Genomic DNA, 115343 nt, shown 5'->3' on the forward strand with positions numbered 1-115343 from the left:
CGGTGGCCATAGCGGCCGGGAACCACCTGATCCCTTCCCGAACTCAGAAGTGAAACCAGCCTGCGCCGATGGTACTTTGTCTTAAGGCACGGGAGAGTAGGTCACCGCCGGGCCTTCCAAATACAGCAACATATTCCCTATAAACACACACCAAACATCAAACGCCGCATCACTCCAGACGCGGCGTTATCTGTTTAAACGCCAAGCGCCAAAACAGAATGCACCCACTGACGCGGGGTGGAGCAGTCCGGTAGCTCGTCAGGCTCATAACCTGAAGGTCAGAGGTTCAAATCCTCTCCCCGCAACCAAAACAACAAACCCCGCCATCCGGCGGGGTTTTGTCGTTTTAGTCTTGGGAAAAGGATTTGAACCTCTGATCTTCCTGCGTTCTGAGCCTGTGCTCATAACTTGAAGGCTGAAGACGTCAAGAAAACGTGCCAGTGGCACGTTTTTAGTCTGAAGGTCGAGCACGGCGAAGCCGCGCGCAGACTGCAGAGGTTCAGCCACATGCGCCAAACCTAATCCCCCGCAACCACCTCATCGACAACACCGGATGCTATAAGCTCTTCCACCTCCGGGAACCAAATCCCGGTATGCGGGGTGAGGAAGACTTGCTTGAGGAAGCTTTCGGCAATGCCCTGGCTGCGATAGAAGGTGATTTCCTTTTCCTGCTGGCCCTTGATGTCATAAAGCGGGACGGGGTAGTTCAGCTCAACCCGGTATTGATGGAAACCAAGCCGCCCGTTCGGGCCAAGGTAACGTTTGGCGCCGCCAATAAAGGCGGTTGTGCAGGCAGAACTGCAGGCGTCAAACACATAGGTGTCCAAGCCTCGATCCCGGATCAGGAAGCCCACACCGCGCCCTTCATAGACATGCCCGCCATCACTGTGCAGCACGATGCCGGTCACACCCGGATTTTCATCGAGCAAAGCGGCCAACCGCTGCGCCATACCCAGTGCAAAAGTGCCGGTGATGTGAATGCGGGTGTTATCGGGGCTAAGCGTCAGCGCATACTGGCTGGCGCGGGCATCTTCCAGCTCGGTCAGGTTGACCGGAATAAACTTCTCCGGGGCAAGGGCACGGAAAGACGCCGCGATACTGAGTGCGGTAAAGACCAGAGAAAGCCCGACCACCCCATAGGTCACAACGGTCCAGATATTGGCAAGAATGCTCGATTGATGTTGGGTGGCGCGCAGCACACCGACCACCTGCCAGACAAAAACAACGCCATGAAAAAGAAGAATAAACGCAACCGTCGCGATCAGCGCCGGGATGCGATCAGCGATATAGGGCGGGAGTGTATAGCGATCAGCAAACAGGATCAGGGCACGGATCAGGATCAGGTTGACGCAGAGCGCGAATAACAGCGCATGCTTTCCGTGCCAGTGAGCGCGTAGATATCCCAAATGCTTCTACCATTAAACGTGATAGGGACCTATTCCACGATACAAGCTTATCATTCTTACCGCCAATTCAAATAATCTGCGGGCGGCTGTTGGGCAGTATTGATTTTGGCCGCGCTTGAATACGTGATTCGTCGATCTAGCTACGATTAAACACCGGTAAGTTCGATGGCATCTATTAGTATTTTCTTGAGATTGTACAACTGGTGAAGGTACGCTCTGTGAGAAATGGCTGTTTGGGTTGTATCAGATGGGGCCGCGGACTTTGCTTCGGTGCCGGGGTCATAGGGATGTTGTGGCTGATAGTAAAAGTTAAAAAATTTGAGAGGAAAAATGGCGGGGAATTGGGAATTTAACGAAGCTGATCCTTCAAGTGTGCGTGTAGGTGTAACGCAAAGAGATCAGTTCAATAACGATGATGTTGGTTTAACTGAAGCTCTAGTGCGAGAGGTTATCCAGAACTCGTCCGACGCGGGAGTTGGGGAGACTCCTGTAAAAGTTTGTTTCCAGCTCAAGAATCTAGACAGTGTCGAGAAAAACGAACTTTTGAGCAAATTTGAGAGTCTTGAGCCACACCTTTTGGCATGTGGACTGAAATTACCACGTGGGTCAATGGATGACGTCCGCGTATTAGTTATTGAGGACTACAATACTAGAGGACTGACCGGAAGTTTTGAGAGCTTAGATAAAGACAACTTCGACAGTTTTTGGCGGGCGGTGGGAGAATCCGAAAAAAAAGGTGGCAAAGGTGGCCGCTGGGGGTTGGGGAAACTGGTCTATTCCTCTTCTTCTAGAGTTCGCTCCTTTTTTGGACTAACGGTACGCGAGGGTGAAGAAGAACTCTCAATAATGGGCCAATCAGTTCTCGCTAATCATAATTTGGGCGAGACTTATCATCCTGCTCATGGGTTCTGGTTCTCTAGCCGGTCGGATAACTCACTTAAACTGCAGTTGCCCGTTCAAGATCCAGTTGAAAGTGAGAAGTTTAGAACGCTTTTCGGTGTTGAGCGTAAAAAACAACCGGGGCTGAGCATTGTTATCCCATACCTAATTGACGGAATTACTGAGGATGCCTTGATACGGGCAGTGCTGTCCAACTACTACTTTCCTATTCTGGCTGGCCGACTGGAGGTTGAGGTTGGAGCGAAAATTATAGATGCAGCGACATTCCTAGACTTAGTTTCCGAAGTTCAGGCAGATAGCAAAAAGGTCCCATTCCAATTCATCAAAGATGTCAGCGACAAGTTGGCTGCAGAGGCGGAGTTTTCTTCGTCGGTAAGTTTGAGGCAAAGCAGACTTAGCGAAGAACAGTTCTCAAATGACCAAATATCGGAAATGAAATCGAAATTTTCGGCCGGAAAACTCGTCCATGCATGCGTTCCGGTTTCAGTAAGCAAAATAAATGGTGATGTGCAAATAGGACATCTGGACTTGTTTTTAATGGGGGTGACAGACGAGGAGAGTCCATACTCTTTGTGCGCGAGAGGGCCAATTACACTGCCAGGAGAGAAGTCATTCGTTGGAGCTATTGCCAGAGGGGCTATGGTCGCGCACGACGACGTCTTGGCAGAGTTTTTAGGTGATGCAGAAAATCCTGCCCACACAGCTTGGAATTCAAATGCCGAGAAGCTCAACGCACGGTGGAGTAAACCTCGAACGACTCTGACAGCTGTTCGACATTCCTTGCGCGACTTGTACTCGTTGATCGCAGAGCAAGAGGAGATGGAAGATAGTGATGCACTAATAGATTTTTTCTCGTTGGTGGATAAAGGCAATGCGAAAAAGGATAAAAAAAAGAAAGTAAAAAAACCTAAGATAGATGTTCCAGCGCGTGAAGTAGCAATTCGGATTGTTGCGGCAAAAGGAGGTTTTACCATTGTGTCAGGACCTGGTGCACTTACATGGGATTATCCCAGAAATATTCGTGTAAGGCTTGCATACGATATAATTGGAGCTGATCCCTTTAGGCAGCATAGTCCATATGATTTTGATCTGAATAACAAACAGCAAATTGAGTTGGAATATGAAACAGGCAGCATCGATATAATAAAACCGAACGTGTTTGTTTATGAAGTTGACGATCCTGAATTCCGGCTTGAAGCAAAAGGGTTTGATACCCGTAGAGACTTGGTTGTGGATGCGAGGGCCGTCTGATGAGCAGTGCAAAAAGACGTATTAACTCGACCGGTCGAAAGCGTATCGGACAAGAAAGTATAAGCATCGAGTTCTTGGATGTGCAACCTGGCGATCCCGTTGCGGTAAAAATATCAATTTCACTTAAAAGCGGTGAGTTTCCAAGCGATGCCAACGTGGTATTCGAGGCCTATCATAGATCAACCACAATGCGTTTCGACTGTGGGACAGTTGGCCATCTCGTGATCCCCGACAAGATTCATCTTACAGATCTCGACCATAGTATGAGTATTCAGTTCAGATTGAAAGTCGTAGACCCCGATGTTGAACCTGGGAGGATATTGGGAGCTGCATCGCGTTTGAAGGCTAAAGATGAGGGAGATGTCGACGGGAGAAGAAGTTTCTTCCCGATTTTTTACCGAGATCTACGTCATGATGTTTGGAAGGTGGAAATTGAACAGGGAAGTCGTCCGGCACTGATTGTCAACAAGAGAATATCAGGTTTCACACATAAACTTTCGGCTAGCCCTATGATGCAGGCGATTTTGTTGCCAGCGGCATTACGGTTCGTGCTTTTGGAGCTTGTTGAGACTTCGGATGATGGAGAAGAAGATGGTGAGCAAAGCTGGAAGGATGATTGGTTGGAATACTGTCGTTCTGAGTTGAATGTTGATGATGATCCGCGGGAGCTAGTCGGAGAGGATGAGAAAAATGATTGGATAGATGATGTTCTAATGAAGTTTTGTGAGAGTTACGCTTTCGTTCAGAACGTAAGAAAATCGGAGGAGGGTTGATGCAGAAAGTTCTAAGGAAGCTGAACGACAAGGGTACGTATGAATTCCGTCAGTACATATTGTCGGGTGCTGTAGGAGAGCCTCCGTATTATTTACTTGAAGATAAAGAAACTTCATCGCCCTTGAAGCAGAAAGTTGCACTAGGATCAGGGGTGTTTGAAGATAGATATCAGTTTGGAGTGTATCTAAACTCTTTACTTTCCGAGTTTAACCCTGCGGAAATAAGCGGTGACTCAGGTTTGTGGAATGCGTTGGCGCTGTTCTGGTTTGAGCGCATATGTCCAAAAATGCAAAATGGAGACAGAGATACTAAAAAAGAGTATAAATACATTCTGAGTGAAGATTTTAGGCATTATTACCGCCATCTGATCCGGTCTCCTTGGCAATTAGTCAAGGATCACGGAGCATCTTCTCAGTTTTTGTTGATTTCACCTAAAAAAAGAAAGTTCCCGCTAAGTACGCAAGGTGAAATATTTGAGCAGCTACTTGCTAGGCAGCAAATATTTGGGAGTAGTTCTATAATTAGGGCGGCAAACAAACTATATTTTGATCAGGTTTCTTTTCGCCCCAAGACTGGTGTCGCGGGAAGGGGCAGGGGGTGCGCGCAGCGCTTTGGTTTGGTGTTACGTCAACTCGCTCTCACATATGATGCAGAACAAATGTCAGAAGAGGCTTTGATTGGTATTTTACCCGGAGAGTTTGAGAGGTGGAAAACTTGAAAGTATTTAGATATTAGTGTTTCGAGACAAAATATGAGTAGAGTTTCATAGCTATCAGTCTTGCCAAGTAGGGTGGTACCGCATTCCCAACCTGAACATATTGCTCTGTCCGGTTGCCCTTAAAGAAATAGTTGTCTGGAAATGTCTGTAGGCGTGCCGCTTCTCGCACTGTAAGGCTACGGCATTGCAATGCATCAGGGTGAATAAAGTAATGGCCGTCCTTTGAAATATGGCTTGTTACTGTAGTTGCTGGTCTGTCAGCAATCTGTACGCGGAATCTGTCCGCAAACTTGCCTGTATCCCAGTTCTTATGGTTTGGGGCAAGCTCCTGCGGGAACTCGATTGCTTTGGGGGACCTGCCGACAAGATTCCCAAATATTGCTGCATACATGTAGCGACCAAGGTCCGATGCCATATGACCACGTGTTTCATGATTAGGTAGTCTTTTCAGTTTGGGGTCTTCAAGCCAGAGCCGAAGGTCTTGAATGCACTCTTCATGTAACTTGGTGCCAGATGTGTTTGTTCTGTCCAAGTCAGGGAACTCGGCGTACTGCCTTTTCAGTTCAGCTAAAGCCTGCCGGAATTGATGCTGATCGAGTGTCTCAGGTAGGTTTGCGCAGCTATCAAGCAAAACAATCGCTTTAGCGACGGAAGTGTACCAGCTTTCGGGAGTGTCTTTCCGGCTTAGGCCGCTGCGCAGTTTGGGTAAGCTTCCCAGAACATGACATACAGTTGCCTGCACATCGACTTTGGTCAAAGCTGTTTCCGCTAACGAGTTTGATGACAACAGAATGTCCTTGCGGACCCCAACAATAATCACCCTATGGCGTGCTTGGGGAACACCGTAATCTTCCGCTCTGACAATGAATTCTGAGGGAGAGGGCATTACCCAATCGGTTTGTTGGTTGTTGGAATCTGAAAGTGAAAGAAGTCTGTAACTGTCATCCCCGCCTGCCGACTGCAAATCTAGCATGACCTGTTGAAAAATCCGGTCGCCCTTAACTGCAGAAGAGAGCATACCCTTTACGTTCTCCATCACGAATAGTGCAGGCTGGAGGTTTGAAAGGACATTCACGTACTCCTGATACAAGAAGTGGCGTTCGTCTTCATGGGGATGGTAGTCGGCTTTTCCCGCATTTCTGGAGCGTCCTACAAGCGAGTAGGCTTGGCAGGGTGGGCCGCCTATAAGAACTGTATTACCCCCGTACTGTGCTTTTATTTCTTCCAGGCGTTTGTTGACAACCGCAGCAGTTTCCGGATGCCCCAATTCCATGAGAATGGCTTCGTGCTGGGCTTCCGCCCAATGATCGGGATAGAGTTTTTCCCAGTCAGGCTCTTCGGTATCGCCATTTAGAAAATCATAGTACTCGTCGGGAAAACCGTTTTCGAACTTGCGAAGAAAACTTCGCAAAGTCAGTGTGGCATGTGCAGATGGCTCTTTCTCGACCGAGAGCTCTATCTTGAAAGGCTTGTTGCCATCTGGTGTGCTGAAGGTGGAAAAACCTTCTCCTAGTCCTCCTGGGCCGGAGAACAGGTCCACTACGCCGATTTTCTGATTCATTTGCACTGTATTTGCGATGTTGTGATTATGTTTTATCGTTATTCGGGATTGGTAGCACACTCGAGATGGATATCGTAGACTCAAAGACGCGTTCGAGAATGATGTCGAACATTAAGGGCAAAAACACCAAGCCTGAAATGGTTTTACGGCGTGCTCTGCATCAAATCGGCTTTCGGTATGTTCTCCATGACAAACGGTTGCCTGGCAAGCCGGACATGGTTTTTCCAAAGTACAGATCAGTTGTTTTCGTCCATGGCTGTTTTTGGCATCAGCATCAGGGGTGTAAGAATGCGACTATGCCGTCTACGCGTCCAGATTTCTGGAAAAACAAGCTCCGAGGCAATGTCGTTCGTGACCGAGAGCGGATTGAGGAACTCAAGTATTTAGGTTGGCGGGTGTTGGTTGTTTGGGAATGCGAGCTTTCAAGAAACCAATTTGCCTACACAGTTGAAAACTGTCGTGACTGGCTTCTGGCCGGTCGAGATTAAAAAAGAAAAACACCCCCGGCCGCACGACTGGGGGTGTTCTTATTCCGAAGCCCTAAAGCTCCAAATCACATCAGGCTATCCGCCCTCACGCCAGATCAAAGCGATCCGCGTTCATGACCTTCACCCAAGCCGCGACGAAGTCCTTGACGAACTTCTCGTGGTTGTCGTCCTGGGCGTAGACTTCGGCATAGGCGCGCAGGATCGAGTTGGAGCCAAACACCAGATCCACACGGGTGGCGGTGAATTTGGTGTCGCCGGACTTGCGATCAACGATGTTATAGAGGTTGTCGCCCGCAGGTTTCCAGCTGTAGCCCATGTCGGTCAGATTGACGAAGAAGTCGTTCGTCAGAACACCAACACGATCCGTGAAGACACCGTGTTTGGTGCCGCCATGGTTGGTGCCAAGGGCCCGCATACCACCGATCAGGCAGGTCATTTCATGCGCGGTCAGGCCCATGAGCTGTGCACGGTCGAGCAGCATTTCCTCTGGCGAGACGACATAGTCCTTTTTCGACCAGTTGCGGAAACCGTCGGCAAGCGGCTCAAGCACATCGAAGCTGTCGGCATCGGTCATTTCATCGGTCGCGTCACCACGGCCCGGTGCGAACGGGACGGTGATGTTCACACCGGCATCACGGGCGGCCTTTTCAACCGCAGCCGTACCGGCCAGAATGATGAGATCAGCCATCGAGACTTTCTTGGCAAGGCCTGCCTGGAAGTCTTCAAGCGCCTTCAGGACCTTGGCAAGGCGTGCGGGTTCGTTGCCTTCCCAGTCCTTCTGCGGAGCAAGACGGATGCGCGCGCCATTGGCACCACCCCGGCGGTCGGAACCGCGGAAGGTGCGCGCACTATCCCAGGCGGTGTTGATCAGATCGGTCGCGGAAACGCCAAGGCCGAGCAGCTTGGATTTGAGATCGGCGATTTCGGAATCCGAGAGGGTGTAATCAACCGACGGGATCGGGTCCTGCCAGATCAGGTCTTCTTTCGGGACATCCGGGCCGAGATAGCAGGCCTTCGGGCCCATATCACGGTGGGTCAGTTTGAACCATGCGCGGGCAAAGCAATCGGAGAAATATTCAAAGTCGTTATTGAATTTCTCGATGATGGCGCGATAGGTCGGGTCCATCTTCATGGCCATGTCGGCATCGGTCATGATCGGCATGCGACGGATTGACGGATCTTCGACGTCAACCGGCATGTCTTCTTCTTTAATGCCGATCGGTTCCCACTGGTTGGCACCGGCCGGGCTTTTCTTGAGCTCCCACTCATAGCCCAGCAAAAGTTTGCAATAGCCGTTATCCCACTTGGTCGGGTGGGTAGTCCAGGCACCTTCGATGCCGGACGTTACAGTATCGCGGCCAATGCCACGCTTGGTGTGGTTCATCCAGCCAAAGCCCTGTTCATGGACATCGGCGGCTTCGGGTTCGGCTTCAAGCAGGGATGCATCGCCGTTGCCGTGCGTTTTACCAACCGTGTGACCCCCAACCGTAAGGGCAGCGGTTTCTTCGTCGTCCATTGCCATGCGGGCAAAGGTTTCACGCACCTGAGCGGCGGTCTTGAGCGGGTCGGGCTGACCATTCACCCCTTCCGGGTTCACATAGATCAGGCCCATCTGAACAGCCGCCAGCGGGTTTTCCATGGTGTCGGGCTTGGAGACATCGTCATAACGATTGTCAGATGGGGCCAGCCATTCGCGTTCGGCACCCCAATAGGTGTCCTTTTCCGGGTGCCAGATATCTTCGCGGCCACCGGCAAAGCCAAAGACCTTAAGACCCATCGACTCATAAGCCATGGTGCCGGCCAGAATGATCAGATCAGCCCAGGAAAGCTTGTTGCCGTATTTCTTTTTGATCGGCCAGAGAAGACGGCGGGCCTTGTCAAGGTTGGTGTTATCAGGCCAGGAGTTCAGCGGCGCAAAACGCAGGTTGCCCTTGCCGCCGCCACCACGGCCATCGGCCAGACGGTACGACCCGGCAGAGTGCCATGCCATACGGATCATCAGCCCGCCATAATGGCCCCAATCGGCCGGCCACCAGTCCTGGCTGTCGGTCATGAGATTTTTGATGTCGGTCTTGACCGCTTCAAGGTCGAGCTTTTTGAATTCTTCAGCATAGTTGAAGTCTTCCCCATAGGGGTTCACCTTGGTGTCATGCTGATGAAGGATGTCGAGGTTAAGCGTTTTCGGCCACCAGTCGCTTACCGATTTGCCGGTCTCGGTCATGCCGCCATGCATTACCGGACATTTCCCTGCGGTATGTTTTCCGTCCATTTTTTCTCTCTCCGTCGTGGCTGAGATGTTTTAAACAGCTCCTGGACCTGTATCGCGTTGGTCGCGTCTTTTGGTGGTGTCTCCCTGAATTGATTTAACCAAAACCAACGAGATGAAACCAGAGTTTATGCGTTAAGGTTTCATGTTGTAGGTAATGATCAACTCAAAGATCGCAATGCGACACAGATCATTCAATCCGATGCAACGGGTTCCCCATCGCTGTTTGAAGGCTACCAACTGCAAGTGTGATAGGGGAAATAGTTATTTCGTTTTGTTTTGATAGTTTTTGTCAATGATAAAGGTTCGTATGTGGAAAGCGGATGGTTTGTCGTGCCGATAAGCCGGACCGTGACATTTGCAATCAGTCGGGTAGACTGTGTTCGCGTTCACAGCATTAAGGCGGGGTTTTCCTGATCCCGTCTATTGCACGCTTCCATACTGTCCTGTTGCAGCCCCACAAAAAGCGGAAATCCCGACATGTCTCATTCTTCAAAAGGCGCCATTTACATGGCTGCAGCAGCCAATCTGTTGATTGCTGTCGCCAAGTTTGGCGGGGCGGCGATTACCGGCTCAGCCGCGATGATGTCGGAAGGTATTCATTCACTGGTCGATACCGGCAATCAGGGGCTTTTGCTTTTGGGGTTAAAGCTTTCAACCCGCGAGCCCGATGAACACCACCCGCTGGGATATGGCAAGGAAACCTATTTCTGGTCGTTTCTGGTGGCGGTGATGATTTTCGGGCTGGGTGCTGGCGTTTCCATCTGGGAAGGGGTGGACAAGGTCATTCATCCGCATGCGCTTGATGTGCATGTGGTGGCAACGCTTGGCGGGTTTGCGGTTCGGACCTATCACGTTGTGTTTTCGATCCTGGCGATTGCGATTGTGCTTGAGGGCATGGCGTTTCGCACGGCGTATCTGGCCTTTCGGGCACAGAACCCCGGCATCCCGTTGATCAAGGCGGTACGCGGCAGCAAGGATCCGACGGTGTTTGTCATCCTGTTTGAGGATTCAGCAGCGCTTTTGGGGCTTGTTGTCGCCTGTGTCGGGATTGCTGCGGCGTATTTGCTTGAAATGCCGGTACTTGATGGGCTGGCATCGGTGATGATCGGGCTTATTCTGGCGGTGACGGCGTTTTTGTTGGCGGTTGAATGCAAGGGGCTTTTGATCGGTGAGAGTGCCAATAGCCAAAGCCGTAAAATGATTGCCGAGATGGTCGCGGCCATTCCCGGCATCCTTAAGGTCAACGAGATCGTGACCCTGCATCACGGGCCGCAAAGCCTGATGGTCTGTGTCAGTGTCGATTTTCAGGACAAGGTAACCTCAAAGCAGGTTGAAGCCGCCGTCAGTCGCCTTGAAAGCGATATCCGTGCGGCGATCCCGGAAGTCTCCAAGGTGTTTATTGAAGCGCAAAACTGGCGTTCGCATCAGGAACTGCTTGATCAGGCCGGAGATGCTGATGGCAACCCCGTTGCAGAGCGTCCGGCGTGATCCCGACTTGGTACTGTTCCGCATCAGGGTGCATTGACCACAGGGCTTTGCAATAGTATGAGGAATAAAATCAACAACGAAATTCGAGGGCAGGGTGACCGCGTTAAATCAGGATTACGGAACGTCTCTGTCATGGATTGCGGTTGATTGGGGGACCTCCAATCTGCGGGTCTGGGCGATGGATGATAAGGCTAACATCCTTGGCAGCGCGGAAAGCCCGCTTGGCATGAATGCGATTGCCGGTGACCCGAAGCTCTCATTTGAAGCTGTTTTGCTCGGGCTGATTGACGGCTGGCTGCCCGAGGGGGTGATGGGCCTGCCTGTGATGATCTGTGGCATGGCCGGGGCAAAGCAAGGCTGGCTTGAAGCGCCTTATTGCGATGTCCCAGCACGGCCTTCGGATCTGGCACAGGGGGCGGTGAAGCCAAATGTGAATGATCCTCGCATTTCCGTCTTTATCCTGCCCGGCCTTTGTCAGCGCGGTGACTCTGACGTCATGCGCGGCGAGGAAACCCAGCTTGTTGGTTTTATGGCAGGACATCCCGACTTTTCCGGTTGGGTCTGTTTGCCCGGCACCCATTCGAAATGGGCGCGGATTGCGGGGGGCGAGATTACAGCCTTTCGCACCTATATGAGCGGCGAGGTGTTTGCGCTGCTGTCAAACAACTCGATCCTGAAACATTCTGTGGATGACACGTGGGACGATGCGGCCTTTGCCGATGCAGTCCGCGCCGCGCGAACGCAGCCGACCGCTTTTCTGCACAGCCTGTTTGGCGTGCGCGCCGGGGCGCTTGTTGCCCCCGCCGGAACATCGGTGCCGCCGGGGGCTTCGGTGCTGTCGGGCACTGTTATCGGTACCGAAATTGCCGATGTCCTGGGGCTTTTGGAGCCAGGCGAAAACATTGCCCTGATCGGGGCGGGCAAGCTGGCCTCGCTATATCAGGCGGCCTTGGCCGTTCATCATCACAAGGCTGCCCTCCAAGACGGGGCGGCGATTACACTTGCGGGCCTGAGTCAGGCCTATGGCACGCTTATTTCAGCATCGAAGGAAAACTGACCCATGGCACCCTATGTTGCAGAACAGATTACCGATGCAACGACCGGCAAGACACACCGTCGCCTGATCGCAATTCTGCGTGGCGTGCAGCCCCACGAAGCCGCCGATATGGCGCGCGCACTGGTCGATGCCGGAATCACGATGATCGAGGTGCCGCTCAACTCCCCCGAACCACTTAAAAGCATTGCCGCAATGAAGGATGCTGTTGGTGACGCGGCCCTGATCGGGGCGGGTACGGTCCTGACGACTGATAACGTTGCCGATGTCAAAGCTGCAAGCGGGGAGTTCGTCGTTTCGCCGAACTGCGATATCGACGTGATCGCCAAGACCAAGGAAGTTGGTATGGGTTCCTGGCCGGGTGTTCTGACGCCGACGGAATGCTTTGCCGCGATCAAGGCCGGGGCCGACGGGCTTAAGATCTTCCCGGCCAGCATCATTGGGGCAGAGGGCATCAAGGCCATGCGCGCGGTTCTGCCCGCCGATATGCCGGTCTATGCCGTCGGCGGTGTCGGCCCGGATGATTTTGCCACCTATGCCAAGGCGGGTTGTGATGGCTTTGGGCTTGGATCGGGCATCTATAAACCCGGCATGACAGCCAGTGACGTTTCAAAGGCGGCCATCGCTTATGTTAGCGCGCATGATGCGGTGTTTGGCTAAAAAGCCTTTGTCACTTTGCGTTGGTAGCCGGTTCTGGAACATTCGGTTTTAAAATCATACCAAATCATGGAAGCGCGTTTGACCCGCGCGATATCGACGGCTAAATTCCAGCCATTGTCTGAATTCCTGAATATGGGAGGATCCATTGGATCTTGGAATCAAGGGCCGCAAGGCCATCGTTTGTGCGTCATCCAAGGGGCTTGGCCGTGGCTGCGCAATCAAGCTGGCAGAAGCCGGTGTTGATCTCGTGCTCAATGCGCGTTCCGAAGGGCCGCTGAACGAAACGGCTGAATATATCCGCGATACCTATGGCGTGAATGTCACCACGGTTGCGTGTGATATCACCACCGAAGAAGGCCGTAACAAGGTTCTGGCTGCGGTTGATGCGCCTGACATTCTTGTCAACAACGCTGGTGGTCCGCCCCCGGGTGTGTGGTCCGACTGGGGCCAGAAGGAATGGGAAGCCGCGGTTCAGTCCAACATGCTGACTCCGATCCTGCTGGCAACTGCTGTTCTGCCGGGCATGATTTCGCGTCAGTGGGGCCGGATTGTGAATATCACGTCGGGTTCGGTTAAATCGCCGATCCCGCATCTGGGGCTGTCGAATGGTGCCCGTGCCGGTCTGACCGGCTTTGTCGCGGGCACGTCGCGTCAGGTCGCCAAGGATGGCGTGATCATGAACAACCTTCTGCCGGGACAGCATGATACTGACCGTATCAATGCGCTGATGACCAACAAGTCCAAGGCAGAAGGCATCACCCTTGAGGAAGCACGCACCAAAACACAGGCGGGCCTTCCCACGGGCCGGTTTGGTGATCCGCTTGATTTCGGGGCGACCTGCGCCTTCATGTGCAGCGAGCACGCGAAGTTCATGGTCGGGCAGAATGTCCTGCTCGACGGTGGTGCCTTCAACTCCACCCTCTAATTCGTCCCATGCTGGTCTGCAAACGGCTGGCTTTTGCGCTTCCGGTGCTCACGTACTTTAAGTACGCTGCGCGCCGGTTCTCAAAGTCAGCCGTTTTCGCCACAGCATGAAACGAATTCAGGTACGTGATGCAACAACGGCGATAGCGCGAGTTCATAGATGGCGTCATTCACCTTTGTTTATGTGCTGCGCGAACGTGATTTCAGGCCGGGGCAGGGTAAGGCTACTTTGCCCCGGACCTATGTTGGCTGGTCGACCGACGTTGAGGCCAGGCTTGCAACGCACAATAGCGGCAAGGGGGCCAGGACCACCCGTGGTCGGCAGTGGGAACTGGTTTATGTCGAACGGTTCCGCACATTCGGGCAGGCGATGAGCCGCGAATGGCATCTCAAGCGGGATCGCAAGTTGCGTAAGATGCTGGCGGGCGGTTAGGCCGTTTTTGATGGTGCCCAAATCAGCACTTGCATCATCGCGCCAAGTAACAGATATGTCCTTGCAAATAACGCATCTAAACCGGGGTACCATCGATCATGGCATTCGTTCGCAAAAATCCACTGAAACTCAACAATCTGCAGCTGCGCACCCTTGTGCTGGCACAGGTGATTGCCAAGGATCCGAATTCGGGCAAGATTGACGAGGCCACCGGCGAAGCAACGCTTTTGCGCGTTCCCCATGCCCATGGTGATCATGTTCATGTAGGCAAGTTTACCGTGGCCGCCCGCGACGCCAGCGGGTTCGATAACCCGGCTGTCTGGGTTGCCCTTGCCCGCAAGGGGCTGGTCAAGGAAGGCTATCCGGCCAGCATCGTTCTGACCAAGGAAGGCATGGAATATGATACCGGCCTTGGCGATCATTTCCTGGAAGAAAGCGATCACTAGGATCGGTTGATAGCGATACCAACCTGAGACGAAAAAGCCCTGCATGTGCAGGGCTTTTGTTTTGGCAATGATGTGCGGTGTTTAGTCGACCCGGATGAATTTTCCGTCCTGGATGGCCACAAAATAGATGTTGCGGTTGCCATCGCCAAAGGCATCAAACACCAGTTCCTGATGCAGCCCCTGTTGCGGCGGCAGATTGGTCAGCGCATCGGCAAGCGATTGATCCGGGTGCTTGGTGCGGAGTGCGGCAAACAGGACGGTTGCCGCGTCATAGCCCAGAACCGCGGTATAGCCGGGCTGACGGCCGAACATTTCGTTGAACGCCGCGACAAATTTCTGGAAGCGCGGATTGGTGTCATAGCGGTCATAGGCCTGTGCCAGTTCCACGCCCTCGACCGCCTCGCCACCGACCTCGATCAGGGCCTGTGAACCCGCCCATTCTGAGACAGCCAGCGGAACGCTTGATGACAGCTTGCGGATTTCCTGCGCCATCATCGCACTGTCTGTGCTGTTGGTGATCAGAACGATCGCGTCGGGATCGTCGGCCAACAACTGGGTTGCGGCTTCGGCGTGGGTGATATTGTCAGTATTGATCCAGATTTTGGAGATGACCCGCCCGTCAAGGGCATCAAGTTCCAGAAGGAACTCGCGGTACCAGCTATCGGTAAAGGCCTGGTTCTGGCCGTCAAGGGCAAGGGCGACCCGTTCATAGCCCTGATCGATATAGCGACGGGCATAGGCGCGCGCATTTTCGCGCGTCGTGGTGTTCATGCGAAACAGGTTGTCACGAAAACCGGCAAAGTCGGCCGCAGAGACCGTCGGCGAAATGGTCACGACACCCAATTCATTGATCACCGGCAGCATCGCCATGCCGATCGAACTGATGATCGGGCCGACAATGGCATCAACGCCAAGGCGCTTGAGCTCGCGCACGTGAATTTGTGCCACTTCCGGGGTTTTCAGATCATCACGCGGAATGATTTCCACCATGCGGCCATTGATGCCGCCATCGGTATTGACCTGTTGGGCGGCCAGTTTCAACGCATCAAGCGCGTCCGTTCCGGCATCCGATCCGGGACCGGACAGGCCGGCAATGAAACCGATTTTGATCGGGCCTGATTGATCACAGGCAACCAGCAAGAAGCATCCGACAAAGACAGAGCACAGAAACCTGATGGACCGCATTTTATTCCTTGCAGTTTTTCTTGATCGGCCCGATAGGCTGGCCCTTTGTTATTGCCTTATCCTGTCATGATCGTCAGCGACAAGGCGACAAATTCGATATGGCAGTTCCCCGAATGTGTTTCAAGCGGTTGATATTGCGATATTTGCCGCACCAACCCAAATCCCAATCCTAGCCAAAGTCGCGTCTGGCCTGAAGCACCCGCCCCATTGTCGTCATCAGGCACAAGGCACCGAAAATGGCGGCGATCATGTTAAATGAGGCCGGGAAGATACAAATAAGACATAAGACCAGTATGGTCTCGCTGCCTTCGGTGATGCCGGTCAGATAGAAAAAGCTTTTCTTGCCCTGGGCATCGCCATCCGTGCGCCCCTGTTTGGCGGCAATGATCGCATAGGCCAGAAAACTCGACCCGGTGCCGACAAAACAGAAAATCAGAAACGCCGCCATAAGTGCATGTTCCGGCCGCCCGATGGCAAAGGCCAGGATGATGCCCGAATAAAACAGAAAGTCGGACACGATATCGTAGTAACCGCCCAGATCACTCTCCTGGCTTTTTGCATTGGGATGGCGCGACCGTGGGGCGGCATGGCGCGCAACCGCGCCATCAAGCCCGTCCATGAACCGAGATCCAAGGATAAAAGCAAGTGCTGCGTAATCAAGTTTCAGCACAAGACAGCCTGCGGCCAGCAGCCCAAGGAAAAAGCCAACGCCGGTGATGAAGTTGGGCGTAATGCCCGTGCCCGAAAGCGTACGTGCAATCGCATTCAATGGCACATCAATCAGCGGGCGCAGGCGGGCATCAAACATCTGGTGTTTCCGGTTATCTCGTTGAAACAGCGACTATAAGCGCAAGTTCGATGGAATGAAAATCACCAGTTTGTTTATTGCGGGCGAGATGGCTATTCACCGGCCGGGATCAGTTGGTAATAGGCGCTTTCTTCAAGCGCGGCGTCATCGACGGGGCTGAGTTTGTTTTGTCGAATGACCGCCTGGATTTCTTCGATATAGACACTGCCGCGTTCGGAATATCGGGTCAGTGTTTCGGCCAAGACAGACCCCGAAAGGGGTTCCTGATCGGCGATCATTCTGGCGCGCAAATCGCGAAATTCCGTGTAAGCTGACCCGGTATTGAGGTTCATCATATAGGCCCGAACCGAACCGAACGGTGTTTTGAAAGCCGCGATCTTGTAATCACCAAGGTGCTTTCGCTGTTCTTCGGGTGTGATGCCATCGCCGCCATAGGTCCATTGGCCAAACAATGCGTTGCCAAGGGCGGCAAAGCGCGATGTGCCCCAGCCGCTTTCGATGGCCATTTGCGCCATGGCAAGCGATGGGGGAACCGGTGCGATGCGTTTTTCAAGTTCCACGATGGTTGCCGGGTCTTCAGGGGCTGTTTCAACACGGTATTGTTCGGCCAGTTCGGCAATGATCGAAAGATCGTTGGTGCGGATCGCATCGCTAAGGACACTGCTTTGCAGGGCGATTTCCTCGTTCGCAAGCAGGGTCAACGGGCCGAGTGTCCGGAAAAATGTACGTTTCTTGGCCGTGACCGTCAGTTGATCGGCAAGTTCGTCACGCCATCTCGTCGGGATGGTTTGCAGGAAAAGCCGGGGAACGATGCGTTCCCCCGCGTTCCAGCGCTCTGCGGTATAGCCAAGATCCTCAAACAGCTTTTCAAGCTGTTCATAGCCATTCAGTTCAATGCGGATAACGTCGCTTTGGTCGGGCGTCGGCAGAAGGATATCCGCCCGTGCAGCAGGAAGGACACCCGCGGCCATCCCGAAGGTGGCAACCGCCAGAACGGAAAATGTGCGTATCAGGACACGTGTAAACATGGTGTGCCTCGCTGATCTGACCTGACATCGGTGCAGGATCAGAATGCTACCATGCTTTGGGATTTAACGGCGAAAATCTTCAAGACGTTTGCGCTGTTTTCCTGCCTCGTCAAAGTTATCGGGTGCCAGCCACGCCTCGAACGCGGCCTTGACGGCAGGCCATTCTTCAACGATGACGGAAAACCATGCAGTGTCGCGGTTGCGCCCCTTATAAACCATGTGGTTGCGAAACGTGCCTTCATAGGTGAAGCCATACCGTGTGGCGGCGGCACGCGACGGGGCGTTCTGATCGTCGCATTTCCATTCATAGCGGCGATAGCCCAGCTCATCAAAGGCACGCTTCATCATCAGATACATCGCCTCTGTCCCGCCGATGGTCTTTGAAAGGGCCGGGGCATAATTGATATTGCCGATTTCGATCACGCCATTGTTGGCATCCATCCGCATGAAGGCGGCAACGCCGACGGCCATGTCAGTGGCCTTGTCGATGATGGTATGGAGCATCGGGTCGTTACTGGCGTTCATGCCGTCCAGCCACGCCTTGTAGGCGGTAAAATCGGCAAACGGTCCAGTCGGAAGATATGCGAAGCGCGACCCATCGGGCACTTTGCTGTTGGCATCAAACAGTTGCGTGGCATCGCGGGCAACATCAAGCGGGCTTACGATGACGTGGCTGCCGATCATGTCTTTGCGCGGCGGCATTGCGCACCCGGTCCAGTTTTCAACCGGGTGGCCGACGGGTTTGCCAAAGATGTCTTTGTGGGGCGTGGTCATGGTGGTTCCTGTTGGTCTGATAAAGTGTGGTTTCTGATCAGCAGGATGGTTTGAATTGGTCCTCTGTTCCAGTGCCAGTTTTACAAATGTGATGGTGCCAATCGTGGTAGCCAATCAATCAATGGAAATCATGGCTGTCGATCTTAAGGCGCTTGTGACTGGTGGTGGGTGTTTCCGGTTTTGAGCCCAGTTGATCCAGATCACCGGCAACTCGAGATGCTGTGGGTGAGGCGGTTTCCCCGGTTGGCAGGGCGGTACGCGGGCTGGCCCAACGCAGGTTGCGCGGATGGTTGTTGGCATCGCGCGCGATTTTTGTGTTCTCGCTCATCGATTGCAGCATATGGGTCAGATCGACCAGCTTGTCGGCAATGATGTGCGTCACCCCGTCTTCGCGTTGCAATTTGCCGGTCACGCCCAGAACGGTGGCGGTCATCACCTCGCGGCGGTGTTGTTCCATCACCTTGCTCCAGACCACAAGGTTGGTGATGCCGGTTTCATCCTCTAACGTGATGAAAACAACCCCCGATGCCGTGCCGGGACGCTGGCGGACAATCGCCAAGCCGGCATGGGTCAAGCGATCCCCATTTCGCACATTGGGCAGATCACTGGCGGTGCAGACCCCGGCGGCACCCAATGCATCACGCAGCATCGCCATCGGATGGCCCTTAAGCGACAGGCGCAGGCTGGCGTAATCTTCGATGATCTCTTCGCCCGGGCCCATGATCGGCAGATCCACCGGCGCCTCTGCACCGAATTCTGCTGAGACCCCCATATTGTGGTTAAAGTTCTGGGCTGCTTCAAACAGGGGCAGGCTTGCTGGTGCTTTGCGCCCCTTGCCAAACCGGCGCACGGCCCAAAGGGCTTCGCGCCGTGACAGGCCCAGCGATCCGAACGCATCGGCCTCGGCCAGTTTTTCAAGGGCTGCGGGGCTAAGCCCGGTCTGGCGCGCCATCAGATAGACATCCTGAAACCCGCCCGCTGGCCGATTGGAAATCAGGGCAAGGGCATCAAGCTCGCCAAATCCCTTGATCTGGCGAAAACCAAGCCGCACGGAATGATACCCCGCCGTTCGGCCCAGTTCGCGTTCCAACTGATTGTCCCAGAAGCTGTGATTGATATCGATTTCAAGCACACGCACCCCGTGATTGCGCGCATCATTAACCAACTGTGCCGGGGCATAAAACCCCATCGGCTGGGAATTCAACAGCGCACATAAAAACACATCCGGGTGATGGCATTTCAGCCAGGAAGACGCATAGGCCAGAATGGCAAAGCTTGCTGCATGGCTTTCGGGGAAGCCATAATCAGCAAAGCCTTCGATCTGTTTGAAGCAGCGTTCGGCAAATTCCATGTCATAGCCGTTTTTAAGCATGCCATTGATGAATTTGGTGCGATGTTCGCCAATGGTGCCAGTGCGCTTGAACGTTGCCATGGCGCGACGCAGGTTGTCGGCCTCTCCGCCGGAATAGCCGGCGGCGACAATGGCGATCTGCATCGCCTGTTCCTGAAACAGCGGCACACCGCAGGTGCGTTTCAATACCGCTTCGAGTTCCGGGGACGGGTAGTCGACCTTTTCACGGCCCATGCGCCGCTGCAAAAACGGATGGACCATGCCGCCCTGGATCGGGCCGGGGCGGACGATGGCGACCTGAATGGTCAGATCATAGATGCTTTGCGGTTTAAGGCGGGGCAGCATGCTCATTTGTGCGCGCGATTCCACCTGAAACGTGCCGATACTGTCGGCCTTTTCCAGCATGCGATAGGTCGCCCGATCTTCCTTGGGAAGGGTGGCCAGATCATAATCGATGTTCTTGTGAGTACGTAGCTCATCCAAGGCCTTTCGGATGCAGGTCAGCATGCCAAGGGCCAGGATATCGACCTTCAGGATACCCAGCGCATCAATGTCATCCTTGTCCCATTCAATGGTGGTGCGGTCCGCCATCGCGGCATTGGCAATCGGCGAGAGTTCACAAAGCGGCCCGCGCGTGATGACAAAGCCGCCAACATGTTGCGACAGATGGCGTGGAAAGCCCGTCAGTTCGCCCGCGATATCGAGAACGGCCTTGAGGCGCGGTTCATCGGGATGAATGCCCGATTGGCGCATCATATTGTCATGCGCGCCCTTGCTGCTGGATCCCCAGATGGTTTTGGTCAGTTTGACGATGGTGTCTTCCGACAGACCAAACACCTTGCCAACATCGCGAATGGCGCTGCGCGATCGATATGAAATCACGGTGGCGGTCAACCCGGCCCGTTCACGGCCATAGCGTTCATAGATGAACTGAATAACCTCTTCGCGGCGTTCATGTTCAAAATCGACATCAATATCAGGCGGTTCATTGCGCGCATTGCTGATGAAGCGTGAAAACAGCAATTCCACCTTGTTGGGATCGACCGAGGTGACATGCAAACAAAAACACACCGATGAATTGGCCGCAGATCCGCGCCCCTGACACAAAATGCCACGGGACCGGGCAAAGGCGACAATGTCATGCACGGTCAGGAAATAGGGGGCATAGCCCAACTCGTCGATCAGTTTAAGCTCGGTCTCGATCAGGTTTTTGACCTTGTCCGGTACCCCTTCGGGATAGCGTTTATGCGCGCCTTCCCATGTCAGGCGGATCAGACGTTCCTGGGTTCCTTCGCCCCATCCGTCATTCTCATCGGGGTATTCATAGCGCAACTCACCCAGGCTGAAGGTGCATTGATCGGCAATCTCGACGGTGCGGGCCAACCAGCGCGGGTGCCCCGGAAACAGACGGGCCATTTCACGCGGGGATTTGATATGGCGTTCGCCATTGGGAAACAAACGGTACCCGGCATCCTCAATCGTGCAGTGATGACGAATGCAGGTCAGGACATCCTGCAATGGTTTGCGTGACCTAAGATGCATATGCACGTCATTGGTCACCACGGCCGGAATGCCAAGATCGGCCTCGACCATTTCGGTAAATTCAAGACGTTCTGTGTCAAACCCGTCCATGAACCGCCCGACCGCCAGCCAAAGGCGATCTTGGAAATGCGATTTCAAACTGATCAGTTCAGTGCGAAAGGCGTCCCCCGGCACTTGGGGCGGCACGGCGATAAACAGCAACCCTTCGCTGTGCGTGACGATATCGGCAAGATAAATCTCGCACGATCCCTTGGGCGCGCGCCGCTTGCCAAGGGTGAGGAGCCGGCACAGCCGGGCATAGGATGCGCGGTCGGTCGGATAACACAGCAAGGATGGACCATCCATCGGATCAAGCCGACAGCCAACAATGTAACTCAGCCGGTCGGCATAATTGCGGTGTGCGGTATGGCCGCGCACCACCCCGGCCAGCGTATTGTGATCGGTGATCGCAATCGCATGCAGGCCCTTGGTGGCGGCGGTCAGCACCAGTTCCTCCGCATGGGATGCGCCTTGCAGAAAGGAAAAATTGCTGCTGACATGCAGTTCGGCATAGGCCGGATCGGCTGTACGGGTGGTTTGCTTGGTCATGGCATCATCCGGCAAACAATCCATGCACCGACCAGATGTCCTGCCCGGCATGGCCACTGCGAAACAGCCAGATCAACCGGCCTTTCTGATCGCAAATGCGGAAATAATCGCGTGTCATCTGCGACAGGGCGTAATTATCCCGGTCCAGATGGCTCCACCATTCCGGGCAGATGCGCTCTGGCCCGTCGGCCCGCAGGACATCAATCATCATCTTGCGCCAGCGCAGTTTTGTCGGCGCGCCGTTGGCACTGCGTTCCATGACATCAACCGGTTCGGGCGGATCAATCAGCCGCACCGGGCGTTTGGGCAAAGGCGCATCCGCAAGACGGGCCGGTTTGGCAGCCCCGGTGGGCGGCTGCCGGATGGCCGCCCGTTCGGGCAGGTGGCTGGCGTGATGGGCCGGGCGGTACAAAATGTCCTTGGGGCCCAGATGATGGGCAATGCGATCAAGCAGTTGGGCAAGGGCAATGGTGTCGCTGTTGTCTTCCTGCTTGCGATCAAGCCGGACCTGACGAAAAGCAACATGTTCGACCCACGGGGCATAGACAATCACCTGTTCGATGCCAAACCCGGTATCAACCCCGGGCATTTTTTCCGCGAGCAATCGCAGGATATGGCTTTCGGACTGGCAGGGCGTGCCCGTCGTGGTGGTGATGGTATGGGCATGGCCATCGACCCGGATGGACCGGACGATCAGACGCCGCAGACCAAGGTTTTCATCGCGCAGTTTGGCACAAAGTTCCGCCATCATGCTTTCAATCGCATGCGCCAGTGTGTCTGCACTCCCCAATGGTTCGCCAAAACTTTGTTTGATCAGCCACGGCGCATCGGGCAGTTCAAAATTCAGATGTTCGGGCAGACGGCCATAAAACTGATCAAGGCGATGCAGCACATCCGGGCCAAGGCGGGTGGTGATATTGGCACGCGGCAGCGGCGTGATATCGCCAAGGTGTTTCAGGCCAAGCCGTGACAGAACCGCGAGGATGTCATCCGACAGCCGCAGACACGATACCGGAAACCCGGCCGCAACCGCGTGATCGCGCGGAAGGGACAAGATGCGTTCATGTGATGCGCCCGGATGGCCCCCTGTATGGCAACGCGCCGCGGCCCATGCGGCACCCGCCGTATCGGCAATGGCGACGCGGGCAGCAATGCTCTGGGCTTTCATGTCGCGCAGGATTTGGGTGATCATGGCACTTTCGCCGCCAAACAAATGACTGCCGCCGGTGATTTCAAGCCACATACCCGCATCGCCATTAAGCCCATGCGCATGCAGGTCGCGATCCGGCGCAATCCATGGGCTATAGCGGTCCATGAAGCGCACCAGACGGGCAAGCTTGCCATCGCAGAGTTCAGGCTCTTCGGGGCTATCCTGAAGATCGGGCAGGATGCTGCGCGCATCAGATAAGCGCATGCCGCCCTGCAAACCGGCCTTTTGTGCAGCTGCATTCAGGCCACAGACGAGCACTCCCTTGTGGTCACTGCGCGTGATCACGTGCGGGGTGGCTTGTGCTTTCGGGGCAGTTTTCGGACTGTCAACATCGCGGGGCTGATCAGGCGTGGAGGTGCCTGTCTTGTGTTGAGGCTTCTGACAGTCGGTTTTCCAGTGGGTCAGCCACAGATAAAGAAAACGTTGTTGCATCGGTTTTGACTTTCCAGCTTCCCGGTCGGACCCCGCGTCCCCCGATCAGGCTGAGATGATGGTCGTTTCCTGTTGGTCGTTCTGTTGGTTCCAAGGCGTTTACAGGTGTGATTTGCCAGCGCGTCCAGGCGCTTGAGGTCGGAATGCGCCCGTTTCTGGCAAGCGGGCGCAAAACAATGATGCGTGTGCCACCACTTTCACAGGCCAGTTGCAGACGTCTTGCCGTGGTCAGGTCATAGTCGGTGGTTTCAATGATCACCGCGCGAACTTGACCGGATTTTGCCACTTCCTCACAGGTCCAAAGGGCGGTGGCCTGTTGATCGACCGTCATCATCAACGGTTCTGGTTCAAGCGCCATCATAGGCAGGGACAGGGCATAAAACCCGCCCTGATCAAGGGCCCGACGCTGCCGGATCCAGAAGATGCCCTTGCCGCGTGGCGGGGCAGATGGGTGATTAGAGGCATCAGAGGACGCATCCACAGACAATGTCGCCAGATACCACGCCAAAAGCGACGCCGCGCAATCATCATGGCCGCACAACACTTCATGCAGACCAATCGGGGCAAGGCCGCCGATGCTGATATGATCGCGCAGGAACGCGCCGCCAAAGGCACGCGCAATCACCCCGTCTGCCCGATCTGGCCCACCGGACAGACAGGAAACCTGAACCTTCCATTGCTGTTCGGCCCGGGCCAAAGCCGCGCGTGCCTGATGAATGCGTCTGTCTGACATTTTGTTGTTCCTGTTTTGTTCTGTTTTATGTGGTCAAAGCGGAACAGGAGTCAAGAGGTGCATTCTAGTAGATGCTTGTTATAAATTTAGTCGTTGTTAGAAGGCAGTTCAGTCGAAGAAATAATTTGTTCATTTTGCCAGTCTGCATAGGTCTTATTCGTGCCTGCGACGCGCCAAGTTGTACGGCCATTATCAGGGCGTCCAAAAATAGTTGCAGATGCGGCACTCGGACTGGAAAAAATTGTATCCTCTTTGAAATAAAGAATTCCGTCACGCTCAGGAACCAGACGCCCTTCTTCAATGAGTTGTTCATGAAGACTACGGTAGCCACCAGCACTGCTATCCCACGATGATCTGGCATGAGAGCCCGCTAGTACAACAAAGTCGCCGTCAACTTGCCGTGCTTTCGCGGTCAATTTGTATTTGGGGCTATAAATTTCAAATGTGGGAGATCTTTCAGTGGAAGCCTCTTTTATGAGCGGGGATTCTGCTGTATTTGGCTTTTCTCTAAGGAAATCCATACCCAGAACAGGCATCACAATTCGAATTTGCTCGATAAAAAATTCCATATCGGCAAGGTCTGCTTCTGGTAGGTAACCATACTCAGGTGCTGTAGCGTTAACGAGATTAATGCGCCCAGTGCTAGCTGCGATAGAAATTAAGCGGCTCTCCAAATACCTTGCGTGGGCTTTGGTAAGGTTCTGGTCTTTGCTGGTGATTACGAATGTTTTGTCCCAAAATTCTTTTGATGCATCATTGTTGTGACTTATCAGGCGTCGCGAAACGTTGTCACTTTCCCCTATGTAGACGAGAGTTTTGTTTGGGTTCTCAGGGTTTGGACCTGAGAGAAAGTAAACACCCGTTCGGGTAACTTCATGGCGTTTCAGTAAGTGGGGCAGGTTGATCCTTGGTGCGGAGATAATATGTCCAGTCCAATTCATTATCTCGGCAGTAATAATTCCAGTAGGTGTACCATCTACAAGGAACAATCTGATACTTCTGCCCATAGCCATAAGATGTGCATGCCTTTGCTAATGCGTGTATAGGTAGCTTTAGTTTAAGCTTATTCGTTTAATGGCTGTCAAAAGAAAACCCGGCATTCGCAAATGCCGGGTTTTCCTGAATGCATGTCTGGGTGTAGATCAGATTTCCGGGAACCAGGCCCCGAGAACACCGAATTCTTCAAGCTTGGAGACAATCGCCTCGGCTGCTTCTTCGGCGGTTTGATCGGATGTGTTGACCGTGATCTCGGCGTTTTCAGGTCGCTCATAGGGGCTGTCGATCCCGGTGAAGTTCGCGATCTCGCCGGCACGGGCCTTTTTATAAAGCCCCTTAACATCGCGCTGTTCGCAGACTTCAAGCGGGGTGTCGATAAACACTTCGATGAACTCGTCTTTCTCAACAAGGCTGCGCGCCAGTTGGCGTTCGCTTTTGAACGGCGAGATGAAGGATACCAGTGTGATCACGCCGGCATCGACAAACAGCTTGGCGGTTTCACCAACACGGCGGATGTTTTCCACCCGATCGGCATCGGTAAAGCCAAGATCCTTGTTCAGGCCATGACGGACATTGTCGCCATCAAGGGTGTAGGTATGTTTGCCAAGGGCATGGAGCTTTTTCTCAACCAGGTTGGCAACGGTGGATTTGCCCGCACCCGACAGGCCGGTGAACCACAGAATGACCGATTTCTGGCCTTTCTGATAGGCACGTGCCCCCTTGTTGATGTCCATTTCCTGCCATTTGATGTTGGTCGCACGACGCAGGGAATGGTTGACCATGCCCGCCCCAACGGTGGCGTTGGTAAAGCGGTCAATAATGATGAAGCGGCCCGAATGACGGTTCTGATCATAGGGATCGAACGCCAACGCCTTGTCGGCCGAGATATTGGCAATTCCGACTTCATTAAGCTCAAGCGTCTTGCCCGCCACATGTTCAAGCGTGTTGACATTGACCTTGTATTTAAGGTCGCTGATCTGCGCATTGGCAACCTGTGCGCCCATCTTGATCAGATAGGGACGGCCGGGCAGAAGATGATCTTCGTGCATCCAGATGATGCGGGCTTCGAACTGATCGGCAAAGTCGGGCTTGGCATCCGCATGCGCCAAAACGTCACCACGCGAAATATCGATTTCATCTTCAAGGGTCAGCGTAATCGCCTGACCTGCAATGGCCTCGTTAAGGTTGCCATCAAAGGTGACGATGTCCTTGACCTTGCTGGTCTGGCCCGATGCGGTCACGATAACCTCGTCACCCGGTTTGACGCGGCCTGATGAAATGGTGCCGGAAAAGCCCCGGAAATCAAGGTTCGGGCGGTTGACCCACTGCACAGGCAAACGGAACGGCTTTTCAATCGCATCCTGTTCGACCTGCACATCTTCAAGATGGGCCAGAAGCGTCGGGCCGGAATACCAGGGCGTGTTCGCGCTCGGCTCGATCATGTTATCGCCACGAAGCGCTGAAAGCGGGATCGCGGTGATCGAGCTATAGTTCAGCTGCTCGGCGAATTTCAGATACTCGGCAACGATCTGATCAAACTTGGATTGGTCGTAGTCGATCAGGTCCATCTTGTTGACCGCCAGCACCACATGCTTGATGCCCAGAAGAGATGTGATGAAGCTGTGACGGCGGGTCTGGGTCAGAATGCCCTTACGCGCATCAATCAGGATCACGGCAACATCGGCGGTCGAGGCACCGGTTGCCATATTACGGGTATATTGTTCGTGGCCGGGGGTATCGGCGACGATGAATTTGCGCTTGTCGGTCGAGAAGAAGCGATAAGCAACATCAATGGTGATGCCCTGTTCGCGTTCGGCCTGCAAACCATCAAGCAGCAAGGCGAAATCAATCTCGCCCCCTTGGGTGCCAACCTTGCGACTATCTGATTCAAGGGCGGCCAGTTGATCTTCAAAAATCAGTTTGGAATCCCAAAGCAGACGCCCGATCAGGGTCGATTTGCCATCATCCACGCTGCCGCAAGTGATGAAACGCAGAAGGCTTTTTTCTTCCTGGGCCTTGAGGTAACCAAGAATGTCTTCAGCAATCAGGTCAGATTTATGGGACATCAGAAATAACCTTCCTGCTTCTTCTTCTCCATCGACCCGGCCTGGTCGTGGTCAATCATGCGGCCCTGACGTTCGCTTGAACGGGTCAGAAGCATTTCCTGGATAATCTCGGGCAGGGTGGCTGCCTCGGACTCAACGGCACCCGTCAGCGGGTAACAGCCAAGGGTCCTGAAACGCACCGATTTCATTTCCGGCGTTTCGCCCGGATTAAGCGGCATACGGTCGTCATCGACCATGATCAGCATGCCGTCGCGTTCGACCACCGGACGTTTGGCGGAATAATACAACGGCACAATCGGGATCTGCTCAAGATAGATATATTGCCAGATATCAAGCTCGGTCCAGTTCGAGATCGGGAAAGCACGGATGCTTTCGCCCTTGTTGATCCGGGCGTTATAGATATCCCACAATTCCGGGCGCTGGTTTTTCGGATCCCAGCGGTGGGTTTCGGTCCGGAAGGAAAACACGCGTTCCTTGGCACGTGCCTTTTCCTCGTCACGCCGCGCACCGCCAAAGGCTGCATCGAACTTGTATTTGTTCAGCGCCTGTTTGAGCGATTCCGTCTTCATGACATCGGTATGCAGGCTGGAGCCATGGGTGAACGGGCCAATGCCGCGTTCCACACCGTCCTGATTGATATGGACAATCAGATCAAAGCCGTATTCAGCCGCCATCCGGTCGCGAAATTCGATCATTTCGCGGAATTTCCAGGTGGTATCGACATGCATCAATGGAAAGGGCGGCGGGGCCGGGTAAAACGCCTTGCGCGCCAGATGCAGCAAAACCGATGAATCCTTGCCGATGGAATAAAGCATCACCGGCCGCTCGAACGATGCCGCCACCTCGCGGATGATGTGGATACTCTCTGCCTCAAGCTGGCGGAGATGGGTCAGATTAGGCTGCATTCTCTTTCCTGCCGATCAATCATAACTGTGGCAATCAACACATAAATTAGTGTTTATAAAAGTATTTCACTTAGCTTTGATGGGTAATATGGAACGCCCCGCAACGCAAGTGTGATTTCTATTTTTACACAAAATTTTGTAGTCGAATGATCATCAACACCTTTAATAGTGTTTAATATATCTGCTGCATTTGTAAAAGCCAACCGATCTATCAGCCACACGTTTTCAGGCTGCTCAGAGGGAGGGGAACTACCTCTGGTGGATAGGTGTGATGAGGGTCACAGGAAAGTCCAGGCGCAGAAAAGTAGTGTGACAGCGAGGGAATTTAACTTTAACGGGGCTGGGCAGATATGAAATTCGACATCACGATCTGGGGCGAGGCAAGGGATGTAATCCGCAAAAATCTTTTCATTTTTGCTGCTGTCGTTGCGACATTATGGCTACTGGATATCGCTATTTATGCAGTGAAACCTGAAGCAGACCCCCCCCAGTTGCCTACTTATATCGTTGGTGCTTATCTGGCCATAGCCTGTCATATGACCATTTTGCGTAACGTGAGCGGATTTACCGCCGTAGGGGCGCTTCAGAAATGGGCGTTCTTCAAGTTTTGCATGCGTGGATTGGCTATTGTTGCTGTCACGCTGATCCCCGCACTGTTTGTGATGGTTCCGCTTTTTGGGGTGCCCGAAATAAAGGCGGCCAGTGAAGAAGCTAGATATGTTCTGGTATTTTCTGTTGTGCTGGTATTTTACGGGCTTGGAATGCTGGTCGTACTTAGTCTGGTCGGAACTTGGCTGCCTGCTGCAATCGTTGCTGATGGATCTTCGTTAAAGCGTGCTTTTGCGCGTGGCCGCAAAACCATTGGTTATGTCGCAACACGTTTGATTGTCGGACCCGGCGCGAATATCGTGTTATTTTTGGCAACGATCTTCGTGTTGCCAGCGCAGTTTTCCGTTGCGATACGCACCTACACCATTCAGGTCGGTGAACTCAATTTCGTTCCCTTCGATATTGCCGTAAACGGTTTTGGGTACTTGGTCTGGGCAACTGGCATCGTATTGGTTGCCGTTGTTCTTTCGCGTGCCTATCAGCTGGGTGAGGCCCGTTTAGCAGGTGCCAGCCAACAAAAAGTCGAGCTTGAACAGGTAGAGGCAATCTGAGATGGCGCGAGAACACGATGCAGCCCTACATGGCAAAAAGCAGCCGGGCATCTGGAAAACCAGTTTTGTGGCGCTTTCGCAATGTTGGGGTAGTTCTGTAATTGTCGCGATTTTGATGCTTGGTCTTGTCTTTTGGCAGATGGTTGGACCTTTTTCGGGGCAGGTTTACGTCATCTTTTTGCTTGGGCTTGTCATATGGGGATATTTTGCTTTGTCCCTGTTCGGTTGGTTGCTGAGTGGCTGTTCGAGCATTGTGATATTCAAGGAAATCGATAAGTCGCGGGTAAGACGCTTTTTCGGGCGTTACCTTGTACTGCAAGTCATTGACACTTTACCCTCATCATTGACGTCGCTTGTTCTCACTGGCCATTTCCTTTTGTCGCCAGTGGATATGGTCAATAACGCGAACCTCGCTGCTGTTGGCATTTCCAGCATTGCCACCTTTGCGGTTCTTTGGATCGTTCTTGTTTTCTTTGCGACATTGCTGCCTGCTGCCCTCGTTGGAGATGGCAGTGGAGTGAGACGTGCTGTTGCACGAGGGCGGAAGACTGTGTGGTACGTTACCAGCAGGCTTCTGCTGGGCCCATTGCTGATGCTGCTTCTTGGTTCGATGATTGTGAATCTGGTGCAGACAGTTGGCGGAGAACCTATGATCTCAAGTGATGGAGCGCTGGTTGTAAATACAACCTCGGTCATAGCAATGGTCATTAGCAGCCTTCAATTTATTGTCGTCGTTGCCATGATTGCCGTGATCGTATCGCGTGCCTACAAACTTGGTGAGGCGCGGTTGCTAAAAACGGATAAACAAAACGAAGAGATCGCATCAGAATACGCTGTGTAAAACATTAAATTCAGGTTGAGCTCTGGGCGGCTGCGCAGCGCCTTAGTTTGTCTGCTGGGGCTGATTGGTTTTGCTCTATTTGACAGGCTAGGCTGGGTTTTTGGCATTTCAGCCAAGAACGATCCAGATGCATTGACCAGATACCCCATTCATCGCCATATCAATCGCACGCAATTGCGGCGGCGATATGTGGGGGGTGATGAACGCACAAGCACAGCCATTCAAAAACTGGATTGTTCAGGATGGTATGGCCCTGATGTGGCAGGGGCGGGGCATTGTTGCCATTTCGGTGCTGCTGACAGTTCTGATCAGCGGGCTTGGCGCTGTCATGCCCGGCCCGGCATTGCTGGACGCTGAAGGCACGCCAAGTCTGATCGGTGCGATCTGGCAAGTCATTTGGTTTGCGATTTATGCCATTCCGCTGCTCCCTGTTGCCTATGTCAGCCACATCGCCGTTCTGAGGGGCAAAGTCGGGTTTGCGGCCATGCTATCAAACGGTTTGGCCGGGTTGCTGCATTTTGCGCGGGGCATGATGGCTGCTGCATTGCTGGCGGCGGTTTTGGTCACGCTCTATCAGCTCGTTTTCGTGTCCGATCTTCTTTTGATGAGTACAGGCCGCGTTGATGCGTCGGCGGCGTTGCGCCTTGGTGTGGGGGCTGTGACGGCCCTTCTGGTCTTTGTCCTGATTGTGCTGTTGGGCGCATGGGGTGCGATGATGGTTCAGGCGGGGCAGGCGGGGCAGGCAGGGCAGGCAGGGCAGGCAGGGTTTGGCGATGTTCTGGCCGTCGGACGGCGATGCTTCTTCTATCTGTTTGTGCGACTCTTGGCGGTGGTTCTGTTCCTGCCCATTCTCTCAGCCTTGGTGTTGCCCGTCATGGGGCAGGTGGTGGCGATACTGGTTGCCGTTGGCATGCCCGCCGATCCGGCATTTCTGATTGTCAGTGCGGCATTCTCCGCGTTGATCGGCTGTTTCGCGGTTGTGCTGGTTTCCGTGATCTTTTGTCGGGCTTGGTTGCGGGCAAAATAGAGGGCGCAGCGCAAAATCGCATGGGGCTGTAATAGGCTTGGAGGCAGAGTGCATTGTAATTTTATTTCAAATTTAGATGATCTGATAAAATAAACTTGATTTAGGTCAGTGTTGCTTGCCAAATAACGGCAATGTTACTGACCTAAAGAGTGCTGCCATGTCTGTCCAATGGAATGAAATGATCGTCCCCGATGCCCGTGCCCTGCGGGCGTCCGAAATTCGTGACCTGCTGAAAGTGGCCGAACGGCCAGAGATTATTTCATTTGCCGGTGGCGTGCCCGATCCCAAGCTTTTCCCGCTTGCGACCTTTAATAATGTTTATGGTGACCTGACCGGCGATGAGCAGGCCGGGCGTCGCAGCCTGCAATATTCCATCAGTGAAGGCCTGCCCGGATTGCGGCAATGGATCGCGGACGATTTGGCGGCAACGGGGGCTGTGCGCGATATTGATAATATCCTGATCACCTGTGGTGCGCAGCAGGGGCTGGATATGCTCGCCCGTCTGTTGCTGGAACCGGGGCGCGAGATCGTTCTGGAAAAGCCAAGCTATCTTGGCGCGATGCAGGCCTTTTCCATGCGTCGGCCAAGCTATGTCGGCATTGCCATGGATGATGACGGCCCGGTGATTGCCGAACTTGATGCCGCCTTTGCCAAGGGGGCCAGGATTGCCTATCTGTCGCCGGATTTCCAGAACCCGACCGGGCGATCCTATTCGCTTGATCGCCGTTTGGCGGTGCTGGAGACTGCGCGCAAATATGGCGCGGTGATCCTTGAAGACGCGGCCTATTGCAAGCTTGCCTATGAAGGTGAAAGCCTGCCATCGCTTTTGGCACTTGATGACACCCATGGCGATCCGGATGCCGGAACGGTTATTCAGCTTGGTACTTTTTCCAAAACGCTGGCACCGGCCCTTCGCATTGGCTGGATTACAGCACCGCGGCCGGTGATCAAACAGCTTGTTTTGATGAAGCAGGCAGGGGATCTGCATGTATCAACCATCAATCAGGAAATTGCACTGCGTGCCGCATCGAAACTGTTCCCAAGCCATCTGGAAACCCTGCAGCATGCCTATCGCGCAAAACGTGATGTGATGCTGGGCGCGCTTGCGGACTTCATGCCCGAAGGTGTCAGTTGGTCGCACCCACAAGGCGGCATGTTTGTCTGGTTAACATTGCCCGACAACATCAACAGCCGCGAACTTCTGATCAATGCGATGGAAGATGCCAAAGTCGCCTTTGTCCCCGGTCAGGCATTCTTCTGTGATCAAAGCGGGATCAATACCGCGCGTCTGAGCTTTGCCACCGAAAGCAGCGAACGTATCCGCGACGGGATTGAACGTTTGGCCCTGCTGATCCGGCGCAAGGACAACCAGTAAGCAAAAAAGAACCCGGCAGCGGGTGGGGAGTGCTGCCGGGTAGAGACCTGCTGTCGGGGGTATGAAGCAGGTCACGGGAGTTTGGTTGGGTTAGGTCAAGCGGATCATTACGCCTGACCCATAAGGGCGCGCAGCAAAAGTGATGCTGCGCCAAGCACGACAACCCCGCCGACATAAAGGCCGACAAACCACAGCAATCTGCGCGCTTTGGGGGATCTAAACATGGTCATCAATGATACCCCTCATCCCCGGTTTTGCCGCGGAATACCCAATAGGCATAGGCGGTGTAGCCCAGAATGATCGGCAGCAGAACCACAGCTCCCACCAGCATGAAGGCAAGGCTGTTTTCCGGTGCCGCCGCATCGCGGAAGGTGATCATCGGCGGGACGATATTGGGGAAAAGCGTAATCCCGAAGCCGACGTAACAGAGGAAGAAAATGCCAAGCGTGATGCCAAAGACGGTCTTTTCACGCTTCTTGACGGCGTGCCATAGCCAGTACAGCAAACCGATGGTTACAAGCGGGATTGGCGCGAGGTAGAAGATATTCGGCGTTTCAAACCAGCGCTGCGCATAGACCGGATTGACGTAGGTTGTCATCAGCGACACCACGCCAAGATTGGCCGCCATCCAGATCACCGCCGGTTTGGCAAGTTTACGCAGGTTGCCCTGAAAATCGCCTTCCATCTTCATGATCAGCCAGCCAGTACCGAGCAGGGCATAGCCGACCACGACTGCCGTGGCGCAGAACACCGAAAACGGGCTCAGCCAATCAAAGGCCCCGCCAACAAAACGCCCGTTTTCAACCGCAATGCCTTCGATAAAACCGCCCAGCATCGCACCTTGCATCGCGGCTGCGATGATTGATCCGGCCGAAAAGGCAAAGTCCCAGTGTTTCTGGTGGTTCTTGCTTTTGAACCGGAACTCAAACGCCACACCACGGAAAACAAGCGCGAGCAACATGGTAAAGACCGGAATGTAAAAAGCGGTCATCAGTAATGAATAGGCCTGCGGGAAGGCGGCATAAAGCCCACCCCCGCCGAGAATCAGCCAGGTTTCATTGCCATCCCAAACAGGGGCGACGGTGTTCATCATCCGGCCGCGATTTTTCGCCTCCTTGATGAACGGGAACAGGATGCCAATGCCAAGGTCAAAGCCATCCAGCGTGACATAGGCAAAGACGGCAACCGCGATCAAAAGAACCCAGATCAGTTGATAATCCATGATCATTCTCCTGCCACTGGGGGATGGGCTGCGGTGGATTGACGACCACCGGCCCGCAAGATTTCAGTTTCGTCGGGGACGTGGGCGGAACGGGGGTCCTTGACCATAGCGCGCAGGATATAGGCCGTGCCGACCCCGAACACGATGGCATAGACTACGACAAAGGCGATCAGCGATCCGGCAATGGCCGTCGGGGCGACGGGCGACCCGGCCTCGGATGTCCGCATCAGGCCATAAACCACCCAGGGCTGCCGGCCCACTTCGGTGGTAAACCAGCCCGCCAGAATGGCGACAAAGCCACTCGGCCCCATCAAAAGGGCAAAGCGATGCAAGTAACCACAGCTATAAAGCTTCTTGCGCACCCGTGCGATGACGCTGGCAATGCCCAGAAGTGCCATCAAGACACCCAGCCCGACCATGATGCGGAAGGTCCAGAAGACAATCGGGGCATTCGGGCGATCTTCGGGGGCAAAGTCCTTAAGGCCCGTGATCTTGCCATCCCATTCATGGGTCAGGATCATCGAACCCAGTTTGGGAATCTCAACCGCGTATTTGGTTTCCTCTTCTTCCATGTCGGGCATGCCAAACAGGATCAGAGAGGCGCCTTCGCGGGTTTCAAAATGCCCCTCCATCGCGGCCACTTTGGCGGGCTGATGTTCAAGGGTATTGAGCCCATGCAGATCGCCGGCAAAAATCTGAATCGGACCAAGGATGGCTGCCATCCACATCGCCATGGAAAACATGATCCTGGCGGCACGGTTTTCGCGATCACGCATCAGATGCCATGCGCCAACCGCACCAACCACAAGCGCGGTGGTCAGATAAGCCGCCAGCACCATATGCACCAGACGATACGGGAAGCTCGGATTAAAAATCGCATCGATCCAGCTTGAAACAACCGCCCGGCCATTTTCAATCACATAGCCATCAGGGGTCTGCATCCAGCTGTTGGCCGACAAAATCCAGAACGCCGAAAACAGCGTTCCGATGGCAACCATGGTGGTGGCGGTAAAGTGCAGCTTTGGCCCGACACGGTTGAGGCCAAACAGCATGATGCCAAGGAACCCGGCCTCCAGGAAGAAGGCGCTCAGCACCTCATAGGCCAGAAGCGGGCCGATCACACCGCCGGTAAATTCGGAAAACGGTCCCCAGTTCGTGCCGAACTGATAGGACATGACAATCCCGGATACGACGCCCATGCCAAAGGCAAGCGCGAAGATTTTCATCCAGAATTTGTAAAGCGAAAGGTATGTCTCGTCCTTGGTGCGCAGCCACAGGGCTTCGAGCACAAACAGGAAACTCGCCAGTCCGATGGTAAAAGACGGGAAGATAATGTGGAACGAGACGGTAAAGGCAAACTGTATGCGCGCCAATAGTTCTGCATCAAGCATTGGCAGGGTCCTCTAAGGTGGCGAAGCCTCTGGACAACTCTGCATCTTCCGCGACCGGAAGTGCCCTTTGACGGATGCATGTGTCGGTTTCGGGTGGCGCATGCACAGGTTGCCCTGTCAGACCGACCATTAGAACCGACCCCAAAATGCTGCATTGCGAATGCGCAATTTACACTTGGAATATTTTTAAATTCGATTGTTGCGATCTAGGTATTCAGGGGCGAAAGGCACAGTTTCTCAAGTGCCAGCGAACTTTGCGTTTGCTGGCGTTCTTTATGGCGCAGCACCATGAACTTACGCGGCGGGATCGGGAAGTTGGCACGGGCAAGGCGGCCCTGGGCGATCAGCGAACTGACCGCGAATTGTGAAACGGCGGTGGCGGCGATGCCGTTTTCAACTGCGGTAATGACGGCCTCGTTGCTGGGTAACACAAGTCCGGTGCGCAGGCGCGCGGGATCAACGCCCAGATCGCGCAGGGCGGCTTCGAATTCCGATCTAGTGCCGGAGCCTGCTTCGCGGAGGATCCAGTTGGTCTGGGTGACAAGCGCCTGCGGGCTCAGCGCCCGGCCATTGGCCCACGGGTGTTTGGGGGAGACCACAATCACCAATGCGTCTTCGGCGACTTCGCGTTTGGCCAATGCCGGTTCATCAATGTCGCCTTCAATAAAGCCGATATCGGCAGCCCCTCCACGCACCGCATCGGATACGGTTTTGGTGTTGCCAATTGTCAGGCGGATTTCGATGCCGGGATATTGGTCATGGAATTTCATCAGGAACGGCGGCAACCAGTAACTGGCAATCGTCTGACTGGCATAAACATTAAGCTCGCCGCGTTGCATGCCGCCAAGTTCGGCCAGCGTCAGCTCGGCCGCCCGCGCACGGGCCAGTGTTGATTTGGCTTCATCCAAAAACAGTCGCCCGGTCTGGGTTAGCTCAATCCGCCGTCCCACCCGGTTAAACAGCGCCACACCATAAAAGCCTTCAAGGTTCTTGATCGCGGAACTGACGGCCGATGGCGTCAGGCCAATTGCCTCGGCCGCACGGGTCAGATGTTCGCGTTCGGCAACCGCGACAAAGATCTGAAGCTGTTCGAGTGTCATCATGGTTATGCTCAATCGTTCAATTTAATCGAATGAAATATGAGTTTTTATTCGATGGAAGTAAATGGTTGGGCATGAGATTTTCTGCCTGTGATCAAAACACAGGAAAACCATGTTTTTTAACACCCACCTCAAACCGATCCTGCCCGGGCTTGCCGTGACCATCTTGGTCGCACTTGCCGCCAAGCTGGCCGAACAGGCCGAGCATGCGCTGTTCGGGCGTGGCTGGGTGGAAAGTCTGGTCTTTGCCATACTGATCGGCGTGGTGGTGCGATCCGTGTTTGGTCTGGCGCCGCGCTATGTTGCCGGGGTGCGGTTTTGTGCCAAGACCGTGCTTGAAATTGCGATTGTACTTTTGGGTGCGTCGATCAGTGCGCAGGCCATCGGATCCGCCGGCGGCGGGTTGGTTGTGGCCATCATCGTGGTTGTCTCTATCAGCCTGTTTGTCAGCTACCACATCGGGCGGGCGCTTGGCCTTTCCAATCATCTGTCGATGCTCGTCGCATGTGGCAATTCGATCTGCGGCAATTCGGCAATTGCGGCAACCGCCCCGGTGATTGAGGCGCAATCAGATGATGTGGCGGCCTCGATCTCTTTCACTGCGGTTTTGGGTGTCTTGTTTGTTTTTGTCTTGCCGATGCTTCATGCCGGGCTTGGATTATCGGCAACCCAATATGGTATTTTTTCAGGCCTTACCGTTTATGCCGTGCCACAGGTTCTGGCGGCAACCGCACCGGCCGGCACCCTTGCGGTTCAGGTCGGTACGCTGGTCAAGCTGATCCGGGTTCTCATGCTAGGGCCGGTGATCTTTAGCCTCGCCCTGATGGGCGGGCGGGCGCGTGAAACGAAGCTTCCCATCGCGCAGGTCGTGCCATGGTTCATCATTGGCTTTATCGCCATGATGGCGGCTTGCTCGTTTGATCTGATCCCCGATATTGCCCGCGCGCCGATCAAAACCACCTCGTCCTTCCTGACCATCCTTGCCATGGCCGCCCTTGGCTTGAGTGTTGATATCCGCAATGTCTTGCATGTTGGCGGGCGGGTGGTGATGGCGGCCCTGTTGTCCCTGATGTTTCTCTGTGCCCTTTCGGGGGTGGTGCTTGTGGTTCTGGCATAAAAAATGCCCGCTGCCCAAATGGGGGAAGCAGCGGGCAAGGGGGAAGAAGCCGCACATGCGCCGGATAAGCTGGCAGCTTCTTATGGCGTTTCGCTGGGGGTGGACACCATGGGAGGAGATGTCGGAAACGAAACGCCCGGGTAGATCCAAGATCAAAAAGCCTTGGCTTTGCTAATCCGTGATCGGTGCCTTTTCTTCATGCGTCTTAAGCGCGTTCCATTCATCGTCGCTAAAGATGCGTGATCGGGTCAGGAAGCGTTTGCCTTCCGGGCCCTCCAGCGAAAACATGCCGCCGCGCCCGTCGACCACATCAATGATCAGTTGGGTATGACGCCAATATTCGAACTGCGCGCGCCCGATATAGAACGGGCTGCCTTCAATCTCGCCCAGCAGCACATCCTGATCACCGGTTTTGAATTCCCCGTCGGGAAAGCACATCGGCGCACTGCCATCGCAACAGCCGCCCGATTGGTGAAACATCACCGGCCCGTGGATATCCTTGAGCTTCCTGATCAGCTCAATTGCGGCATCTGTCGCAACCACCCTGTCAGGCGCGTTTTCTGATCCAGTCAATGTCACCTCCTTCTTTGCGAAAGGCGACCGGACGCAAGGTTGGCCTCACGTCCGGCTGTGAAGAGGATCGGATCAGAAGAAGCCCATCGGTTTCGGATCATAGGAAACCAGAAGGTTCTTGGTCTGCTGATAGTGGTTGAGCATCATCTTGTGGTTTTCACGCCCGATGCCCGATTGCTTGTAGCCACCAAAGGCCGCATGCGCCGGATAGAGGTGATAGCAGTTGGTCCACACACGACCGGCCTTGATTTCACGGCCAAAGCGATACGAGCGGTTGGCATCGCGGGTCCAGACACCAGCGCCAAGGCCATACAGCGTGTCATTGGCGATATGCAGCGCCTCGGCGTCGTCCTTGAAGGTGGTGGCCGAAACAACCGGGCCAAAGATTTCTTCCTGGAAAATCCGCATGCGGTTGTGACCCTTGAAGATGGTCGGCTGGATATAGAAACCATCAGAAAGGTCCCCGCCCAGATCGGCCTTGTCACCGCCACACAGGACTTCGGCACCTTCCTGTTTGCCGATATCCAGATAGGACATGATTTTTTCCATCTGCTCGGTCGAGGCCTGCGCACCCATCATGGTGTCAGTATCAAGCGGGTTGCCTTGTTTGATGTTGGCAATACGCGACAGAACGCTATCCATGAACTTGTCATAGATGCTTTCCTGAATGATCGCGCGCGACGGGCAGGTGCAAACCTCACCCTGGTTAAGGGCAAACATCGCCATGCCTTCGGCAGCCTTTTGGCGGAAATCATCATCCGCCGCCATGATGTCTTCAAAGAAGATGTTCGGCGACTTGCCACCAAGTTCGAGGGTGACCGGAATGATGTTTTCCGATGCATATTGCATGATCAGGCGGCCGGTGGTGGTTTCACCCGTAAAGGCGACCTTGGCGACACGGTTGCTTTGTGCCAGCGGCTTGCCGGCTTCCACGCCAAAGCCCTGCACAACGTTGACCACACCCGCCGGGATCAGATCGGAAATCAGTTCCATCAGAACACAGATCGATGCCGGGGTCTGTTCGGCCGGTTTCAGAACCACACAGTTCCCCGCGGCAAGGGCCGGGGCCAGTTTCCAGACCGCCATCAGGATCGGGAAGTTCCATGGAATGATCTGGCCGACCACGCCAAGTGGCTCGTGGAAGTGGTAGGCGACGGTATTGTCGTCAATCTCGCCAAGCGAGCCTTCCTGTGCACGAATGGCACCGGCGAAATAGCGGAAATGGTCAATGGCGAGTGGAATGTCGGCTGCCAGGGTTTCACGCACGGCCTTGCCATTGTCCCAGGTTTCAGCGACTGCCAGCATTTCAAGATTGGCTTCCATGCGATCAGCAATCTTGTTGAGCATGTTGGCCCGTTCCGTGACCGAGGTCTTGCCCCAGGCCGGGAAGGCGGCATGTGCGGCATCAAGGGCCTTTTCGATGTCTGCAGAGCTGGATCGTGCAACTTCGCAGAACGGCTTGCCATTTACCGGCGAGACATTTTCAAAATACTGACCCTTTGCAGGGGCCACCCATTCACCGCCAATGAAGTTTTCATAACGGGATTTGAAGCTGACCTTGCTGCCAGAGTCATTTGGATTCTTGTAGATCATTTGGGTTCCTCCGAGATAACGGGCGATTTGCCGCCCGCATTTTTGATTATGACGATCCGTTACCCGCAAAGGTCGTGCCACTCGGCGATTTCGATGGCGGTTTGTCAGAAAGAACCTGTTTTTCAGATGGTTGCGCGTTCCCTGTCGACCCGAGGGTTTTGTGCCATCGGCATGACTGGAACAGGGCGATTGGCACAAATTGCTCCAAAAATGGAACACTCACGGTTTTGCCGGATTTGGCGGACGAAACTGTTTGGCGTGGGGGATGTCAAATGTGTTACGATTTGGCCTGTGATCGGCTGTGGCAAAAGTCACGCACCGGAAAAATCCGGGCCAAAACAATGGCAAAAACACCGGCACAAGGGAGATAGCGTCTATGTCAGGAAACATTCCCGGCGGACGGATAGAAGCAGCCCTGCAGCTGAGCGGCGGGGCGCAAAATCGTGCGGTGCTTGAAAGCTGGCAACGGTGTGAACAACGCTTTGGCCTGGCTCATGACACCCTGCGCCGTCCCGAAGTCATATCCGAAAGCCAGACCCGGCAACTGCGTGATCGCAACGGGCGGCTTTATCACCATGCCCATGACCTTGTGCGCACGCTGTATCGCAAGATCGATGCATCCGGCTATGCGGTGTTTCTGACCGACAATAGCGGTGTGATCCTTGACAGTGTTGCGGCCCATTCGCTTTTGCCATCGTTTCGTACCAACGGCCTTTTGCCCGGCGCGGTCTGGAGCGAGGAGCGCGAAGGCACCAACGGTATTGGTACCTGTATTGTCGAAGGCCGCCCGATCACCATCCACAAGGACGAACATTTCCTGGCCCAGCATTCGGTTCTGACCTGTACGGCCGCCCCGGTGTTTGATCCTGATGGCAAGGTGTGCTCGGTCCTGGATGTGTCGGCTGTGCGCGAAGATATCAAACGCCCCGATTGCCTGCGGGTGCGCGGCATGGTGGCTGATTATGCCGATGCGCTTGAACGTATCCTGTTCTTTGATGAACGCGCAGGCGATGTGATCTTGCATCTGCATCCCGATGCCCGGCATGTCGGATCGACCCGCGATGCGATGATTTCGATTGCGTCTGACGGCACGATCAGCGGCGCGACCTCGACTGCGCGGCGCATTCTGGCGGCGTGCGACAATTCCGCCAATATCGCCGATATGTTCGAGATGGATGTCGATAACCTGATTGCCAAACTGGCAAGCCCGGACGGGCAGGGACCATCTGCAACCCCGCTTAATATCGCGGGCGGCGGGGTTTTGTTTGGCAGTGTCACCATCCCGCAACGGATGCGCCGCCGTTATGTCGGGCGTTCAACACCGGTGGCGCGCAAGACGCCATCCTTACCAGCCCGAAGCACGACCGACATCCCGGACAAGGACGCCGCCCTTCGGCGTATTTTTGAAATCGGAACGCGGCTTCATGCGCGTGACATCAATGTTCTGATGTCTGGCGAAACTGGCAGCGGCAAGGAATATCTGGCCCGCCACATTCATGATGCCACCCTTGGCAAATCAAAGGCCTTTGTTGCGATCAACTGTGCCGCCCTTCCCGAAGGACTGATTGAAAACGAACTGTTTGGTCATGCCGGTGGGGCCTTTACCGGGGCCGCGCGCGACGGTTTTGGTGGTCGCATCCGCGAGGCCAATGGCGGCACGCTGTTCCTCGATGAAATTGGTGACATGCCGCTTGCCGCCCAAGGGCGTCTGTTGCGTGTCCTTGAAAGTCGCACGGTCGAACCGCTTGGCAGCACCAAGGCGGTGCCGGTCGATTTTCGCCTGATCTGTGCCAGCAATGTCGATCTTAATGCGGCGGTGGCCGAGGGCAAATTCCGTGAAGACTTGCTCTATCGGATCAAGGGCGCGCGCCTTGCCGTGCCGCCTTTGCGCGAACGAAGCGATCTTGCCGATCTGATCGGGCGGCTTTTGGCGGTTTTGTCAGATGAGTATGTCCAGTGCGAAGACGATGTTCTGGCCTTGCTGACAGGGCATCGCTGGCCAGGCAATGTGCGCGAGCTGATCAATGTTTTGCAATATGCCGTGGTGTTCGCCGAATATGGTGTGATTGAACGACATCATCTGCCGGATGATTTTTCCCCGACGCAGGCCGATGAAACGCCTTCGCCGCGCCAGACCATGGCACGGGCCGAGGCCGATGCATTACGCCAGCTTCTTGAAGATCAGAAATGGCATATCAGCAACACCGCCAAGGCGCTTGGTATCGGGCGCAATACGCTTTATCGGCGGATGGCCCGCCTTGGGATAGAGCGGTGCTGACCCGTTAAACAGGGCCTTGGGCGGATTTTGCGAATGTTTTCGTTGTAGGGCGTGCCGTTATTGTTTTAAGTAACGGCAGGGCTTTACAGGATATTTTCATGTGTGGAATTGCCGGTTTATGGCTGTCTGATCAAGCTGATGCAACGGGCTTGGGCGATCGTGTGTCGCGCATGAATGATGCGCTGTATCACCGTGGTCCCGATGGCGGTGATGTCTGGCTTGATGAGCAAGAAGGTATTGCCCTCGGGCAGCGCCGCCTGGCCATCATTGATCTTTCCGATGCCGGCAAACAGCCGATGCATTCCGCCAATGGCCGCTATGTCATGGTTTACAATGGCGAGATCTATAACGCCCCGGAACTGCGTGAAAAGCTGGCAGGCGCCAATATTTCATGGCGCGGCCATTCCGATACCGAAGTCATCCTTGAATGCATTGCCCATTGGGGGCTGCGCGACACCATCAAGCGCCTGATTGGCATGTTTGCCATTGCGCTTTGGGACCGGCAGAAAAAGAAGCTTTTCCTTGTGCGTGACCGGCTCGGCATCAAGCCGCTTTACTGGTCGCGCTATGACGGCCATATCGGTTTTGCCTCCGAGGTCAAAGGATTGCTGGCAGGCGACGCCATCTCGCGTGAGGTCAATCAGGCCGGCCTTGATGCCTATTTGCGCTTTGGCTATATGCCTTCCGGGCTTTCGATCTATGCCCATGCCAAGATGCTGAAACCCGGCCACATCCTTGAAATTTCCTCGCATGATCAGGCGACCGAAACGGCCTATTGGTCGGTCGAGGATGCGGTCCTGACTGGGCAGACACATGCCTGGAGCGGGGATGATCAAAGCGCGATTGACGCGCTAGAGGATCTGCTGCGTGATGCAGTCCAGCGCCGCATGGTGGCGGACGTGCCATTGGGCGCGTTCCTGTCGGGCGGGATTGATTCCTCGACCGTCGTTGCCCTGATGCAGTCGGTGTCAGATCGACCGGTCAAAACATTTTCCGTCGGTTTCGAGGACGAGGCCTTTAACGAGGCTGCCTTTGCCGGTGAGGTCGCCAAGCATCTCAAGACCGATCATACCGAGCTTTATGTCACGCCCAAGGATGCGCTTGATCTGGTGCCGAAACTCTCGGAAACCTATGACGAGCCGTTCTTTGACAGTTCCGCCATTCCGACCTATCTGATCTCCGCCCTGACGCGCAAGCATGTCACCGTGGCCCTGTCGGGTGACGGCGGGGATGAAACCTTTGGCGGGTATAACCGCTATTTGTGGGCCAAGCAGCTCAGCCGTGCCGCGGGCAGCATTCCATTTGGCAGCGGGCTTGTATCGCGCGGTCTCACCATGCTGTCGCCCGAACAGTGGGACAAGCTTGTCGGGTTGATGCCGGGCAAGAAATCGACCAGTGCGATTGGCGATAAAATCCACAAGGCGGCTCCGCTTTTGGCGATCCGTGATGATATTGATCGCTATCAGGCGCTGATTTCCCTGTTTGATCCGGCAAAGCTGCGCGGTAATCGCGGGTCGGCCAAGAAATTCCGTGTGCCCGGGGAAATGTTCTCTCGTAACCGACATCTTGATTATGTGTCCTCGATGCAGGCGATGGATACGATGATGTATATGGTCGATGATGTTCTGACCAAGGTGGACCGCGCATCGATGGCCAATTCGCTTGAAGTGCGCGTGCCGTTCATTGATCACCGGGTGATCGAGTTTGGCTGGCGTTTGCCGGCACGGCTTAAGATGAATGGATCGGTGGGGAAATATGCCCTGCGTCAGATCCTGTATAAATATGTGCCGCGCGAAATGATTGACCGGCCCAAGACCGGCTTTGGTGTGCCGTTGGCGCAATGGCTGCGGGGGCCGCTCAATGAATGGATGGGTGATCATCTGGCAAATGAGGCGCTTTATACCGATTTCGGGCTGGATCGTCGCCAGATCGAAAAACTGCGTTCGGAGCATATGTCGGGCAAGCGCAATTGGGGCCATCAGCTGTGGACCATTTCGATGTTGTCTGACTGGCAGAAACGCTGGCTGGCCTGATTTAGTCTTACATCTTGGCCTTACATCTTGGCCTTACATCTTGCGTGTTGCGCATTCTTTGAGCCCCGTCTGAACCTCAGGCGGGGTTTTTCATTTTCGTTCACGAATGAACGTTTTCTTTCCTGTGGTTGATTCGGGTTTATCAGGCATAACTGAAGTGTCTGCGTGCAAGAGGCGCATGGCTGTGTCGAATAAATGTCACAATTCGAAACTTGAAAATTTTCGAAAATGAACTATTTTTCTCTCAAAGCATTTTCCTTTGGCGATGAGAGGCCCCCATGGCTGGCACTTCAAACTATGATCTGATCATTATCGGCGGCGGCATTAACGGTGCCGGGATTGCGCGCGATGCAGCGGGCCGGGGTCTTAAGGTGTTGCTGTGTGAAAAGGATGATCTCGCCAGTGCGACCTCGTCGGCCAGCACCAAGCTGATCCATGGCGGGTTGCGCTATCTGGAGCATTACGAGTTCCGTCTGGTGCGCGAAGCACTGACCGAACGCGAAGTGTTGCTGGATAATGCGCCGCATATTATCTGGCCGCTGCGCTTTGTGCTGCCGCACCGCAAGGATCTGCGTCCGGCCTGGATGATCCGTCTTGGTTTGTTCCTGTATGATCATCTTGGCGGACGTAAAAAGCTTCCGGCGTCCGAGGGCATTTCATTTGCCAAGCATGTCACGGGCGAGCCTTTACGTGATGATATGACCAAGGGCTTTGTCTATTCTGATTGCTGGGTCGATGATGCGCGGCTTGTGGTCCTCAATGCGATGGACGCAAAGGACATGGGGGCAGAGATTTTGACCCGCACCGAATGTGTCGGAGCAAGCCGGTCAAATGATGGTTGGAACGTGACGCTGCGCGATCAGGAAACCGGCGAAAACCGTTCGGTGTCAGGCCGCATGTTGATCAATGCCGCCGGGCCGTGGTGTGCCGATCTGATCAATCCGGAAAACGGCGTGGTTAAATCCGACACCAAGGCCAACATCCGTCTGGTCAAGGGCAGCCACATCGTCGTGCCCAAGATGTTCGATCATGATTTCTGCTATATCTTCCAGAATGGCGATGGCCGCATTGTCTTTGCCATTCCCTATCAGGATGACTTTACCCTGATCGGCACCACGGATGTTGACTTCAAGGGCGATCCGGCCAGGGTCAAGATTGATCAGGACGAGATCGATTACCTGTGCAAACTTGCCAGCGGCTATTTCAAAAAGTCCGTCACGTCTGAGGATGTCGTTTGGACCTATTCCGGGGTGCGGCCGCTTTATGCCGGTGAAGGCGCGGAAGCAAACGCCTCCAAAGTGTCGCGCGATTACACCCTGAAACTGGAAGCAAACGGCCACAAGGCCCCGGCACTGCATGTGTTCGGTGGCAAAATCACCACCTATCGCAAGCTTGCCGAACACGCGCTTCAGATCATCTCAAACGAACTCGGCACCAAGGATACCCCCTGGACGGCCAATGCCGTGCTGCCGGGTGGGGATTTCCCCAATGCATCCTATGAGGCGGCCTTTGCCGATTATGCCGCACGCTATGACTGGATGGATGCGGTGATGCTCAAACGTCTGCTGCGCGCCTATGGCACGCGGATCGAACAGATTGTTGGTGATGCAAAAACTGTCGGTGATCTTGGCAAATGTTATGGTCATGACCTCTATGAGGCCGAAGTCCGCTATTTGATCGAAAACGAATGGGTGCGTGATCTAGATGACCTGATCTGGCGGCGCTCAAAACTTGGTCTGCGGTTGTCTGGCGATCAGGTCGCGGTCCTGCGCGAACGTCTGGCACAGGAAAAGCCAGATCATAAATCGGTTGCCGCCGAATAAATCAACGATTGCCCGTGAACTGTCGGGCCTGATCGCCGGATAGTTCGCGGCGCAAGGTGTCAAGCAGGGCCTTGAGTTCCTGCTTGCGTGCAGGTGTGATGTCACGCCAATCATGGCCGTGGATCGCCCCTTCAAGAGCATAGAGATAGTTCAGGCTGATTTTCTTTTCGCTGCCAAAGCGAAACAGAAGTCGGCGCGTGGTTTCCTCCACGCCCAACGCGCGCAATTGATCACGGGTTTTAATCCCGATTTCGCTCAGTTCACGCGATGATTTAGGCCCGATATTGCGCATGCTACTGCTTCCTTTCAGTCCCCAAACTGCGCTATGGTCGGTTTGTTTTCAACCGATTACCTCGACCGGTGCCCAATGCCGACATTCCTGAAATCCATATTTGCAAGCGCGGTCTTGCTCCTTGTGACCCACTCGGCGGCATGGGCGGCGGACGACGTGCCATCGCTTGATACCTGGTCGATGGCCATCGGTCTGGTTGGCGGGTTGGCCCTGTTTTTATACGGGATGGATCATCTTGCAGGCGCGCTTAAAACCCTTGCCGGGGCAAGGTTGCGCCGCGTTTTGTCTGGCATGACGCGCAATCGCATTTGGGCCGCAGTTTCGGGCGCGGTCATTACCGGGTTGGTTCAATCCTCAAGTGTTACGACCGTGCTGGTGGTCGGTTTTGTGTCGGCTGGACTGATGCCGTTTGCGCAATCGATTGCCGTGATCATGGGGGCCAATGTCGGCAGTACCCTGACCGCGCAAATCATCGCCTTTCGGATTGATGCCATCGCCCCGCTTGTCATCGCGATTGGCTTTGCCATGACGATGCTGGCCGATCGCAAGCGGTTTACGCTGATCGGCAAGGCCGTGCTTGGCATGGGGATGCTGTTCTTTGGCATGGGCATGATGAGTGACGCCATGGAACCGCTTCGAACCTATGGCCCGTTCATCGATGTGATGGGCCAGATGCGCAACCCGTTCCTCGCCATGCTGGTCGCGGCGGCGTTCACTGCGCTGGTGCAATCCAGTGCCGCGACCATGGGGATTGTCATTGTTCTGGCCGGGCAGGGGCTGGTGCCTCTTGATAGCGGGATCGCGCTTATTTTCGGGGCCAATATTGGTACCTGCGTTACCGCCCTTCTGGTGACGATTGGCAAGAACCGCGATGCGTTTCGAACCGCCCTTGGTCATATCCTGTTTAACCTGGTCGGGGTTTTGATCTGGCTGCCCTTTATTGATCATCTGGTGAGGCTTGTGGAGTTCATTACCACCGGACGCACTGCCGAAACCGTCGACATCGCACGCGAAATTGCCAACGCGCACACCATTTTCAATGTTGCCAATGTCATCCTGATGATCGGCTTTGTCCCCTTGATCGCACGCCTGATTGAAAAGCTGGTCCCGGCCGAAATCGATACCGAACCGCGCCTCAGCCCGGAGCCGAAATACGTCATCCACGAACTGACCATAGCCCCGGCAGCAGCCCTTAGTTTGTTGCGTAATGAAGTCATGCATATGGGCGATGTGGTGATTGATGTCGTGCGCCGGGGGCGTGAAAACCTGCGCAACCCGACACGACCAAAGCTTGAAAAGCTTGGCGAACTGGATGACGGGGTCGATAGCCTGCAAGACGCAATTGCGCTGTTTGCGGCAAAACTGCCGCGCGCGGAACTGCTGCCCGGCGACGTCAACCGTATGCAGAACGAGCTTGCGGTCAGCAACCATCTTGAAGCCGTTGGTGATCTGATCAGCGAGGAAATGGTCAAGCTGGTCGGCGAATGGCTTGATATTCGCCACATGCCATCAGACGAAAACCGCCAGAAAATGGCAGAGCTTTACGAGATCGCCGAAGATTGCCTGAAACAGGCGATGACCGCCTTTTCCGCCGAGGATATGGAAGCCGCCAATCGTGTGCTTAATCGCAAGGCAGAGTTCACCACCAAACTTGATACGACGCTGCGCAAGGTCAGTGATGAAATCGGCCCGCGTGATCTTGATATTCGCCGTTACCGGATTGAGGTCGCGATGGTCGAACGCATCAACCGCCTGTATGAGCGCGCACGCCGGATTGCCCATGCGACAATCGCGATTAAAAATCAGCAGGAACCAGCGCCAACGGAACAAAACGCGGCATCGACCATCGCCGATGCCATGTAATGTTCTGGTGCCTTAACGGTCGGCAGGCGGGGTATTGATGTCCTTTTGCATCACCGTGACGTCGCAGGCGCGATAGCCAAGATGGCGATAGAAATCCTGTGTCGCATGGTTATCCGCGCGCACCATCAATTGCATCCGCCAGACACCCTGATCGCGCAGCCAGTTTTCCCCGACCTCCATCAGACGACGACCCAGTCCTGATTTCTGCAAGGTTGGCGTAACCGCCATATAATAGATCCAGCCACGGTGCCCGTCATGCCCGGCCATGATCGAACCGATAATGTTATCACTGTTATCTTCCCAGACGAAAAGGGTCGCTTCCTTGCTTTCAATGGCGAACCGGACATCCCATTCCGGTGGATTATACGGGCGATAAAGCCCGGTTTCCTGCCAAAGGGCTGTTAATGCGGGGATATCATCAAGGGTCGCGGTTCTGGAGGCGGGTTTTGGGGCGGTGGTCGTCATGGTGCTTCTTTCATGGGGCGCGTTACAGAAGCGCGTAACAATGCTTGGATTACGCAAAGCCGTCAAACCCAATTGCATGACAAGCCAATGAAGTTAAACGCCAAAACGCAAAACGCCCCCAAGGGGAGCCTTGGGGACGCAGGCGGGTCCGGGGTATCGGTTGGGATTGGGGAAGTCCCCGGACCGGGGAAGGCCAGGTTTTGACCGACCGATCAGCTGATCGGGCGACCGGTCACGCTGCTCAGTTCCATTTCGCGGACAATGTCGCCCGCCTGATTGGTGACGGTGGCGCTATAAGTGCCACGCGGGGTTTCGGTAATGTCACCCAGTTTAAGCTCGCCATTGCCAAACCGGATCACCATCGCATTGGCCAGAAGCGTCATCTGATCAGCGGTGAATTTGCGATCAAAACGTGCGGCCTTGTCTTTGTTCGGTTTGCCGATCAGTTTGCGCAGGTCATGGCGGGTGCCGCGATCCATGCGGCCGGTTTTTTCATCAAATTTCAAAACCTCGACCACATCACCACTGGCATTAAGCAAGACAACATCAATCTTGCCAGCCTGTTCGGATGCCTTGGCATCACCGGTCTTGAGGTTGGAGTCACCCATTTTCAAAAGCATCGCATCAACCAGCGTGCGGGCTTCATCGGTGGTCAATGGCACGGCGCGTGCGCGGCCTTCGCCATGGAACATTCCGCCTTTGCCGTGTTTGCCATGTTCGCGGTATTCACCGTGTTCACCGCGCATATATTCGCCTTTATGGTCGCGTTCGCCAGGCGATGCATAAGCCGCTGCAAACGGGGTTGCGATCATGGTGGTGGCAATCAGGGCCGCGGCAAGTTTAAGGGTGGTTTTGCGTTTCATCGGGGACCTCATCATGTTTGTGGGGGATCAATGTGTTGAAGCCCGTTATCGCCTATGATTGTCGCGAAATGATCCCGGCGAACGGGCAAAATGGTCGCAAGCTTTGCCAAAAGGCCGTTTTGCGACAATCTGATACAAATTGCCGTTTCTGCCGGAACTGCCGACGCGTTAGGTTAGGCTTCACAGACGATTTTGATTTCAGGACCGCATATGAGCGACCAGCCCCACATTCTTGTTGTCGATGATCATCGTGATATCCGTGACCTTCTGGGGCGGTATCTGCGCCAGCATGAATATCGCGTGACGCTGGCATCAGACGGGCGCGAGTTGCGCAAACTGATGGCCGATAACATCGCACCCGACCTGATTGTGCTTGATCTGATGATGCCCGGTGAAGACGGGCTGAGTTTGTGTCGCTGGCTGCGCGAAAACTATGATGTGCCAGTCGTGATGCTGACCGCCCTTGGCGAGGAAACCGATCGTATCATCGGTCTTGAAATGGGCGCGGATGATTATCTGGCCAAGCCGTTTAATCCGCGCGAACTTCTGGCCCGGATCAAGGCCGTGATGCGGCGTGCGCAAAGTCTTCCGGTCGGGCGCAAGGGACCGCTTCCGGGCGGGCAGGTGCATTTTGACCGTTGGGTGCTGGATCGTACCCGCCATGAATTGCGCGATGCCAATGATGTGGTTGTACCGCTCAGTGCCGGGGAATATGGCCTGCTTTGTGCCTTTGTCGAACATCCCAACATGGTGCTTAACCGTGATCAGTTGCTTGACCTGACCCGTGGGCGCGAAGCGGTGCCGTTTGATCGCAGCATCGATAATCAGGTCAGCCGCCTGCGCAAAAAGATCGAACTTGACGCCAGGAACCCGACCCTGATCAAAACCGTCTGGGGCGGGGGATACATGTTCACCTGCGAGGTGACCGAGAAATGACCAAGCGCCGTCTGATCAAACGCCTTTGGCCGCAAAGTCTGACCGCGCAGCTTGTCTGTTTGCTGTTGGGTGCGATCATCCTGACCCACATCGTTCTTGGTGTCATGCTGGCCGAAGAACGCCGGGATGCGGTGGCGTCTGAGCGGCGTGGCTATGCCCTTTCAAGGGTGGCGGCAATTTCACGCATTCTGACAACAACGCCGCGTGATAACTGGGCCGATGTGTTGCGCGTGGCGCAATCACCACAAAACCGCCTGCGGCTGGTGCCGGAAAGTGATGTGGTTTCCGGTGACGGATTTACCTCGGACACGCTGACCCAGCGTTTGAACGAGGCACTGGACCTTGAAACCGGGGTTCCGGCGCGGGTTGAAATCCTGTCTGAGGATGAATGCTGGACGGAACGTAAAACACTCCGGCGTGAAAAGGATGCGTTTCTGGAACGTGACCGCATGGAACGATCCGGCCACGACGATGACCATCATGATCGCGATGATGACCGTGATGATGATCGCCGCGCACCCTGGTCGTTGCGCTATCTGGACCGGTTTGATTGCGATACCTCGCCGGTGATGCGCCTTGTTGTGCCGATCAGGATCCTTGGTCCGAACGGGGAGCCAACCGGCACAGAACCCGATGTCTGGCTGGAAGCCATGATTGGCGGCGTCGTCTCGCCACCGTGGTTTGTGTTCGACAACCTTTTGCGTGTTCTGGCATCCGGGCTTGTCATTGCCGTGATCGCCTTTTTCCTGGCGCGCCGGATATCGCGGTCCTGGGATGTGTTGACCCGTGCGGCGGATCGCGTCGGGCGGGGGGATTATCCCGAACCGGTGCCTGAAACCGGCCCGATTGAAATCAGACGCGCCACAAGGGCCTTTAACCGGATGACCGCGCGCCTCAAACGCTTTGTCGAGGATCGCACAAGGATGCTGGCCGCCATTTCGCATGATCTGCGCACACCGATCACGTCGCTGCGTTTGCGCGCCGAATTTGTCGATGATCCGGAAAACCGTGCGCGTATCATCGAAACCCTTGATGAAATGGAACAGATGGTCGAAGCGGCGATGACCTTTGCCCGCGAAGAAACCGCGAATGAGGAAACCCGCAAAATCGATCTGACCGCCCTTGTTGAATCCGCGGTCGAGGATCTGGCAGAAACCGGACGACCAATCAGATATATTGGCGAGGTAGATACCCGGGTTTATCCGTGCCGGCCGCTTTCGATCAAACGCGCCTTTGGCAATCTGGTGTCCAATGCCCTTAACTTCGGCGATACGGTCGAGGTTGCGGTGCGCGATGCCGATGACGGCGGCCTGTGGATCGAAATTGCCGATGATGGGCCTGGGATACCGGTCGAACAACGCGAACAGGTGTTTGAGCCGTTCTTCAGGATTGAAGCGTCACGCAATCGTGATACCGGCGGTATTGGTCTTGGGATGGCAATCGCGCGAACCGCCGTCCGGGCGCATGGCGGTGAAATATATCTTGAAGACTCCCGGAAAGGCGGGCTTTTGGCGCGTATTTACCTGCCACCGGCACAGCCGCAATAACGTTGAATTCAGTCGTTTTGAGACTGCGTAATTCCGGTGCCGGAAAAGTGCGACAGTTTTTTGACAGATAGCCCTTGCGTTTTAAGTGACCAATAGTCATTTGTTTGCCGGAAAATAACTGTTTCCAAATCAATAATTGCTAAATTGCATTGCTGTTCTATTTAGGGTCTGGATTTGAACCAACGGCAGTGCGACAATCAAGCAGACGAACGGACGGAGCGTGCCCATGACCAACAACCAGTCTTCATCCGGCGTGGTAACCCCGCTTCCCGGAACCAACAACGCGCAGGCCGCGCGTGGCTTTGTGCGCTCTGTTAACGACTGGCTGATGGAATGTGCGCTTGATGATACCGACATCAGCGACCTTCTATCTGGCATGGCCAGCCGTCTGGTCGCATCGGGAATCCCGATTGATCGCGTCATGGTCGCGTTCAAGACCCTGCATCCGCTGTATGAAGGTGTCTCGTATATCTGGACCAAGGAAAACGGCCAGGTTGTACGCACCACCCATATGGGCGATGACAACAAGGACCGCGACTGGGCTGAAAGCCCGATGAAATGGATGCTTGATAGCGATGTCAGCTTCATGCGCCGTCATCTTATTGGTCCGAGTGCGGTTGTCGATTTCCCGATCCTTGAAACTTTCCGCCGCCAACGGGGCACGGACTATTACGCCCTGATGACCCCGTTCGTGACCGACAGCGACAGTACGCTCAATAGCAACCGCATCTTCATGACCTATCTGACGCGGCGTCCCAGCGGTTTCTCGGACGAGGATCTGGCGATCCTGTCTGGTATTCAGCGCCGCTTTGCCGTGTCGTGCAAAATGCGCATCAACCACGAAGAAACCCGCACCATTCTGGAAACCTATCTTGGCACCGATGCCGGGCAACGTGTCCGCAATGGTCAGATCAAACTGGGCGACAGCACCAAAACCCGTGCAGTGATCTGGTTTTCGGATATGCGCAACTCGACCTCGGTTGCGACCCATGTCGGTGATGATGCGTTTCTTGGTGAAATGAATGATTTCTTCGGCGCAACAGCCGGTGCCGTGCTCAAGCACGGTGGGCAGGTTTTGCGCTATATCGGGGATGCGACCTTGGCAATCTTCCCGATTGGCGACGATGAAAACAATCTTGAACAGGCATGTGTGTCTGCCGTCTATGCCGCTGCCGAAGCACAGCTCAATATCGATGCACTTAATGCCAAACGCGAAGAAGAAGGCAAGCCATCCTTTGATTATGGCCTTGGCATGCATGTTGGCGATGTCATTTACGGCAATGTCGGCGTGTCGGAACGTGTTGATTTTACCGTGGTCGGCCAGGCGGCAAACGAAGCAGCCCGCATCGAACAGCTTACCAAGCAACTTGGTCGGCGTGTTCTGGTCAGTTCGACCGTTGCCCGGTTCATTTCCTGCCCGACAGAGGAAATGGGCGCGTTTGAGCTTCAGGGGACGGGCGTCAGTCTCAAACTGTTTGCCCCGGACTTCGCCGAGGCCTGCCACCGTATCGAACTGATGCGTGCGGGATAGGACTTCGTTACTTTCTCACCAATGCAGCAATCAAATAGAAGCAGCCAGTAAGTAATCTTATCCAAAAGCTGAGGCTTATGGCGGTTGAAAATACCGGAATGAATGCAAGGAAGAAGCAAACCGCAGTAGGCAGCTCTTGCTGGTAAAGGGCTGCGAATGAGCCGAAAGCCAAGACCGGACCAAAGAATACTCCAGTAACGTAGGCGAAAAATCGCTTAATGGGGTTTGGTGTCATCGCGATCTTGAGGTGAAACTCTCCCCGCAGAATATCAGGGATAAATGGGATCAGCGCGTAAAGGTTCAACGCAAATATGCCGACATAGATTGCCCAAATGGCATCGGGAGAAAGATGCAAGTCAATAAAGGTGCTGGCGGCTTCGTTTTGGAATACGTCAATAAACGCGAGCAGCACGACTGCCAATAGTGGCGCAAGAACGACTTTTTGAGCTCTCTTACTGTAGGTGTTCCACATCCCAAGACTGTAGTTCGCGAAGACAATGCGCGCAATTGAATTTCGGTTCCTATTGATAGTCACGCGAGACTATCAAAATCCTTCACCACCGAACTGGCTGACGTGCCGACCTTGGAAAAGGTTGTCTGGGCGTCGCCGACTGCCTTGGTTGCTGCCTCGATGATTTTCGAATAAGGATCGACTTCCTTTGTGGCCAGCATCTGTTGCATGGCGACACCGGTGGTGGCGGATGCCATCGACATGATATTGCGCAGATAATCCGTGGAATCCTGCACCGCATAGGCGGCGGCCTGGGCAACCTTTTGATAGGCCACACCATTGGCGCCGGGGATCGCACCGTTCAGAACCGCATGGTTGGTCGTGCCGACAGCCTGCACGATCTGCGGGTTCAATGCCGTGCTGAGCGGCGGTGTGCCCGGCGGATTGTCCGGGGTTGCGGGATCAGACGGTGATGCCGGTTTGTTTGCATCATCCTTGTCATCGGCCTTTTTATCGCCGTTCGCAGCGCCACCGTCCTTCGCGTCTGCTGCGTTTTTGTCGCCGTCACCGTCCTTGTCTGCGGGGGACGCGGCTTTGTCCGGCTCATTGCCCTGATCTTTGTTTTCAGCTTTCGGATCTTCGTTCTGTTTTGCGTCGTCGTCTGCCATCGAAAACCTCATATGCAACGGGTCAAAAGACCGGTTTGATTATCTCTGTCGGGACGGGTCAGGAGCCATAAAATCTGCGGGCGCGCTATTCGCCGCTTTTGCCGCCGCCCATGCCACCGCCAGTACTTTCCAGGATCATACGGCAGGCGCTTGATGTGACGGCGTTGCCGATCTGCTGCAGGCCCCCTTGGGTCTGCATGGCGTTTTGCATCGACAGACTGATGGAATGTGCCATCGTCTGATACACAAGCCCCATGGCCTGTGCCGGTGCTTCGCCCAGAACCTTGACGTTGTTCTGGGTCACCGCATCGGTGATTTGTGAGTTTACAGGGGTGTTGTCTGCCATTTCACGCCCTCATGTTTTGACCGTATTTGGTCCGGGCAGGACCAGACGGATCATGTGCCTAGCGGCGGGTTGCTGCCAAAATTACGAGTAGTGTCAAAAGCGCGTCGCTGTTGTCGGACTGGCCGAGTTTGGCTGTTGCTTGCGCACCCGCCATGGTGTTGACGGAATAAAGCTGCATCACGCCCTGATTGGTGGCGGCTTGCGAACACATCGATGCCTGTTGCTGTGCCTGAACAGCGTTCTGGAACAGGATCGATGTTGAATGGGCCGCACTTTGGTAAATCGCACCCATCGCATTCGCAGGCGCGGAACCAAGAACACTGACCGCACTCTGGGTCACAGAGTCTGTAATCTGACCATTCACCGGGGTTGGAATTGCCATGTTATCCTCCGAAAAAGCGATCGGTCTGACCGCACATCTCTAGACGTCGCACGGACGTGATTGTGATCAATTAGAGTTTGTTGTGCCTAGCCCGCCTGGGCGGTGATCAGGGCAACAAGCTTTGACGTTGCTGTATTGGCAACCTGTTGCATGTTGCCTTGTGTCAGGGTTGCGTTTTCCATGGCGAGGCCGGTGGCATGTGAATGCGACTGCATGGCCATGGAAACTGCCTGTGCCGGGCTTTCACCCAGAATTTTGACGTTGGTCTGGGTGACAGCATCGGTAACTTGCGGGTTTACGATATCACTCATGTTACGTCCTTTGTCTGTTCGCCCTGGGTGCTGGCGGCGTAGTCAAACTTTTCCGTGTAGTCCGATCCATCCCCCATAAACATTGGGTCTGGCTGGCCGAGCCACGAACTGGTTTCGGTGTTATCTTGACCTTCACCTTTCGGGTCCCCGGATCCTTGTGAATCTGGGTCCTCAAAGGACACGGTATCCGCCCCCCCTGTCGCATCGAGGCCGTAGCAAGATGCTATTTCCCCTTCGTCCCAGCCTGCTGTGCCGTAAAAAAATTTGGCTTGTTGTCCTGAACCGACAGGGTGGCTTTTGCGCATTCCATGGTGGTTGCAAGGCTGGCAACCGCCTGTTGCTGCTGTTCATTGACCATGTTGGCAAACAGGATTCCCTGCGCCTGGGCCTGCGACAGATAGGTCTGCATCGCGCCCATCGCCGGGCCATTGGCAATGACCGATGTGTTGGTCTGGGTGACGCTGTCTGTAATTTGTTCGTCGACTTCTTTCGGATTGCTCATCGGGGTGATCCTTACTAACTACGACGTTTCATCATTTGCAGAATGCTCTGGGTCATGGTCGTCATGCCGATCATGGCATTTTGCTTTTGGGCCGAAACCATGTTCGCCATCAGGATGTTCTGCGATTGCGCCTGACCCATCATGGATTGCAACGCGGCGTAGCCCGGACCGGCCCCCATCGTGGCAACATTGGTTTGGGCAACGCTGTCAGTGATCTGATCTGAAACCGAGCACTGATGATCATCTTCATGGTGACTGGCGGGGTGGTGCTGGGATTTCTTGCCGTCTTGCTCAGGTGGTGCCGATGGCATGTCCGTCTCCTTGGCTGGCGGAAGTGGTGCGTATCGTGATGACGTGCGGCTCTGGCATTTGTGAAAGAAAAGCCCGGCAAGCGCATGCATGCCGGGCGGTGTTTGGCGGCGAAACCATTCTTTGATGTTAAGACACGGCCGTACCGGTCGTGGCCTTAAGAGCCGACAACAGCGAAAGCATATTGTCGGGAACGTCGCTTGCGGCGAGTTTCGAGGTCGCAACGGCCCCCGCCATGGTGTTGACAGAGTAGACCTGGATGACGCCCTGATTGGTGGCCGCCTGAGAGGAAATGCCCACCTGATGCTGGCTGCTGACAGCGTTCTCATAGAGAATGCCATGAGAATGCGCCAGCGACTGGTAAAGCGAGCCCATGGCCATTGCCGGCGCATCACCCATGACCTCGACATTGGCTTGGGTGACGGCGTCGGTAATCATACCATTGACCGGAGTGTTATCAGCCATTGTGTATCTCCTGGTTACCTAAAGAAGTGCCGGATGGAACGTAAGGCCCCGAACCGACCCTTTCCGCATGTCCTGCGGTCAGACAGATGACGGGGGACTTGGTGTCTTGTGACGATGGGCTGGCAAAAACTTGGATTGCTTGCAGAACCGTCGCCACAATGAAAACGGGCGGTCGCAGATCAATACGACCGCCCGGTGTGATATTGGCTGGACGGGCCGGAACCCTGATCAAAATCAGTTTCGGGTTGCCTGAAGCGTCGTCAGAAGCGTCAGCATATTGTCGGGCACATCGCTTTTGGCGATCTTGGCGGTCCCGACAGCCCCCGCCATCGTGTCAACCGAATAGATCTGCAGGATGCCCTGATTGGTCGCGGCCTGCGAGGTGATGCCGTTCTGCTGCTGGGCGCTGACGGCGTTCTGATACAGGATGCCCGTCGAATGAGCGAGGGACTGGAAGATCGAACCCATCGCCATTGCCGGGGCGTCGCCCAGAACTTTCACGTTCGCCTGGGTCACGGCATCTGTGATCTGACCATTTAGCGGAGTGTTATCAGCCACTGTTTATCTCCTGTTTGCCTAGGGAAATGCTGGAAGGAAGAGATGTTCCAAGCCAGCCACTTTGCGTGTGTTGCGGTCAGACAGATGACGGGGGGCTTGGCGTCTTGTGACGCAGGGCCTTGCAAAAGAACGGATTGTTTTAGGTAGTCTTGACCAAATGAAATCGGGCGATCGCTGATGATTGCGACCGCCCGATTTGAAACTGGCTTTGGGGCCAAAGATGTTTTGAAAATCAGCCCTTGGTTGCCTGAAGAGCGGTAAGAAGCGACAGCATGTTGTCGGGAACGTCGCTTTTGGCAATTTTGGAGGTCGCAACAGAGTCTGCCATCGTGTCGACCGAATAGATCTGGATGACGCCCTGGTTGGTTGCGGCCTGCGAGGTGATGCCGATCTGCTGCTGTGCGCTGACGGCGTTTTCATAAAGAATGCCGGTGGAATGTGCGAGGGACTGGAAGATCGAGCCCATTGCCATTGCCGGGGCGTCGCCCAGAACTTTCACGTTAGCCTGGGTGACTGCATCAGTGATCTGACCATTTACCGGGGTCGGAATCGCCATTGTAAAGTCTCCTTCGTTACGCTTTGCGGTGTGCTGCTTGCTGTTGTGTTTCTGTCGGGGTTTCGCCGTCCCGTTTTCAGTCTATCGACGCTGGCGGTGTATCGTTGTGACGCGTCTTTTTTGCGAGTTGGTCGTTTTTTTTACGCACGTATTCTTATTGAATGCCCGAAGCCCTGAGGTGTTCGCGGGCAAGCTGAACACGCTTGCGCACCGCGCAGTTGCTTAAGCCCAGGGCCGCTGCAATTTCGTCATAGGTGCGGTCCTGAACACAGCGCATCAAAAGCGGCTTGCGCAGTTTTTCCTGCATCTCAAGAAGGGCGGCTTCGAGCTGATCAAGTTTTTCACCAGCGAGATATGATTCCTCGGGGCTTGGTGTGATCGGCGCTGTCATCGGGGAGGCCGGGGTATCTGCCGCCCCGTGGGTTTCTTCGCGATATTCCGCCTTGCGCCGGTTTTGCCTGTGCAAATCAATGCAGGCGTTATGGACAATGCGCGACAGCCAGGCGCGATGATTGCGGATTTCATCCATCGATTCTTCGAATTTGGTCGATGCCTTGACCATGGCCTCGGACAGCGCATCTTGCGCATCATCCATATTGCCTGACATCAGTTTCAGGCATTGCTTCAAAAGCGTGTCTTGCTGATCAATCCACAGCGGCCAGAAATTTGGTGCCGCCGGGCCCAAATCTGCATCCGGTTGCGGATGCGTGGATTGTGAATAGGAGTATTGCCCGTCATCGGGGGCATTTGGTGTCTCCGGTGCCGTCGGTGTTTGCGGGACAGGGACATGTGGCACCGGTTGGCGCAATGTCGGGCTTTCTGCCCCCGGCACCAGACCACGCAGGATATCAAGCGGGTCGGTCGGTGTGCCGCCAGGCGTGCCAAGCGCACCGGCAATGATGTCTTCGGGGCTCGGGCCGCTCCGCGATGGTTCAAGGCCCGGGAAGCCTGCCAGCGGGTTGAAGTCTGCCGGGTAACCGGGCGGCGGGCTGTATCGCGGCTGGCCCTGGTTTGTTGCTGTGCCGGGGGTTGCGGTTGCGGCGGGGCGGGTGTCTGCCGGTTTTACCGGTTCTGCCGCAGGTGCCATCGATTGCATGATGGCGCGTGCATCAAGGGCGCTACTTGCCGGGGGCGTCAATCTGTCGTGACCGGCCTTTTGATCGGCTTCTTGATCTCCGGGGTCGTCGACTGCGGCAAGCTTTGCCAGATAATCTTCGGCAATGCGGGCCCGTTGTTCGGGTTTTAACCGGGACCAGATTGACGTCACCTTGTCATCATCACCCAACGCCAGCGACAGGCTTTGTTCAAGACTTTTGGCAAAGCTGATCTCGGCTTCTGTCAGGGTTGCCTCATCCTGCGGACTGTTCTTTTCGTTCTGCACTATGGACCCCTCCGGTTGATTGAATACAACCATAGGCTGATTAAGTTTTGCGGTAATCATTATGACGTAGCCGCAAAGAAATTGTGAATAAAAGTTTATATACATCCTATGGTTGTGTTTTCGTGCGCAACGGCGCAGCCGTCGCGATGCGGGCTGAGGATAGGTTGGGGACAGATCGTCGCGCGTTGACGCGCTTGTTATTGGCGTTGATGTTCCGGGCCAGGCCCGGTGGTAAACATCCAGCTAGGTCTTTTTGCCGGATGTCTTTTGTGGGGGCGCGGGATTTGAAGGCTGGGGATTTTGGTCCTTTGTCGGATCCCGTGGTGGGAAGGCTTCGGCAAGGGCGGTTTCCACCTTCTCGGACAAGGCCTGCATGCGCAAGTCAATCTCGCGTGCGATGATGTTACGGATTTCATTGGCGATATCGAACATCACCTGCTGGCCGTTTTGCATGTTTGGATCCGATGCCATATGCGGTGCCCCTTGTTGTGCCGCCTGAGGATGCGGGGTGGCTTGCCCTGTTTGCTGGCTGCCGATTGCGGGCTGCGGGGCCTGTGCGCCGGATTTCACGTTTTCGGCATGATTGGAAATGGTCTGTTTTTGATCAAGAACCTGGGCACGGGCCCGTTCGGCGGCTTGCGCCATGGCCTGCTGGGTTGCCAGATATTCCTGATTGAACGCCTTCCGGACCGCGTCCTTGCGATCACTTGCCGTGGTCACATCGTTTTGCGCTTGCCCGGTCATCAGCTGCCTCCTTTGCTGCTGCCAGCGTTACCTGCATTACCTGTGTTCGCGCTCTTGCCTTTGGCTGTGCTCGGTGACGATTTGGCATTGCCGCTGCTGCTGGTGTTGCTGCTGCTGTCGGCGTCACCATCATCAGCATCACCCGGATCGGATGTTTTTGCCGCTGCATTGGATTTCGGGGCTGTGGCTGTGGCAGGTGTGGTTGCGGTTGCCGTTGAAGATTTGTCGGCATCAAGCATAAAGGCCGGTGGCAAAAAGCCGTATTTCTTAAGATCGGCGACCTCGGGGTCGGTCGGCATGCCAGTCAGGCAGGTCTCAAGCCGCCCTCTGCTATCGGAAATCATGCTGGCAGCCCGGCAGGCCGATTGATCATGCTGGGCGTTGCAGCTCAGGATCGCGGTCGGTGTGCTGGTTCTGGCCTGGGTCATCAATTGTGCGGTGACGTCAAAGCTGGTCTCGGCCTGATAACGCACCAGAACAACCAGGCCGGCCCCCTTGTCACCTTCGCTGGGCGGGGTGATTTGCACCCAGAACGGAATGCTCGAATTGGGGGCGACCACCACATTTCCCGCTACGATCGGGCTTGGCAGGGTGCCGACATATTCCAGATGGATCGGCACCGGCGCCCGATCGGCAAAGATCAGGCGGATCAACGCCACATCCGGGGTTGCTTCACTGCCCGTCGCGCCAACCGTCTGTTCAAGGTGGATGGCATGCGGTGCACCGCCATAAATCGGTACTTCGGACATCTGGGGGGCAGCGCCATCGGCATCGATTGCATCAAACAGAAGTGCGCGCAATTGTGACGGGGCCGCGTTCGGTGCCGTAACAGAAAGTTCGGACTGCGCATCTGTTGATGTGCCGACATGCAAAGACCATTTGCACAAGGATTTTGGCACATCCGGTGCCAGCATTTTCGCAGAAATGGCTGTTTGTGCACTGGTCTTGGTCGGCGACAGGGGATAGCCCTGTTCCATGCTGATCGCCCAGTCGGGCGTATCGGCTGTGGTGTCTGCCTTGCCCTGCAGGGTCGGCATGGCGGTGCGGAACATGTCATCACGGATGACGGGGCCGGTCATGTCGGTTGTGCTGCCGTCCGCGTGGATCGTGGTTACGCCCCATTGCGCGTCCGTAGAACTGCCCGGGGTGCCAGACTGGGTATTTGTGGCAGCCGAACCACTGTCAGTACTATACCAAGGGTCCATGGTTTCAAGCGGGCCGGTGTAGCCTTCCGTCGGGGCACTTGCGGTTGTTGGGGTTGGCGATGACGTCCCGCCATCAAGCAGATAGCGTTGAATGATCTGGAACGCGGTTTCCATTGGTTGTGACTGCTGTGATGGTTGAGTCTGACTGCCCGATGCGGCTTGCTCAAAGCCCGGCAGGCCAAAGTCACGGCAAAGGGCTGCCATCATGTCAACGGCGGCCTGTTCGGAGCTGATCGCGTCCGGGGCTTCGGTTGGTTCGCGCAGATTGTTTTCGGCATCTGCCGCACCGGCCTCCGATGACGGTTGCCCGTTATCGGAATTGGCGCTGGATTTGGTCGAAGCCTTGGCTGGTTTGGGCGCGTCACTATCGGTCATGCCTGCACTCCCCAATGGTGTCTTGCAACACTCAAAAGGGCCGCCATCATGCCGCCCCTGATCTGCAAGAAGTTATAACGGTTCCTTGCAAACAGACGGGGTGGGGAGTGGAATGTGAAAAGATCGCGCCGAAATTGCATCGCGCGAAGTCGCAAACCAGGGCCTTGAAACACAAAACCCGCCAAAGATGCAGCAGGCTGCGTCTTGGCGGGTCTTTGTTTTACAAAATGGTGCTGGTGATAGGATTTGAACCTACGACCTACGCATTACGAATGCGCCGCTCTACCAGCTGAGCTACACCAGCACGATTCATTTTGTGGCGCGGAAAATACGGACAATCACCCGCCTTGGCAAGAGGTTTGTTGTTCTTTTTGCCAACAAGTGCCGGACTTTCAGCCATGCCCTGAAATCAGGACAGAGACACACAATATCACATTGACCATGCTGTGATTATCCGGCTTAGATGTGCGCGATCAAAATTCATGTGCGGGGGCAAATCATGTGTCGTTGGCTAAGCTATATCGGGGACCCGGTTTATCTGGAAAAGCTGGTCTTTGAGCCGCGCCATTCGCTGGTCGAACAAAGCCTGCACGCCGAACAGGCCAAAACGCCGACCAATGGCGATGGCTTTGGCCTTGGCTGGTATGACGAGCGCCCGACACCGGGGCTTTATCGCGAAATCCTGCCCGCCTGGAATGATCCGAACCTGCGATCGCTTGCCCATCATATCCGCTCCGGCCTTTTCTTTGCCCATGTCCGCGCCTCGACCGGCACCCACACCAGCCGCACCAATTGCCACCCGTTTTCCAACGGCCAGTATCTTTTTATGCATAACGGCCAGATTGGTGATTATCCGCTGGTGCGCCGATCCCTGGAAATGATGATCGAAGACGAATTTTACGAAGGCCGACAGGGCTCCACCGATAGCGAACTGATCTTTTGCCTGATGTTGACACTCGGCCTGCGCGATGATCCGCACCGTGCCATTCGCCGCACGATCGAGGTCGTTGAAAACGAAATGAAGGTGCGCGGTGCGACCTCACCGTTCCGTTTCACTGCCTGCCTGTCAAACGGCAAAAGCGTCTGCGCCATCCGCCACGCCAGCGACGATAAACCGCCATCACTTTACTGGCGCAAACGCGATGATCACGTGATTGTCGTCTCTGAACCGCTTGATGCCGAAAGCGATAGCTGGAAGGCGGTTGCGCCCAACCACACCCTGCATGTCGAAGGTGACCTGACCATCAGCGAAGAGGCCACGCTTGTTTGCTGATTAAGACACCACAACAATCTGACTGCGTGCCTTGACCAGTGCGCGTTGCAGGGCATCGCTTGGTGCGGTGTTGAGCAGTACCGTCTGAAAATCGCTGGCGTGGCCGTCACGGCAAAGGGCTTTGCGGCCAACCTTCTTCTCGTCGATCATCAGGATCGCATGGTCGCAGCACGATACCAGTGCGCGTCTGGCGCGGACTTCATCCATATTGAAGTCCAGCAAATCACCTTCGTCACTCATGCCCCCCACGCTGACAATCCCGAAATCGGCCCGCATGCTGCCGAAAAAATCCGCGCTGTCTGCGCCGATGATATCAAGGTCGCGGGTGCGGACCGTGCCACCGGCAAGGCGAAGCGTCACATTCGGTGCGTTTTGCAGGGCCATCACCACATGCAGATTGTTTGTGAGAACCGTTAAGTTGCGATGCGATGCCAGATGCTGGGCGGCGAGTTCGGCGGTGGTGCCGGTGCCAATCGCAATCGTGCAACCCTCCGGGATCAGGTCGGCGACCTTCACGGCAATCGCCATTTTGCCCGTCCGGTTCCAGACTTCACGTTTTTCATAGGCCGAGTTATCCGGATCGGGGGCCGGGCCCGCCAGACCATGACGGCGAAACACGCGCCCCTGTTCATGCAGATCGCGCAAATCGGTGCGGATGGTCTGGACCGAGACGTTAAACCGGCGTGCCAGTTCCTCGACCGCCATAAAGCCGGTCGATTTGACAAGGGCGACGATGCGGTCGCGTCGGCGGTCAAGGGGCACTGCATCAGACGTTTTAGTCACGGCATTTCTTTCGTTCGAAAGTTGTTATTTCGCTTGTGATCTAAGTATAGACAGGCCGAAACACTGCTGCATAGCCCGGTTTTCCTATTGAAACATTTAATTCTTGGTGTTGTCACACAACTGAAATCGAAATCCCGATAGCTTCCGGATCGAAACATTTTCGAACGAAACCTTCTTTCCGATCTATAGGGATGCCGATCATGCGTAACGTTCTTCTTGCTGCGGTTGCCTCTGCCGCGATGATGCTGCCGGTTGTGGGGCAGGCTGCTGAAAAGCTGGTTCTTTATACCAGTCAGCCAAACAAGGATGCCCAGACCACTGTTGATGCCTTTATGGCTGCCAACCCCGATATTGAAGTTGAGTGGGTCCGTGATGGTACCACCAAACTGATGGCGAAACTGCGTGCGGAAATCGCTGCTGGCGACCCGCGCCCGGATGTTCTTCTGATTGCCGATACCGTGACTCTTGAAGGTCTCAAGCAGGAAGGTCAGCTGCAGGCCTATAAATCGGGCGAGGCAAGTGCCTATGAAGACGGTCTTTATGACGGTGAAGGCTATTACTATTCGACCAAGCTGATCACCAGCGGCATCGTTTACAACACCGCCGTTAAAGCCCCGACATCGTGGAAAGACCTTGCTGATCCGGCGGTGAAAAACCAGATCGCAATGCCAAGCCCGCTTTATTCCGGTGCGGCCCTTATTCATCTCTCCACCCTGACCGAGAACAAGGATCTTGGCTGGGATTACTATCAGGCACTGGCGGCGAACGAAGCACGCGCCAAGGGTGGCAATGGCGGCACCTTCAAGGCGGTTGCTTCAGGTGAAAAGCCTTATGGTGTGGTTGTCGACTTCCTTGCGATCCGTGGCAAGGCCGATGGATCGCCGGTTGATTTCGTCTTCCCGTCTGAAGGTGTCACCTATGTGACCGAGCCGGTCGCGATCATGAAAGACGCCAAGAACGTCGATGCCGCCCACAAGTTCGTTGACTTCCTTCTGTCCGAACAGGGTCAGGAACTGGTCCTTGATATGGGCTATATCCCGGCACGCAACGATATGGCACTTCCGGCCGGTTTCCCGGCACGCAGCGAAATCAAGTTGATGGACTTCAATCCGGCCATCGCGCTGGAACAGGCCGAAGCCAACAAACAGAAATTCGCAGACATGTTCGGGGCTGAATAATGCAGGCTACAGGTCGCCTTCGCGGCGTTCTGCCTGGCATAATCGCCAAACCAAATGGCAACCGGTCTTCGGACCGGTTGCTGATTTGGTTGGTGGTGCCGGTATTTATTATTTCGATTTTGCCGATCCTGCGCCTTGGGTTTGAAGGCGTGATGGTCGGTGGTGTGCCTTCGTTTGATTATTTTCACGACGTGCTGGGCAATTCATCAACCTGGCGCGCCACGGCAAACAGTCTTTATACCGCCGGTCTTGGGACGATTATCTCCCTTTTGATTGGCGGCTCTTTTGCCTTTCTGGTCGCACTGACCGATATCCGCGCCAAGGCCGCATTGGTGTTCTGTTTCATGATCCCGATGATGATCCCGCCACAGATCACGGCCCTTAGTTGGGTGCAACTGACCGGGCCGAGCAGTGCGCTTTTGAACGCCATTGGCATGGCCCCGCCGCTGGGATCGCCCCAGCCGCTTTATTCCGCCGAGGGCATCGCGCTTTTGCTGGGGATCCAGCATGCCTCCATCGTGTTTCTGACATTGCGGGCAAACCTACGCATGTTGCCCCGCGAACAGATCGAAGCCGCCCGACTGGCCGGCGCACGTGGCGGGCGTTTGTGGTGGCAGATCATTTTGCCGCTGACCAGTCCGGGCCTGATTGCCGGAACCGCCATGGCCTTTGTTACCGCGCTTGGCAACTTTGGCATTCCGGCGATGCTGGGCATTCCGGCAGGCTACCAGACGCTGCCGACATTGATCTATCAAAAGCTTGCCGGGTTTGGCCCGTCCGTTCTGGGCGAGGTTTCCGTTCTTGCCATGCTGATCGGGGCGATTGCGATTTGTGGGGTCGCGCTGCATCACCGGTTGCTGTCCAAACGGGATTATCGCCTGATGGGGATGGTCGGGCGTCCTTTGGATGTCAAACTCGGTGCGCGCCGAAGCTTGGTTGAAATAGCCCTTTGGACGGTATTGGTCGCCATTCTGGTCATTCCGCTTTTGGCCCTGTTTACCACCGCACTGGTGCCGGCCTTTGGCGTCAAGCTGACATTCGCCAATGCCACGTTCGAGGCGTTTCACGAAGTCATGTTCGTGCAGCCATCGACCATTCGCGCATTCCAGAACAGCTTTGTTCTGTCCGTGGGGGCGGCGGTGACGCTTGTTGTGATGTGTCTGCCGCTGGCCTATGTCATGGTGCGACGTTCATCGAACCTGACCAAGCTGATCAATCTTCTGGTCGAGGTGCCCTATGCCTTGCCCGGCGTGGTTCTGGCGATTGCCTGCATCTTGCTGTTTATCCGCATTCCGCTGATTGATGTCAGTCTGTATGGCACGCTTGCGATCATTTTTGTCGCGTACTTGGCGCGTTTTCTGGTGATTGCGCTGCGCCCTGTCATGAACAGCTTTACCCAGCTTGATCCGGCGCTTGAAGAAGCAGCGCAAGCTTGCGGGGCAGGCTTGTCGCGCCGCTTGCGCGATATTCTCTTGCCGCTGGCAGCACCCTCGGCCGCGGCCGGTGCGCTTTTGGTTTTCCTGACCGCCTTTAACGAACTGACGGTTTCGGCCCTGTTGTGGTCGGCCGGGAACGAGACGTTGGGCGTTTTGATTTTCAATCTTGATGACAGTGGCGACACCGTTCTGGCCTCGGCCGTGGCGGTTCTGGTCGTGCTGGTGGTGATCGCGCTGATGAGCTGTTTTCAGCTTGCCGCGCGTCGTTTGCCCAAAGGAGTTGTACCGTGGCAGACATAAATCTTTCGCGCATTACCAAATGCTTTGGCGATTATCGGGCGGTTAATCAGGTCTCGCTTGATATCGCTGATGGGGAATTCGTGGCCCTGCTGGGCCCGTCGGGCTGTGGCAAGACGACCCTTTTGCGGTTGCTTGCCGGGTTCGAGGAACCCGATCACGGCCAGATTTCACTGGGTGGTCAGATCATGGCAAGTCCTGAAAACAATGTCATGATCAGTCCCGAAGATCGAAATCTTGGCATCGTGTTTCAGTCCTATGCCCTTTGGCCGCATATGACAGTCGCGCGCAATGTCGGCTATCCGCTTGAGGTGCGCGGGCTCAGCCGTGCCGATCAGGATCGCAAGATTGCCGAGGCACTCGATATCGTCGCCCTTGGCCCCTATGCCAATCGCAGTCCGTCGGAACTATCGGGTGGCCAACGTCAACGTGTTGCGCTGGCACGCTGCCTTGTCATGGAACCGCGTGCGGTGTTGCTCGACGAGCCGCTTGCCAACCTTGATGTGCACTTGCGCGAAACCATGCAACAGGCGTTTCTGGATTTCCATCGCCGCACCGGGGCGACAATGATTTACGTCACCCATGACCAGGCTGAGGCCATGGCAATGGCCGACCGGATTGCGGTGATGGACAAGGGCCATATCCGCCAGATGGCAGCCCCCGAAACCCTGTACCGCGAACCGGCCGATCTGATGGTGGCGGGCTTTGTTGGTGCTGGCGCGGTCCTGCCGGTACAAGGTGTAACGGTCGGAAGTAACGGCAACTGTTCTGTCCAGTTGGGGCAAAGCAGCATTACCGCACGCATCTGCCCGAAACTGGCCGATGACATTAGTACTGCCAATGCCGGTCTTTGCCTGCGGCCCGAGGACGTCTGGGTCACGGATGATGCGCCGTTGCGCGGACAAGTCGATGATTGCGTCTATCTCGGCGGGCGGTTCCGCCTTTCGGTTCGGATTGGCGCAGATCAGACATTACCGGTCTATGCCAACCGCCGTGCCCGCATCGGCGAACAGGTCGGCCTTAAGGTCAATGACGGCTGGGTGTTTGACCGCATGTCGGGTGAGGCCGCCTGATGTCAGCCCGTATGCGTGTACTTTCCGGTCTTGGTGAAAAGGGACCGGCCTGTCTCAGACTGGAATTCTTTAACCGGCGATGGCTTCTTGATTGCGGGGTTGGGCCGGAAAGTGATCAGGGATTTGATCCGGCGTGGCTTAATAAAGTTAACGCTGTTTTCATTACCCATGACCATATCGACCATATCGGGGCGGCGGGTGAAATCATTGAGGCCGGCTTGCCGATCTATTGCACCGAGGTTACAGCGCGCTCCCTGCCCAAGGGGGCCAATGTCGTTCCCTTGCCACCCTTTGGCGAAATTCAGGTCGATGGTGTGACCGTCACCACCGGGCGCACTGGCCATTCCTTTGGCGGGGTGTGGCTGCATTTCGAACTGGGCGGCGGGGTGCTGTATTCCGGGGATTTTTGTCAGGAATCGGAGTATTTCCTTTATGATGCGCCGCCCGGTGCCGCAACCGTGTTGCTTGATGCATCTTACGGCATGGAACAGCTGACCCAGCAGGTCCGGATTGACAGCCTTTTGACCACCATGACGAAACTGGATGGGCAAATCCTGTTTCCCGTGCCGCCCAGTGGCCGGGCCGCGGAAATGGCGCTTCTGTTTGAACGCCATGGTCTGACCGACTGGTCGATGGATGATCGCTGTTACGGGCAGGTCAAACAAGTGCTTGATGCCGATGGATCGGATTACGTCGCAAGTGACGCGATCCGCCAGTTGCGCAGCCTCAAGGACAAGGCAAAGCATTTCAATCCGAATGCACGCTTGCTGCTATGTCATGCGCCATGCGCGACCTTTGGCAAGGCGCGCGAACTGATTGATCAATGGCGGGATGCAGGGCGGATGGGGGCAAGTGCGCATGTGATTTTCACCGGTTTCATGCCGATCGAGGCGCGCAAGATGGTCGAAAAGGGCCATGCCCATTTCCGGCGTTGGAACGTACACCCCTTGGCAAGCCACGTGATTGACCTTGCCAATCAATGCCATGCGATGCAGGTCGTGCCCTTATTCACCAGCCGGCCAGAGGATTTTGGGCTTGTCGACGGGTTTGACGGGCGGCTACAGCTTGCGGATCGGTTCTATTTGTAATGCAAAATAAAGGTAATGCCCGGTCATGATCTATGCCGCTGAAAAGTTCGATTTTCCCAAACTGCCGTTTGTGTTCATCCGGCACGGGGAAACCGATGCCAACCGGGCGGGGATCATTGCCGGGTCAAACGAACCTCCGCTGAATGAAACCGGTCGCGCACAGGCGCTGGCGATTGCGCCCCTAATGGCGATGGCGAAATGGCGGGCGGTTTATGTCAGTCCGCAGGACCGGGCACGCACGACGGCCAATCTGGTGCTGCCGGGTTATGACGCCAGGGTGCTTGATGGCCTGCGCGAACGTCATTGGGGCGATCTGGAAGGCAGGCCGATCTCCGAACTTTGCCCGCGCTTTGACACCCCGCCCAATGGCGAGGGGTTTGATGCCATGTGTCAACGGGTGTCCTTTGCCATGCAACAGGCCCTGGCCGAGGTCAGTGATGACCTGACCGTGATCGTTGCCCATTCCGGGGTGGCGCGCTGCATTCTTTACATGACCGGGTTTGAGGCCGATGGCCCGCGCGTGCCCAACGCCACCCCGATCCTGTTCCGCCCGATGGAAATCGGCTGGGAGTATGAAAATTTGACCGAAAACCTGATCAAGGAGATTTCTGCGTGACTGAACCCAAAGCCCGTGATGCGCGTGATGCCCGAGACGCTGTGGTGTTCGATATGGATGGCACGCTGGCGCATTTTGATGCCGATGCTTTGGGGCATCTGGTTCATGGTGTGGAAAAACAGTGGGATGCGTTCTTTGACGCCATGGATCACGCCAAGCCGATTGAAAATATCGAGAAATTGCTGCGCATCCTGCATGCATCGGGCCATGCGATCCTGATCTGTTCGGGCCGTCCGGCCGGATGGCAGCATCGATCAGAATCCTGGCTGCGCGCCCATGACATCCCGTTTGATGGTATGTATCTGCGGCCCGAGGACGCCGATCATCGCAGTGATGAAGAGGTCAAGGAAGACCTGCTGGCCAAGATCATCGCCGATGGTTTCAATCCGTGGCTGGTGGTCGATGACCGCAGGCGGGTGGTCGATAAATGGCGCGATATGGGATTGACTTGCCTGCAATGTGCGCCGGGTGATTTCTAGGGGCTGATTTTTAATCCTCATACAAATAAAAACGCACAAAAAAGACCGGCCATGATCCTTCATGCGCCGGTCTGTTTATTCTTCACTTATTTTGAATAATCGTCGTTATTATTCAAAAAATTTTGCGTATTCCCCATAGCCTTCGGCCTCAAGATCCGCGACCGGGATGAAGCGCAGCGACGCCGAATTGATGCAATACCGCAACCCGCCGCGATCCTTCGGGCCATCGGGGAAGACGTGACCAAGATGGCTGTCGCCATGTTTGGATCGGACCTCAACCCGGCGCATGCCATGCGTGTTGTCTTCTTTGGCGATAACATTGTCGGTTTCGACCGGCTTTACAAAACTTGGCCAGCCACAGCCGCTATCGAACTTGTCGCGCGAGGTAAAAAGCGGCTCGCCCGAGACGATATCGACATAAAGCCCGTCTTCCTTGTGATCCCAGAAATCATTGCGAAACGGCGGTTCGGTGCCGCTTTCCTGTGTCACGTAATACTGTTCAGGCGACAGGTCGCGGATGGCATCCGGGTCTTTGTGATATTTGCTCATATTTCGTCACTCAAGCCTTTCTGGTCTTCGGTCCGGCAATTTCCTGTTTGCAAAGATGGTTGGAATATCGCCGTTGTCCAGTGACTTCACACCGAAGTGACATCAAAGGTTGATCAGATTACCCTTGGCACCATGGCTGACGTTTGGTTTTGCCGTCATAGGGGCGTGCAAGCCCCTGATTGATCAGCTCAAGGTCAAGCGGGCTGCCGTCAATGCGCACAGACGCCACCACGCGCCCGCCATAACGGCCCCATTCCGGTTCGCAGAATTGAACCGATTTTGCGGATTTCAGGCGTTGGCGGGCATAGTCGCGCGCCATTTGGGCGAGTTGCTTTTCGCTTTCGCATTTGCCGCGCATTTCCGGGGTGTCGACACCGCGCACGCGTACCGACATATTGGCGATTTCCTCGGGCAGGCCGGGGATCGCGACATAGATGGTATCGCCGTCATAGGCGTAATTGCCACGATAATCGCGCAGCGGCCAGTCATAGCAGGCGGCTATGGCGGGAAGGCTGCCGGTCAGCAGAGTAACCGCGGCCGAGCATGCCATGACGGCACGTTTGGCAAATCGGGATGTGGGGTTGTTTGACATCATCTTGGGGCGTTTATCTTAAAGTTTGAGGCGGGCAAGGATCTGGGCGGCGCGTTGTTCGACCGGGCCTTTGCGAATTTCGACCAGTTCATAGCCGCATTCATGATAGGTCCGGCACAGCACGACATATGTTCTGACGGCCTCGGAAAAGCTTTGTGTCCGTGCTGCATCGTTTTTATAGATTTCCGACCAGGGCGGCAGGACGAACGCCACCCTGTGATAGCGATAGGTATTGATCGCACGCATCAGGTCCGGGTTTTCCGGAAGGCCGCTTAGTCTTCGATGCGCCAACGTATCTGGCAGGCCGCGGTCACAGAAAACCGTGCGCGGGTGGTTTTGGATATCTTCCTGCCAGGCCCGGATGGAGCGTCTGAACATCAGCCCGGCATAGGCATCATTATCCTCCCACGGCACGGCGGTGCCGCCGCGTTCAAGCTGCTCTTCGATGATGGCACGCGCCACCTCGGGGCTGGTGTCAAAGCCCCGGTCATCAAGATGATTGATCAATGTGGTTTTGCCCGTACCGGGACCGCCGGTCAGGACAACAAGGTTGGACGTTATGGGTGTTTGCATTCGTGTTCGTGTCTCCGCAAGCACGCCGTTCTGGTCGGGCTTTGCGGCAAGGGGATGGCAATATTGTTGTTGGTTTTGGGTGGTGGCGAAATCTGTATGATCTGCGCAAGACGCGTTTTACCGGCTTGGCAGGGCAAGTCAACGGCAAAGAAAATGCGGTGCCGCTTGGTTGTCGGGGATTAGACGCAGCCTTCGATCAATGTGATTGCATCGCTGCCAGCATGAATGGCGATGACGGTGCCGTTTTCATCAATCTCAAAGCGGATGCCGTGCGTTTTGGCGTCATCCTGCCACCAGGTGACATAGCGCCCGTCCGGGCCAAGATATTCGTTTTCTTCCTCGATCAAGGTTTGACCGGCAAAGGCGGCATACACGTCTTCCTTGGTCGATCCGATGGAAAGGCCATTGCGGGTGCGCACAAGGCTTGTGGCAACGTCATGTTCGTCACCATAAAGCGACACCCGGGCAAGTTTGCCATCAAGGACCATGTAGCCCAGTCCGGACGGATCCAGATCGCGCTGCAGATAGGTGCAGCTTTCATCATCGCCGGCAATAAAGGTATCAAGGTTCGGGCCGATGACGTCGCGCAGTTCATCATCGCTCATGCCGATTTTGGCCGGGCCATAGCCCTGTTCAGACAGATTGGCGATGCCCGTGGCAATGGCATCGGTAATGACAAGGTCAATGATCGCGGTGCTGCCATCATGGCGGATTTTGCGCGGTGTCACGGTCTGGTGCAGATGGACTTGGGGCCAGCCGTTGCCGGTAATCCAGTCATCGGGGAAAAGCAGGTTGCTTTGCGGTTGCAGGCACAGAAGTTCGGCCTTTTTCAAAACGTCCTTGTGGCGCGCCTTAAGCACAAGCGGAATATCCATGCAGATGGTTTGCGGGACATCTTCCATCCAACTGACGGGGACGCCCGGACCATCGCAATTCTCGGGATCGGGGCGGAGTTCGCAATAAGACGGAACGATATTGTCCATGACGAAATCAAGCCGCATCGGACCTTTGCCCGCCGAAAACACAAGGGTTTCAAGTGCCTCTTCGTTCGGGTCCAGCCACTGAAAATGGTTGATCGCCCATGCGCTGCTGGCACGCATGTCCATGACCGCAAAGGCGGCCGGGCGGTCCATATCGGATATTTCCGCCGTACTGTCATCGGCCGCACTGGCGTGCGCACCCGTTGCAATCAGGGGCGAGACGGCGACGAACAGGGCGCTGAGATATCGAAGGCTTGCGGGCATGTTTTACTCTCGGTCACAACATGTCTTGTTTTGTCTCAGAAGCTTACGCCAGTTTTGAGACGCTTCACAGTGCAAACAATTGCATGACGATCAGCCTAGCCATGCGGTTTTTCGATGCGTGCAAGGATATGATCGGAAACCAGTTGTGCTGAAGGTGAAAGTCGATGGCCGCGCGCGGTGATCAGACTATAGGGTTTGATTTCAATCGCACCATCAAACGGCAGTTCGGTAATCAGCCCGCCACTGGTCAGAAGGGTTGTGACTTCCTCGGCCATCGGGGCGATGGCGTTGGTGTCCGAAAGGGTCGCCAGCGTCACCAGAAGGGACGCGGAATTCAAACTCGAATGCGGCAAGGGCAGGTGGCGTGAAATAAACACATCCTCAATCGTGCGACGCATCAGGTTGCCGGGCGGTGGCAAAATCCATTCAAACTGCGCAAGACGGGCCAGCGTGATCGGCTTGTTGATCTCAAGCAGCGGATGACCGGTCCGCACCATCAGGCGGATTTTCTCGCTCCTGATTTCGCGGATGTTAAACAGGCGGGGGTCCATGTCTTCGGGCACGCGGCCAATGACAAAGTCATGATCACCGGCGAGCAAATCCTTGATCAGCAAATGCGATGGCCCAACCCCGACATGGGCCTCAAGCAAGGAGTTGACGGCCTGAACGCTTCGGATGGCGGGCACCACCAGTTCAACGGCCGCCGCGGTCACCGCCCCGATGAACACAGTGCCGCCACCATGTTTGATGTCCTCGATCTCGCGTTCGGCTTCGCGGATTTCAATCAGCATGCTGCGCGCCCGCCGGGCAAGGGCGCGTCCGGCATTGGTCATCTCGATCCCGCGCGCACTGCGGACACACAAGCGGGCCTCAAGGATGTTTTCCATCTCAGACAATAGTCTAGAGGCAGCCGGTTGGGATGTCTTGAGCATGTCAGCCGCCAGACTGATCTGACCGGTCTCTTCCATCGCGACAATCATGCGCAGGTGACTGAGCTTGAGCCCCCTCTGAAACAGGTTGCCAGAGCGGAAAAGCAGGGATTTCGCAGAACTGAGCGGGAGCAGATTGGATGTCTTGGCCATAATGGATTCCTCCGGTATGGCGTGATTTTAGTATATCAATTTTGATATGCAAGTTTCGAAAATGTTTATTTGATTGTTATGTAGGGCGTCTGAATAATGGCGCCGTGTCCTTTGGGAAATAGGATGCAATATCAATTGAAAACAAAGACACGACGTATGCAGGTCACGAATGCCTGTGAAAGTCGGGCGTAAAGAATAATGGCATGTATGCCGTGTCTTTTAGGGAGGATAGCTATGAAACGTCTCGGTGCCGTAATGGCAGGGGTCGCCTTTGGCGCGGCCGCAATGATGAGCCCGATGATTTCCGGCGGTTACGCCCATGCCGATGAAAAAGGCTATGTCGGGATCGCAATGCCCACCAAATCTTCGGCACGTTGGATTTCCGACGGAAATTCCATGGTCGAGCAGTTTGAAGCTGCCGGCTACAAAACCGATCTTCAGTACGCAGAAGACGATATTCCCAACCAGCTGTCCCAGATCGAAAACATGATCGTTAAGGGCGTGGATGTCCTGGTGATCGCGGCGATTGACGGTACCACGCTTTCGAATGCGCTGGAAAACGCAGCTGCAGCAGGCATCAAGGTCTTCGCCTATGACCGCCTGATCGTTGAAAGCCCGAATGTCGATTATTATTCCACGTTCGATAACTTCCAGGTCGGCGTCCAGCAGGCCACCTCGCTGGTTGATGGCCTGATTGAATCGGGTGAGCCGCCCTATAATGTTGAACTGTTCGGCGGTTCGCCGGATGATAACAACGCGTATTTCTTCTATAACGGTGCGATGTCGATCCTGCAGCCGCTGATCGACGAGGGAACCATCGTGATCAAATCCGGCCAGATGGGCATGGACACGGTCGGTACCCTGCGTTGGGATGGTGCGGTTGCCCAGGCCCGTATGGATAACCTTCTTTCGGCACATTACACCGATGAAGAAGTCGATGGTGTTCTGTCGCCGTATGACGGGCTGTCGATTGGTATCCTGTCCTCGCTTAAAGGCGTTGGTTACGGTTCCGGCGATATGAAAATGCCGATCGTGACCGGTCAGGATGCCGAACTGCCGTCGGTCAAGTCGATCCTGGCTGGTGAACAGTATTCCACCATCTTCAAGGATACCCGTGAGCTTGCACGTGTAACCGTTTCGATGGTGGACAGTGTCCTTGCAGGCGAAAAGCCGACCATCAACGACACCAGCACTTACGACAACGGTGTGAAGGTTGTTCCTTCCTACCTGCTTGAGCCGATCATGGTTGATAAATCCAACTGGGAAGAAATCCTTATTGGTTCAGGCTATTACACCAAAGACGAAGTGCAATAAGCGCTTAGGCATTGAAGGTCCCGGCGTTTGCGCCGGGGCCGCTTTTCTTAAGGTTTCTAGGGCAACTCGCCCGACTGGTTTCCAGGAAAACAAAGACCAAAGCAGACGAAGACGCCGTTGCAGTGTCAATGGCAGTGGGAGGACCGGATGGATACCATCCTGGAAATGAAGAACATCACCAAGACCTTTCCGGGTGTGAAGGCGCTGGATGATGTCAGCCTCAAAGTTGAACGCGGGGAAATCCACGCGCTTTGTGGCGAAAACGGTGCAGGTAAATCCACCCTGATGAAGGTGCTGAGCGGTGTTTATCCGCACGGAACCTATGAAGGTGACATCCTTTATGACGGCGGGGTGCAGGAATTCAAGGATATCCGCGACAGTGAAGAACGCGGGATCATCATTATTCACCAGGAACTGGCACTTGTGCCGTTGCTGTCGATTGCCGAAAACATTTTTCTGGGCAACGAAATCAGCGAAAATGGCGTGATCAACTGGCCGGCGACCTTTGCGCGCACCGGCGAGTTGCTGTCAAAAGTCGGTTTGAAAGAAAACCCGGCGACGTTGGTCACCAATATCGGGGTTGGCAAACAACAACTGGTTGAGATTGCCAAGGCGCTTTCGAAAAAAGTGAAGCTGCTGATCCTTGATGAGCCGACCGCAAGTCTTCAGGAAAATGACAGCCAAAAGCTGCTCGACCTGTTGCTGGAATTCAAGGCGCAGGGCATCACCTCGATCCTGATTTCGCATAAGCTGAATGAAATCAATCGGGTTGCAGACCGCATCACGGTTATCCGCGATGGCCAGGCGATCTCGACCCTTGATGCACGTGGCGGGAACATCACCGAGGACCATATCGTCAAGGACATGGTCGGGCGCGATATGGCGCACCGCTATCCGGATCGCACCCCCAATATCAGCAGCGAGAAACTGATGGAAGTCCGCAACTGGTCGGCAACCCATCCGCTGCATCCCGAACGCAAGGTCGTTGATAATGTCAGCATTGATGTTGCGGCCGGTGAAGTTGTGGGCATTGCGGGCCTGATGGGCGCTGGTCGGACCGAACTTGCCATGAGCATATTTGGTCAGTCCTATGGCACCGATATTTCCGGAGAAGTCCAGATCAATGGCACGCCGGTCGATGTATCGACCGTGGAAAAGGCGATTGCATCGGGACTGGCCTATGTCACCGAAGACCGCAAGGAAATGGGTCTGATTCTTGAAGAAAGCATCACGACCAACATTACACTGGCCAATCTGCCGGGTGTTTCGGAAAACGGTGTTCTCAATGATGGCGCGGAGCGATCCGTTGCCGAGGAATACCGGGAAAAAATCAACATTCGAACGCCCAATGTCGGACAGAAGGTGATGAACCTTTCGGGCGGCAACCAGCAGAAAGTCGTTTTGTCAAAATGGCTGTTTGCGGCACCCGAAGTGCTCATTCTTGATGAGCCGACGCGCGGCATCGATGTCGGGGCGAAATACGAGATTTATACGATTATCAACCAACTGGCAGCCGACGGTAAGGGGGTCATCATGATCTCGTCGGAAATGCCGGAGCTTCTGGGCATGTGCGATCGCATCTACGTTATGAACGAAGGTAAGATCAAAGGACAGCTTGCGGCGAAAGACGCAAGCCAGGAAGCAATCATGCGCATGATCCTGAAAGGCTGAGGAACAGACAATGACGGATACTGAAACCAAATCAATCGGCTACTATCTGCGCACCCACATTCGTGAATACGGCATGGTTGTTGCGCTGGTTGCCATTCTGGCCTTCTTCCAGGTTCTGACAGACGGCATCATGCTCAAGCCGGTCAACCTGACCAACCTGTTCCTGCAAAACAGCTATATCATCATCATGGCTGTTGGCATGTTGCTGGTGATTGTTGGCGGCAATATTGACCTTTCGGTCGGCTCTGTCGTTGGCTTCATCGGTGCGCTGGCGGCGGTGATGATCGTCAACTGGGATTTGCCAACCGTTCTGGTCGTCCCGGTCTGCCTGATTGCCGGGGCCATCATTGGTGCAGCCCAAGGCTATTGGGTGGCCTATTGGCGTATTCCATCCTTTATTGTGACGCTGGCGGGGATGCTGGTGTTCAAGGGCTTGACGCTAGCACTTCTGGGCGGGGCATCGGTTGGTCCGTTCCCCGACAGTTTCCAGGCGATGTCGTCGGGCTTTATCCCGGACTTCTTTGGTGGTCTGATCGAGGGGCGCTTTAACGTCTTTTCGATGACGCTGGGGGTTGCACTTGCCGCGATCCTGCCAATCATTGGTCTGCGGTCGCGCGCCAAACAGGCGAAATTTGCCGCAGTCGAAGAACCAATGGCGGTGTTTGTCACCAAACATGCGGTGGCGGGGATTGCGATCCTGTTTGTGACCTATCTGCTGTCGACCTATCGTGGCTTGCCAAACATTCTGGTGATCATGGCGGTTCTGATTGCGATCTTTACCTTCATCACCAACAGCACCACTTTGGGCCGTCGTATCTATGCGCTCGGCGGGAATGAAAAAGCTGCCAAGCTTTCGGGCATCAATACCAAACGCCTGACCTTCTTCACATTTGCCAATATGGGCATGTTGGCCGCCCTTGCCGGGCTGGTCTTTGCCGCCCGTCTGAATACAGCAACGCCAAAGGCCGGTCTTGCGTTTGAGCTTGACGTTATTGCGGCTGTCTTTATTGGTGGCGCGTCGATGTCAGGCGGTGTTGGCAAGGTCATTGGTGCCGTCGTTGGCGCATTGATCATGGGTGTCATGAATAACGGGATGTCGATTATCGGTGTCGGTATTGACTGGCAGCAGGTGATCAAGGGCCTCGTGCTTTTGGCGGCTGTGATCTTCGACGTCTACAACAAAAACAAGGCGTAACAACACGATGGCGCGGAACGATACGCATCGGGGTCACACCAACCGGTTTCACCATAATAGGTTTATGGTGCCGGTTGCTGATGTGTGTCGTTCAAAGTCCTGTGTGCGGTCATCCCAACCGCACACCACCGGATCCGTCACGATAATAAGTCAAAAAGGAAAACGGGCATGACGAAGTTCAAACCGGCACCCTGGCCGCGTACCCTCCGCTCGCAAGAGGGATGGTTTGGCGGAACCAGCAAGGACAATATCTATCACCGCAGCTGGATGAAGAACCAGGGCTTGCCATCGGATCTGTTTGACGGACGTCCGGTGATCGGCATTTGTAACACCTGGTCGGAACTGACCCCGTGCAATGCCCATCTGCGCGATCTGGCCGAACGCGTCAAACACGGCATTTACGAGGCCGGTGGTCTTCCGCTTGAATTCCCGGTGTTTTCAACCGGTGAGAGCACGCTGCGCCCGACCGCGATGATGTTCCGTAACCTGGCCTCCATGGATGTTGAGGAAATGCTGCGTGGAACCCCGCTTGATGGCGTTGTCCTGATGGTGGGTTGCGATAAAACCACGCCGTCGCTTCTGATGGGGGCGGCCAGTGTTGATATCCCGGCGATTGTTGTCACCGGCGGACCGATGCTCAATGGCAAATGGCGTGGTGAGGATATCGGATCGGGCACATCGCTTTGGCAGCTTTCCGAGGACCGCAAGGCGGGCAAGATCAGCACCGAAGATTTCCTTGAAGCCGAAATTGCCATGTCGCGTTCGCCGGGCTCGTGCAACACTATGGGTACCGCATCCACCATGGCCAGCATGGCCGAGGCGCTTGGTATGGCGCTTTCGGGCAATGCGGCCATTCCGGCCGTCGACAGCCGCCGTCGCGTGATGGCGCACATTACCGGTCGCCGTATCGTTCAGATGGTCAAGGATGACCTGAAACCGTCTGATGTTATGACCAAGGAAGCGTTCGAGAACGCCATCCGGGTCAACGGCGCAATCGGTGGTTCGACCAACGCGGTTATTCACCTGCTTGCCATTGCAGGACGTGTTGGCATCGATCTGTCACTGGATGACTGGGATCGGTTGGGCCGTGATATCCCGACGATTGTGAACCTGCAGCCGTCTGGTGACTACCTGATGGAGGAATTCTTCTATTCCGGTGGTTTGCCTGTGGTGATCAAGGCGCTGGCCGAGGCTGGCAAGCTTCATAACGATGCCCTGACCGTATCGGGTGAAACCATGTGGGAACAGGTCAAGGATGTCCGCAACTGGAACGAAGATGTCATTCGCCCGTTCGAAAAGGCCCTGACCGCCAGTGGCGGCATTGCCGTTGTCAAAGGCAACCTTGCGCCAAACGGTGCGGTCCTGAAACCGTCGGCCGCAACGCCGGAACTTCTGACCCATCGCGGGCGAGCTGTGGTGTTTGAAGACATCGATGATTACAAGGCCAAGATCTATGACGAGGACCTTGATATCGATGAAACCTGCATCATGGTTCTGAAGAACTGCGGCCCGAAAGGCTATCCGGGTATGGCAGAGGTTGGCAATATGGGCCTGCCGCCCAAGGTGCTGCGTAAAGGCATCACCGATATGGTGCGTATTTCAGATGCCCGCATGAGCGGCACGGCCTATGGCACCGTAGTGCTGCATACCTCGCCCGAGGCCGCGGCAGGTGGGCCGTTGGCCGTCGTTAAGAACGGCGACATGATCGAGCTTGATGTGCCCAACCGTCGCCTGCATCTCGATATCAGTGATGAAGAGCTGGCCCAGCGCCTGAAAGACTGGAAAAACAGCGTTCCGGTCCCGGAAAGCGGCTATGCCTCGCTCTATTACAAATCGGTCATTGGTGCCGATCGCGGGGCAGACTTCGACTTCCTCGTCGGTCATCGCGGCAAGGCAATTCCGAAGGACAGTCACTGATTGATCCTGCCGGGATTTGATTTCCGATCACATGTCGCTGGGGGGTGACATGTGATACACGCCAGACCGGCCAGCATTGAATTGCTGGCCGGTTTTGGTTTGTCAGGTCCGATCAAGAATGCCGTTAATCGCCGATACAAGGTCGGCATAGTCGGTCACTACCGCATCCGCGCCAAGCGATTTGGCGCGCGTCTCATCGATCTCCATCGCAACGGCAATTGCATGAATACCAGCCGCACGGGCCGCATTCACATCATTGGCGTGATCGCCGACCATGATTGCGGTATCGACCTTCTGATCAAAGCCAAGCTGACCCAGGACAAAGCCAAGGAAGCGACCATCGGGCTTTTTGACCTCAAAGCTGTCTCCGCCAGCGATGATGCTAAACAGATCCGCGACACCAAGCTTGGTCAGGATCGCCTTGCAGGGGGCTTCGGGCTTGTTCGATGCCAGCGCAATGGTCCAGCCATCTGATTTCAGTTGGCGCAGGACCGCTTCGGCATTTTCAAACAGGCGGGTATAGGCATAGTCGGTTTCGACATAGCGCGCGTTGAAATCGATATTAAGCTCGTCCAGCATCGCATCAGAGGGCTCCGATCCGCGCGCGGCAAAGGCGCGTTTGGTCAGCATCCATGTGCCATCGCCCAGCATGGCCTCGATATCATGTCGTACAAGCGCGTCATGCCCGTGGGCGGCCAGCAAATCATTCATCGCAAACAGGATGTCATCGACCCCGTCAATCAGGGTGCCATCAAGGTCGAACAGAATGAATTTGGCCATCGGGTGGGGCTCCTTGGATGTGAATTGGCGGCAGTGGTGACAAGTGCAGCATGGTTTATAGGAACTTAACGGAAACCGTGCCATTAACAATCGGTAACATCTGCTAACAGCCGGTAACAAAACGTGACTCTTTATGGGCTTTTGCTGCCAGGGAATATGTTCTAAGACTTGCTGCGAACGGGAATATTTGCATCACACTTCATCGTGATGGTGCCTGCAAAGGGGATGCTGCGGAATGGCGCAGCCAACAGGGTTATAAATGTCGCTTGAACTAAGTGTTGTTGTTTTGGCCGCCGGGATGGGCACGCGCATGAAAAGCGCACTGCCCAAAGTAATGCACAAGGTCGCGGGCAAGCCGATGGTGGGGCACGTGATTGACACCGCAGCCCACCTGAAGGCGGCAAAGACCATGGTCGTTGTTGGCCCGGATATGCCGGACCTGATCAAGACCGTCGCCCCGCACCCGACGTTTGAACAGACCGACCGCCTTGGGACTGCGCACGCTGTTCTTGCTGCCAAGGAAGGCTTGAAGGGCCTTACGGGTAATGTTTTGGTGCTCTATGCTGACAGCCCGCTTTTTACTGCTGAAACGTTGGCGCGTCTTGTTGCGGCCCGCGAAGAAAAGGATCATGCGGTGGCGGTTCTGGGCTTCCGACCCGAAGATCCGACCGGTTATGGCCGTTTGGTCACAGATCAGAACGGCAGTCTGACCGCGATTGTCGAGGACAAGGAATGCGACGACGCCCAGCGTCAGATCAATTTCTGCAATTCCGGGGTGATGTGTTTTAAGGCCGAGGACATGATCACAACCCTTGAGGCGATTGATAACGCCAATGCCAAGGGTGAATATTACCTGACCGATGCGGTCGAAGTGGCGCAGAAAAATGGGCAGAGCTGTGTCGCGGTTGAGGTGGACGAGGCAGAGACACTTGGTGTCAATTCCCGCACCCAGTTGGCCGTCGCCGAAGCCATCCTGCAAAATCGCCTGCGCGAAGCCGCGATGGCAGAGGGTGCGACATTGGTTGATCCGGCGTCGGTATTCTTGAGTGCTGATACCAAGCTTGGCCGCGATGTTGTTGTTGAGCCCAATGTTGTCTTTGGGCCCGGCGTCACGGTTGGCGACAATGTCGTGATCAAGGCGTTCAGCCATCTTGAAAGCTGTGTCGTGGGCAATGGTGCCGATATCGGGCCGTATGCCCGGTTGCGTCCGGGGGCTGAAATCGGTGCCGGGGCGCGGGTTGGTAACTTTGTTGAAATCAAGAAGGCCGTTGTCGAAGACGGTGCCAAGGTCAATCACCTGAGCTATATCGGCGATGCCCGTGTTGGGGCCAAGGCCAATATCGGTGCCGGGACGATCACGTGTAACTATGACGGCTTCCGCAAACAGCATACCGACATCGGGGCAGGGGCGTTTATCGGCTCCAACTCGTCGCTTGTCGCCCCCGTCGAAATTGGCGATGGCGCAATTGTTGGCGCGGGCAGCACGATCACCGGCAAGGTCGAAGCAGATGCATTGACCCTGACCCGGGCCGAGCGGATCGAGAAAAAGGGCTGGGCCGCCAAGTTTCGCGAAAAAATGCGCGAACTGACCGGCAAGAAATAGCCCAAAACAAAGATTTTGAAATTGCCACTCACTATCCGGGTGGCCAGACGACACGCGATATAAAGCAGGAAGAAAACCAATATGTGCGGCATTATCGGGATTATCGGCAAAGACAGCGTCAGCGAACGTATTCTTGAAGGGCTCAAACGCCTTGAATATCGCGGCTATGACAGTGCCGGCATTGCAACGCTGGTCAATGGCGATATCGAACGCCGCCGCGCCGAAGGCAAGCTGATCAATCTGGCCAAGCGTCTGGATGAAAGCCCGCTTGCCGGTGACGTTGGTATTGGTCACACCCGTTGGGCGACCCATGGTGTGCCGACGGAAAACAATGCCCATCCGCATACCGATGGTAAGGTTGCCGTGGTTCATAACGGCATCATCGAAAACTTCCAGGAGATCAAGGCGGAGCTTTCTGCCAAGGGCCGCGTGTTTGCCACCGATACCGACACCGAAGTTGTCGTGCATCTGGTGTCTGACTTCCTTGATCAGGGCAAATCCCCGCGTGACGCAGTTGCTGCGACCTTGCATCGCATCGAAGGGGCCTTTGCGCTGGTGATCATGATTGCCGGTCAGCATGACGTGATCTTTGGGGCACGCCGTGGTACGCCGCTGGCTGTTGGTCTGGGCGAGGGCGAGATGTATCTCGGTTCCGATGCCATGGCGCTGTCGCATCTGACCAACAAGCTGATCTACCTTGAAGAAGGCGACTGGGTCGAAATGACCCGCGATAGCGTTCAGGTCCGCGATGAAAATGACGAAGACGTCACCCGCGAAACCAAACTTTCGGCCGTTTCTGGCGCGATGATGGGCAAGGGCAACTACAATCACTTCATGCAGAAGGAAATCTTCGAACAACCTGCAGTGATTGGCGATACCCTGCATGCTTTCATCAACCCGGCGACCCAGACCATCAAACTGCCCGACATACCGTTTTCCTTTGCTGATGCAACGCGTTTGACAATCGTCGCCTGCGGCACGTCCTATTACGCGGGGCTGGTCGCCAAGCACTGGATCGAACGTTATGCCGGTCTGGGCGTGGATGTCGATGTCGCATCCGAATTCCGCTATCGTTGCCCGCCGCTGCCAAAAGGTGGCGTTGCCCTGTTCATTTCGCAGTCGGGCGAGACGCTTGATACCTTGGCCGCCCTTCGTTACGCCAAATCCAAGGGCCAGAAGATCGTATCGATCGTCAACGTGCCCGAAAGCACGATTGCGCGCGAAAGTGATGTGGTGCTTTTGACCTATGCCGGACCTGAAATCGGGGTGGCCTCGACCAAGGCCTTTACGACGCAGCTCACAGTTCTCGCCTGTCTTGCGGTGACCATCGGCCGTGAAAACGGAACGCTCGCAAAGGATGAAGAGGCTGCCATCGTCAGTGCGCTGACCGAAGTGCCGAAACATGCAGCCGAAGTGCTGCACCATGACGAAGCACTTAAACAGCTTGCGCTTGATGTCGCCGATGCAAGGGATGTTCTTTATCTCGGCCGTGGTCTTGGTTATCCGATTGCAATGGAAGGGGCGCTCAAGCTCAAGGAAATTTCCTATATCCATGCCGAGGGCTACGCCGCCGGTGAAATGAAACACGGTCCGATTGCCCTGATTGATCAATCGGTGCCGATCATCGTCATTGCGCCGTCTGACGAGCTGTTCGAAAAAACCGCCTCGAACATGCAGGAAGCTGCCGCACGTGGGGGGCGGGTGATCTTTATTTCCGACGCGCCGGGACTGGCCAAACTGGGCGATATGGCATCGGCGACGATCGAGCTTCCCAAGGTCGCCGACTTCGTCGCGCCGATCCTCTATACCATCCCGGTTCAGATGCTGGCCTATCACGTTGCGGTTCACAAAGGCACCGATGTCGATCAGCCACGTAACCTTGCGAAATCAGTAACCGTAGAATAGGGCCGATCAACCTGTTCGCGGAAAGGTGAATTCGGGTTTGGGCACGGTCGGGTTACCATGTCGCCCTTCGAGATTAAAATTGCCCCATCGCATGATGAAGGCTGTTCATCAGATGGAAGGTTTTGCATGACCATACCGCGCTTTTTGTTTGCCGCACTTACTGTTTCCCTGAGCGCCTTATCGGGATGCGCCGGTTTGACGCCCGATATGGTGAACCTTGATGCGATGTCGTGCGAAGACCGACTATCCTATGTCGATGCGGTGGTGAGCGATAACGCGGTGCAAAGTGCATCTGCGTCGCCGGTTGTGGGGTATCGTTTCCTGCGGGCGAACCGAAATTCTGTCTTGATGGCGCGGCAGCTTGATGCGGATGGGGATGGGCAGGTTGATCGCGAGGGTCAATGGGACGCGCTGATTTCGCAAATGCGGGGCCTTGACCGGACGGCGCGGCGAAGTGAAATCGCCAATCTTCCGGCAGCATCGGGCATTTCGTATGAGGCGGTGGAAAACTGCGCCAATGCCATGGCAGCGTCCCTGACACCTGATCAATATCAGACACTTTTACCCGCCGTCTTCGTGCCCGATGACTACCTTGATTTTCAACGCATCGCCGGTCTGTATCCCTTAACCGCCTTTCCGGCCTATTTCGGCTATGAGGGATGGAAGCAGGCGAATTTCGCAAGCTTTGCAGCCAGCGATAATAACCTGATCCATTCTGGGGCATGGCGTGAATATACGGTGGCGTCATCTGAGCCAGGCCGTTTCGATGTTGTGGATATTGACCAGGATGCCTTTGGTCAATGGCGACTAGGCGAAGATGAACTTGAAAATCTGGTGCAGGCCTATGCCCCGGTATTTCGTGTGCGGGCAGGAAGTGACAGTGACAAGGTCGGGCGACCAACCCTGCTGGCGCGGGGTGCCCTGGCGACGATCGATACCGATAATCCGACGGTTTATTACCGGCTGAGCCATACCTATTTTGCCGGACGTTGGCGGCCACAAATCGTTTATGAAATCTGGTTCCCGGAACGCCCGCCCAGCAGCCCATTTGATATTCTGGCTGGGCATTTGGACGCGCTGATCTGGCGTGTAACACTGGATGACGATGGTTCGCCGTTGATTGCCGATACGATCCATGGCTGCGGCTGTTACCACATGTTTTTCCCAAGCAACGGTTTGCAACGCATTAGCGCCCCAGAGGATCACGACATTCGCGAAACAGCGGAAATGCCCGCCGGTTACCTCGCGTCATCCATATTGAACGGCCCCGTGCTTTGGATTGACAAGACCAGCCATTATCTGCTGGACGTCACTGGTGCGGCGACGGGTCAATCGGATGCGGATATTGCCAGACAAACCGCAGTGCTGCGCCCCGCGCAGGAACTTGGCCATTTACCGCTGCAAAACGGGCAGGGCAACGCAAGCCTTTTTGATGAAGACGGATTTGTACCCGGCACGGAGCGGTTGGAACGCTTTATCCTGTGGCCGATGGGTGTGGATAAACCCGGTGCGATGCGCCAGTGGGGACACCACGCCACGGCATTTGTCGGAAGACGGCATTTTGACGAAGCCAAACTGATGGATCGCTATTTCATCAAACGCTGAGATAAGCGGGCAACCTTCGTGCAATTTTGATTTGAAATCTTGGCCGGTTTCGGCAAGGAGGCTTCAGGAGAACGTCTTCTTTGCAATAAGTTAACCGAAGGTTCGACACTATCGTTTGCGCAATGTAATCTCGTAGTGACGACGTCGGTTCCAAGCCACAAATTTTCAATGAGAGCAAAATGAAAGTTATCGTGACGGGCGGTGCAGGTTTTATCGGGTCTGCTGTTTGTCGGCTGATGACCGGGTTGAAGGGCTATGAAGTCCTGAATATCGATAAACTGACCTATGCGGGTGATCTGCGGACGTTGGCGTCTATTTCCGAACGCGATAACTACCACTTTGCTCATCAGGATATTTGCAACCGGGACGCCATCATCAAACTGTTTGATGAGTTTCAACCGGACGCGGTGATGCATCTGGCGGCGGAAAGTCACGTTGACCGTTCGATCGACGGACCGGCTGATTTCATTCAGACCAATGTGGTTGGTACGTTTACCTTGCTTGACGTTGCGCGTGCGTATTTCGATAAGCTGCCAGCGGATAAACGTTCAAAATTTCGGTTCCACCATATCTCGACCGATGAGGTTTATGGATCGCTTGGCAGCGAAGGGCTGTTCACCGAAGAGACGGCGTATGCCCCGACCTCACCTTATTCCGCCAGCAAGGCGAGTTCGGATCATCTTGTCCAAGCGTGGCACCATACATATGGATTGCCCATCGTCATCAGCAATTGTTCCAACAATTACGGTCCTTATCAGTTCCCGGAGAAACTCATTCCACTGATGGCGCTCAATCTTCTGCATGGCAAGAAGTTGCCCGTTTATGGCGAGGGTTTGAATACGCGCGACTGGCTGCATGTCGAAGATCATGCCGAGGCCTTGGTCAAGATCCTGACAGAAGGCCGCATTGGCGAGAAATACAATGTTGGCGGTTGCAATGAGCTGACCAACATCGACGTCGTCAAACGCATATTTAATACGGTGCAAGAGATCGTGCCCGATATCTCGTTCGAAAGTTTTGACGAAGCGGTTACGTACGTGAAAGACCGTCCCGGCCACGATTGGCGCTATGCCATCGATCCAACCAAAATGCAGAATGAGTTGGGTTGGAAGCCGAAATACGACTTTGAAACCGGCCTTCGGCAAACCATTGAGTGGTATGTGAACAATCGCGAATGGTGGGAGCCGATTTTAAAAAATAAATATGCCGGCGAACGTCTGGGAAGTGCCAAGGGGCAAGCCGATGCCTAGAGTACTGGTATTTGGCAAAAATGGTCAGCTTGCCAGATGTCTGGCTGCTTCCGCGCATGAATTTCCCGACGCGCAACTGACCTTTGTTGGTCGGGAAGAATGTGACCTTGAGGATGCATCCCAAGTCGAGCCCGTTATCGACCGCGTGCAGCCGGATATTGTTGTTAATGCTGCGGCATACACCGCCGTGGATTTGGCCGAGCAGCACGAAGATATCGCGTTCAAGGTTAACAGCGATGCAGTCCGCACAATGGCACAAGCCCTTGCGAAGCGATCCATCCCGCTGATCCATGTCTCAACGGATTATGTTTTCGACGGGAAGGGAACAAGGCCTTATCGCGAGGAAGATGCGGTCTCGCCCCTGGGTGTTTACGGTAACAGCAAACTCGCGGGTGAGGTTGCTGTTCGTGAGGCGCATCAAAAGCACCTTATATTGAGGACATCCTGGGTCTACAGCCAGTTTGGCAAAAACTTCGTCAAAACGATGCTTAATCTCATGGCGCAAAGGGATGAGGTTCGAATTGTCGACGACCAGACCGGGTGCCCGACAAGCGCCCATGATTTGGCACATGCGATTCTGGAGCTTTGCGGTGTGGCGACCTCTGCCGAGTTTGATAAATTCGGCACCTATCACCTGACGTCAGATCAAGAAATGACATGGTTTGAGTTTGGCAAGAGCATTCACAAGATCGCCTTGCAGGAGTGGGGTGAGGATTGGAAAGGCAAGGATTGTGTGGTTTTGCCAATCAAGTCCTCGGAATTTCCAACTGCTGCAAAAAGGCCGGAATACTCCGTACTGTCTTGCAGGCTTATCGATGATACCTTTGGTATCAAGTTGCCAAATGTTGAGGATAGCCTGACGGCTGCTATCAAGGGTCTTGGGAAGGAAAAGGCGGATGCGTAAAGGGATCATATTGGCAGGCGGGACGGGAACGCGTCTGCACCCATCGACACTGGTTGTCTCCAAGCAACTGCAGCCTGTCTATGATAAGCCGATGATCTATTATCCGCTGACCACGCTGATGCTGGCGGGAATCACGGACATCCTGATTATCAGCACGCCACGAGATGTGCCGCTGTTCAAAGATCTGCTCGGTGATGGATCGAAATGGGGCATCAGCCTTCAATATGCGGTTCAGCCTGAACCCCGCGGCCTTGCAGATGCTTTTATTGTCGGTGCGGATTTTGTCGGGAACGACCCGTGCTGTTTGATTTTGGGCGACAATATCTATTTTGGTCACAACCTGACTGAATTGCTGGGCAACGCAATGGCCCAGTCCGATGGGGCGACGGTGTTTGCCTATTACGTTCAGGATCCCGAAAGGTATGGCGTGGTCGAGTTTGACCGCGATGGCGTGGCCCTGGATATCGAGGAAAAACCGGCCAATCCCAAATCGAACTTCGCAGTGACGGGGTTGTATTTTTACGATTCAGATGTTGTCGACATTGCCAAATCGATCAAGCCGTCCAAACGCGGTGAGCTTGAAATTACCGACGTCAACAAGGCTTACCTTAAACGTGGTACGCTCAAGGTCGAGAAGATGGGCAGGGGTTATGCCTGGCTCGATACCGGAACGCACGCGGCGATGCTTGAGGCCGCCAATTTTGTCCGTACCGTCGAGAGCCGCCAAAGCCTCAAGATTGCCTGTCCTGAAGAAATCGCGCTGAGAAAGGGCATGATCTCGGTCGAGCAGTTTGAAAAGCTGATAAGCGAGTTTGGCGCAAGCTCTTACAAGGTATATCTCCAGACGGTTCTAAAAACCTACGATATCCTTTAAGTGGGACTAGAATACCGGGTTCTCGCGATAGCTTGCAAAACTCATGGCTTTCTCGTCTTTTGCCGACAGCGTGATCTGGCTTTCGTCAAACGGCCAGTCGATGCCAAGGTCCGGATCATTCCACATGATCGCGCGTTCGCTTTCCGGAGCATAAGGTGCTGATACCTTGTAGTTTACTTCCGTGTCCGGCTCCAGGGTTACAAAGCCGTGGGCAAAACCGGCGGGAATGAATATCTGATTCCAGTCTTCTGCACTGATTTCAGTTGAAACCCATTTCCCGAACGTTTTTGACTTGGCGCGAATGTCGACTGCGACATCCAGAATGCGGCCTCTGATGACCCGAACCAGCTTGTCTTGGGCAAAGGGCGGGCATTGAAAATGCAGTCCTCGCAATACGCCGACATTGCTGGATAAGGAGTGATTGTCCTGCACGAACTGTTGATCGATACCAGCTTTGGCAAAGGCTTCCAGATTATAGGTTTCAGAGAAAAAACCCCGCTCATCGCCAAATTTCTTCGGGAAGATCAGCTTAACATCGGGAATTTCCAGCTCTTCAAATTGCATCCGTGCTGCCTTGCGCAGGGTAAATTAATTCGTTCAACCTATGGATAGCAGATGCTTGGCCTTCGTGCATATGCGCATTTTTATAAAATTCTGAGCGTGGCAATTGAATGGGCGGTCGGCTTTATCGAGGTTGCGGGACCCGTCGTTGCGATTATTGATTCTGGGCCTTGCGAAATGGATCCGTTTGCGCGACCAGGGCGGAGAACTTTTTCATGAAGGGGGCGAATTCCGCGCCGAGATAATGATAAAGCGGCAAGACGGAAATTGTCTCCTCGATTGCCGGTGCTGGTGTGTTGCCCAGAATGCCCTTTGTCAGCATGTCGTCGATATTGCTATCTGCGGACAGAAAACGCGTGATACGCCCTTCGGCATAGGCTTGATGCTTTTCGGTATTAAACATCATTGGCTTGTGCGTGATGCCGGTTTTGGCCGTATCGGCATGGACGTACTTTTCCTGCCATATCACGCCGAGCGTAAAGGCAATCGGCGTTGACGGGTCTTGATCGTTCGGATTCCGCCAAAGCCGGTTTGCAATTTCGCGGAGAGCAACCGGTGATCTTACAAACGCGCGGGAATAGTTCTTTTCGGCCGGTATTGCGCGGTATAACTCGCCATCCACGAGGCCTTGGTTGAAATGTAAAAGTCCGCGACGCCCCGGCAGTTTGACGGCCTGAAGCGGGCAACCGAGATCCGCATAGAGTTTCTGCAAGATGACAATCGACTTCTGCGACATCGGGTCATTTTCGACATAGGCGATCTTTTCGGGGCATTCGACATCAGCCTCATTGGCCAAAGCATCGGTGCTGAATGTTTGCGAAGAAAACAAACCGACAAGGGCAAATAACAGAAAAACGGGCGCCATCAGATCCTGTCGTTTATCTGAATGCCCGGACGTCAGGGCCGATGAATTTTTACTGCACGACATTTTTTTGCAATCCGGGTGTTTGCGCGGTCATTGGATGTTATTTGCGTTCTTTGGCTGGAGCTTAGACGCGAAACCCGCTTTTTCATAGGTGTTTGAACCAGGCATCTTCGTCACCTGAACCAGACCTGCCAAACAGCCCTTTGGCAAAAGCAACTGTGACAGCCCGATATATATTCTTCTGCGGCACGGTGTCGGGGCTTGTTTCCCGGGCTTGAAAATGTTTTGATCAGCGCGCTTTGAAACGGGGGCGGATTTTTGCTGCGCTCCGAATGCGGAAATCGCCAAAAATCGTGACATTTCTGCGTCTTTTTACATCTCCCTATTGACTTTGAACTGGTACTCCAATAAATGCTGTTAGCACTCGCCGGGGGTGAGTGCTAATACGGGCTCATCCCGGTTAGTCTTAGTTATTAACGAGCCTTAGCTTAAACACGGAGTTGTCTAAAATGAAGTTCCGTCCGCTGCATGATCGAGTACTGGTACGTCGTGTCGAATCCGACACCAAAACTGCCGGTGGCATCATTATTCCGGATACCGCCAAAGAAAAACCGCAGGAAGGCGAAGTCATCGCTGTTGGTTCTGGCGTTCGCAAAGAAGATGGCTCGGTCGTAGCCCTCGACGTCAAAGCAGGTGACAAAGTCCTGTTTGGCAAATGGTCGGGCACCGAAGTCAAGGTCGACGGCGAAGAGCTGTTGATCATGAAAGAATCCGACATCATGGGCATCATGGACTAAGTCAGCCCGTTTGGGTGATTTGTCCACGTTCATCCGTCTCATAGAGAGGAAAGAATATTATGGCTGCTAAAGAAGTAAAATTCTCCACTGACGCACGCGCCAAAATGCTGCGCGGTGTCGACATCCTGGCAGACGCTGTCAAGGTGACCCTCGGCCCGAAAGGTCGTAACGTTGTTATCGAAAAGTCCTTTGGCGCACCGCGCGTGACCAAGGACGGTGTTTCGGTCGCCAAAGAAATCGAACTGACCGACAAGTTCGAAAACATGGGCGCACAGATGGTTCGCGAAGTCGCGTCGAAAACCGCCGATCTGGCGGGTGACGGCACCACGACCGCAACCGTTCTGGCACAGGCCATCGTTCGTGAAGGCAACAAGTCTGTTGCTGCCGGCATGAACCCGATGGACCTGAAGCGCGGTATCGACCTTGCGACCACCAAAGTGATCGAATCCATCCAGAGCCGTGCACGTAAAGTTGCCGGTCGCGATGAGATCGCACAGGTTGGTAACATTTCTGCTAACGGTGACCGTGAAGTCGGCGACATGATCGCAGAAGCCATGGAAAAAGTTGGCAACGAAGGCGTTATCACCGTTGAGGAAGCCAAAGGCCTGCACACCGAACTCGACGTTGTCGAAGGCATGCAGTTCGACCGTGGTTACCTGTCTCCGTACTTCGTAACCAACCCGGAGAAAATGGTCGCAGAAATGGATGCTCCGTACATCCTGCTGTTCGACAAGAAAATCTCCTCGCTTCAGCCGATCCTTCCGCTGCTTGAGTCGGTCGTTCAGTCCGGCAAGCCGCTTCTGATCATTGCTGAAGACATCGAAGGCGAAGCACTGGCAACGCTCGTTGTCAACAAGCTGCGCGGTGGTCTGAAAATCGCTGCTGTTAAAGCACCGGGCTTCGGCGACCGTCGTAAAGCCATGCTCGAAGACATCGCCATCCTTACCGGTGGTCAGGTTGTCTCCGAAGATCTCGGCATCAAGCTGGAAAGCGTCACCCTCGACATGCTCGGTACCGCGAAATCGGTTACCATCACCAAAGAAGAAACCACCATCATTGATGGTGCTGGTGAGAAAGCACAGATCGAAGCACGCGTTGGCCAGATCCGCGCCCAGATCGAAGAAACCACCTCTGACTACGATCGTGAAAAACTGCAGGAACGTCTTGCGAAACTCGCAGGCGGCGTTGCAGTGATCAAAATCGGTGGCGCTTCGGAAATCGAAGTGAAAGAACGCAAAGACCGCGTTGACGATGCCCTGCACGCGACCCGCGCTGCTGTTGAAGAAGGCATTGTTGCTGGTGGTGGTACGGCTCTGCTGTACTCCGTCAAGGCGCTCGAAGGCCTTGAAGGTGAAAACCACGACCAGACCATCGGTGTTGACATCGTTCGCCGTGCCCTGCAGGCACCGGTTCGCCAGATCGCACAGAACGCTGGCGTAGATGGCGCTGTTGTTGCTGGCAAACTGCTTGAGCAGGACGATGTAGAGTTCGGTTATGACGCTCAGAAGGGCGAATACACCAACCTCGTCAAAGCTGGCATCATCGACCCGGCCAAAGTTGTTCGTACTGCTCTGCAGGACGCAGCATCGGTCGCTGGTCTGCTGATCACCACCGAATGCATGATCGCCGAGAAAGCCGAAGACAAACCGGCTGGCGGTGCGCCTGACATGGGCGGCATGGGTGGTATGGGCGGCATGGGTGGCATGGGCTTCTAAGCCTTACCCAACCGACCTATCGCATAAGGGAAGGGGCTCGCCATTGGCGTGCCCCTTTTCTTTGTCTAAGCGGCAATAAAAAAGAGCCCGCACACCGGCGGGCTCTTTGATGAATTCAAAAGGTGTCAGCCAAACAGCTTTTTAAGCGTTCGGGGCTGACAGCGCAGATATTGCGGAGCGGCCTTGACCTCGGCGCCCAGCGTTGCGGCGGCATGCCACGGCCAGCGCGGGTCATACAGAATGCCGCGCGCAAGGGCGATGGCATCGGCCTGACCGGTAAAGGTGATGGCTTCTGCCTGTTCGGCCTCGGTGATCAGGCCCACCGCAATTGTGGTTATGCCGGTTTCGGCCTTGATGCGGGCCGCAAACGGGACCTGATAATTGGGTCCTAGCGGGATTTTCTGATCGATATGAAGGCCGCCCGATGAAACATGGATAAAATCGCATCCACGGTCCTTGAGGAGTTTGGCCAGCGCGACGCTTTGATCAATATCCCAGCCGTCGTCGACCCAGTCGGTTGCCGATATACGGATGCCGAGCGGATAGTCCGCGCCAACGGCCTTGCGGATGGCGTCATAGACTTCGATCACGATGCGCGTGCGGTTTTCAAATGAACCGCCATATTCATCGTCACGCTTGTTGGCATGCGGTGACAGGAATTGATGGAGCAAATAGCCATGCGCACCATGAATTTCAATCGCGTCAAAACCCAACCGGATGGACCGTTCAGCCGCCTCGACAAAGGCCTGAATGACTTCTGCAATGCGTGATTTTGTCATCGCCTCGGGGATTGGATCACCGTCACGGAACGGCACGGCAGAGGGGGCTGAGACCTGCCAGCCATTTTCGTGGTCCGGGGAAAGGGCGTGGCCCCCGAGCCACGGTTTTTCACAAGACGCCTTGCGCCCGGCATGGGCCAGTTGGATGGCGATCGGCATGTCGGAATGGCTGCGGACAGCTTTAAGCGTTTTACCAAGTGCTGCCTCGGTTTCGTTATCCCACAGGCCGACATCGCCATAGGTAATGCGTCCTTCGGGTTCGACGGCGGTGGCTTCGATAATCAGAAGACCGGCACCTGACTGCGCCAGATTGCCCAGATGCATGTCATGCCAATGGGTGACCTTGCCGTTATCGGCGGAATACTGGCACATCGGTGCAATGATAATGCGGTTATCAAGGGATAGCTTGCCCAGTGAAAGCGGGGTGAAAAGAGTGCTCATATGCGTTCCTTTAACTCGGACGGTGGTGCGTGTGCGCCAATCAATGGGATGAAGCTAATCCGAGGGCGGGGCGGGTGCCAGCGTAATGTTGAATTTTTCCAGGGAATGGAATGCCAGAAGGTATTTGTCCAAGCAGGCGATCAGAAAAAATCAAAAATTCGCAAAAAAAAATGCATCGACCTACTTGCAGAAACTTTCACCCGATCTATCTCAAGGTCGGAAAGGGGCATGGTGCCCTGATACGCGTCAAGGTTGCAGCCTGGTCTGGACTGATGGCGCAAGAATACTCGTCTGTAATGGAGGGTACTACAATGACTGGTCTTCAGACTCTAAATGGATCCCGTCGTCCGTCTTCTTCACCGACTTACGGTGATCCTTTCACTCTTATTTCCCGTGACGTTGACCGCATGATCGGTTCGATCTTTGGTCACCGTGCATCCCCATCGGCACAGGTATCTTCCGAAGAAGGCGAAGCGACCCAACCGTTGCTGAGCCCGCGGATCGACATCTATGACGGCGAAGATCACTTTGAACTTTCCGCCGAACTTCCGGGCGTTGAACAGGATGACGTCAATGTCGAAGTGCTTGACGGTGTTCTGACCATCACCGGCGAGAAGAAATTCAGCCGTGAAAGCAAGGATGGCGCCCATGTTGTCGAGCGCAGCTATGGCAGCTTCAAGCGGTCCTTCCGCCTGAATGACACCATTGATGCCGACAACATTACCGCATCCTTCAAGAACGGTGTTCTGTTGCTTACTCTTCCAAAGGTAGCAGAACAGAAGCCCGAACCGCGCAAGATTGCGGTGACTGGCTAACGACTGTCTCTCCTCCCTGAGAAGCTTCCCCTGATAAGACTGACGGGCGGTTTAACCGCCCGTCTTTTTTTTGTGTTCGCAGATTGGTGAGGCTTAGGTTGCCGGGCGCCCGGCATAGCCGCTGCAATGATCAAGCGGCATGTCAAAGAGCCCTGTTTCATCAAAGCGGTCGAGTGCATCTTTCCACGGTGTCAGGTCGATATTCTGTGCCTTGAGCCAGTCGGGATTGTAATAGGTATCGCAATAACGATCCCCACCGTCACACAGCAAGGTCACGACCGACCCGGTTTGTCCAGCCTTCTTCATTTCCGAGATCAGCGACAGGGTCGCGATCAGGTTGGTGCCTGTCGATCCGCCGCAGCGCCGGCCAAGATGCTTTTTCAGGTAATAAAGGGCGGCAAAGCTGGCGGCATCGGGGATGCGATACATGCGATCGACCACGGTCGGGTTGAAGCTGGGTTCGACGCGCGGGCGACCGATGCCTTCAACGCGCGATCCCTTGCTGTTGGTGATCGAACAGTCGCCGGTTTCATACCCGTCATAGAAAACCGAGTTTTCCGGGTCGGCCACGCATAGCTCACAGCCCTGACCAAGGCTTCGGCCATAACGGATATAGCGTCCGATGGTCGATGATGTGCCACCCGTTCCGGCACCAACAATGATCCAGCGTGGGATGGGGTGGGGTTCGCGTTTGAGCTGATCAAAGATGCTTTCGGCGATGTTGTTGTTGCCACGCCAGTCGGTCGCGCGTTCGGCATAGGTGAACTGGTCCATATAATGGCCACCCAGTTCGCGTGCCAGACGTTGCGATTCCTCATAAATCTGGCCGCTGTGATCGACCAGATGGCTTTCGCCGCCATAAAAGGCGATCTGATCGATTTTCTGCTGTGATGTGGATTTCGGCATCACCGCAATAAAGCGCAGGCCAAGAAGGCGGGCGAAATAGGCCTCTGATACGGCGGTGGAGCCACTTGATGCCTCGATGATCGGGGTGTCCTTGTTGATCCAGCCATTGCACAGACCATAGAGAAACAGCGACCGGGCCAGACGATGTTTGAGGCTACCGGATGGATGGGTTGACTCATCTTTAAGGTACAGGCCAATGTCACCAAGCTTTGGCAGATCAAGGCGGATCAGATGGGTATCGGCAGATCGGTTGAAATCGGCTTCAATCGTGCTGATGGCATCGGCCACCCATTGGCGGTCATAAGGCATGAAACATCCTGACGTCTGGTTGGATCACTTTTTGGCCAAGTTTGGCCCGGAATCGTCATCTGTTTAGGGCAATATAATACAAAAAACGACAGTAAAATTGTGCCGGTACATTTTCACAACCGATCAGCAAACGTCGATTTTATCAGATTGGGCTTGCTAACACTTTTTTCAAAGCTCACCTTTAAGATACAAGCTTCACGATTCTTTCGATTTGACGGGATGGCGCGAAATCATGGCTGACGACGATAAGGACCCGTTTAGCGTGCGTATGGGAGCCTCCGACATTGGGGCGGCTTATGATGTGCCTGTGCGTGTGTCAACGGTGATTGGCAAAAGCCAGATCCAGGTCGCGCAATTGATGCGCCTGACCCGTGGTGCCGTGCTTGAGCTGGACCGCCGCGTGGGGGAGCCGGTTGATATCTACGTCAACAACCGACTGGTTGCCCGCGGCGAACTGGTTGTCGTCGACGAAAATCTGGGTGTGACGATTACCGAGGTTGTCAAAAGCGGCATGGTGATCGAAACCCACCACTAATTGCGAACGCACTGCAATCAACGCATCCCACCGGCTCATGGCTGACGGTGGGATTTTTTTGTCCTCGGTGGAACTTGCAAGGTTTTCAGGCGTTTGTGAATAAACCCCTTTGAAGACTCAAGTTCCGGTCCACTGTCTTTGATGACGGTTGGCGACCTCATTTAGCCGAGGGTTACCCCATGATTAATCTAGTGACATCAGGCCTTCTGGCTTTGATCGGTCTTGCACTTTCTGTTGGCGGTGCATGGCTGATTGCGGTCGGCGGGAGTTTCTATTACGCGCTTGCCGGATTGGCCTTCCTGTTTGCAAGCTTTCTGGCCTTTTCACGCAAGCCTGTCCTGTTGCCGTTTTATGGCGCGTTTACAGTAGCAAGTCTGGTCTGGGCTGTGTGGGAGGCCGGGTTTGACTGGTGGCAACTGGCACCGCGCGGCGGGCTGATCATTGTTGTCGGGCTTTGGCTGATGACGCCTGTTTTCCGCAAAACTTTAGTCCGGGCGTCGCAGGATGAGGATGGTGCAAGTGAGAATAAGGCGCCGGTTCGGTCCTTTGTGCTTGAAGGCAGTATCGTCATCGCCGTGATCGTTGCGGTTTATTCGATGATGAACAATCCCAATGCGATCGAGGGCACTCTGCCAACCAGTACGGTTGTCGAGAACCCGCAATATGGCGGGTCTGTGCCCGATGGCGATTGGCATCATTATGGTCGGACGACCTATGGGCAACGCTATTCACCGCTTGATCAGATCAATACCGATAATGTTGCGTCGCTTGAACAGGCCTGGGTCTATCAGACCGGTGATTTGAAACGCGAAAGTGACGTGCCTGAAACCACCTATCAGGTCACACCGCTTAAGATTGGCGAGACGCTGTATCTTTGCACACCGCACAGTTGGGCGATTGCGATTGATGCCAAAACCGGACAGGAAAAGTGGAAATTTGATCCGGGTATTCCGCAAAATCCGGACCGTCAGCATCAGACATGCCGGGGTGTCACCTATTACAAGGACACGGCCACCAACGAAACCGGCCCCTGCACCGAACGTGTGTTCCTGCCGACATCGGATGCACGCCTGATCGCCCTTGATGCGGCAACGGGTGAAGTTTGCCCGTCATTCGGGGATGAGGGCACCGTGCATCTGGAAACCAACATGCCCTACAATCCGGCGGGCTATTATTATTCAACGTCGCCACCGGTTGCCGCAGATGGCAAAATCATCATTGGCGGGGCGGTGAATGATAACTATTCCACCAAATCGCAGTCGGGCGTTATTCGCGCCTATGACATCAATACCGGCGAGCTGATCTGGAATTGGGATTCCGGCAATCCGGACCAAACCGAACCGATCCCCGATGATCAAACCTATACCGCCAACTCGCCCAACAGCTGGTCGGTATCCAGTGCGGACGAGGCGCTTGGCATGATCTATGTGCCGTTGGGCAACAAGGTGCCTGATCAGTTGGGCATGAACCGCGATGAAAATGTGGAAACCTATTCCTCGTCGATCGTGGCACTTAGCCTTGAGACCGGGCAGGTCCAGTGGGTGCGTCAGACGGTGCATCATGATCTTTGGGATATGGATGTACCGGCACAGCCAGCCTTGCTTGATATCACCAACCCCGATGGGGAAACCGTTCCGGCACTGGTCGGACCGACCAAACAGGGCGATATCTATGTTCTGGACCGCCGCACCGGTGAGCCGATCATTCCGGTGACCGAGGTGCCCGCACCTGGTGGCGCAATCCCCGAGGATCATACCGCCCCGACCCAGCCGGTCTCAGGCCTGACCTTCATGCCAGAGCCGCTGACCGGCAAGGATATGTGGGGCATTACCCTGTTTGATCAGATGGCGTGTCGCATCGCATTCCATCTGTTGAAATATGAAGGCCGCTATACGCCGCCGTCTCTGGAAGGGACGCTGGTGTATCCCGGCAACTTCGGGACATTTAACTGGGGCAGTGTTGCGGTTGATCCGGAACGCCAGATCATGTTTGGCATGCCAACCTATCTAGCCTTTACCTCGCGCCTGATTCCGCGGGCCGAGGTGCCACCGCGCGGCAGTGAAAAGGCCAGTGAAATGGGGATTAACCGCAACGAAGGTGCGCCCTATGCCGTTGAAATGGGGCCGTTCCTGTCGCCGCTTGGTATCCCATGCCAGGCCCCGCCATGGGGATATGTTGCCGGTGCCGACCTGCGTACGGGCGAGATTGCCTATATGCACAAAAACGGTACGGTCGAAGACATGACCCCGTTGCCGTTGCCATTCGAACTTGGTGTGCCGGGCATTGGTGGCCCGATCCTGACCAAGGGTGGTGTGGCGTTCCTTGGCGCGGCGGTCGATAACTATTTCCGCGCCTATGACGCAACGACCGGCGAGAAGATTTGGGAAACACGTCTTCCGGCTGGTGGTCAATCAACGCCAATGACCTATGAAACCGATGACGGGACGCAATATGTGCTGATCGTCGCAGGTGGTCATGGATCAATTGGCACCAAGCCGGGCGATTATGTGATTGCCTATAAGCTTGCCGAGTAAGATCGGCCAAAACAGACCTTAAAGCGCACGGGCATCTGAAAGAAATCAGGTGCCCGTGTCATATCTGGCGCTTGCAAGCCTATCCCGTCGCATCAAGGGCGAGGCGTTTTTCAACCCGTTGAATTTCCTCGGGCCGGAGCCTTGGTTCCAGCGCATCCAGTGCGGCCTGCGGGTTCAGTGGTTCTGCCTCGTTGGCACCTTCGGGAAAGGTGATCGGGCCGCTTGCAGCACGCCTTAGCCAATAATAGGCGTCGGCATAATTCTGTTTCACGCCCCAGCCACGTTCAAGCAAGGCACCGAACATGAACTGTGCGGCGTGCATGTTTTCGTTTGCGGCAATTTCAAAGTAATGCGCGGCCTCGACAAAGTTCTGGCGAACCCCGCGGCCATGGAAATACTGCGCGCCGATCATATAGGCGGCATTGGCATTGTGCGGATCAATGCGCAGTGCGCGCTTGAAGTATTTCGTGGCCTGAAAATGATCATAGGGCAGGCCAAATCCGTTGAAATGCATCAGGCCAAGATAATAGGTCGCCCCGCCATGGTTGGTCTTTGCAGCCTTGCCAAACCACTGGGCCGCCATTTCGTATTCAGGCGTCCCCAGATCACCACGAAAATACAGCAGACCCAGCGCATATTGCGCATACGGGTCGTTTTCCTGTGCCGCCAGATGCCAGAAGGACTGCGCACGCACGTAATCCCCAGCCTGATAGGCGTAGTAGCCTGTCTGGTATTCCTTGCTCATGTCAGCTGTATGGCCCGCTGTTGGCAACAGCAGGCAGGCCAGCACGGCAAGTGCGAATAAGGGGTGTCGGCCCGAAAGGCTGGCCGATGAGGGGCTGGTCACGCGTGGGAACCGTCAGGAGTTTGTTTTAAACAGGGGCACGACCTTGCGGGCGCGTTTTTCGATGGCTTCAAGCACATTGACGATTTCAGCGCTTTGTTTGATGCGCTCACCGCTATGCAGGGCAACATATTGTCCGGCATTTTTGTGCTCGTTACCGAGCTTGATGACCGTGAAAAGAGGGGTTTCGTGGGTTGAACGGAAAATCGAAAACATCGCCATCCCGTCCAGATGATCGATGGCATAATCCTTCCAGGCGCCGCTGGCAACCTGTCGGGAATATGTGTTCATGAGTTTCATCAGTTCAGCCCGGTCAAAATGAACAAAGCTTTTGGCTTTGCGGTATTTGGCCAAATCGAACAATGTTCCCATGTGGTACTCCGGCAGCGTGTGTTCGGGGTTGTCCTTTACCACAACGAGAAAATGACAACCTGATGACACGGTAGCGCGGATTGACCGACGCCTCAAGTTTCAATGGATGAAAAACAGACCGGATTCTAGAGGCTGCGCGAACGGGTTGGCGGCCAATCAACTGTTTGCGATCCGGTGTTATAGGGATCGGGTGTGCGATAGCAGCTGACCGCCGCAAGCGAGCGATAGCAATAAAGCGGCGGTTCTGGCACCGGTTCCTTTTTGCAGTACGACTTGCCGTCAATCTTGCGGATAGTCGAGCAATCCTGACCGGTCGATAGCGAAACCGCATGGTCAATCAGGGTTTTGTCGGAATTGATGATGCTGACCACGTCAAAGGCAATATACCACTCACCGCCGGTAAACAGACTGGTGCCGACAACATCGGACATCGTTGTTCCACAGCCCGATACCGTGGACCCCATCAAGGCTGCAAACAGCCCGGCAAGGATACGCTGTCGGATAAGGCGCCGTTTTGCGGGCTTGGTATGTGCAGTCTCGCGACTTTTCATTGTGGTCTCCGTCCGCTCACCGGGCAAATATGACCGATGACAAGTTCAAATCTGTTCCCTTGGCATTTACCAAAGCAAGCCCTGTGCCGAACTGTATCTTTGCCCCCGATAAAACGACATGTGGCACTGATCGTGGGCGTTTTCAGCCCTGTGCATCACCGTCAAAAAGCATCCGGGTGCGGTGATGGTGGCGTTCAAACATTTCAAAGCCGTTTAAAACCGGCGATGTCGTGGGGAAAATGTGTGTTTGGCAGGCAATTCTTTCCCGTTGGGTTTGCTGTGCCCGAATTGGGCCACATGGCGCTGATATCAGCCATGAAACGGTTATTGCGATCCCGCTTAATCCGAGGGCGGGGCAAAATAATCGTCGGAATAACCGGAATGGTGTCGAGCAGACTTGACCCTGTACCCGCTGGCGCGTTAAATCCTTGCCAGAAATTTTTCAGATAAGCGGGCAGGTTGCCCGCTTTATTGTGACCGGATTGGAGCCGTTTTCGTGGTTGATATTTTCCAGGAAGTCGAAGAAGACCTTAAGCGTGAACGCAGCGAAGAGCTGTGGCGCAAATACGGGAAATACGTGATCGGCGTTGCAGCAGCCATTGTGCTGGGTGTTGCCGGTCGTGAAGGCTGGAAAACCTATGAAACCAGCACCAGCATCGAAAACGGTACCCGTCTTGCAAATGCCGTAGAACTGGCACAGGACAGCGCAACCGACGAAGACGCCGCATTGGCCGCCCTTGATGCGATCATTGCTGATGGCAATGCCGATTTTGTCGCGCTTGGTCATTTCCAGAAGGCAGCGGTTTACCTTCGCGCGGACGCAACGCCGTCTGCAATCAGCGAACTCGAAGCGATTGCCGGTAATTCCGACATTGATCAGGTTTATCGTGATCTTGCGGTTGTTCAGATCGCAATGAACAGTGCCAGTGCTGAAAACGCACAGGACCTGATCACGCGTCTTGAGCCGATCGCCGTGCCCGAGAATGCGTGGTACTACTCTGCACGTGAAATGATTGCACTTTTGCATATTGCGGGTGGTGAGGTCGAAGCTGCCAAACCGCTTCTGACCGAGATTGCTGATGATAACAGTGCGCCGGCCGGAATGCGCGCACGGGCAAGTGAAATTCTCAAGGCTGTTGGTGCCTGAGGTTCTTCGGGCATCAATGGATCGCAACCCGCGATCCATATGACGTGAGTTTTTTCAGGGGATACGGTTTTGACCACACGCGGTATTAAGTCACTTCTTTGCGTAATCGGCCTGACGGGCCTTTTGGCAGGGTGTTCAAGCTGGCTTGGCGAGGCAGAAGATCCGCCGCTTCCGGGGGAGCGTATTTCTGTCCTTGCCCTGCAAAGCACGGTTCAGCCCGACATTGAACTGACCGACCAGCGCGTGATTTTGCCTGAACCCGAACCGATGGTCGACTGGCCGCAAAATGGCGGCTATCCGAGCCACGCACTCCATCACGTTGCGCTTGATAACGATGTTCTCGAACAGGACTGGTCGATTGATATCGGCGAAGGGTCGATGGATGATAACCTTCTGCTTAATCAGGCGATTGTCGCGCGGGGTGTGATCTTTACCATCGATGCCAGCGCCGAAGTCCGTGCCTTTGCCGCAACGTCAGGCAAGGAAATCTGGTCGCTTGAACTCGCCCCTGAGGACGAAGAAGACAGCACGCTTTTGGGCGGTGGTCTGGCCTATGAGGCCGGAGTTATCTATGCCACGACGGGCTTTGCCGAAATCATTGCCATTGATGCGCCAAGTGCCACGATCCTTTGGCGTCAACAGGTCACAGCACCGATGCGTTCTGCGCCGACTGTGCGCGGTGGTCGCGTCTTTGCCATTACCATCGATAACCAGACTGTCGCGCTGAATGCGCGCACCGGTGAAACGCTTTGGAACCATCGTGGTGCGTCCGAGGGCGCGTCCTTTATCGGTGGTGCCAGCCCGGCGGTGGATCAGGGCGTTGTCATTTCGGCCTATTCGACGGGCGAACTTTATGCCCTTCGTGTTGAAAACGGTCAGGTGATCTGGTCGGATGCGCTGGCGGCCGCCGGCCGTACCGATGCGGTGTCGGCGATTGCCGATATTCGCGGCCTGCCGGTGATTGATAATGATCTGGTGATCGCGACAAGCAACTCCGGTTTGACGACCGCGATTGACCTTCGCACCGGGGTTCGTGTCTGGGAACTTGAGGCCGGTGGCATCCAGTCACCGTGGGTGGCCGGCGAATATGTATACCTGCTAACCAATACAAATGACTTGATTGCCTTGCGTCGACGCACCGGACAGGTTAAATGGGTGACCGTTCTGCCCCGTTTTACCGATCCCGAGGATCAGGAAGGCCCGATTGTCTGGACAGGGCCGGTACTGGCCGGTGACAGGTTGATCGTTGGTAACGAGCAGGGCGAAGTAATGACTGTTTCCCCTTATAGCGGTGACATTCTTGGTGAGGACGAAGTATCCGGGCCAATTACCCTGCCGCCATCTGTTGCCGGTGACAGTCTTTACTTCCTGACTGCGGATGCCGATCTAATCGCATATCGCTGATCAGGATACAGTTTTAGGCAAGGCGATTTGCCTTGCAGGATTTGCGATGCGCCGTGGGACAATGTGCCCACGGCGCATAACGCCTTTTATTACGAGAGTCTGAAAATCAGATGTCGCTGAAAGTTGCCATTATCGGTCGCCCCAATGTCGGGAAGTCGACCCTGTTTAACCGTCTGGTCGGCAAAAAGCTGGCGCTTGTGGACGATCAGCCCGGTGTGACCCGTGACCGCCGTTATGGCAAGGCACGCCTTGGCGATATGTCTTTTGACATTATCGACACCGCCGGTCTGGAAGAAGCGTTTGATAATTCCGTCGAAGGCATGATGCGCCAGCAAAGTGAAAAGGCGTTTGAGGAATGCGATGTTGCGCTGTTCCTGATTGACGCCCGTGCCGGTCTGACGCCGCTTGATAACCATTTTGCCGATTGGCTGCGCAAGCGCGAGAAGCCGGTCTATGTCATTGCCAACAAGCACGAAGGCCGTGATCAGGATCCGGGGCTTTATGAGGCCTATGGCCTTGGCCTTGGCGATGTTGCGCCGATCTCGGCCGAGCATGGCCTTGGGATCGAGTTGCTTTATGACATGCTTGAGCCGCACTGGAAGGAATGGAAAGACCGCGAACGGGTCGCCAGACAACATGCGCGCGAAGCCGCGCAGGAAGCACTGGACGAAGCCCGTGCCGAAGTAGATTTCGACGATGAAGACGGTTTTGCCGATGACGAGGGTGAGGTCTTCCCGTCCTACGAGATTGAATTCAACGAGGATGATGAAGACGAAGACGGCGAACTGATTGTCGAAGGCGCGCGGGACAATTCGAAAATCCAGTTGGCGATTGTCGGCCGTCCGAATGCCGGTAAATCAACCCTTCTGAACCAGTTGCTTGGCGAAGAGCGCGTCATGACCGGGCCGCAGGCCGGGCTCACCCGTGACTCGATCGCGGTCGACTGGTCCTATGAAGGCCGCCCGATCCGTCTGGTCGATACCGCCGGGATGCGCCGCAAGAAGAAGATCGATGACCGCGTTGAAAAGCTGTCAGTTGCCGATACGCTGCGCGTGATCCGCTATGCGCAGGTCGTGGTTCTGATGCTTGATGCGACCAATACGCTTGATAAGCAGGACCTGACGATTGCGCGTATGGTGCTTGAAGAAGGCCGTGCACTGATCATTGCGGTCAACAAGTGGGATGCGATCATCGACAAAAAGGGCGTTATGCAGGAACTGCGTGACAAGCTTGATACGTCCTTTGCCCAGGCCAAGGGTATTCCGGTTCTGACCTTCTCGGCCCTGACTGGTCGTGGCACGGATCGCCTGATGCCGACCGTTCTTGATATCCACGATATCTGGAGCCGCCGCATCCCGACCTCGCAGCTCAACCGCTGGCTTGAAGCAACCACCGAACGCCATTTGCCGCCGGTTATTTCCGGGCGTCGTATTCGCCTGCGCTATATGACCCAGGCGAAATCACGTCCGCCAAGCTTCTTTATCAACTGCTCCAAGGCGGCGGAACTGCCCGAAAGCTATACGCGCTATCTGATCAATGGTCTGCGCGAAGATTTCGACATGCCGGGCGTTCCGATCCGTATTTACCTGCGCAGCAGCGACAACCCTTATGCCAACAAGAAAAAGAAACGCTAGTTTCGACCTGTTGCCAAACACAACAAAGCCGCCCGTCGGAAACGAGGGCGGCTTTTTCGTGCCAGATAGCTGCGCAAGACCTTATTCGAACGCGGCAGACGGGCCGTTATCAATGATTTCCTTGATATGGTCGGGCAGGTCTTGTTCGGTGAAGCCTTCCTGAATTTCGCGGCTTTGGACAAAGGCGAAAATGTCTGCGATGTCCTGGCCGGAAAAATCAATCTGATAGCCAAGGTCGGCCTGCTGCAGGGCCAGCATCTGCGGTGCGCCGCGCCACATGCGGGCAAAGAATTCGAACGGTTCGCGCGCGATGTTCATGTTTGACGCATCAAGGCTGGTGGCGACATCGCTGCCGACATTGTTGACCGAGTGACAAATCACGCATCCGCGCTCCGCAAACAGGGCCTTACCGCGTTTTGCATCCATTTCCGGCATCGTAGTCGCCGAGGACCCGTTCCCGCCTGCCTGCGCCTCTGTGGTGGTCTGCAGGGTTATGGGTGTTGCAATGATCAATGCCAAGCCAACAGCCCCCAACGGGGCAAGGATGCAATTACGAAGCGCCTGTTTCATGGCAATACCCAGATTGATTGTTGCGGATTGAGGCCATGCTAACGACCCGGGGCGGGTAAATGCAATCAATTGATGGTGCTTGTAAATTTTAAATATTTTCCCGGGTGAGCGGTGGGGGAGAACACCCGGGAAAAAGACCCGGTATCAGGCGGGCGGATTAAGCAGGGCAAACCCGTCCTGTATGTAATAGGGGTAGTGTGGATAGGGTGGCATGCGTTCACTCACCTTGTTCAGACGGGCGATCTGATCGTCGTTGAGTGACCAGCCAACGGCGCCAAGGTTATCGATCAGCTGTTGCTGATTACGCGCCCCGATGATCACCGAGGAGACGGTCGGGCGTTGCAACAGCCAGTTGATCGCGATTTGCGGCACGGTCTTGCCGGTTTCACTGGCAATTTCGGTGAGGACATCGACGATGTCATAAAGCGTTGCGTCGTCAACAGGTGGGCCGAACTGACTGGTTTCGTGCAAGCGGCTTTGGGCCGGGATCGGGGTGTTGCGGCTGATCTTGCCGGTCAGGCGGCCCCAGCCAAGCGGGCTCCAGACCATTGCGCCAAGGCCCTGATCCTTGCCGAGCGGCATCAGGTCCCATTCGTAGTCACGACCAACCAGCGAATAGTAAACCTGATTGGCGACATAGCGTGACAGCCCATGGCGTTCGGCAATCGACAGCGATTTCATGATCTGCCAGCCGGCAAAGTTTGACACCCCGATATAGCGGATCTTTCCGGCCCGGATCAGTTCATCAAGGGTGACAAGAACTTCCTCGATCGGTGTGTGGGCGTCAAAGGCATGAAGCTGCAACAGATCGATATAATCGGTGCCAAGACGTGAAAGCGCCTGTTCGGTGCCGGTAATCAGGCGACCACGTGCGGTTCCGTAATCATTGGGCCCTTCACCCATCGGCAGGCCGAGTTTGGTCGATATCATCACTCGGTCGCGCCTTCCCTTGATCGCCTGACCGAGAACGGTTTCAGACGCGCCATCGGAATAGACATCCGCACTGTCAAAAAGGTTCACCCCATGTTCAAGGCAGATATCAACCAGTGATGAGGCCTCTTTGGCATCTGTCGTTCCCCAGTTCGAAAAAAGCGGGCCTTGCCCGCCAAAGGTACCGGTGCCCAGTGACAGAGCAGGAACCCGAAGGCCCGAGTTACCCAGTTGTCTGTATTCCATATTCAATCTCCTGACAGGTGATCGTGTGAACTGCTTGGGAATATGGACAGAAGATCTATTTTCAACTAGTAAGACCTAAGGAACATTATTTGTGAGTTGAATTCCACATGGTGCGTCTTGACACAAACCGTTCCGGGGAAATGGAAGTCTATGTCCGCGTGGTCGAACGCGGCGGGTTTTCTGCGGCGGCACGTGATTTCAATATGACGCCATCAGCCGTCAGCAAGCTTGTTCGACGGCTTGAAGGCCGCCTTGGCGTGCGGTTGCTGAACCGCTCGACCCGGAAATTGCAACTCACCCCCGAAGGTCAGCGGTTTTATGACCGTGCGGTCAGTGTTCTGGCAGATTTGACTGATGCGGAGGACGAGGCCGCAAGTGCCGTACAGCCGCGTGGCAAGCTGCGCGTTACGGTAAACCTGCCCGTCGGGTTGCATCGTATCTTGCCGCTTGTTCCAAGGTTTCAGGCACAGTTCCCTGATATCGATCTTGATATTACGGTCAGTGACAAGGTCGTCGATTTGTACGAGGAACGGGCCGATGTCGCTATTCGCAGCGGCCCTTTGCAATCGTCAGGCCTGATCGCACGCAAGCTTGGGCAATGTCCGATGGTGATTGTCGCATCGCCGGACTATCTGGACGCGTTTGGTACGCCGCATCGTGTCGAGGATCTAAGTGATCATCGATTGATTGGTTATAACTTCCCGCGCGCGATCAGTGAGTGGACATTTGATGATCACGGGAAAATCAAAACCGTCATGCCCGGTGGCAAGGTCTGCGTCGGGGATGCGGAAAGTGCGCGTCTGTTGACAGTTGCCGGTGGCGGCATTGCGCGGTTGGCGGCTTTTCATGTCAGGGACGATGTGGCAGCCGGACGGCTGCGTGTGTTGCTTGCGGCGTTCCAGCCCGATGGCGGAGTTGATATTCATGCGGTTTATGTCGGGCAGGGCGGGTTGATGCCAGCGCGTGTGCGGGCGTTTCTGGATTTCTGTATTGAAAATGTCGATCTGAACTGAAAAAGGCCGGGGAAAACCCGGCCTTTGAATTTGCTGTCGATCCGAAACTTAGTAAGCGTTGACCACTTCGCCATGTTTGGTGCAGCTGGCGTCTGCCAGATCGACAAACACGTCGGTGATGCTTTCGGGTGTCGGAAGCGTTTGGGGATCTTCGCCCGGATAGGCTTCGGCGCGCATTTTGGTGCGGATGCGGCCCGGATTGACCAGATTGACTTTGACCTTGGTCTGTTCGAGTTCCTGCGCATAGGACAGAACCAGGCTTTCAAGGGCTGCCTTGGTCGACGCATAGAGGCCCCAGAAGGCACGACCCTTGCTTGATGCGTTCGAGGTCACGAAGATTGCCCGGCCAGCATCAGACAGCTGCAGGAGCTTGTCCGTGGTGCGGATCAGGTGGAAGTTTGCCGTAACATTGGTGGCAAAGGTGTTCTGGAATACCTGCGCATCAATGTGGCCGACCGGGGCGATTTCGCCCAGAAGGCCGGCATTGCCAACCACAATGTCCAGCTTGCCAAACCGCTCATAGATCGTCGGACCCAGCATGTCGATCTTGTCAAACATGGTCAGGTCAAGCGGCAGCAAGGTGATCTTGCCACCGGCATCGGTCACTTCGTCACTGAGTTCTTCAAGCGCGCCGACATTACGACCAATCGCAATCACATGCGCGCCCTCGGCGGCAAAGCGTTTGGCAACCGCACATCCGATCCCGTGCGACGCCCCGGTGATCAGGGCAACGCGACCTTCAAGACGTTTGGTATCGGTCATGCAGACTGCCTTTCAACCAACTGGCTGAGCTTGCGGTCCTTGTTTTCGGCGTTGTGATCGGTGAGCTTGATCGGGTAGTCGCCGGTGAAGCACGCATCACAGAATGCCGGATTATCGTTGTCACGGCCTTCAAGGCCGGTCGCACGATACAGGCCATCAATGGTGACAAAAGCCAGGCTGTCGACGCCGATGATCTTTGCCATGCTTTCGATGTCGTGATTGGCCGCCATCAGTTTGTCTTTGGACGGGGTATCAACGCCATAGAAGCACGGGTTCATGGTCGGCGGGCTGGTGATGCGCATATGCACCTCTGCCGCACCGGCCTGACGAACCAGATCAACAATCTTGGTCGAGGTGGTGCCACGCACGATCGAGTCATCGACCAGAATAACGCGCTTGCCCTTAAGCTTGCCGGGGTTGGCGTTATGTTTCAGCTTCACGCCAAGGTGGCGGATCTGATCGGTCGGCTCAATGAAGGTACGCCCGACATAGTGGTTGCGGATGATGCCCAGTTCGAACGGAATACCGCTTTCCTCGGCATAGCCAAGGGCGGAAGGCACACCAGAATCCGGGATCGGCACGACAACGTCGGCATCAACAGCTGATTCACGGGCCAGTTCGCGACCGATATGCTTGCGCACGTCATAGACGCTGGTGCCTTCGACGATGCTGTCGGGGCGGGCGAAATAGACATGCTCGAAAATGCAGAAGCGCGATTTTTGCGGCTTGAAAGGCTTGATGGAGCGCAGGCCATCATCGGTGATTTCAACGATTTCGCCCGGTTCGACGTCGCGGATGAATTCCGCGCCAACGATATCAAGGCCAACCGTTTCCGATGACAGGATATAGGCGTCATTGAGCTTGCCCAGAACCAACGGACGGACACCCAGCGGGTCCCGCACACCGATCAGTTTCTTCTGGGTCATGACGACCAGCGAATAGGCACCTTCGACCTGACGGACCGCATCGATCAGGCGATCGACGATCTTTTCATAGAGGCTGGTTGCGATCAGGTGAATGAAGGTCTCGGTATCCGAGGTCGACTGGAAGATCGACCCGCGTTTGACAAGGCGTTCACGCACCGCAAGCGAGTTGGTCAGATTGCCGTTATGGGCAATCGCCAGACCACCGAATTCGAAATCGGCAAAAAGCGGCTGCACGTTGCGAAGGCCCTTGCCACCCGCCGTCGAGTAGCGGACATGGCCAACCGCACGGTGGCCGGGCAGGCTTTTGATGACATCTTCTGAACCAAAGATATCGCCAACCTGGCCGGATGCCCGGTGTGCCGGAAAATCTTCGCCGTCATAGGACACAATGCCTGCGGCTTCCTGTCCGCGATGTTGCAGCGCATGCAGGCCAAGGGCCGTTAATGCCGTTGCATCGGGGGAGCCAAAAACGCCAAAGACGCCACATTCTTCACGTAGCTTGTCGTCATCAAATGGATTGGTGGTCAGCATGAGTGGGTTCCGCTCTCTCGCCGGTGGCGCACGGAATTCGTTATTCTTACGAAACCCACACGCCTCACTCGTTAGTGGTCGCCTCAATCAGGCGATCCAAATCATCGCGCGAGGGCCTTGTATACCCGTTTAGGGGCGCGGGTCCAGTCCCTTTTGGTTCCGGACCAAGAAGTTGGCGATAGGTTTTTTCGTTCGCATCGGCCTCACGCTGAGCGCGCTCAAGCTCTTGCGCCGTGGTATCGAAAATTTCGTCAGGTGCCATGCGCATAATGAGGAAGGCACCTTCTTCCAGAACCGGGCGGGTACGGGCATCACGGACCCAGTCGGGCTGCGAATCTGCTGGCAGCAACCAGGACAGCGCCAGGAAACCGATACAGACGATCAGTGCCCCGCGCAAAAGGCCGAATACAAAGCCAAGCGTGCTATCGAGACTATCGAGGCCGGAATTCTGAACCGCCCGGCCAATGCGCCCGCTGATGAACGAGAAAATCAAAAACGAAATCAGAAACAGGCCAACCCCGGTTGCCAGATCGGCAATCAGTTCGGACGGGATCAAATCCCGCACATAGGGCCGCGCAACCGGATAGCCATAAAGCGCGACAAGCCCGGCCCCGACCCAGCCCATCATCGAAAGGGTTTCGTGGATAAAACCGCGGAAAAAGGCAAAGATCCCCGATATCAGCAAAATGCCGACAACAATCAGATCAAACACATCACGTGCGCCAAGATCGGGAAGGGCGGAGAAATCCATTTATGCGTAAACCTTGTTCGTCAGTCCGGGTGGCGGGCGAGGTCGCGGTAAAGGCGTTTAATACATGCCTTCGCGCGGACGCACCTTGTCGCGGACATCGTCGCCGAAGAGGTTTACCAAATCCTGAAGATGGCCGATTTCGGTCTGATTGAGGCCCTTGATCGACATCTTCTTCTTGCCTTGTGTACCATTCTTGGGGGTATAGGCATTGCCAAAGCCAAGTTTGGTGGCTTCTTTCAGTCGCGATTCGAGCTGGCCTACCGGGCGAACTTCCCCTGAAAGACCGATTTCCCCAACAATCACCGTCTCGCCCGGAACCGGCGCATCGGCGACCGCTGAAATCAGTGCCGCCGCAACCGCCATGTCGGCGGCGGGTTCACCCACCCGCAAACCACCGGCGACGTTAAGGTAAACATCAAACTGGCTCAGCGGCAGGCCACAGCGGGCATCCAGCACCGCGAGGATCATGTTCATGCGCGCAGAGTCCCAGCCAACGACCGCACGGCGCGGGGTGGCAAGGGCCGATTGCGCCACCAGCGCCTGAATTTCCACCAGCATCGGGCGCGTGCCTTCAAGCCCGGCAAAAACCGCGGTGCCGCTGACCGGGGAATCGCGATCAGCCAAAAACAGCGCGGACGGGTTGGGGACTTCGACCAGTCCCGCATCACCCATTTCAAACACACCGATTTCATCGGTCGCGCCGAAACGGTTTTTGACTGCACGCAGGATGCGGAACTGATGACCGCGTTCGCCTTCGAAATACAGAACCGTATCGACCATATGTTCCAGCACACGCGGACCTGCAATCTGGCCTTCCTTGGTGACGTGACCGACAAGCAAGACGGCAAACCCCTTGCGCTTGGCAAGGCGGATCAGTTCCAGCGCACAGGCGCGAACCTGCGACACCGTGCCCGGCGCACTATCAAGGGTGTCGGCATACATGGTCTGGATCGAGTCAATTACCACCACGTCATGGCTACTGGCTTCAAGGGTGGTAATGATGTCACGCAGGCTGGTGGCAGCGGCAAAATCGACCTTGGATTTTTCAAGGCCAAGGCGGGCGGCGCGCATGCGGACCTGATCAACGGCTTCCTCGCCCGAGATATAGGCGCATTTATGTTTGGCAGCCATCGCACCGACGGCCTGAAGCAGGATGGTTGATTTACCGATCCCCGGATCCCCGCCGACTAACAGGGCGGAACCCGGTACAAGCCCGCCGCCACACGCACGATCAAGTTCGGTGATGCCGCTTATGATGCGTTTGGGGCTGGCGCTTTCGCCTTCAAGGGCGACGAATTCGATGGTTTTGCCCTTGGCACCGCCGGCAATCCCGCCAGTGGCCTTGGGGCCGCTTTCAACGCGTTCTTCCTCGATACTGTTCCATTCACCGCATGCGTCGCAACGCCCGGTCCATTTGCGGTATTCGGCACCGCAGTTCTGGCAGATGAAACGGCTTTGGGTTTTGGCCACAGAATGCTCCGCAGATCAAAGAAGTGTCAGTAATGGCGTATGTCGGTCAGGTAACGCTCAGAGATGCTTGAGATCAAGTTCAAGCGGACCTTCGATATCACCGGCAACGAATTGTTGCAAATAGGGGTTATCGGACGTGTCGATATCAGCAACCGGCCCATCCCAGATGATCTTGCCCTGATAAAGCATGGCAACCCGATCAGCGATCTTGCGCGCGCTGGCCATATCATGGGTGATGGTCATCGCACTTGCACCCAGTTCACGGGTGCATTTGACAATCAGATCGTTGATGACATCGCCCATGATCGGGTCAATGCCGGTGGTCGGTTCGTCAAAGAACAGGATTTCGGGTTCCGTCGCGATGGCACGCGCGAGGCCCACACGTTTTTGCATGCCGCCCGAAAGTGATGCCGGGGACATTTTGGCGATATCAGCCGACAGGCCGACGTCTTCAAGCCGGGCAATGGCAAGATCGCGGGCTTTGGCGGGTTTCATGCCCTGACCTTCGATCAGGCCAAAGGCGACATTTTCCCAAACGGTGAGCGAATCAAAAAGGGCAGCCCCCTGAAACAGCATGCCGGTCTTTGCCAGCATGGCATCGCGTTCGGCCTGTGATGCGGTGGTCATTTCGACCCCGTCCACCTTGATCGAACCCTGATCCGGGGTAAGAAGGCCGAGAACGCATTTCAGCGTAACCGACTTGCCGGTGCCCGATCCGCCGATGATGGCAACTGATTCACCCTTGGCGACATCAAGGTCGACACCCTGAAGCACCTTTTTCGGGCCAAAGCCCTTGTGAACGTTGCGAAGCGATATCTTGGCTGTGTTGCTCATGATCCTGTCAACCGGCCCTTATCGCGTGAAGAACAGTTCGGTGACGATATAGTTCGAAATCAGGATCAGGATGGAACTGGAAACAACCGCATTGGTCGTTGCCTGACCAACGCCCTGTGCGCCACCCCGGGAATGATATCCGTGATAGCAGCCCATCAGCGTGATGATAAAGCCAAACACGGCGGCCTTCACCAGACCCGATACCACATCAAGCTGTTCGAGATACTGGAACGTGTTGCGGATATAGGAACCGTCATTAAAGCCAAGCTTGTTCACGCCCACCAGATAACCGCCCATCACCCCGATGATATCGCCGATCAGAACCAGAACGGGCAGGGTGATCAAACCGGCAATCACGCGCGGCACAACCAGATATTTGAACGGATTGGTCGACAGGGTCACCAGCGCGTCGATCTGTTCGGTCACACGCATGGTGCCGATTTCTGCGGCAATCGCAGCACCCACACGGCCAGCGACCATGAGGCCAGCCAGCACCGGGCCCAATTCGCGGGTCATGGAAATGACAACCACGGTCGCAACCGCACTTTCGGCCGAAAAACGGGAAAACCCGGAATAGGATTGCAGCGCCAGAACCATCCCGGCAAACAGGGTGGTCATGGCGACAACCGGCAAGGAGAAATAGCCGATTTCACGCATCTGTTTGAAAATCAGGCGGAAATAGATCGGCGGTGTGACCATGTGGCCGATGGTGCGACCCGCAAATACCGTGACGCGACCGACAAGGGCCAAAAAGGTCAGAAACATATGGCCAACCGGCGCAAAGATCGGCATCTGTACTTCGAAGTCCCCTGTTATCGACCTGCCGGAATTGTCTGGCTGGCTATTATGATTTAGCTCTCTGTATAAACCCGCCGGTAGCGATGTCCAAGAGAAGTTAGAATTTCATAACCGATTGTACCAGCAGCAGATGCAACGTCGTCAACCGTCATCTTGTCATCAAGAAGCGACACCATATCCCCGGCCTTAAGCGTTTTGCCCGGAAGGTCGGTAATATCAACCGTGATCGCATCCATCGAAACACGCCCGACATAGGGAACTTCGTGCCCCTTGATGATCAGCTTGCCGGAATTGGACAGTGAACGCAGCCAACCATCAGCATACCCGACTGCTAGGGTGGCGATTTTCGATTTGCGTTTTGCCTGCCAGGTGCCGCCATAACCAACTGTCTGCGGTTCGTCGATTTCGCGGACCTGAAGGACTTTGACCTTAAGGTTCACGACAGAACGCATCGGGTTGGTGGTTTCAGGCGTCGGGTTTCCGCCCCAAAGGGCGATGCCTGGGCGGCAGAATTCAAGATGGTAGTCATCATTGCGGAAAATCGCCGACGAGTTACAGAACCCGCGCGGGGCCGGCGGCAGGCGACGATACCATTTCATGAACAGGTCGTACTGTTCCTTGGTGACCGGATTTCCGGCCTCATCAGCCGCAACCGGGTGGGTCATGTAACCGGCCTTTTCAAACCCGTAGAGCAGGGATGAATAGCGGTCGACAAGGTTGCTGACATCAAGTGGCGTCAGGCCAAGGCGGCTCATGCCGGTATCAAGATGGATAAAGGCCGGAGCCGGACGTTCATATTCGCGGCACAGGTTTGACCAGCGTTCGATCTGTTCCAGATCGTTCAGAACCGGGATGACGTCATTTTCAATAAAGAATTCCTCGTCACCGGGCAGGACACCGTTCAGAACCGCAATGCGACCACCACCACGCAAAACCGGGAACAGTTCGGCGGCTTCGTTGGCTTGTGCCACAAAGAACAGCCGGCATCCCTGCTTTTTCAGGACCGGGACGATGGTTTCGGCGCCAAGGCCATAGGCATTCGCCTTTACCACAGCCGCACAGGTGCGCCCGGTATAGCGTTTGGTCAGGGTTTTATAGTTGTCGGCAACTGCTTTCAGATTGATTTGCAGTTCCGCGCACTCGGCAGCACGGCCGACGGCGGGAAGAACGGTCATTCGTAATACCCCGTGGAATCCGTTGGTGGATGGGTGGTTGCCCTATCCTCTATTCATATTCTTCTTCTGTGTGATCAAGATCACCAAACTTGGTGTAGTTCCCGTCAAAGAACAGGCGCACGTTGCCCACCGGGCCGTGACGCTGCTTGGCAACAATAACCTCGGCAGTGTTGTAAACGTGGTTCAGACGTTCCTGCCACTGCGAGTAACGTTCCCCGAACTTGTCGGTGGCTTCTTCCGGGCGCTGGGCCGGTTCGGCACGTTCGAGATAGTACTGTTCGCGATAAATGAACATCACGACGTCGGCGTCCTGCTCGATCGAGCCGGATTCACGAAGGTCGGAAAGCTGCGGGCGTTTGTCTTCGCGCTGTTCGACCGCACGTGAGAGCTGCGACAGGGCCAGTACCGGAACTTCGAGCTCCTTGGCAATCGCCTTGAGCATACGGGTAATTTCGGAAACTTCCTGCACGCGGCCATCGCCGCGGAAGTTGGTCGGCGGTGCCAGAAGCTGCAGGTAATCGACGACGATCATCGCAAGACCGTGCTGACGTTTCAGGCGGCGGCAACGTGTGCG

108 protein-coding genes, 2 tRNA genes and 1 rRNA gene (1 of these 111 running past the window's edge) are annotated in these 115343 nt (G+C 55.1%); 51 read left to right on the top strand and 60 right to left on the bottom strand.

Translation table 11 applies throughout. The features are described from left to right. Both rrf and FHI25_RS15350 read left to right on the top strand, forming a co-directional pair. A 5S ribosomal RNA gene (gene rrf, locus FHI25_RS15345) occupies positions 1-113 on the top strand; the annotation flags it as partial. 118 nt (positions 114-231) lie between these two features. Further along, a tRNA-Met gene (locus FHI25_RS15350) sits at positions 232-308 on the top strand. A 210-nt stretch (positions 309-518) separates the two neighbouring features. On the opposite strand, the gene FHI25_RS15355 is transcribed toward FHI25_RS15350, so the two are convergent. Then, a complete protein-coding gene (locus FHI25_RS15355) occupies positions 519-1406 on the bottom strand; it encodes a hypothetical protein (protein ID WP_210519229.1) in 888 nt (295 codons plus the stop codon). A gap of 330 nt (positions 1407-1736) precedes the next feature. On the opposite strand from FHI25_RS15355, the gene FHI25_RS15360 reads away from it, so the two are divergent. From FHI25_RS15360 to FHI25_RS15370, 3 genes are read left to right on the top strand one after another with little or no spacing between them, the layout of a single operon-like run. After that, positions 1737-3557 carry a hypothetical protein gene (locus FHI25_RS15360; RefSeq protein ID WP_210519231.1) on the top strand — a complete coding sequence of 607 codons (1821 nt, stop codon included), beginning with the start codon at positions 1737-1739 and terminating at the stop codon, positions 3555-3557. Next, entirely contained in the window at positions 3557-4330 is a 774-nt protein-coding gene (locus tag FHI25_RS15365) for a hypothetical protein (protein ID WP_210519233.1), read from the top strand. The genes FHI25_RS15360 and FHI25_RS15365 overlap by 1 nt, the downstream gene beginning before the upstream one ends. Further along, positions 4330-5049 carry a hypothetical protein gene (locus tag FHI25_RS15370; RefSeq protein ID WP_210519235.1) on the top strand — a complete coding sequence of 240 codons (720 nt, stop codon included), beginning with the start codon at positions 4330-4332 and terminating at the stop codon, positions 5047-5049. The genes FHI25_RS15365 and FHI25_RS15370 overlap by 1 nt, the downstream gene beginning before the upstream one ends. Before the next feature lie 13 nt (positions 5050-5062). On the opposite strand, the gene FHI25_RS15375 is transcribed toward FHI25_RS15370, so the two are convergent. Beyond that, positions 5063-6610 carry a DNA cytosine methyltransferase gene (locus FHI25_RS15375; protein WP_210519237.1) on the bottom strand — a complete coding sequence of 516 codons (1548 nt, stop codon included), beginning with the start codon at positions 6608-6610 and terminating at the stop codon, positions 5063-5065. 65 nt (positions 6611-6675) lie between these two features. Between FHI25_RS15375 and FHI25_RS15380 the strand changes: the two genes are divergently transcribed. Further along, entirely contained in the window at positions 6676-7098 is a 423-nt protein-coding gene (locus FHI25_RS15380; protein WP_210519239.1) for a very short patch repair endonuclease, read from the top strand. An 85-nt stretch (positions 7099-7183) separates the two neighbouring features. On the opposite strand, the gene katG is transcribed toward FHI25_RS15380, so the two are convergent. Continuing rightward, positions 7184-9367, bottom strand: a complete 2184-nt coding sequence (katG, locus tag FHI25_RS15385) for a catalase/peroxidase HPI (RefSeq protein ID WP_210519251.1) — start codon at positions 9365-9367, stop codon at positions 7184-7186. A gap of 477 nt (positions 9368-9844) precedes the next feature. On the opposite strand from katG, the gene FHI25_RS15390 reads away from it, so the two are divergent. The 6 genes from FHI25_RS15390 to FHI25_RS15415 all read left to right on the top strand — a co-directional run bounded on the left by FHI25_RS15390 (position 9845) and on the right by FHI25_RS15415 (position 14372). Then, complete coding sequence (locus FHI25_RS15390) at positions 9845-10855, top strand: cation diffusion facilitator family transporter (protein WP_210519253.1); 1011 nt, start codon at positions 9845-9847, stop codon at positions 10853-10855. 94 nt (positions 10856-10949) lie between these two features. Next, positions 10950-11912 carry a 2-dehydro-3-deoxygalactonokinase gene (locus tag FHI25_RS15395; RefSeq protein ID WP_349238025.1) on the top strand — a complete coding sequence of 321 codons (963 nt, stop codon included), beginning with the start codon at positions 10950-10952 and terminating at the stop codon, positions 11910-11912. A gap of 3 nt (positions 11913-11915) precedes the next feature. Beyond that, a complete protein-coding gene (locus FHI25_RS15400; RefSeq protein ID WP_210519255.1) occupies positions 11916-12569 on the top strand; it encodes a 2-dehydro-3-deoxy-6-phosphogalactonate aldolase in 654 nt (217 codons plus the stop codon). A 145-nt stretch (positions 12570-12714) separates the two neighbouring features. Continuing rightward, positions 12715-13494 carry an SDR family oxidoreductase gene (locus FHI25_RS15405; RefSeq protein WP_210519258.1) on the top strand — a complete coding sequence of 260 codons (780 nt, stop codon included), beginning with the start codon at positions 12715-12717 and terminating at the stop codon, positions 13492-13494. Positions 13495-13653: 159 nt separating this feature from the next. After that, positions 13654-13926 carry a GIY-YIG nuclease family protein gene (locus tag FHI25_RS15410; protein WP_210519261.1) on the top strand — a complete coding sequence of 91 codons (273 nt, stop codon included), beginning with the start codon at positions 13654-13656 and terminating at the stop codon, positions 13924-13926. 98 nt (positions 13927-14024) lie between these two features. After that, a complete protein-coding gene (locus FHI25_RS15415) occupies positions 14025-14372 on the top strand; it encodes a hypothetical protein (protein WP_008890446.1) in 348 nt (115 codons plus the stop codon). An 81-nt stretch (positions 14373-14453) separates the two neighbouring features. Here the strand turns inward: FHI25_RS15415 and FHI25_RS15420 are convergent, their stop codons facing one another. The 10 genes from FHI25_RS15420 to cysD all read right to left on the bottom strand — a co-directional run bounded on the left by FHI25_RS15420 (position 14454) and on the right by cysD (position 27990). Further along, entirely contained in the window at positions 14454-15557 is a 1104-nt protein-coding gene (locus FHI25_RS15420; protein ID WP_210519264.1) for an ABC transporter substrate-binding protein, read from the bottom strand. A 169-nt stretch (positions 15558-15726) separates the two neighbouring features. Further along, a complete protein-coding gene (locus FHI25_RS15425; RefSeq protein ID WP_210519267.1) occupies positions 15727-16365 on the bottom strand; it encodes a CDP-alcohol phosphatidyltransferase family protein in 639 nt (212 codons plus the stop codon). Between the two features lie 92 nt (positions 16366-16457). Further along, positions 16458-17393, bottom strand: a complete 936-nt coding sequence (locus FHI25_RS15430) for a glucosaminidase domain-containing protein (protein ID WP_210519270.1) — start codon at positions 17391-17393, stop codon at positions 16458-16460. 63 nt (positions 17394-17456) lie between these two features. Beyond that, entirely contained in the window at positions 17457-18167 is a 711-nt protein-coding gene (locus FHI25_RS15435) for a GNAT family protein (RefSeq protein ID WP_210519272.1), read from the bottom strand. Positions 18168-18285: 118 nt separating this feature from the next. After that, positions 18286-21648: an error-prone DNA polymerase gene (locus tag FHI25_RS15440; RefSeq protein WP_210519274.1), complete on the bottom strand. Its 3363-nt coding sequence runs from the start codon at positions 21646-21648 to the stop codon at positions 18286-18288. A gap of 4 nt (positions 21649-21652) precedes the next feature. After that, positions 21653-23290: a DNA polymerase Y family protein gene (locus FHI25_RS15445; RefSeq protein ID WP_246879145.1), complete on the bottom strand. Its 1638-nt coding sequence runs from the start codon at positions 23288-23290 to the stop codon at positions 21653-21655. Further along, positions 23202-24023: a protein ImuA gene (locus FHI25_RS15450; protein ID WP_210519277.1), complete on the bottom strand. Its 822-nt coding sequence runs from the start codon at positions 24021-24023 to the stop codon at positions 23202-23204. The genes FHI25_RS15445 and FHI25_RS15450 overlap by 89 nt, the downstream gene beginning before the upstream one ends. Positions 24024-24109: 86 nt before the next feature. Further along, positions 24110-25012 (bottom strand): GIY-YIG nuclease family protein, encoded by a 903-nt coding sequence (locus tag FHI25_RS15455; RefSeq protein WP_246879146.1) that lies wholly within the window; start codon positions 25010-25012, stop codon positions 24110-24112. A gap of 153 nt (positions 25013-25165) precedes the next feature. Continuing rightward, positions 25166-27085 carry a sulfate adenylyltransferase subunit CysN gene (gene cysN, locus FHI25_RS15460; RefSeq protein ID WP_210519282.1) on the bottom strand — a complete coding sequence of 640 codons (1920 nt, stop codon included), beginning with the start codon at positions 27083-27085 and terminating at the stop codon, positions 25166-25168. Continuing rightward, positions 27085-27990, bottom strand: coding sequence for a sulfate adenylyltransferase subunit CysD (cysD, locus tag FHI25_RS15465; protein WP_197147131.1), 906 nt, complete (start codon positions 27988-27990; stop codon positions 27085-27087). The genes cysN and cysD overlap by 1 nt, the downstream gene beginning before the upstream one ends. Before the next feature lie 350 nt (positions 27991-28340). Here cysD and FHI25_RS15470 point away from each other — a divergent pair, with 350 nt between their 5' ends. The 4 genes from FHI25_RS15470 (at position 28341) to FHI25_RS15485 (ending at position 32393) form a co-directional block, all read left to right on the top strand. Next, a complete protein-coding gene (locus tag FHI25_RS15470) occupies positions 28341-29150 on the top strand; it encodes a hypothetical protein (protein WP_210519285.1) in 810 nt (269 codons plus the stop codon). Position 29151: 1 nt separating this feature from the next. Then, on the top strand, positions 29152-29991 hold the full coding sequence (locus FHI25_RS15475) for a hypothetical protein (RefSeq protein ID WP_210519288.1): 840 nt from the start codon (positions 29152-29154) through the stop codon (positions 29989-29991). A 199-nt stretch (positions 29992-30190) separates the two neighbouring features. Beyond that, positions 30191-31018, top strand: coding sequence for a hypothetical protein (locus FHI25_RS15480; RefSeq protein WP_210519290.1), 828 nt, complete (start codon positions 30191-30193; stop codon positions 31016-31018). A 157-nt stretch (positions 31019-31175) separates the two neighbouring features. Then, on the top strand, positions 31176-32393 hold the full coding sequence (locus FHI25_RS15485) for a PLP-dependent aminotransferase family protein (protein ID WP_210519292.1): 1218 nt from the start codon (positions 31176-31178) through the stop codon (positions 32391-32393). Between the two features lie 107 nt (positions 32394-32500). On the opposite strand, the gene FHI25_RS15490 is transcribed toward FHI25_RS15485, so the two are convergent. The 4 genes from FHI25_RS15490 to FHI25_RS15505 all read right to left on the bottom strand — a co-directional run bounded on the left by FHI25_RS15490 (position 32501) and on the right by FHI25_RS15505 (position 36109). After that, complete coding sequence (locus FHI25_RS15490) at positions 32501-32623, bottom strand: DUF2474 family protein (protein ID WP_210519294.1); 123 nt, start codon at positions 32621-32623, stop codon at positions 32501-32503. Beyond that, on the bottom strand, positions 32623-33621 hold the full coding sequence (cydB, locus tag FHI25_RS15495) for a cytochrome d ubiquinol oxidase subunit II (RefSeq protein ID WP_210519297.1): 999 nt from the start codon (positions 33619-33621) through the stop codon (positions 32623-32625). The genes FHI25_RS15490 and cydB overlap by 1 nt, the downstream gene beginning before the upstream one ends. Further along, positions 33618-35006, bottom strand: a complete 1389-nt coding sequence (locus FHI25_RS15500; RefSeq protein WP_210519299.1) for a cytochrome ubiquinol oxidase subunit I — start codon at positions 35004-35006, stop codon at positions 33618-33620. The genes cydB and FHI25_RS15500 overlap by 4 nt, the downstream gene beginning before the upstream one ends. A gap of 206 nt (positions 35007-35212) precedes the next feature. Further along, entirely contained in the window at positions 35213-36109 is an 897-nt protein-coding gene (locus FHI25_RS15505) for a LysR substrate-binding domain-containing protein (RefSeq protein WP_349238026.1), read from the bottom strand. 109 nt (positions 36110-36218) lie between these two features. Between FHI25_RS15505 and FHI25_RS15510 the strand changes: the two genes are divergently transcribed. Together FHI25_RS15510 and FHI25_RS15515 are read left to right on the top strand one after the other, a co-directional pair. Next, complete coding sequence (locus tag FHI25_RS15510; RefSeq protein WP_210519301.1) at positions 36219-37223, top strand: YeiH family protein; 1005 nt, start codon at positions 36219-36221, stop codon at positions 37221-37223. Between the two features lie 3 nt (positions 37224-37226). Then, positions 37227-37367 (top strand): hypothetical protein, encoded by a 141-nt coding sequence (locus tag FHI25_RS15515; protein WP_210519303.1) that lies wholly within the window; start codon positions 37227-37229, stop codon positions 37365-37367. 27 nt (positions 37368-37394) lie between these two features. Here FHI25_RS15515 and FHI25_RS15520 read toward each other — a convergent pair whose 3' ends face one another. Further along, a complete protein-coding gene (locus FHI25_RS15520) occupies positions 37395-37796 on the bottom strand; it encodes a DUF779 domain-containing protein (RefSeq protein ID WP_210519305.1) in 402 nt (133 codons plus the stop codon). Positions 37797-37868: 72 nt separating this feature from the next. After that, a complete protein-coding gene (adh, locus tag FHI25_RS15525) occupies positions 37869-39389 on the bottom strand; it encodes an aldehyde dehydrogenase (RefSeq protein WP_008890468.1) in 1521 nt (506 codons plus the stop codon). 376 nt (positions 39390-39765) lie between these two features. On the opposite strand from adh, the gene FHI25_RS15530 reads away from it, so the two are divergent. The 3 genes from FHI25_RS15530 to glpD all read left to right on the top strand — a co-directional run bounded on the left by FHI25_RS15530 (position 39766) and on the right by glpD (position 45523). Further along, entirely contained in the window at positions 39766-41667 is a 1902-nt protein-coding gene (locus tag FHI25_RS15530; RefSeq protein WP_210519307.1) for a sigma-54-dependent Fis family transcriptional regulator, read from the top strand. A gap of 98 nt (positions 41668-41765) precedes the next feature. Then, a complete protein-coding gene (gene asnB, locus FHI25_RS15535) occupies positions 41766-43700 on the top strand; it encodes an asparagine synthase (glutamine-hydrolyzing) (RefSeq protein ID WP_210519309.1) in 1935 nt (644 codons plus the stop codon). Between the two features lie 278 nt (positions 43701-43978). Then, positions 43979-45523, top strand: coding sequence for a glycerol-3-phosphate dehydrogenase (gene glpD, locus FHI25_RS15540; RefSeq protein ID WP_210519311.1), 1545 nt, complete (start codon positions 43979-43981; stop codon positions 45521-45523). A gap of 1 nt (position 45524) precedes the next feature. On the opposite strand, the gene FHI25_RS15545 is transcribed toward glpD, so the two are convergent. Next, a complete protein-coding gene (locus FHI25_RS15545) occupies positions 45525-45815 on the bottom strand; it encodes a TfoX/Sxy family DNA transformation protein (protein ID WP_210519313.1) in 291 nt (96 codons plus the stop codon). Positions 45816-45938: 123 nt separating this feature from the next. Between FHI25_RS15545 and FHI25_RS15550 the strand changes: the two genes are divergently transcribed. After that, a complete protein-coding gene (locus FHI25_RS15550; protein ID WP_349238030.1) occupies positions 45939-47678 on the top strand; it encodes a Na/Pi cotransporter family protein in 1740 nt (579 codons plus the stop codon). A gap of 12 nt (positions 47679-47690) precedes the next feature. Here FHI25_RS15550 and FHI25_RS15555 read toward each other — a convergent pair whose 3' ends face one another. Both FHI25_RS15555 and FHI25_RS15560 read right to left on the bottom strand, forming a co-directional pair. Continuing rightward, positions 47691-48143: a GNAT family acetyltransferase gene (locus tag FHI25_RS15555; protein ID WP_210519317.1), complete on the bottom strand. Its 453-nt coding sequence runs from the start codon at positions 48141-48143 to the stop codon at positions 47691-47693. 212 nt (positions 48144-48355) lie between these two features. Beyond that, a complete protein-coding gene (locus FHI25_RS15560) occupies positions 48356-49006 on the bottom strand; it encodes a hypothetical protein (protein WP_210519319.1) in 651 nt (216 codons plus the stop codon). Positions 49007-49216: 210 nt separating this feature from the next. Between FHI25_RS15560 and FHI25_RS15565 the strand changes: the two genes are divergently transcribed. The 3 genes from FHI25_RS15565 to FHI25_RS15575 all read left to right on the top strand — a co-directional run bounded on the left by FHI25_RS15565 (position 49217) and on the right by FHI25_RS15575 (position 53020). After that, positions 49217-49942 carry a response regulator gene (locus tag FHI25_RS15565; RefSeq protein WP_210519321.1) on the top strand — a complete coding sequence of 242 codons (726 nt, stop codon included), beginning with the start codon at positions 49217-49219 and terminating at the stop codon, positions 49940-49942. Beyond that, complete coding sequence (locus FHI25_RS15570) at positions 49939-51489, top strand: ATP-binding protein (protein ID WP_210519323.1); 1551 nt, start codon at positions 49939-49941, stop codon at positions 51487-51489. Before FHI25_RS15565 ends, FHI25_RS15570 begins: the two co-directional genes overlap by 4 nt. Before the next feature lie 226 nt (positions 51490-51715). After that, the gene (locus tag FHI25_RS15575) at positions 51716-53020 is read left to right on the top strand and encodes an adenylate/guanylate cyclase domain-containing protein (protein ID WP_210519325.1); all 1305 of its coding nucleotides are present in this window, start codon (positions 51716-51718) and stop codon (positions 53018-53020) included. Positions 53021-53027: 7 nt separating this feature from the next. Here the strand turns inward: FHI25_RS15575 and FHI25_RS15580 are convergent, their stop codons facing one another. From FHI25_RS15580 to FHI25_RS15645, 14 genes are all read right to left on the bottom strand, one after another. After that, positions 53028-53492 (bottom strand): hypothetical protein, encoded by a 465-nt coding sequence (locus FHI25_RS15580; protein WP_210519328.1) that lies wholly within the window; start codon positions 53490-53492, stop codon positions 53028-53030. A gap of 59 nt (positions 53493-53551) precedes the next feature. After that, positions 53552-54139 (bottom strand): hypothetical protein, encoded by a 588-nt coding sequence (locus tag FHI25_RS15585; protein ID WP_210519331.1) that lies wholly within the window; start codon positions 54137-54139, stop codon positions 53552-53554. An 85-nt stretch (positions 54140-54224) separates the two neighbouring features. Next, on the bottom strand, positions 54225-54485 hold the full coding sequence (locus FHI25_RS15590) for a RebB family R body protein (RefSeq protein ID WP_210519333.1): 261 nt from the start codon (positions 54483-54485) through the stop codon (positions 54225-54227). Positions 54486-54543: 58 nt separating this feature from the next. Beyond that, entirely contained in the window at positions 54544-54867 is a 324-nt protein-coding gene (locus tag FHI25_RS15595) for a RebB family R body protein (protein WP_210519335.1), read from the bottom strand. An 86-nt stretch (positions 54868-54953) separates the two neighbouring features. Next, positions 54954-55178 (bottom strand): RebB family R body protein, encoded by a 225-nt coding sequence (locus FHI25_RS15600; protein WP_008890482.1) that lies wholly within the window; start codon positions 55176-55178, stop codon positions 54954-54956. Between the two features lie 223 nt (positions 55179-55401). Then, entirely contained in the window at positions 55402-55680 is a 279-nt protein-coding gene (locus tag FHI25_RS15605; RefSeq protein WP_210519337.1) for a RebB family R body protein, read from the bottom strand. 14 nt (positions 55681-55694) lie between these two features. Continuing rightward, entirely contained in the window at positions 55695-55991 is a 297-nt protein-coding gene (locus tag FHI25_RS15610) for a RebB family R body protein (protein ID WP_210519339.1), read from the bottom strand. Between the two features lie 127 nt (positions 55992-56118). Continuing rightward, complete coding sequence (locus tag FHI25_RS15615; protein ID WP_008890486.1) at positions 56119-56454, bottom strand: RebB family R body protein; 336 nt, start codon at positions 56452-56454, stop codon at positions 56119-56121. Between the two features lie 234 nt (positions 56455-56688). Then, complete coding sequence (locus FHI25_RS15620; RefSeq protein ID WP_064781665.1) at positions 56689-57012, bottom strand: RebB family R body protein; 324 nt, start codon at positions 57010-57012, stop codon at positions 56689-56691. Positions 57013-57244: 232 nt separating this feature from the next. After that, on the bottom strand, positions 57245-57568 hold the full coding sequence (locus FHI25_RS15625; RefSeq protein WP_008890488.1) for a RebB family R body protein: 324 nt from the start codon (positions 57566-57568) through the stop codon (positions 57245-57247). Positions 57569-57722: 154 nt separating this feature from the next. Further along, positions 57723-58949 (bottom strand): RNA polymerase sigma factor, encoded by a 1227-nt coding sequence (locus tag FHI25_RS20750; RefSeq protein ID WP_210519341.1) that lies wholly within the window; start codon positions 58947-58949, stop codon positions 57723-57725. A gap of 243 nt (positions 58950-59192) precedes the next feature. Then, positions 59193-59693: a hypothetical protein gene (locus tag FHI25_RS15635; protein ID WP_210519343.1), complete on the bottom strand. Its 501-nt coding sequence runs from the start codon at positions 59691-59693 to the stop codon at positions 59193-59195. Continuing rightward, positions 59693-61273 carry a hypothetical protein gene (locus FHI25_RS15640; protein WP_210519345.1) on the bottom strand — a complete coding sequence of 527 codons (1581 nt, stop codon included), beginning with the start codon at positions 61271-61273 and terminating at the stop codon, positions 59693-59695. The genes FHI25_RS15635 and FHI25_RS15640 overlap by 1 nt, the downstream gene beginning before the upstream one ends. Positions 61274-61501: 228 nt before the next feature. Then, a tRNA-Thr gene (locus FHI25_RS15645) sits at positions 61502-61577 on the bottom strand. A 195-nt stretch (positions 61578-61772) separates the two neighbouring features. Between FHI25_RS15645 and FHI25_RS15650 the strand changes: the two genes are divergently transcribed. Then, the gene (locus FHI25_RS15650; protein ID WP_210519347.1) at positions 61773-62546 is read left to right on the top strand and encodes a class II glutamine amidotransferase; all 774 of its coding nucleotides are present in this window, start codon (positions 61773-61775) and stop codon (positions 62544-62546) included. Here the strand turns inward: FHI25_RS15650 and FHI25_RS15655 are convergent, their stop codons facing one another. Continuing rightward, positions 62547-63329 (bottom strand): DeoR/GlpR family DNA-binding transcription regulator, encoded by a 783-nt coding sequence (locus tag FHI25_RS15655; RefSeq protein ID WP_210519349.1) that lies wholly within the window; start codon positions 63327-63329, stop codon positions 62547-62549. 200 nt (positions 63330-63529) lie between these two features. Between FHI25_RS15655 and FHI25_RS15660 the strand changes: the two genes are divergently transcribed. From FHI25_RS15660 to FHI25_RS15685, 6 genes are read left to right on the top strand one after another with little or no spacing between them, the layout of a single operon-like run. Then, positions 63530-64507 carry an ABC transporter substrate-binding protein gene (locus tag FHI25_RS15660; protein ID WP_197147153.1) on the top strand — a complete coding sequence of 326 codons (978 nt, stop codon included), beginning with the start codon at positions 63530-63532 and terminating at the stop codon, positions 64505-64507. Then, positions 64507-66243: an iron ABC transporter permease gene (locus tag FHI25_RS15665; RefSeq protein ID WP_210519351.1), complete on the top strand. Its 1737-nt coding sequence runs from the start codon at positions 64507-64509 to the stop codon at positions 66241-66243. The genes FHI25_RS15660 and FHI25_RS15665 overlap by 1 nt, the downstream gene beginning before the upstream one ends. After that, positions 66231-67313 carry an ABC transporter ATP-binding protein gene (locus FHI25_RS15670; RefSeq protein WP_064790594.1) on the top strand — a complete coding sequence of 361 codons (1083 nt, stop codon included), beginning with the start codon at positions 66231-66233 and terminating at the stop codon, positions 67311-67313. The genes FHI25_RS15665 and FHI25_RS15670 overlap by 13 nt, the downstream gene beginning before the upstream one ends. Continuing rightward, entirely contained in the window at positions 67313-68401 is a 1089-nt protein-coding gene (locus tag FHI25_RS15675) for an MBL fold metallo-hydrolase (protein WP_210519354.1), read from the top strand. Before FHI25_RS15670 ends, FHI25_RS15675 begins: the two co-directional genes overlap by 1 nt. 25 nt (positions 68402-68426) lie before the next feature. After that, the gene (locus FHI25_RS15680) at positions 68427-69017 is read left to right on the top strand and encodes a histidine phosphatase family protein (RefSeq protein ID WP_064790596.1); all 591 of its coding nucleotides are present in this window, start codon (positions 68427-68429) and stop codon (positions 69015-69017) included. Then, positions 69014-69496, top strand: a complete 483-nt coding sequence (locus FHI25_RS15685) for an HAD family hydrolase (RefSeq protein ID WP_210519356.1) — start codon at positions 69014-69016, stop codon at positions 69494-69496. The genes FHI25_RS15680 and FHI25_RS15685 overlap by 4 nt, the downstream gene beginning before the upstream one ends. A gap of 108 nt (positions 69497-69604) precedes the next feature. On the opposite strand, the gene msrB is transcribed toward FHI25_RS15685, so the two are convergent. The 5 genes from msrB to FHI25_RS15710 all read right to left on the bottom strand — a co-directional run bounded on the left by msrB (position 69605) and on the right by FHI25_RS15710 (position 73536). After that, complete coding sequence (msrB, locus tag FHI25_RS15690) at positions 69605-70045, bottom strand: peptide-methionine (R)-S-oxide reductase MsrB (protein WP_210519358.1); 441 nt, start codon at positions 70043-70045, stop codon at positions 69605-69607. A 118-nt stretch (positions 70046-70163) separates the two neighbouring features. Beyond that, positions 70164-70640: a thermonuclease family protein gene (locus FHI25_RS15695; protein WP_210519361.1), complete on the bottom strand. Its 477-nt coding sequence runs from the start codon at positions 70638-70640 to the stop codon at positions 70164-70166. Positions 70641-70655: 15 nt separating this feature from the next. Beyond that, a complete protein-coding gene (locus FHI25_RS15700; protein WP_210519363.1) occupies positions 70656-71210 on the bottom strand; it encodes an AAA family ATPase in 555 nt (184 codons plus the stop codon). A 179-nt stretch (positions 71211-71389) separates the two neighbouring features. Next, entirely contained in the window at positions 71390-72454 is a 1065-nt protein-coding gene (locus tag FHI25_RS15705) for a hypothetical protein (RefSeq protein ID WP_210519366.1), read from the bottom strand. A 95-nt stretch (positions 72455-72549) separates the two neighbouring features. Further along, positions 72550-73536, bottom strand: a complete 987-nt coding sequence (locus FHI25_RS15710) for a LysR family transcriptional regulator (RefSeq protein WP_210519368.1) — start codon at positions 73534-73536, stop codon at positions 72550-72552. A gap of 234 nt (positions 73537-73770) precedes the next feature. On the opposite strand from FHI25_RS15710, the gene chvE reads away from it, so the two are divergent. From chvE to araD, 4 genes are all read left to right on the top strand, one after another. Next, on the top strand, positions 73771-74850 hold the full coding sequence (chvE, locus tag FHI25_RS15715) for a multiple monosaccharide ABC transporter substrate-binding protein (protein ID WP_008890506.1): 1080 nt from the start codon (positions 73771-73773) through the stop codon (positions 74848-74850). Between the two features lie 147 nt (positions 74851-74997). Beyond that, positions 74998-76521: a multiple monosaccharide ABC transporter ATP-binding protein gene (mmsA, locus tag FHI25_RS15720; RefSeq protein ID WP_210519370.1), complete on the top strand. Its 1524-nt coding sequence runs from the start codon at positions 74998-75000 to the stop codon at positions 76519-76521. A 10-nt stretch (positions 76522-76531) separates the two neighbouring features. Continuing rightward, a complete protein-coding gene (mmsB, locus tag FHI25_RS15725; protein ID WP_210519372.1) occupies positions 76532-77716 on the top strand; it encodes a multiple monosaccharide ABC transporter permease in 1185 nt (394 codons plus the stop codon). Positions 77717-77884: 168 nt separating this feature from the next. After that, positions 77885-79633, top strand: coding sequence for an L-arabinonate dehydratase (gene araD / locus FHI25_RS15730; protein WP_008890509.1), 1749 nt, complete (start codon positions 77885-77887; stop codon positions 79631-79633). A gap of 102 nt (positions 79634-79735) precedes the next feature. Here the strand turns inward: araD and FHI25_RS15735 are convergent, their stop codons facing one another. Then, on the bottom strand, positions 79736-80413 hold the full coding sequence (locus FHI25_RS15735; protein WP_210519375.1) for an HAD-IA family hydrolase: 678 nt from the start codon (positions 80411-80413) through the stop codon (positions 79736-79738). 259 nt (positions 80414-80672) lie between these two features. Here FHI25_RS15735 and glmU point away from each other — a divergent pair, with 259 nt between their 5' ends. The 6 genes from glmU to rfbA all read left to right on the top strand — a co-directional run bounded on the left by glmU (position 80673) and on the right by rfbA (position 88554). Continuing rightward, positions 80673-82016: a bifunctional UDP-N-acetylglucosamine diphosphorylase/glucosamine-1-phosphate N-acetyltransferase GlmU gene (glmU, locus tag FHI25_RS15740; protein ID WP_210519377.1), complete on the top strand. Its 1344-nt coding sequence runs from the start codon at positions 80673-80675 to the stop codon at positions 82014-82016. An 81-nt stretch (positions 82017-82097) separates the two neighbouring features. Further along, entirely contained in the window at positions 82098-83921 is a 1824-nt protein-coding gene (gene glmS, locus FHI25_RS15745) for a glutamine--fructose-6-phosphate transaminase (isomerizing) (RefSeq protein ID WP_210519380.1), read from the top strand. A 126-nt stretch (positions 83922-84047) separates the two neighbouring features. Continuing rightward, complete coding sequence (locus FHI25_RS15750; RefSeq protein WP_210519382.1) at positions 84048-85526, top strand: hypothetical protein; 1479 nt, start codon at positions 84048-84050, stop codon at positions 85524-85526. Positions 85527-85705: 179 nt separating this feature from the next. Continuing rightward, on the top strand, positions 85706-86776 hold the full coding sequence (rfbB, locus tag FHI25_RS15755; RefSeq protein WP_210519384.1) for a dTDP-glucose 4,6-dehydratase: 1071 nt from the start codon (positions 85706-85708) through the stop codon (positions 86774-86776). After that, positions 86769-87680 carry a dTDP-4-dehydrorhamnose reductase gene (gene rfbD, locus FHI25_RS15760; protein WP_210519386.1) on the top strand — a complete coding sequence of 304 codons (912 nt, stop codon included), beginning with the start codon at positions 86769-86771 and terminating at the stop codon, positions 87678-87680. The genes rfbB and rfbD overlap by 8 nt, the downstream gene beginning before the upstream one ends. Then, positions 87673-88554: a glucose-1-phosphate thymidylyltransferase RfbA gene (gene rfbA / locus FHI25_RS15765; protein WP_210519388.1), complete on the top strand. Its 882-nt coding sequence runs from the start codon at positions 87673-87675 to the stop codon at positions 88552-88554. Before rfbD ends, rfbA begins: the two co-directional genes overlap by 8 nt. 6 nt (positions 88555-88560) lie before the next feature. Here the strand turns inward: rfbA and rfbC are convergent, their stop codons facing one another. Together rfbC and FHI25_RS15775 are read right to left on the bottom strand one after the other, a co-directional pair. Next, entirely contained in the window at positions 88561-89118 is a 558-nt protein-coding gene (gene rfbC, locus FHI25_RS15770) for a dTDP-4-dehydrorhamnose 3,5-epimerase (RefSeq protein WP_210519390.1), read from the bottom strand. 151 nt (positions 89119-89269) lie between these two features. Continuing rightward, positions 89270-89980 (bottom strand): hypothetical protein, encoded by a 711-nt coding sequence (locus FHI25_RS15775; RefSeq protein ID WP_210519399.1) that lies wholly within the window; start codon positions 89978-89980, stop codon positions 89270-89272. Between the two features lie 509 nt (positions 89981-90489). Between FHI25_RS15775 and groES the strand changes: the two genes are divergently transcribed. After that, a complete protein-coding gene (groES, locus tag FHI25_RS15780; protein ID WP_008890518.1) occupies positions 90490-90777 on the top strand; it encodes a co-chaperone GroES in 288 nt (95 codons plus the stop codon). 59 nt (positions 90778-90836) lie between these two features. After that, a complete protein-coding gene (gene groL / locus FHI25_RS15785; RefSeq protein WP_064790843.1) occupies positions 90837-92492 on the top strand; it encodes a chaperonin GroEL in 1656 nt (551 codons plus the stop codon). 125 nt (positions 92493-92617) lie between these two features. Here groL and FHI25_RS15790 read toward each other — a convergent pair whose 3' ends face one another. Continuing rightward, positions 92618-93712: an NADH:flavin oxidoreductase/NADH oxidase gene (locus tag FHI25_RS15790; RefSeq protein ID WP_210519401.1), complete on the bottom strand. Its 1095-nt coding sequence runs from the start codon at positions 93710-93712 to the stop codon at positions 92618-92620. A 311-nt stretch (positions 93713-94023) separates the two neighbouring features. On the opposite strand from FHI25_RS15790, the gene FHI25_RS15795 reads away from it, so the two are divergent. Continuing rightward, on the top strand, positions 94024-94527 hold the full coding sequence (locus tag FHI25_RS15795; protein ID WP_210519406.1) for an Hsp20/alpha crystallin family protein: 504 nt from the start codon (positions 94024-94026) through the stop codon (positions 94525-94527). 93 nt (positions 94528-94620) lie between these two features. Here the strand turns inward: FHI25_RS15795 and FHI25_RS15800 are convergent, their stop codons facing one another. Continuing rightward, positions 94621-95742, bottom strand: a complete 1122-nt coding sequence (locus tag FHI25_RS15800; RefSeq protein WP_210519408.1) for a PLP-dependent cysteine synthase family protein — start codon at positions 95740-95742, stop codon at positions 94621-94623. Positions 95743-95974: 232 nt separating this feature from the next. Between FHI25_RS15800 and fliN the strand changes: the two genes are divergently transcribed. Beyond that, positions 95975-96277: a flagellar motor switch protein FliN gene (gene fliN, locus FHI25_RS15805; RefSeq protein ID WP_040823589.1), complete on the top strand. Its 303-nt coding sequence runs from the start codon at positions 95975-95977 to the stop codon at positions 96275-96277. Positions 96278-96456: 179 nt separating this feature from the next. Further along, on the top strand, positions 96457-98811 hold the full coding sequence (locus FHI25_RS15810; RefSeq protein ID WP_210519410.1) for a glucose/quinate/shikimate family membrane-bound PQQ-dependent dehydrogenase: 2355 nt from the start codon (positions 96457-96459) through the stop codon (positions 98809-98811). Between the two features lie 79 nt (positions 98812-98890). On the opposite strand, the gene FHI25_RS15815 is transcribed toward FHI25_RS15810, so the two are convergent. The 3 genes from FHI25_RS15815 to FHI25_RS15825 all read right to left on the bottom strand — a co-directional run bounded on the left by FHI25_RS15815 (position 98891) and on the right by FHI25_RS15825 (position 100578). After that, positions 98891-99658, bottom strand: coding sequence for a tetratricopeptide repeat protein (locus FHI25_RS15815; protein WP_349238027.1), 768 nt, complete (start codon positions 99656-99658; stop codon positions 98891-98893). Between the two features lie 12 nt (positions 99659-99670). Next, on the bottom strand, positions 99671-100027 hold the full coding sequence (locus tag FHI25_RS15820) for a DUF2794 domain-containing protein (protein WP_008890526.1): 357 nt from the start codon (positions 100025-100027) through the stop codon (positions 99671-99673). Positions 100028-100152: 125 nt separating this feature from the next. Next, positions 100153-100578 carry a hypothetical protein gene (locus FHI25_RS15825; RefSeq protein ID WP_210519419.1) on the bottom strand — a complete coding sequence of 142 codons (426 nt, stop codon included), beginning with the start codon at positions 100576-100578 and terminating at the stop codon, positions 100153-100155. 496 nt (positions 100579-101074) lie between these two features. Between FHI25_RS15825 and FHI25_RS15830 the strand changes: the two genes are divergently transcribed. The 3 genes from FHI25_RS15830 to der all read left to right on the top strand — a co-directional run bounded on the left by FHI25_RS15830 (position 101075) and on the right by der (position 104763). Beyond that, positions 101075-101725 carry a tetratricopeptide repeat protein gene (locus FHI25_RS15830; protein WP_210519428.1) on the top strand — a complete coding sequence of 217 codons (651 nt, stop codon included), beginning with the start codon at positions 101075-101077 and terminating at the stop codon, positions 101723-101725. Positions 101726-101794: 69 nt separating this feature from the next. Beyond that, positions 101795-103129, top strand: a complete 1335-nt coding sequence (locus FHI25_RS15835) for a PQQ-like beta-propeller repeat protein (protein WP_246879148.1) — start codon at positions 101795-101797, stop codon at positions 103127-103129. 110 nt (positions 103130-103239) lie between these two features. Beyond that, complete coding sequence (gene der, locus FHI25_RS15840; protein WP_210519438.1) at positions 103240-104763, top strand: ribosome biogenesis GTPase Der; 1524 nt, start codon at positions 103240-103242, stop codon at positions 104761-104763. A gap of 81 nt (positions 104764-104844) precedes the next feature. On the opposite strand, the gene FHI25_RS15845 is transcribed toward der, so the two are convergent. Both FHI25_RS15845 and FHI25_RS15850 read right to left on the bottom strand, forming a co-directional pair. Beyond that, entirely contained in the window at positions 104845-105333 is a 489-nt protein-coding gene (locus tag FHI25_RS15845) for a c-type cytochrome (protein ID WP_246879149.1), read from the bottom strand. A 144-nt stretch (positions 105334-105477) separates the two neighbouring features. Then, on the bottom strand, positions 105478-106509 hold the full coding sequence (locus FHI25_RS15850) for an aldo/keto reductase (RefSeq protein ID WP_210519440.1): 1032 nt from the start codon (positions 106507-106509) through the stop codon (positions 105478-105480). A gap of 107 nt (positions 106510-106616) precedes the next feature. Between FHI25_RS15850 and FHI25_RS15855 the strand changes: the two genes are divergently transcribed. Further along, complete coding sequence (locus FHI25_RS15855) at positions 106617-107522, top strand: LysR family transcriptional regulator (RefSeq protein ID WP_210519442.1); 906 nt, start codon at positions 106617-106619, stop codon at positions 107520-107522. Positions 107523-107570: 48 nt separating this feature from the next. On the opposite strand, the gene FHI25_RS15860 is transcribed toward FHI25_RS15855, so the two are convergent. The 8 genes from FHI25_RS15860 to FHI25_RS15895 all read right to left on the bottom strand — a co-directional run. Beyond that, entirely contained in the window at positions 107571-108284 is a 714-nt protein-coding gene (locus tag FHI25_RS15860; protein ID WP_210519444.1) for an SDR family NAD(P)-dependent oxidoreductase, read from the bottom strand. After that, entirely contained in the window at positions 108281-109741 is a 1461-nt protein-coding gene (gene purF / locus FHI25_RS15865) for an amidophosphoribosyltransferase (RefSeq protein WP_063088372.1), read from the bottom strand. Before purF ends, FHI25_RS15860 begins: the two co-directional genes overlap by 4 nt. A 64-nt stretch (positions 109742-109805) precedes the next feature. Then, positions 109806-110492 (bottom strand): CvpA family protein, encoded by a 687-nt coding sequence (locus tag FHI25_RS15870; protein WP_008890535.1) that lies wholly within the window; start codon positions 110490-110492, stop codon positions 109806-109808. A 57-nt stretch (positions 110493-110549) separates the two neighbouring features. Then, a complete protein-coding gene (radA, locus tag FHI25_RS15875; RefSeq protein WP_063088371.1) occupies positions 110550-111962 on the bottom strand; it encodes a DNA repair protein RadA in 1413 nt (470 codons plus the stop codon). 57 nt (positions 111963-112019) lie between these two features. After that, positions 112020-112796, bottom strand: coding sequence for an ATP-binding cassette domain-containing protein (locus FHI25_RS15880; RefSeq protein WP_197147177.1), 777 nt, complete (start codon positions 112794-112796; stop codon positions 112020-112022). 18 nt (positions 112797-112814) lie between these two features. Further along, the gene (locus FHI25_RS15885) at positions 112815-113588 is read right to left on the bottom strand and encodes an ABC transporter permease (RefSeq protein ID WP_008890538.1); all 774 of its coding nucleotides are present in this window, start codon (positions 113586-113588) and stop codon (positions 112815-112817) included. A 59-nt stretch (positions 113589-113647) separates the two neighbouring features. Further along, on the bottom strand, positions 113648-114769 hold the full coding sequence (gene alr / locus FHI25_RS15890; protein ID WP_008890539.1) for an alanine racemase: 1122 nt from the start codon (positions 114767-114769) through the stop codon (positions 113648-113650). A gap of 49 nt (positions 114770-114818) precedes the next feature. Then, positions 114819-115343: the end of a replicative DNA helicase gene (locus FHI25_RS15895; RefSeq protein WP_210519446.1), read on the bottom strand. 1014 nt of this gene lie beyond the right edge of the window; 525 of the gene's 1539 nt are visible here — the last part of the coding sequence; its start codon lies off the right edge, out of view; the stop codon is at positions 114819-114821.

It is taken from the genome of Thalassospira sp. ER-Se-21-Dark, from assembly GCF_017922435.1.
In the GTDB taxonomy this organism is placed as follows: Bacteria; Pseudomonadota; Alphaproteobacteria; order Rhodospirillales; family Thalassospiraceae; genus Thalassospira.

Coding starts and splice junctions, on each gene's coding strand:
- FHI25_RS15880 (WP_197147177.1), bottom strand. CDS start 112,796: ATGAGCAACACAGCCAAGATATCGCTTCGCAACGTTCACAAGGGCTTT.
- FHI25_RS15675 (WP_210519354.1), top strand. CDS start 67,313: ATGTCAGCCCGTATGCGTGTACTTTCCGGTCTTGGTGAAAAGGGACCG.
- purF (WP_063088372.1), bottom strand. CDS start 109,741: ATGCTGACCACCAATCCATTTGATGACGACAAGCTACGTGAAGAATGT.
- FHI25_RS15820 (WP_008890526.1), bottom strand. CDS start 100,027: ATGGGAACATTGTTCGATTTGGCCAAATACCGCAAAGCCAAAAGCTTT.
- groES (WP_008890518.1), top strand. CDS start 90,490: ATGAAGTTCCGTCCGCTGCATGATCGAGTACTGGTACGTCGTGTCGAA.
- FHI25_RS15415 (WP_008890446.1), top strand. CDS start 14,025: ATGGCATTCGTTCGCAAAAATCCACTGAAACTCAACAATCTGCAGCTG.
- FHI25_RS15575 (WP_210519325.1), top strand. CDS start 51,716: ATGACCAACAACCAGTCTTCATCCGGCGTGGTAACCCCGCTTCCCGGA.
- FHI25_RS15660 (WP_197147153.1), top strand. CDS start 63,530: ATGCGTAACGTTCTTCTTGCTGCGGTTGCCTCTGCCGCGATGATGCTG.
- FHI25_RS15365 (WP_210519233.1), top strand. CDS start 3,557: ATGAGCAGTGCAAAAAGACGTATTAACTCGACCGGTCGAAAGCGTATC.
- FHI25_RS15700 (WP_210519363.1), bottom strand. CDS start 71,210: ATGCAAACACCCATAACGTCCAACCTTGTTGTCCTGACCGGCGGTCCC.
- FHI25_RS15360 (WP_210519231.1), top strand. CDS start 1,737: ATGGCGGGGAATTGGGAATTTAACGAAGCTGATCCTTCAAGTGTGCGT.
- FHI25_RS15400 (WP_210519255.1), top strand. CDS start 11,916: ATGGCACCCTATGTTGCAGAACAGATTACCGATGCAACGACCGGCAAG.
- FHI25_RS15795 (WP_210519406.1), top strand. CDS start 94,024: ATGACTGGTCTTCAGACTCTAAATGGATCCCGTCGTCCGTCTTCTTCA.
- FHI25_RS15500 (WP_210519299.1), bottom strand. CDS start 35,006: ATGCTTGATGCAGAACTATTGGCGCGCATACAGTTTGCCTTTACCGTC.
- FHI25_RS15665 (WP_210519351.1), top strand. CDS start 64,507: ATGCAGGCTACAGGTCGCCTTCGCGGCGTTCTGCCTGGCATAATCGCC.
- FHI25_RS15470 (WP_210519285.1), top strand. CDS start 28,341: ATGAAATTCGACATCACGATCTGGGGCGAGGCAAGGGATGTAATCCGC.
- FHI25_RS15710 (WP_210519368.1), bottom strand. CDS start 73,536: ATGGCCAAGACATCCAATCTGCTCCCGCTCAGTTCTGCGAAATCCCTG.
- FHI25_RS15800 (WP_210519408.1), bottom strand. CDS start 95,742: ATGCCTTATGACCGCCAATGGGTGGCCGATGCCATCAGCACGATTGAA.
- FHI25_RS15430 (WP_210519270.1), bottom strand. CDS start 17,393: ATGTTTACACGTGTCCTGATACGCACATTTTCCGTTCTGGCGGTTGCC.
- cydB (WP_210519297.1), bottom strand. CDS start 33,621: ATGATCATGGATTATCAACTGATCTGGGTTCTTTTGATCGCGGTTGCC.
- FHI25_RS15570 (WP_210519323.1), top strand. CDS start 49,939: ATGACCAAGCGCCGTCTGATCAAACGCCTTTGGCCGCAAAGTCTGACC.
- cysN (WP_210519282.1), bottom strand. CDS start 27,085: ATGTCCCATAAATCTGACCTGATTGCTGAAGACATTCTTGGTTACCTC.
- FHI25_RS15560 (WP_210519319.1), bottom strand. CDS start 49,006: ATGAAACGCAAAACCACCCTTAAACTTGCCGCGGCCCTGATTGCCACC.
- rfbD (WP_210519386.1), top strand. CDS start 86,769: ATGCCTAGAGTACTGGTATTTGGCAAAAATGGTCAGCTTGCCAGATGT.
- rfbB (WP_210519384.1), top strand. CDS start 85,706: ATGAAAGTTATCGTGACGGGCGGTGCAGGTTTTATCGGGTCTGCTGTT.
- FHI25_RS15695 (WP_210519361.1), bottom strand. CDS start 70,640: ATGATGTCAAACAACCCCACATCCCGATTTGCCAAACGTGCCGTCATG.
- FHI25_RS15410 (WP_210519261.1), top strand. CDS start 13,654: ATGGCGTCATTCACCTTTGTTTATGTGCTGCGCGAACGTGATTTCAGG.
- FHI25_RS15555 (WP_210519317.1), bottom strand. CDS start 48,143: ATGACGACCACCGCCCCAAAACCCGCCTCCAGAACCGCGACCCTTGAT.
- FHI25_RS15440 (WP_210519274.1), bottom strand. CDS start 21,648: ATGACCAAGCAAACCACCCGTACAGCCGATCCGGCCTATGCCGAACTG.
- katG (WP_210519251.1), bottom strand. CDS start 9,367: ATGGACGGAAAACATACCGCAGGGAAATGTCCGGTAATGCATGGCGGC.
- araD (WP_008890509.1), top strand. CDS start 77,885: ATGACGAAGTTCAAACCGGCACCCTGGCCGCGTACCCTCCGCTCGCAA.
- FHI25_RS15885 (WP_008890538.1), bottom strand. CDS start 113,588: ATGCCGATCTTTGCGCCGGTTGGCCATATGTTTCTGACCTTTTTGGCC.
- der (WP_210519438.1), top strand. CDS start 103,240: ATGTCGCTGAAAGTTGCCATTATCGGTCGCCCCAATGTCGGGAAGTCG.
- FHI25_RS15585 (WP_210519331.1), bottom strand. CDS start 54,139: ATGGCAGACGACGACGCAAAACAGAACGAAGATCCGAAAGCTGAAAAC.
- FHI25_RS15565 (WP_210519321.1), top strand. CDS start 49,217: ATGAGCGACCAGCCCCACATTCTTGTTGTCGATGATCATCGTGATATC.
- FHI25_RS15485 (WP_210519292.1), top strand. CDS start 31,176: ATGTCTGTCCAATGGAATGAAATGATCGTCCCCGATGCCCGTGCCCTG.
- FHI25_RS15435 (WP_210519272.1), bottom strand. CDS start 18,167: ATGACCACGCCCCACAAAGACATCTTTGGCAAACCCGTCGGCCACCCG.
- FHI25_RS15480 (WP_210519290.1), top strand. CDS start 30,191: ATGAACGCACAAGCACAGCCATTCAAAAACTGGATTGTTCAGGATGGT.
- FHI25_RS15850 (WP_210519440.1), bottom strand. CDS start 106,509: ATGGAATACAGACAACTGGGTAACTCGGGCCTTCGGGTTCCTGCTCTG.
- FHI25_RS15545 (WP_210519313.1), bottom strand. CDS start 45,815: ATGCGCAATATCGGGCCTAAATCATCGCGTGAACTGAGCGAAATCGGG.
- FHI25_RS15580 (WP_210519328.1), bottom strand. CDS start 53,492: ATGTGGAACACCTACAGTAAGAGAGCTCAAAAAGTCGTTCTTGCGCCA.
- FHI25_RS15510 (WP_210519301.1), top strand. CDS start 36,219: ATGTTTTTTAACACCCACCTCAAACCGATCCTGCCCGGGCTTGCCGTG.
- glmU (WP_210519377.1), top strand. CDS start 80,673: ATGTCGCTTGAACTAAGTGTTGTTGTTTTGGCCGCCGGGATGGGCACG.
- rfbA (WP_210519388.1), top strand. CDS start 87,673: ATGCGTAAAGGGATCATATTGGCAGGCGGGACGGGAACGCGTCTGCAC.
- FHI25_RS15680 (WP_064790596.1), top strand. CDS start 68,427: ATGATCTATGCCGCTGAAAAGTTCGATTTTCCCAAACTGCCGTTTGTG.
- FHI25_RS15845 (WP_246879149.1), bottom strand. CDS start 105,333: ATGAAACAGGCGCTTCGTAATTGCATCCTTGCCCCGTTGGGGGCTGTT.
- FHI25_RS15380 (WP_210519239.1), top strand. CDS start 6,676: ATGGATATCGTAGACTCAAAGACGCGTTCGAGAATGATGTCGAACATT.
- FHI25_RS15705 (WP_210519366.1), bottom strand. CDS start 72,454: ATGCCCGCAAGCCTTCGATATCTCAGCGCCCTGTTCGTCGCCGTCTCG.
- FHI25_RS15600 (WP_008890482.1), bottom strand. CDS start 55,178: ATGAGTGATATCGTAAACCCGCAAGTTACCGATGCTGTCACCCAGACC.
- FHI25_RS15650 (WP_210519347.1), top strand. CDS start 61,773: ATGTGTCGTTGGCTAAGCTATATCGGGGACCCGGTTTATCTGGAAAAG.
- msrB (WP_210519358.1), bottom strand. CDS start 70,045: ATGAGCAAATATCACAAAGACCCGGATGCCATCCGCGACCTGTCGCCT.
- asnB (WP_210519309.1), top strand. CDS start 41,766: ATGTGTGGAATTGCCGGTTTATGGCTGTCTGATCAAGCTGATGCAACG.
- FHI25_RS15425 (WP_210519267.1), bottom strand. CDS start 16,365: ATGTTTGATGCCCGCCTGCGCCCGCTGATTGATGTGCCATTGAATGCG.
- FHI25_RS15515 (WP_210519303.1), top strand. CDS start 37,227: ATGCCCGCTGCCCAAATGGGGGAAGCAGCGGGCAAGGGGGAAGAAGCC.
- FHI25_RS15625 (WP_008890488.1), bottom strand. CDS start 57,568: ATGGCGATTCCGACCCCGGTAAATGGTCAGATCACTGATGCAGTCACC.
- FHI25_RS15475 (WP_210519288.1), top strand. CDS start 29,152: ATGGCGCGAGAACACGATGCAGCCCTACATGGCAAAAAGCAGCCGGGC.
- fliN (WP_040823589.1), top strand. CDS start 95,975: ATGGCTGACGACGATAAGGACCCGTTTAGCGTGCGTATGGGAGCCTCC.
- FHI25_RS15775 (WP_210519399.1), bottom strand. CDS start 89,980: ATGGCGCCCGTTTTTCTGTTATTTGCCCTTGTCGGTTTGTTTTCTTCG.
- FHI25_RS15505 (WP_349238026.1), bottom strand. CDS start 36,109: ATGATGACACTCGAACAGCTTCAGATCTTTGTCGCGGTTGCCGAACGC.
- rfbC (WP_210519390.1), bottom strand. CDS start 89,118: ATGCAATTTGAAGAGCTGGAAATTCCCGATGTTAAGCTGATCTTCCCG.
- glmS (WP_210519380.1), top strand. CDS start 82,098: ATGTGCGGCATTATCGGGATTATCGGCAAAGACAGCGTCAGCGAACGT.
- FHI25_RS15605 (WP_210519337.1), bottom strand. CDS start 55,680: ATGAGCAATCCGAAAGAAGTCGACGAACAAATTACAGACAGCGTCACC.
- FHI25_RS15750 (WP_210519382.1), top strand. CDS start 84,048: ATGACCATACCGCGCTTTTTGTTTGCCGCACTTACTGTTTCCCTGAGC.
- groL (WP_064790843.1), top strand. CDS start 90,837: ATGGCTGCTAAAGAAGTAAAATTCTCCACTGACGCACGCGCCAAAATG.
- FHI25_RS15870 (WP_008890535.1), bottom strand. CDS start 110,492: ATGGATTTCTCCGCCCTTCCCGATCTTGGCGCACGTGATGTGTTTGAT.
- FHI25_RS15610 (WP_210519339.1), bottom strand. CDS start 55,991: ATGCCATCGGCACCACCTGAGCAAGACGGCAAGAAATCCCAGCACCAC.
- chvE (WP_008890506.1), top strand. CDS start 73,771: ATGAAACGTCTCGGTGCCGTAATGGCAGGGGTCGCCTTTGGCGCGGCC.
- FHI25_RS15615 (WP_008890486.1), bottom strand. CDS start 56,454: ATGGCTGATAACACTCCGGTCAATGGTATGATTACCGACGCCGTCACC.
- FHI25_RS15595 (WP_210519335.1), bottom strand. CDS start 54,867: ATGGCAATTCCAACCCCGGTGAATGGTCAGATTACAGACTCTGTGACC.
- mmsB (WP_210519372.1), top strand. CDS start 76,532: ATGACGGATACTGAAACCAAATCAATCGGCTACTATCTGCGCACCCAC.
- FHI25_RS15735 (WP_210519375.1), bottom strand. CDS start 80,413: ATGGCCAAATTCATTCTGTTCGACCTTGATGGCACCCTGATTGACGGG.
- FHI25_RS15855 (WP_210519442.1), top strand. CDS start 106,617: ATGGTGCGTCTTGACACAAACCGTTCCGGGGAAATGGAAGTCTATGTC.
- FHI25_RS15420 (WP_210519264.1), bottom strand. CDS start 15,557: ATGCGGTCCATCAGGTTTCTGTGCTCTGTCTTTGTCGGATGCTTCTTG.
- FHI25_RS15390 (WP_210519253.1), top strand. CDS start 9,845: ATGTCTCATTCTTCAAAAGGCGCCATTTACATGGCTGCAGCAGCCAAT.
- FHI25_RS15530 (WP_210519307.1), top strand. CDS start 39,766: ATGTCAGGAAACATTCCCGGCGGACGGATAGAAGCAGCCCTGCAGCTG.
- glpD (WP_210519311.1), top strand. CDS start 43,979: ATGGCTGGCACTTCAAACTATGATCTGATCATTATCGGCGGCGGCATT.
- FHI25_RS15370 (WP_210519235.1), top strand. CDS start 4,330: ATGCAGAAAGTTCTAAGGAAGCTGAACGACAAGGGTACGTATGAATTC.
- FHI25_RS15790 (WP_210519401.1), bottom strand. CDS start 93,712: ATGAGCACTCTTTTCACCCCGCTTTCACTGGGCAAGCTATCCCTTGAT.
- FHI25_RS15490 (WP_210519294.1), bottom strand. CDS start 32,623: ATGACCATGTTTAGATCCCCCAAAGCGCGCAGATTGCTGTGGTTTGTC.
- FHI25_RS15445 (WP_246879145.1), bottom strand. CDS start 23,290: ATGCAACAACGTTTTCTTTATCTGTGGCTGACCCACTGGAAAACCGAC.
- FHI25_RS15635 (WP_210519343.1), bottom strand. CDS start 59,693: ATGACCGGGCAAGCGCAAAACGATGTGACCACGGCAAGTGATCGCAAG.
- FHI25_RS15590 (WP_210519333.1), bottom strand. CDS start 54,485: ATGGCAGACAACACCCCTGTAAACTCACAAATCACCGATGCGGTGACC.
- alr (WP_008890539.1), bottom strand. CDS start 114,769: ATGACCGTTCTTCCCGCCGTCGGCCGTGCTGCCGAGTGCGCGGAACTG.
- cysD (WP_197147131.1), bottom strand. CDS start 27,990: ATGCAGCCTAATCTGACCCATCTCCGCCAGCTTGAGGCAGAGAGTATC.
- FHI25_RS15860 (WP_210519444.1), bottom strand. CDS start 108,284: ATGACCGATACCAAACGTCTTGAAGGTCGCGTTGCCCTGATCACCGGG.
- mmsA (WP_210519370.1), top strand. CDS start 74,998: ATGGATACCATCCTGGAAATGAAGAACATCACCAAGACCTTTCCGGGT.
- adh (WP_008890468.1), bottom strand. CDS start 39,389: ATGATCTACAAGAATCCAAATGACTCTGGCAGCAAGGTCAGCTTCAAA.
- FHI25_RS15825 (WP_210519419.1), bottom strand. CDS start 100,578: ATGAAAAGTCGCGAGACTGCACATACCAAGCCCGCAAAACGGCGCCTT.
- FHI25_RS15810 (WP_210519410.1), top strand. CDS start 96,457: ATGATTAATCTAGTGACATCAGGCCTTCTGGCTTTGATCGGTCTTGCA.
- FHI25_RS15375 (WP_210519237.1), bottom strand. CDS start 6,610: ATGAATCAGAAAATCGGCGTAGTGGACCTGTTCTCCGGCCCAGGAGGA.
- FHI25_RS15640 (WP_210519345.1), bottom strand. CDS start 61,273: ATGACCGATAGTGACGCGCCCAAACCAGCCAAGGCTTCGACCAAATCC.
- FHI25_RS15450 (WP_210519277.1), bottom strand. CDS start 24,023: ATGTCAGACAGACGCATTCATCAGGCACGCGCGGCTTTGGCCCGGGCC.